We start from the raw sequence: 113,161 nt of genomic DNA, 5'->3' as shown, positions 1-113,161 counted from the left end.
GCCGGTGGTGGACGGCAACGGCCTGCTGGTGGGCATCGTCAGCCGTGCCGACCTGCTGAAGGTGTTCCTGCGCTCCGATGACGACCTCGCGCAGGAGGTACGGCGGGTGCTGGTGACGTACTTCGCCGCACCGACCAGGGACCTGCGGGTGGAGGTCACCGACGGGGTGGTCGCGCTGAGCGGGCGGTTGCGCGACCGGTCGCTGGTGCCCGTGGTGGCGCGCCTGGTGCGCGGCATCGAGGGGGTGGTGGACGTGGCGTACGACGTGACGGGCGGGGCGCCGGCACGTAGGGCCGTACAGCCCCTGCCAGGGGCGAGACCGTCGACCGCACGCTGAAGGTGACGTACCGGGACAGCGGTCGCAGGAAGTCGCAGGAAGTCGCAGGAAGGAGCCGGCGTCATGGTGCACAGCCCGCACACGGTCAGCGATGTGATGACCCAGACGGTGGTCGCCGTCGGTCAGGCGGCGCGCTTCAAGGAGATCGTCGAAACCATGGAGCAGTGGAAGGTCAGTGCCCTGCCGGTGCTCGCGGGTGAGGGCCGGGTGATCGGTGTGGTCTCCGAGGCCGACCTGCTGCCCAAGGAGGAGTTCCGGGACGCCGACCCGGACCGGATGGAGCAGCGGCGACGGCTGGCGGACCTGCGGAAGGCCGGCGGTCTGACGGCGGGCGAGCTGATGAGCGCCCCGGCGCTGACCGTGCACGCCGACGACACCATCGCCCAGGCGGCGCGGACCATGGCACGCAAATCCGTCAAGCGACTGCCGGTGGTCGACAGCCACGGCATGTTGCAGGGCATCGTCAGCCGCGCGGACCTGCTGAAGGTGTTCCTGCGCTCCGACGAGGATCTGGCGGCGGAAGTCCGGACGGAGATCGTCGACCGGTTGTTCACCGGTGTTCCGCAGCAGGTCGAAGTGGGCGTCAAGGACGGCGTGGTGACGTTGCGCGGGCCGATCCGTGACAGCGCGCTGCTGCCCGTCGCGGCCCGTCTGGTGCGGGCGGTCGAAGGCGTGGTGGACGTGGCGTTCGACGTCCGCACCGCGCCGGCGACGGAGCAGCGGACGGTGGCCGGCTGAGGGGCCGACCCGGGGCGACCGGCCTGTATCCGCGCCGGCTCCCGTGAGGCGGGCAACGGACGGCGGAGGCGCGGAGAAGGGAACCGAGATGAAGCGGCGACGGGTCGGAGCGGTCATGACCGGTGACGTCGTCCGCGCGCACGGCGGGACGCCGGCCGCCGAACTGGCCTGCTGGATGGCCGAGTTCGGCTTCAACGGCGTACCGGTGGTGGACGCCGACGACAAGGTGATCGGGGTCGTCTCGGCGACGGACCTGGAACGTGCGCGCCGTACGGGCGACAGCTCGCCGGCCCCCTCCGCGCGGACACTGATGTCCACTCCGGCCCGCACCGTCCGCGCCGACGACTCGGTCGTGCGGGCCGCCCGGATGATGTCCTCGTACGGCATCGGGCGGCTCCCGGTCGTGGACGAGGAGGCCCGCCTCGTCGGCATGCTGACCCGGCGCGACGTCCTCAGGCTCTTCGCCCGCTCCGACGAGGAGATCCGGGCCGAGGTGATCGACGAGATCGTGCTCCGCACCATGTGGCTGGACCCGGCCGGCATCGACGTCTCCGTCCGCGACGGCATGGTGACTCTGGAAGGGGCCATGGACAGCAGCGGCCAGGCAGCGGCCCTGGTGGGGATGGCACGGAGGGTCGACGGCGTCACCACGGTGGTCGACCGACTCGCCCACCGGCGTGCGGGGCCCTGGCGTGGGCCGGAGCGGGAGCAGGCGGACGGTGCCCTTCCGTCGTGAGGGGCCGCGGCCGCGACTGCCCCGCTCTCGACCGGAGTGCCGTCCGGTGTGCCGGGACCGTTCGGCCCTGGCGGGCCGCCGCGCGGGAGACCAGGATGGAGCAGGGACCCGGTTTTGTGGACGGAGGGCCTCATGAGCGAGACGGGCACGTTCTCACCGCAGCGACCGATCCGGGTGTTCCTCGTCGACGATCACGAGGTCGTCCGGCGCGGCGTGCAGGACCTGCTCGACGCCGAGCCGGACATCGAGGTGGTGGGCGACGCCGGAACCGCCGACCACGCGCTGGCCCGGGGCCCGGCGCTACGGCCCGACGTGGCGGTGCTCGACGTCCGCCTGCCGGACGGCGACGGGATCTCGGTCTGCCGTGAGCTGCGTTCACGGATGCCCCAGGTGGCCTGCCTGATCCTCACCTCGTTCGACGATGACGACGCCCTGCTCGATGCGATCATGTCCGGGGCGTCCGGATACGTCCTGAAGGAGATCAAGGGCACGGACCTGGTCGCCGCGGTGCGCACCGTTGCCTCGGGCCGCTCGATGCTCGACCCGGCCACCACCGCGCGGCTGATGCGCCGCCTGCGCGGCGAGGAGGAGGACGCGGCGCCGTCCGAGGAGGACGCCCTGTCCGGACTGTCGGGACGGGAGCGGGAGATCCTCGAGCTGATCGGCGAGGGGCTGACGAACCGTCAGATCGGCGCGCGCCTCTATCTGTCCGAGAAGACCGTCAAGAACCACATCTCCCGCCTGCTCGCCAAACTCGGCGTCGAGCGCCGCATCCAGGCGGCGGTCCTCGCCACACAACACGGGGCCGGGCCCGGCCCCGGTCGTTAGCGCATCAAGGAGTCGGCGCCGACCACACCAGGCGGGTGCCGCCGCCCGTCGGAGCCTCCACCGTCATCTCGCCGCCCGCGCTCTCGGCTCGTCGGGCGAGGTTGTCGAGACCACTGCGCCGGCCGTCCTCGGGGATCCCCACTCCGTTGTCCACCACGGTCAGGGTGAGCCGGCCGACACGGGCGGACAGGGACACGTCCGCCGCACTCGCGTGGGCGTGCCGGGCGACATTGCTGAGGGCTTCGGCGAGGGCGGCCAGGACGTGTTCGGCCAGCTCTTCCGGTACGTCGGTGTCCAGCAGCCCTTCCATGTGCAGGGACGGCGTGAACCCCAGCGCGTGTGACGCCTCGTCCAGCGTGCCGACCGTCCGGGCCCGCAGCCCCCGCTTGCCGGTGGCCACGTCGCGGGTCCGCAGGCCGAAGATGGTGGACCGGATGATCTTGATGGTCTCGTCGAGGCCGTCCACCGCGCGCAGCAGCCTCTCGTGTGCCTCGGGGTGGTCCACGAACCGCACCGCGCTCTGCAACGTCATCCCGATGGCGAAGAGCCGCTGGATGGCCAGATCGTGCAGGTCACGGGCGATGCGGTCGCGATCCGCCAGCAGCGTCATCTGCTCCGCGGCCGCCCGCTGCTCGGCGAGCTCCATGGCGAGCGCGGCCTGTCCGGCGAAGGTCAGCAACGGCGCGGTCTCGGGTCCGGTGAACGGGGCGCGTCCCCGCAGCCGCGCCAGGATCAGCACGCCACGGACCCGCTCACCGGTCGCCATCGGAACCGCCACCGCCGGCCCCAGCCCCGACCAGCGGGGCGGACCCGCGGTGATCCTGGCGTCGTGCTCGACGTCCTCGCTGATCAGGGCACGTCCGGCGGCCAGCGCCGCACCCCCGAACGATCCCCGTCGGGGCAGCACCAGCCCGCGGTGGGCCTCGGCGTCGACGCCGGATGCCAGTTCCGTGCGCAGGCGGTCACCGTCCACCGGCAGCGCCAGGACCCCGAGGTCGGCGGAGAGGATACGCACCGCGCGGTCGACGATCGTCGACAGCACGTCCTTCTCCTTCGCCCCCGGAAGCAAACCGGCCACGATCTCGCCGTTCGCCTCCAGCCACTCCTGGCGATACCGGGCCTCCTCGAAGAGCCGGGCATGCTCGACGGCCACTCCGGCCGCCACCGCCAGCGCCGACAGCAGCGTCTCGTCGTCCTCGGTGAACGGCCCGCCGCCGCGCTTCTCGGTCAGGTACAGGTTGCCGAAGACCTCGTCGCCGACCCGTATCGGCACCCCGAGGAAGGAGTGCATCTCCGGGTGGTGCGGCGGGAATCCGTAGGAGGCGGGATGGCCGCCCAGCTCACTCAGCCGCAGCGGTGCCGGGTGGCGGATCAGCTCACCGAGGATGCCATGACCGGCCGGCAGGGTGCCGATGGCCTTGAACCGCTCATCGGTGAGCCCGACGGGCAGGAACTGGCTGAGCCTCCCATCCGTACCGATCACCCCGAGCGCGCCGTACCGCGCGTCCGCGACCACCACGGCCGCCTCGACGATGTGCCGCAGCACCTGCGGAAGCTCCAGTCCGGTGCCCACCGACAGCACTGCTTCCAGCAGCAGGTGCTGCGAGCGGCCGCTCGCCTTCTCCACCGCGCGCAGCCGCTCCAGGAGATCGTCGGGCAGTGCGCGCAGATGCGGGCGCGTCCCGTCTTCCCGTCGGCCGTCCTCGCCCACGGCACGCCTCCCTCGTGGCCGGTGTCCGTGGCCCGCCACACCACCACGGTAGTGCGGGCAGGCGACGGGCATCACCTCGTGCGAAGGGCCGCCGGCCCGTCCCCGAGGCGCGCGAGCTCCCGTTCGATCCGCGCGACGAGCGGCGGGACGGAGGCCGCGACCGCCGGTGACAACCCGGTGCCCGGGCCGGTGTCCGCGGCTTCCACGGCGTAGACGAGCAGCTCCCCGGGCAACCGGCCCAGCACACGGGCCAGCTCCACGGCATCGCCCAGGGCGAAACCATGTGAAGTGGTCTCGTCGTGGGGACTGCGGGTGAGCGCGTCGTGGACGCGGAACCGGTGGACGCGGCCCGGCCGGGACGGCCGGCAGCGGGCCGCGTCCACGACGATCACCCGGGGCACCCCTTCCCAGGCACCGATGAGCCGGGCGGGTTCCCCGTCGGTGCGGAGCAGCGCGACACCGCGGGGGAGCCGACGCCGCGCGAGCTCGGACACCACCGCCCACCCCACGCCGTCGTCGCGGCGGTGGTCGTTGCCGACGCCGATCACGGCGATCCGGGCGGGGGAGCCGGTGGGGGAGACGTACATGGCTCGGCTCTTCCCCGCCCCGGCCGCGGCAGAGCCGCCCCAGGGGCCGTCCGAGGTACGCGCGAGTCTGTATGGAGCACACCCCAGACCCGTCGGCCCGGGCGGAGGCGGCGCCCGGCACATACTGACCGCGTTGGCGTGATCTGCACCGGAAGGCGGCCGATGACGAGCGAGGCATCCACCGCGGTGATCGGGACCGAGGGGATGGCAGCGCTGATCCGCGTCCTGGCCGCCCGGGGCCGCACCGTCATCGGCCCCACCGTGCGCGACGGCGCGATCGTGCTGGACGAACTCGGCGACGGCGGTGAACTGCCGTACGGCTGGGGCGTCGAGCTGGCGGCCGGGCACTACCGGGTGCGGCCCCGCGAGGACGGCGCGGCGTTCGCACACAGCGCCGGCCCGCAGTCATGGAAGACCTACCTCCAGCCGCAACGCGAGCGGCAGTGGAGCGCCGACCGCGCGCCCGACGGCACCTGGACGGTGACCGAGGACGACACCCCACCGCCGTCGTACGCTTTCCTCGGTGTCCGGCCCTGCGACCTTCGGGCGATCGCCGTGCAGGATCGCGTGCTGGCCGGCGGACCGCACAGCGACAACCGCTACCGGACCCGTCGCGAACGGGCTTTCCTGGTGGCCGTGGAGTGCACCGAACCGGGGGCCACCTGCTTCTGCACCTCCATGGGCACCGGGCCCGCCGTGGACGGCGGCTACGACCTGGCACTGACCGAGATCGTCGATGACGGCGGCGGCCATCGGTTCTGGGCACGGGCCGGCAGCGACGAGGGCGCGTCGGTGCTCGCGGAGCTGCCGCAGCTGCCGGCCGATGCGTCGCTCGCCACCGTGGCACGGGAGAAGGTCGCCGCGGCGGCCGACCGGATGGGCCGCACCATGCCCGCGGTGGACCTCCGGGCGCTGATGCGCGAGACCCTGCACGCCGACCGCTGGAACGACGTCGCCGCACGCTGCCTGACCTGCGGCAACTGCACCATGGCCTGTCCGACCTGCTTCTGCACCTCGGCCGAGGACGTGACCGACCTGACCGGCGACCATGCCGAGCGGTGGCGGCGCTGGGAATCCTGCTTCGACCTGGAGTTCAGCCATCTGCCGGGCGGTCCGGTCCGCGCCTCGGGCCGCAGCCGCTACCGGCAGTGGGCCACCCACAAACTCGGCACCTGGTACGACCAGTTCGGCAGCTCGGGGTGTGTCGGCTGCGGGCGGTGCATCGTGTGGTGCCCGGTCGGCATCGACATCACCGAGGAGGCCCACGCACTGAACGCGGAGCGCGCGGCGGGCGGCGCGCCGGGGGAGAGCCCGGCATGATCCCCGACCGCTCCGGCTTCTTCGGTGCGCTGCCGCCCGTACACCGTGACCGACTGCTCACCCTCGCCCGTGAGGTGTCCTTCCCGGCGGGACGGCGGATCTTCGACGAGGGCGGCGCGGCCGACCGGTTCTGGGTCATTCGCTCCGGGAGCGTTGCCCTCGACGTGTACGAGCCGGGCCGCGGTACCGCCGTCGTCGAAACCCTCGGTGACGGTGAACTGCTCGGCTGGTCCTGGCTGTTCGAGCCGTACCGCTGGCATCTGGGCGCGCAGACCCGGGCCCCGGTGACGGCGTACGAGTTCGACGCCGGGCGCGTCCGCGGGACGCTCGACGCGGACCCCGCCTTCGGGCTGGCGGTCACCCGGTGCGTCGCGGCGGTGGCGATCGGCCGGCGGCTGCGGGCCGCGCGGATCCGCCTGCTGGACCTGTACGGCCCGCCCGGCAGCGCGCCGCGGACCGGAACCCCGGGAGCGGCGCCGTGACCGCGACCATGGCCCGCCCGGACCTGGTGCCGGTTCCCTACCGGGTGGCGGAGCGCGCCGAGCAGAGCCCGGACACCGCCGATATCGCGCTCGACCCGGTGAGCGACCCGCTGCCGCCTTTCGTCCCCGGGCAGTTCGCCATGGTGTACGCCTTCGGTGTCGGCGACATCCCGCTCTCGCTGAGTGGCCTGGACGGCCATCGGCTGACCCACACCGTGCGCGCGGTCGGCGCGGTCTCCCGGGCGCTGCACGGCCTGCGCCCCGGCACGACGGTCGGGGTGCGCGGCCCCTTCGGCGTCGGCTGGGAGCCGCCCGCGAGTCCAGGCGGCGACCTCCTGATCGTCGCCGGGGGACTGGGCCTCGCTCCGCTGCGCCCGCTGGTCCGCGCCGCACTGGCCGCACCGCGGCGGTACGGCCGACCGACCGTCCTCATCGGCAGCCGCACACCCGGCGACCTGCTCTGCACGCGCGACATCGATGCCTGGCGCGCTGCCGGTACGCGGGTGGAGGTCACCGTCGACCGGCCCGACGGTGCCTGGCAGGGAGACGTGGGAGTCGTCACGGGTCTGCTGGACCGGGCGGAGTGGGACCCCCGGAACGCCACCGCCTTCGTCTGCGGACCGGAGGTGATGATGCGGGCCACCGCCCGCGAACTCGTCCGGCGCCACGTCGCGCCGGACCGGATCCAGGTCTCCCTCGAACGCACCATGCACTGCGGCACCGGCCACTGCGGGCACTGCCAGCTCGGCCCGCTGCTGCTGTGCCGCGACGGCCCGGTCGTCACCTGGCGGCACGCCGAACCCCTGCTCTCCGTAAGGGAGTTGTGACGTGACGGCGGCCATCCCTGACACCTCCGCGGCCAACCGGCTCCCGGAGCTGGCGGTGTGGAAGTTCGCCTCCTGCGACGGCTGTCAGCTCACCCTGCTCGACTGCGAGGACGAACTCCTCGGCATCGCCGACCGGCTCCGGATCAGCTACTTCCTGGAAGCCTCCAGCGCCCCGGGGCCCGGCCCCTACGACCTCTCCCTGGTCGAGGGTTCGATCACTACACCGCAGGACGCCGAACGGATCCAGCACATCCGTGCCGCCTCCCACCGCCTGGTCACCATCGGCGCCTGCGCCACCGCGGGCGGAGTCCAGGCGCTGCGCAACTACGCCGACGTCGCCGCGTACCAGGCCGTGGTCTACGCCCGGCCCGACTACATCGACACCCTCGCCACCTCCACGCCCATCAGCGCCCACGTCCCCGTCGACTTCGAACTGCGCGGCTGCCCCATCGACCCCGGCCAACTCGTCGAGGTCATCACCGCCCACCTCGCCGGACGCACGCCCGACGTCCCCGCCCACAGCGTGTGCTTCGAGTGCAAGCGCCGCGGCACGGTCTGCGTCACGGTCGCCCACGGCACCCCCTGCCTGGGCCCGGTCACCCACGCCGGATGCGGCGCCCTCTGCCCCGCCTACGACCGCGGCTGCTACGGCTGCTTCGGCCCGTCCGACTCCCTCAACTTCCCGTCGTTCGTCCCGCTGCTGCGGCGCGACGGCATGGACACCCTCGACGTGGTGCGGGTGCTGCGCACGTTCAACACCGGCGCACCTGAATTCGACGCGGAGTCGCGGAAGGAGGCCGAACGGTGACGCACCGGGAAACCAAGGTGCTGCGCGTCGACTCCCTGGCCCGCGTCGAGGGCGAGGGCGCCCTGCACCTCCGGCTCGACGGAGACCGGGTCGCCGAGACGCACCTGAAGATCTACGAACCGCCGCGGTTCTTCGAGGCGTTCCTGCGCGGGCGTGCCCACACCGAGCCGCCCGACCTCACCTCCCGGGTCTGCGGAATCTGCCCCGTCGCCTACCAGATGAGCGCCTGCCGGGCCGTCGAGGACGCCTGCGGTGTCACCGTGGACGGACAGCTGGCGGCCCTGCGCCGGCTGCTCTACTGCGGCGAGTGGATCGAGAGCCAGACACTCCACGTCTACCTCCTGCACGCCCCCGACTTCCTCGGCCACGACAGCATCATCGACCTCGCCCGCACCCACCCCAGGCACGTCGAGCGCGGGCTCGCGCTCAAGCAGACCGGCAACGCGCTCGTCGAACAGCTCGGCGGACGCGCCATCCACCCCGTCAACGTCCGCCTCGGCGGCTTCCACCGCGTCCCCACCAGACGTGAACTGCGCCCCCTGGCGGAGCGGTTGCGGCACGCCCGCGACGCCGCGGAGGCCACCGTGCGCTGGGTGGCCGGCTTCGACTTTCCCGACACCGGCGGCGACCACGACCTCCTCGCGCTGGCCGAACCGGGCAGCTACGCCATCGACTCCGGCACCCCCACCGTCATGCCGGCCCCGAGCACCGCCGGCCTGCCGCCGGACAGCGACCGCGCCCTGTCCACCCACACCTTCCCCGTCCACACCTTCCCCGAGCATGTCGTCGAGACCCAGGTACCGCACTCCACCGCCCTGCACTCACGCCTCGACGGCCGTCGCCACCTGACCGGTACCCTCGCCCGCTACGCCATCAGCGGCCGCTGGCTGCCCCCCGACGTGCTCCGCACCGCACGCGAGGCCGGCCTCGGCGACCCCCGCGAGGGCGCCGTGTGCCGCAACCCCTTCCGCAGCATCGTCGTCCGCGCCGTCGAGGTGCTCTACGCCGTCGACGAGGCGCTGCGCCTGATCGGCGCCTACGAGCCCCCGCCCCGCCCCCACCTCGACGTCCCGCCGCGCGCGGCCACCGGTCACGGCGCCACCGAGGCCCCCCGCGGCCTGCTCTACCACCGCTACACCCTCGATGCGGACGGGACCGTCACCGACGCCTCCCTGGTCCCGCCCACCGCCCAGAACCAGGCCGCGATCGAACACGACCTGCGACGGGCCGTACAGCACCGCCTGGACGCGGCCGGCCCGGCCACCGACGCCGAGCTGACCGCCCTGTGCGAACGAGTCATCCGCAGCCACGACCCGTGCATCTCCTGCTCCACCCACTTCCTCGACCTGACCGTCGAGCGGGCCCGGACACGGGCCTGAATCCGGACTCGGTGAACTCGGGCGTTCAGGTGCGCGGGCCGGTCACTGCCTCGGGGTCCGGTTCGGTGGCGGCGGGGGCGGCGGCGTCGCTCAGGCCGAGGCGGAGGTGTTCGACGTGGTAGAGGGCCTGGTCCAGGAGTTCGCAGACGTGGTTGTCGTAGAGGGAGTAGACCACCGAGCGGCCCTTGCGGGTGCCGACGACGAGGTCGAGGTTGCGCAGCAGGCGGAGTTGGTGCGAGCAGGCGGACTGTTCCATGCCGACCTCGGCGGCCAGCTCGGTCGCCGGCAGCGGCCCCTCGCGCAGGCGGTCGAGGATCAGCAGCCGCGACGGCGTGGCCAGTGCCTGGAGGGTGGTGGCGACTTTCGCCGCGTTGTCCGCCGTCAGGCGGGTGCGCGGGACGCGGCTGGCGGGGGGTGCGGCTCCATGACCCATGCGGTCATCGTACGCGCGGGTGAATGCATGAACTATTGTTCATGCATTCCTGTATGGTGAGGAGGTTGGATGCCGTCCGCCTGTCTGCGTAAGGACCTCGCTTCGATGTCTCCCCTGTCTTCCACTCTCACGCGCTCGGACCCCACCGGCGGAGCCACCGTGCACGGCATCGTGGCGCCCAGGCGTCGTACGCGGATCTTCGCGCTGCCTGAAGTACGCTGGGCCGCCGCGGCGTTGGGGCTCTTCCTGGCCGGCCTGCCGCTGTATCTGCTGGGTGCGCCGGCATGGTCCTGGGGTGCGCTGTTCGCCCTGACCTACGCCACCGGCGGCTGGGATCCGGGCTGGGCGGGACTGCGGGTGCTCAAGGACAAGACGCTGGACGTGGATCTGCTCATGGTCGTCGCGGCACTGGGTGCGGCCGCGATCGGGCAGGTACTCGACGGTGCGCTGCTCATCGTCATCTTCGCCACCAGCGGCGCCCTGGAGGCGGTCGCCACCGCACGGACCGCGGACTCGGTCCGCGGCCTGCTCGACCTCGCACCCACGACCGCGGCCCGCCTGGGCGACGACGGCGCCGAGGAGACGGTCCCCACCGAGCAGCTGCGCGTGGGCGACATCGTCCTGGTGCGGCCCGGAGAACGGATCGGCGCCGACGGCCGGGTGCTGGACGGCGCGAGCGAGGTGGATCAGGCGACCATCACCGGTGAGCCCCTGCCGGTGGTCAAGGAGAGCGGGGACGAGGTGTTCGCCGGCACCCTCAACGGCACGGGTGCGTTGCGGGTGAAGGTCGAGCGCGATCCGTCGGACTCGGTGCTCGCCCGGATCGTGGCCATGGTCGAGGAAGCCTCCGAGACCAAGGCGCCGACCCAGCTGTTCATCGAGAAGGTCGAGCAGCGGTACTCGATCGGTATGGTCGCTGCGACGGTGGCGCTGTTCGTCCTGCCGCTGCTGTTCGGCGCCGCGCTGCAGCCCACCCTGCTGCGGGCCATGACCTTCATGATCGTGGCTTCCCCGTGTGCGGTGGTGCTGGCCACCATGCCGCCGCTGCTGTCGGCCATCGCCAACGCCGGGCGCCATGGCGTGCTGGTCAAGTCCGCCGTCGTGATGGAACGGCTCGGCCAGATCGACGCGGTCGCGCTGGACAAGACAGGCACCCTGACCGAGGGCACCCCGCGCGTCACCGACATCCGGCCGCTGGCCGGTTCCGGCCTGGACGAGGAGCAGCTGCTGCGGCTGGCGGCGGCGGCCGAGCACCCCAGCGAACACCCGCTGGCCCGCGCCATCGTGGACGCCGCCCGCAGCCGGGGCCTGGACGTCCCCGTGGCGTCGGACTTCACCTCCGCCCCGGGTACCGGCGTGACCGCCACCGTCGAGGGCAGGACGGTCACGGTCGGCCGCCCCGCACGCCTGCGCGGCGGCCGCACCGCCCACCCGGCCGCCGCGGTGGCCGCCCGCCTGGAGGAGGAGGGCCGCACCGCCGTCCTGGTCGGGAGCGGACAGACCCCGGTCGGGGTCCTGGGCATCGCCGACCGCCTCCGCGAAGAGGCCGCCGCCACCGTCGCCTCCCTGACCGCCCTCACCGGCCGCACACCGGTGCTGATCACCGGCGACAACCCGCGCGCCGCCGCCCGCCTGGCCGACGAGGTCGGCATCGGCGACGTCCGCGCAGGACTGCTGCCGCAGGACAAGGTCACCGCCGTCAAGGAGCTGGCGCGGGCCGGGCGCAGGGTGCTGGTGGTCGGCGACGGCGTCAACGACGCCCCGGCCCTGGCCGCCGCGCACACCGGGATCGCCATGGGCCGCGCCGGCTCCGACCTCGCCCTGGAAACCGCCGACGCCGTGGTGGTCCGCGACGAACTGGCCACCCTCCCCACCCTCGTCCAACTCTCCCGCCGCGCCCGCCAGTTGGTCGTACAGAACCTGACCATCGCCGCGACCTTCATCACCGGGCTGGTCCTCTGGGACCTCACCGGTACGCTCCCGCTGCCCCTCGGCGTCGCGGGCCACGAAGGCTCCACCGTCATCGTCGGCCTCAACGGCCTGCGCCTTCTGGCGGAAACCGCCTGGCGCCGCGCCCCGAACCGCAACGGCCGGTGAGCTGCCGCAGCCGCACGGTCCATCGCCGGGGCGGTCCGGCGATGCCGTACGAGCCCCGGCCGGAGGAGATCACGCAATCCGCGGCACGACCGCGACCGGACAGCGCGAATGGTGCAGCACGGCGAGCACGGACGGCCCGAGGGGCATCGGCGCACGCCGGACACGGCGCCCGATGACCAGCAGCCCGGCCCGGGAACAGGCTGCCAGCAGCACGGGAACGGCCCTGCCGTCCACCAGCTGCTCGATCACCTCGACATCGGGAAACTTCTCCCGCCACGGCGCGACGCTCGCGGAGAGCAGCTCCCCCTCGTCCGCCGCACCTTCGCTCGTGTCGAGTGCGTGGGCGGCGTCGGTGCGGGGCGCCCGGGCGCGTACGGCGCGCAGGTCCGCGCGGTGTGCCGAGGCCGTCGTGAACGCGTAGTCGAGCACGGCGTCCCCTTCGGCGCCCGTCTCCTGGACACCGACGACGACCTCGGGACCGGGACCGACGGACGACTCCTCCTCGCGGACGGTGACCACCGGGCACTCGGCACGCCCCAGGACCCGCAGGCTCACCGAGCCCAACAGGAAACCCGAGACCCGCTCATGGCCGCGTGATCCGAGCACCAGGACGGTCGCCGTACCGCTGCGTTCCGCCAGGGCGTCGGCGGCTTCCTCGTCCACCTGCTCCGCCGTCACCGCGATCCCGGGGTGACGGTCCCTGACCATGGCTTCGGCCCGGCCGAGCGCCTCGGCTCCGTATCCGCGCCGTTCCGCCTCCGCCGGTACGCAGGAGGCCGGCCACGGCTGGGAGACCCAGGAATGCAGGAGGTGGAGCGGAAGGCCGCGGACCGCTGCCTCCTCGGCACCCCAGCGCACCGCCGGCACGCTGTTGCCGGTGCCGTCCAGCCCGACCAGGACCGAGCCGCCCAGGGCCGCCGGGCATGGGACGACGAGCTGGTCACCGATGTGTGCCTGCACCGACCTCAACTCCTCAGCATCCCTTGGCCGACCGGTCCTTGTGCCGAATCCCTGTGCCGAACGTGTCACAGGGAAGGCCCGGCGGGTTATGGGGCGAGTCGCCCGGATGAAGGGCCGTCCGGCCCATGGGAAAGGGACCGACCGGGACTCGTCCGCACCGCCTCGGGCGCGCTCCACTGAAGGTGACGAGGAGGACCGCCATGGCCAGTACGCCCCTGCTCCAGCGGCTCCCCCTCAACGGCCGGGAACGCCTGCTGGCCTTCGCCCACGAGGTGACCTTCGCGCAGGACACCCGCATCTTCGAGGAGGGCGGGGCCGCCGACCACTTCTGGATCATCCGCACCGGTTCGGTGGACCTCGACGTCCGCCTGCCGGGCCGGCGCCCGGCGGTCGTCGACGTGCTCGGCCCGGGGGATCTGCTGGGGTGGTCCTGGCTGGTGCCGCCGTACCGCTGGCGGATGGGCGCGTCGGCGTTCACCCTCGTGCGGGCCCACGAGTTCGACGCCACCGCGGTACGCGCGCTGTGCCAGGCGGACCCGGTCCTGGGGCTGGCCGTCACCGGTCAGGTTCTCGACGTCGTCGCCCGTCGGCTGCTGGCCACCCGGCACCGGCTGGTCGACCTGGGCGGCGCGGGCGCGAATCCCCGGCCCGCACCACCATGAACTGCTGATTTCACCGTTCGCGCGCCGACCGGGCGCGCGGTCCGATCCGCCCGGGAGGCCCCGGTGCTCACCCACCCCACCCTCGACGACACCGCCGTCAAGTCCCTTGTCGCCGACGCCACCACCGCGCCCTCGATGCACAACGCCCAACCGTGGCACTTCGACTACTCCCGGGCGTCGCGCACCATACTGCTCTCCGCCGACCTGGATCGCGCGATGCCGCTGGCCGACCCCACCACACGGGGACTCCACCTCGGTTGCGGCGCGGCCCTGCTCAACCTCCGTGCCGCCGCCGCCCACACCGGCCACCGCACGGTCACCACCCTGCTTCCGGAGCCCCACACCCCCACGCTCCTGGCCTCGGTACGGCTCGACGTACCGCACGAGCCGTTGGACGTGGCCCTCTCCGCCCTCCACTCCGCCATCGCCGTCCGGCACACCAGCCGCCACCCCTTCACCGAGCGGCGCATTCCGGACAGCCTCCGTGCCGCCCTGGTCGAGGCCGCGGCCAGGGAAGGCGCCCGCCTGGCGTTCCTGACCACTCCCCACCGCGAGGCGGTGCTCGACCTCATCCTGCACGCCGAGGGCTACGACCGCATGGACGACGGCCGCGAAGCCGAACAGCGCGGCTGGACCCGGGACACCCGCACCGAATCGCCGGTCGACGGGATTCCGGACCACGCCTTCGGCCCCGCGAAACGCTCCGGCACCGCCCCCGTGCGGGACTTCGCCGGGCGGCGCCCCGTCCCCGGCCGCGCCTACGCCGACTTCGAGAAACGGCCGCAACTGGCCACCCTCAGCACCACCCACGACGGACCAGCTGACTGGCTCCGTGCCGGCCAGGCACTGGAACGCGTGCTGCTCCTGGCCACCCGGCAGGGGCTCGCCAGTTCCTTCGCCACTCAGCCCCTGGAATGGCCCGACCTGCGCTGGCTGCTGCGCGACCCGCTCTCCGGCCGAGGCCATGTCCAGATGATTCTCCGCCTCGGCTACGGCCCCGACGGACCGCGCACCCCGCGCCGACCGGTGGACGAGGTCCTGACGATCACCTCGTGAGCGGGCGGCGGGCGCGTCGGGCCCGGTCACGCTCCGCCGGCCGGCCTGGGCACCGGGAGCGGGTTGGCGGCGCACGTGGTGTCGGTGCGCGGCATGGTTCCGTTGACGAGGTAGCCCTCGACCAGGTTGTCGACGCAGGCGTTGTGGTTCTGGAACTGCCCGTGGTCGCCGCCGCCGGCGACCGTCACCAGGCGCGAGGTCGGCAGCGCCCGGTGGTCGCGCAGCGCGCCCTCGTAGTAAGTGGCCGGGTCGTGGGTGGAGTTCAGCATGAGAATGGGCGGCAGGTTGCGCCCGGTGATGTGGCGGCGCGGTGCGGTGGAGCGCGGCCAGGCGGCGCAGACCGCGGTGTAGGTCAACGAGCGGGCGCCCACCAGCGGGTAGTCGCGCGTTACCCGGTCGCTCTGGGCGATCCAGTAGGCGGCGCTGCCGTTCCAGGGAGTGTCGTTGCAGGTGACGGAGAAGAAGTCCGCCACGAAGCCGGCGTCCATGGGGTGTGCCAGTGCCTTGGCGAGGGACTGCCTGGCCGCGGGTGGTGCGGTATCGGGGTGTTCCAGCACGGTCAGGGCGGCGGCGAGGTTCTCGAAGCCCGGGTCGGCCCGGTAGATGGCGCTGCCGGTGAGGGCGTCCAGGTGGTCGGGGGTGATGGTGGTCCCGTCGAGGACGAGCGGGTGTGCGTGCAGCCTGGCGCGCAGAGCCTCGAAGGATGCCCTGGCCTGGGAGGGCGTGCGGCCTTGGTGGTAGACGCCGTCGTTCTTCGCCAGCCACGGGAGGAAGTCCTGGTCGAATCGGCGTTGGAAGCTGAACGGTTGGGATTCCATGAAGGACTGCCAGGTGCGGGTGAAGTCGATGTTGCTGTCGAGGACCATGCGTGTCACGCGACGGGGGAACTCGGTCGCGTAGGAGGCGCCGAGGACGGTGGCGTAGGACGGGCCGTAGTAGGAGATGGTGTCCGCTCCGAGGAGGGAGCGGTACAGGTCCATGTCGTGGACGGCCTGCTCGGTGGTGATGTAGGGCAGCAGGTCGTTCGAGCGGCGCCGGCAGTCGCGGACGAAGGCGCGTGCCTGGGCGAAGGTCCTGCGGATGGCGTCGGCGGAGCGGTCGCGTTTGTCGCCGGTGAAGTAGGCGTCGATGGTCGACTGGTCGGCGCAGGTGACCTTGGTGCTGTTGCCGACGCCGCGCTGGTCGAAGCTGACGATGTCGTAGGCGGCGGCGAGGCCGGGAGCGTAGGCGGCCAGGCCCGCGGGCCGCTTGAGACCGGAGGCGCCGGGGCCGCCGGCGGCCATCATCAGCACCCCGCGCCGCCTGGCGGGGTCGGTCGCCCGGTGCCGGGAGACCGCCACGGTCAGGCTGGGGCCCTGTGCCGGATGGTGCCAGTCCCGCGGCACGGACATGGCCGCGCACTCCAGCGCACCGGAGGCACAGGGCTGCCAGTCGAGATGCTGGTTCAGGTAGCGCGCCGGCGTGCGCACGGTGCCTGGCCGGGGCGCGGCTGCGGCCGTGGCACTGCTCGCCCCGGCGACGGGAACGGCTCCTGCCGTGAGGAGCACGGATGCGGCGACGGCCGCCCAGCGCGTGGACTTCCCGGATATGGACATCGGTTCCCCCTTGAGGAATAGCGGTGCCCTTGATACTGGTTGGCCCGCGCCCGGCGCTCAATGAAACCAACTGCCGAATCCGGGGTGGCACCAGTGCCACCCCCCGCACCCACCACGGGTGCAGGGGCGCTGGCCTCTCTCCACCGCGTGCGGTGCGCCGTCACCGCTCCCGTGGATCCGGCAGCAGTCGTGCGAAGGCGACCGGGAGCCGTTCCGGGCCGCGCAGGATGGCGTTCTCCCGGTACGGCGGCGGATTGGCGACCAGGTGGGGGGAGTCCAGGCGGCGGGCGAGCGCGGTCAGTGCGATCTGTGCCTCGGCGCGGGCGAGGGCGGCCCCGATGCAGTAGTGGATGCCGCCGCCGAAGCCGAGGTGGGCATTGTCGGCGCGGTCGGGCAGGAACCGTTCGGGATCGGTGAAACACCGCGGATCGCGGTTGCCTGCGGCCAGCAGCAGACGGATGCGCGCCCCCTTGGGGATGGTCGTCCCGGCGATGTCGATGTCTGCCAGGGTGCTGCGGCCGGACATCTGCACCGGCGGGTCGTACCGCAACACCTCCTCCACCAGCGGTGTGACCAGATCGGGGTCGGCGCGCAGCCGGGCGAGGAGGCCGGGGTCGCGCAGCAGGGCGAGGGTCCCGTTGGCGATGAGGTTGACGGTCGTCTCATGGCCGGCGATGAGCAGCAGGCCCAGTGTGACGCGGAGGTCGATGGCGTCCATGGGCCCGTCCGGGCTCTGGCCGTTCATCAGGCCGGCCAGCAGATCGCCGCCGCCGTCGGCATCGTGCCGCGCGATCAGTCCCTCCAGGTACTCCGCCAACTCGACGCGCGTTTGCTGGAGTTCGCGGAGCTCCTCCTCGGTCTGGGTCTCGACCGGGTCCAGGCCGCGGGTCAGCCGGCGGGCCAGGCCGCCGAAGAGGCGCTCGTCCTCGCGCGGTACGCCGAGCAGTTCGCAGATGATGGTGACCGGCAGCGGGTAGGCGAGGTCGCCGACCACGTCCAGCTGCCCGGGCCCTTCGCTGGTGTGCGCGTCCAGCAGACCGGTGACGAGGGCGTCGATGTGGTCGCGCATGCCCATGATGCGCGGGACGAACTGCCGGGTCACCGCCTGGCGCAGCTTGTCGTGACGGGGCGGGTCCGCTATCAGCAGGCTCTTGCGGATCGGCTGCTGTTGCGGATTGAGGCGGTCGGCGCTGATGCGGGGGTCGCGGAGCAGCAGACTGATCTCACGGTGGCCGGTCGCCAGCCAGGACCCGTCGGCGAGCCGTACGACCGGCTGCTGGAGCAACTGCTCGTACAGGGGATAGGGGTTGGCACGGTTCTCGTACCGGAGGGCGTGGGCGAACAGCTCCGAGGCGGAGTGCTGTGGGACGGCCGAGGTCATGGTGGGCTCCCTCACTCGTGTGCGGCCAGGGCGGACGGCGTGGACGGAGTGGACGGCGCGGGCGGGCGCCCCGGTGCCCGGCAGGTGGGCAGGGCGGTCGCGACGGGGCCTGACTGGGGAAACGCGGCATCGAGGGGTTCGAGCCGGTCGGGGCCGTCGGTGGCGTTGAGCACCGGCGGGAAGGGTGCCCCGGCCTCGATGAGGGCCGCGTATCCGTCGAGGACGCGGGGCGAGTCCACCGCCACGACGGCGACCAGGCGTCCGCGGGACCCGTAGGCGGCGACGAACTGCCGCTGATCGAGGGCGCCTTGGGTGACCACGACCTGGTCCGCGAGGGCGGGCAGGCCGACGCACTTGAGGTTCCTCCCGAACTGGTTGGACCAGAACGCCGGCAGCGGCCGGTGGCCTCGGTGGGCCTGCGATGGGCGGGTCATGTTGTGGGCGGCGGTACGTGCCTGGGCGACGGCGTTGTCCCAGTGGTCCAGGCGCAGCAACTGCCCCGGGTAGAGCGGGTGCGGCCAGCGGGCGACGTCGCCGGCGACGAAGACGTCCGGCAGCGGTGTCCCGCCCTGGGCCAGGGCCCGGCAGGACGCGTCACAGGTCACGCCGCGGTCGTCGGCGGCCAGTCCGGAGCCGGCCAGCCACTCGGTGTTGGCCAGGGCACCCGCGGCGACGACGGCCACATCGGTGGTCACGGTCGTGCCGTCGGAGAGGACTGCGCGCCGCAGTCGTCCGTCGGCGTCGCCCTCCAGGGCGCTGACGGTGGTGCCGAGCCGCAGGTCCACGCCCGCGTCGCGGTACCAGCGGGCCGCGGCGCCGCCGATCACCCCGCCCAGCGCGCTCGCCAGCGGGGCGCCACTGCGCTGGGTCACCGTCACGTCGAGGCCCAGGTCGCAGCAGACCGAGGCGACCTCGCCGCCGGTGAAGCCGGCGCCGATGACCAGCACCCGGCCCGGCCCGGCGGCCAGCGCCGCCCGCAGCCGGTCCGCGTCGTCACGGGACCGCAGCAGATGCACACCGTGCAGGGCACCGCCCCGCTCCTCGGGCCAGGGGCGGGACCGGGTGCCGGTGGCGATCAGCAGCCGGTCGTACGCCACCTGCCGTCCGTCGGCCAGCGCCACCCGGCGGGCCCGCGGGTCCAGTCCGGCCGCGCGGGTGCCGAGCAGCCATCGGGCGCCGATGTCGCGCACCCGGGGCAGCTCGATCCGACCGGTGGACAGCCGGCCGGACAGCACCGCCTTGGACAGCGGCGGACGGTCGTAGGGCGCGTACGGCTCGTCGCCGACGAGGGTGAGCTCGCCGGTGAATCCCTCGTCCCGCAGTGCCTCGGCGGCACGCAGTCCGGCCAGGGACGCGCCGACCACGACGATGCGCTCGGGGGCGGTCATCGCACACCCTCCGGCGCCCGGGGAGCGGGCTCGGTGGCTCTGCCCAGGGTGATGGCCTGTACGGGGCAGGCCGCAGCGGCCCGCTCGACCTCCCGGCGGGCGCCGGGGGCGGGGGCGTAGTCGTACTCCAGGGCCTCCTCGCCGTGGAACCGGAAGACGGTCGGCGCGGCGTAGACGCACTGCCCGTAGCTCTGGCAGCGGTTCAGGTCCACGACCAGTCGGAGCCCATCCGGCGGTGAAGCGGCGGGATCGGTGGCGTCGGCGACTGCGCCCGTGTCGGGGAAATCAGTGGATCCGGGGAGCATCTCTGCGTTCTCCTCCCAGGTCAGTGGGGTGTGGCGGCGCTCGCGGCGATCGACGGCGGACCGGATGCGGCCCCGCACTTCCGATCGCAACCATCATTCAAATAGCGACCGCTATCCAGACTGTACACGCTATCCAGACATTGACATAGCAGTCACTATGCGAATAGCTTCTTCAATATGAGTGCCGAGCAGAACGAACCCGTACGCCAGCGCCTGACCCGCGCCGAGGCCAAGGCCCGCACCCGCCGGCTCCTGCTGGACGCCGCGGCCCGGGTCTTCGCGCGCAAGGGGTTCGCCGGGGCTTCGGTGGAGGAGATCGCCGAGTCCGCCGGCTTCTCCATCGGTGCCCTGTATTCCAACTTCGGCGGCAAGGAGGCGCTCTTCCTGGAACTGATGGCGGAACGCGGACTGGGACGGGTCGCCGAAGCCGCCCAGACCCTCGACCGGCACGAGGCCGGCACCGGAGAGGCCGCCGCCGAGCTGGGGCGTCTCCTGGTCCACGTCGCCGACAAGGACACCGACTTCGCCCCGCTCCAGGCCGAGTTCTGGCTCTACGCGGTACGCAATCCGCACGTCCTCGACACCATGGCCGCCGCGCTCCGCGAACCACGCCAGGCACTGGAGGGACTGATCGACACCTGGCTCACCGAGCAGGGCACCCCGGGCGACGTCCCCGCCGAATCCGTGGCCACGGTGGTGGCCGCGCTGTTCCAGGGGCTGGTGCGCCTGCGGCGCGTCGATCCCGACAGCGTGCCCGAAGAGCTCTTCGGCCAGGCACTTGTCTGGCTGTTCGCCGGCATCCGCTCCGGCGCCACCCCGCCAGGCAGTACGGACCACAGCTGACACGTCACCGGAGCGCCTCGCCCGACTCCCCTCCGGTCACACCTGAGGGCCGGTCGCATGAGGGCTGGCCGCACGCGAGGTTGCTCGCCCCTCCCATCTGCCGGAAGCAGCCGTCATGACTCCGCACGTACCGAAGCGCAACCCCACCGGGAACGTCCGCAAGATCTACGCCGTGGCCGGCATCGTCCTCGCCCTGATGTGGCTGGGCGAGACCAACGAGCCCGCCTGGGCCCACGGACTGCGCACCGTCGTCCTTCTGCTGATCCTCCCGCCGGTCCTGCTGCCCGCCAACCGCCGCCTCACCGCCGCGTTCCACACCGCCAGGCACCCCGCCCGCGCGCTCACCCGACTGATCGCCGCCCGGATCCTGATCGTCACGACGGCCCTGACCGTCAACGCGGTCCTCGGGCACCTGCTGGACCCCCACAGCGACCACCACTTCCGGGCCCTCGCGGTCCGCGTGCTGTGCGTCCTGCTGACCATCCCCCTCCAGGTCCGCGCCGCCCACCGGGCACGAGAACGGGGCGCGCCGCCGTCGACCCGCCCCACGCTGTCCGCACCTCGCCTGATGTGCGCCAAACTGGCGCTGGTTGGCGCCGCCCTGCTGGCCCAACTCCTGCTCGACCCCTACGTCGCCGACGCCCAGTTGGTGATCGCCGCCGCGCTCGCCGTCACCGTCACCGCCTGGGGCCCGAAAATCCACACCAGGCTGCTCACCACTCCGGCCACCCCGGACACCCCGATCCCCGCCCGCGCCATGACGTGAACGGCTCGGGCCGAACGTCGCAGCCGCGCGCCGTCCCTACGGTTCGTCCCACAACGTGGCGGTCAGTTCGAGGTCCGGGCTCGGTGAGCTGCTCTCTCCACCGCCGTCGTGCAGCGGTCCCACCTTGGTGAAGGTCACCTTCGCCACCCGGTTCCCGGTGGTGATCACACACCAGACAAGTCCAGGAGTGATCCTTCTGGCATCGATGGGCTCGGGGAGAGGCGAGCGCCCGGCTGCGGCCCGGCAGCCACCGGCCGTATGCGTATCGGGTGAGGCCAGGCCGACTTTCACCCGCGGGTTGTCGGAGTTGTGCGCGAAGTACCCGTAACAGCCCGAGTAGGCGAGGTCGACGTCCCCGGTGTAGGCCAGGGCATCCGCCGCGATGGTGGTGGTGGCGGGCTTGTCCAGGTCGAGCAGCTGGACCGTGTTCGCCTTGCAACTCGACTGCAGCGTAAGGGTTTTGTCGTGATAACCGCCCTTCTTCGTTGCCGTGGTGCCGGGGTCCGGGTGCGGAGTGGGGGAGGCTGCGGACGCCGGCGGGGGACTGCCGTGGGGAGTGGGTTGCGGCGTGGCGGAGTGGGACGTGCCGCCGTTGCCGAGGGCGCTGTCTGCGGATTCGCCGCCGGCGTGCATCGCCCACACCAACAGGGTCGAAACCAGCGCCGTGACCAGTGCGCCGCCGGCCGCGGCCACCACCACCCGGAGCCGGCCGCGTCTGCGCGCGACCGGGGGCGGAGCGGGCGGCGGCGTGGCGCTGGGGAACGGTGACGGGTGGGGCGGTGGCGGACCGTACGCCCCGGCCGGCGTCCGCATCAGGACCAGCGACCCGGCCGCGCCCGCGGACCAGCGCTGCGGCGGGGGCAGCGCCCGGCCGGTCAGCTCACGGTGCACCGCGACGTACACCTCGTCGAGGGTCAGGGGAGGCGCCGCGGCCAGTGCCTGGAGCAGCGCGCCGGTGAACGCCGTGTGCCTGGCCCCTTCGGGCGCGTGCGCCGGTTCGTTCCTCGTGGTGGAGGTGAGGGTGTACGTGCCCGACCAGTCGAGTTGACCCACGGCGAGGTGGGTCGGCTCGGCCATCGCGGACCCCGCCCGGCCCGAGAAACAACAGTCCACCAGCAGGACCCGCGACGTCGCCCGGGCCTCGCCCACGATCCGCTTGACCAGGTCGATCGGGACGGCGGTGAATCCGGCGTTCGCGGGATCGGTGTGGACGAGCGCGAGGTGTAACAGCCCGTTCCTGTCCAACACACCGTGCCCGGCGTAGTACACCAGCAGCAGGTCGTCGGCCTCCTGGGCCGCCCAACTCAGCGCCGCCCCCACCGTCTTCTGGTCGGCGGGATCGGATACCAGCCGGCAGTGCTCAGGAGCCAGCAGGCCGTGCGCCGGATGCGTCAGCGCCGCCCGCAGCGAGCGGATGTTCGTCTCGACGGCGGGGATGTGGTGCAGCCCGTCGTCCGTGAACCTGCCCGTGCCGATCAGCACGGCCCGACTGGCCCGGCCCTGCGGAGACCATCGTTCGTTCACTTCTCGGGCCCGTCCGGCGGAGTGAGCAGGTCCGCAATCTCGCGGATCACGGCGCGCTCGTCGTGGGCCCGTTTGACGTCGACGCTGATCTTACGGCCGTTCGGGAGTTCGACGGTCAGCGAAACATCGGGACGGCGGCTGGTCAGCCAGGTGCAGAGCGGGGTGATGAGCGCGGCGACACCGCCGGTGCCCAGGACGACGGTGAGGGTGTCCAGTGCCGCGCCCATGTGACCCGGCTGCGGGGGCCTCCGCAGCCATTCCACCCGCCCGCGCAGCCGGTCGTCCGATATCAGCCACTCCTGCAGTGACTGGAGCCGAGCCTCTGCCTCGACCCCTTCGGCCGCCACCGACCACCTTTCACCACCCGAACCCGAACCGGACATCAATTCCCTCCGCCTGAACAGAAGTTGAAGTCTGACTCGGCCATCTTGACACGAGGGGCCGGGCAGCGGACCCGTTTCGCGGCGGCGCGGCCTCAGCCCCGCAGTTCCGTCAGGAACTCGATCAGCGCGGCGTTGACCTCCTCGGGACGCTCCTGCTGGGTCCAGTGGCCGCAGCCCGGCAGCACGATCGGCGCACGGCGCAGGTTGGGCATCAACTCCGGGAGTTTTGCGATGAGTTCCGGCGTACCCGGGAAGGCCGGGACCAGGTCACGGTCGCCGTACAGGTACAGCGCGGGCGTACGGACGACCGCGCCGTGCCAGGCCGCGGTCAGCTCCCAGTTGCGGTCGAGGTTGCGGTACCAGTTCAGGGCGCCGGTGAAGCCCTCGGCGTAGTTCTCGGTCAGCTCGTCCAGGTCCTTCTCGGTAAGCCAGTCCGGCAACACCTCGGGATCGGTCATCTCCGCCAGCCAGCCGCGCGCCGGGTCGGCCACCAGAGCCTGGTCGGGCCGGCCGGCGCCGGCGGCGTCGCCGGACGCGGAGTAGAACATCTTGCGCAGGGCGGTGCGGGTGTCCTCGGCGAACTCGGCGTCGGCGACGCCGGGCCGGTTGAAGTAGTTCCAGTAGAACCGCCCGCCGAACCGTTCCTCCATGGCCACCAGTGGCGGCCGCTCCCCGCGGAACGGCGGCGGCACACTCAGGCCCGCCACCCCGCGCACCACGTCCGGCCGCAGCAACGCGGTGTGCCAGGCCACCGGTGCGCCCCAGTCATGCCCGACGACGAACGCCTGCTGCTCGCCCAGGGCGTGGATCAGCCCGATGACGTCCCCGACGAGATGGAGGATGGTGTACGCGTCCACGTCCTGCGGGTGGTCACTGCGGCCGTATCCGCGCTGGTCGGGGGCGACCACCCGGAACCCGGCGGCGGCGAGCGGGCCGAACTGGTGGCGCCAGGAGTGCCAGGACTCGGGGAAGCCGTGCAGCAGCACGACGAGCGGCCCCTCGCCTTCCTCCGCGATGTGCAGCCGGATGCCGTTCACGTCGATCATGCGATGCTCAATCATGGGGCGAACATACTCCTGCGTGATGCGGCCGAGGCAGTCGATGCGGGGAATCCGGTTCCGGTGAAGCGCGCCCTCCCATGTCGCCCCGCCAGTCCTCCCGTCGGTCTTCCGGTCGGCCCTCCTGTCAGCCCTCGGCGTCCTCCAGGAAGTCCGCGACCCGGAAGAGGGCGGGCAGCGCGGCCCGGACGGCGGCACGGTCGGCCTCGTCCAACGACCCGAGGGCGGCCTCCAGCCGGTTCTCATGGGCGTGGGTCCAGGCATCGAGCTGCTCGCGGCCTGCGTCGGTGAGGGTGACGACGGAGGCCCGGCGGTCCGCGGGATCGACGGCGCGGGCGACCAGCCCGGCGTTGATCATCTGCCCGATGAGGCCGCTGACCGTACTGGCGGCCAGCCGCTGCCGGGACGCCAGATCCCCGATCCGGGCGGGTGAGTGCTCGGCGAGGACCTGGAGCAGCTCGACCTGGGCCATGGGCAGCGTCTCCCATGGATAGTCGGTGCGGATCGAGGCACGCAGCGCCCGGCGCAGGCGTGTGACGGCCTCGGTGAGCCGACGGGAGTCGGTGGTGTCCCCCGGCTGGGAGGCCGGGAGGCGAGAACGGGACTGCGAGGGCATGAACGGCACTCTACCCACGCCACTTCCGCGGGAGCTCGGGAGTAATTTCGGTGTCCGATGTAATCTCGGGCCCGTACCTCCCGGCAGACGACCGGGCCCACCGCGTGAGAACGGTCGACCGCATGAACCTGGCGTACCTGCCGAGCCCTTCGCAGGGGGTCTGGCACCTGGGCCCCGTGCCCATCCGCGCGTATGCGCTCTGCATCATCCTCGGCATATTCGTGGCGGTGTGGCTGTCACAACGCCGGTGGGCGGCACGCGGCCGGGACCCGCAGGAGATCGCCGACATCGCGATGTGGGCGGTGCCGTTCGGTCTGCTGGGCGGCCGGCTCTACCACGTGATCACCGATCCCGAGCTGTACTTCGCACCGGGCAAGCACCCCATCGAGGCGCTGTACGTCTGGAACGGCGGGCTCGGCATCCCCGGCGCGGTCGCCCTCGGAGCGTTCGGTGCCTGGCTCGGCTGTCGTCGGCGCGGCATCAAACTGGCCGACTTCGCCGACGCGGTCGCCCCCGGCCTGGTACTCGCCCAGGGCATCGGCCGCTGGGGCAACTACTTCAACCAGGAGCTCTACGGCGGCCCCACCAACCTGCCGTGGAAGCTGCTGATCGACCCCGCCCACCGGCCCGCAGACACCCCTGGCATCGCCTTCTACCACCCCACCTTCCTCTACGAATCCCTGTGGGACATCGGCGTCATGGCCCTGCTGCTGTGGCTCGACCGGCGCTACCGCCTTGGCCGTGGCCGCTTGTTCGCCTGCTACGTCCTGGCGTACGCGACGGGCCGCGTCTGGATCGAAGCCCTCCGCATCGACCACGCCAACCACTTCCTGGGAATCCGGCTCAATGACTGGGTCTCGGCGGCCCTGATCCTCGCCGCGTTGATCTACCTCTTCGTCGCCAGGCGCGGTCGCTCGTCCCACGACGGCGTGGACGGTGCAGCCGGCGGAGTCGCGGGACACGAACAGGGCATGCGACAGCGGTAGTTGACGGGGCGGGCCCCTGCCCTTCACAGTGCACGCGACGACCGGCCGCGGCGCCGCGCCTCCGGCTCAGCCTCCAGCGGCTTCCGCGGTCCCAGCCAGGCGGCTGCCACGGTGATCACCGCAGCGGCCAGCAGAATCAGCACGGCCCGGCGTGCGCCGTTCACGCCCGTACCGCCGGGCGGAGCGAGGTGCAGGGCGAGGGTGACCAGGGCGACCCCCAGCGCGGTGCCCAGGCCCCGCGCCATGTTCACCAGGCCACCGCCGGTGCCCGAGGAGCCGGCCGGAATCGACCCCATGATCAGTGCGTTGTTGGCCGGGGTGAAGGTGCCCAGGCCCAGCCCCAGCAAGGCAAGGGCCAGGGGCAGGATCCGGTCCGTCATCGGGAGTACGACCATGGCGGCCAGCGCGCCCACACACACCAGCGCGCCGAGCAGACAACGCGCCCGTTCGGACATGCTCCTCGGCAGCAGACGATCGGCGGCGGTCGCACCCAGGGCGAAACCGCCGGGCAACGCCGTCAGCACCAGGCCGGCGACCAGCTCCGAGGTGCCGCCCGCCGTCAGCGTGATCGGCACCAGCACCAGCGGGCCGAACAGCACCAGATAGCCGCACAGTGCACCGGCCAGTCCGGTCGACACGGCCCGTCCGCGCAGCAGCGCCAGGTCCAGAAGCGGGGCTGCGGCTCGCCGTTGCCGGGCGACGAATGCCCACCCCGCGGCACCGGCCACGACGAACAGCACGGCGATGCCCCACCCAGGCACCGGGAGCCCGGACGCGGCCGAGACCGCCAGCAACCCGGATGTCGTCGCCAGGGCCAACCAGCCCAGCCCGGTCCAGTCGAAGCCCGACGAGGGATGGTGGGCGCGCGTCCGGGGCAGCAGGTACTGCCCGGCGACCAGGGCCAGCAGCCCGATGGGCACGTTGACGCCGAAGACCCAGCGCCAGCCCAGCGTCGCGACCAGGGCGCCACCCACCGTCGGCCCCAGCGCCAGGCCGAGCGCCTGGGCCGCCGCCTGTACGCCCAGTGCCGTCCGCATCCGGTCCGGCGGTGCACTGGTGGTCACCAGAGCCACGCTGTTGGCCTGCATCAACGCCGCCCCCACCGCCTGCAGGATCCGGAAGCCCACCAGCGCGCCCAGCGCGGGTGCCAGGCCGCAGGCCGCCGAGGCCACGGTGAAGACCACGAACCCGTAGAGGTACATCAGCTTGCGCCCGTGCGCGTCGGACAGTCGGCCCATGGGCACCAACAGGGCGACCAGCGTCAGCAGATACGCCAGCGACACCCACTCCACCGCCGCCAGCGAGGTGCCGAACTCGCGCTGCAGACTGCCGTACGTCAGCGTCACGATGCTGGCGTCGAGCTGCCCCATGAACGCACCGAAGCAGACCGTCGCCACCGCCAACCACCAGGCGAGCGGATGCGTACGTATGCGATCCGGGCGAGCCCGCTCGCGCGTCAGGACCTTCAGCGCCGAGCGGGGTCGAGGCATCGTCCGTCCGGTCACGCTTCCCCCTGCTCCAGGGTTCGAGGCTGTACCACACGGCAATTGTATCGGTGTCCGAAATATTTTGTTACCGATACACTGACCGCACCGACGCGGTCCACGCACGGTGAGCGGCGGCCTCTCTTCCACCGTGGAGCAAACCCGGGGCGCCCGCATCGCCCGAGCCGCGACCTGCCGAGAGCGGCGTCCCTCCGCAATCCGCAACGATCTCGAACGGCGCCGCTGACGGAAAATGTCGACCATGGATGGGTACGAGGCCCTGCCACGCCGTGACCGGTTCCATGGCGAGGTTGGAGTTCAGCGCAACATCACCACCGCCGCGACGGTGACGGTCAGCGCCGAGCCCATGGCCATCAGTGCCAGGCGTCCATTCCGCGCGTGTGCGGCCGGATACCGTTCGCGCAGGAGGGCAACGGCCGCGGTCGCGCCGCGCAGCAGCACGCCTGCCACCATGGCCATCAGCAGAGCATCCGCGCCGTAGGGCAAGGGCACGGCTTGAGTGACCAGTCCGCCAAGAAGCGGACCGAGGCATGCGAGGGCCAGCCATGGAGAGATCCGCCGCCGGCCTCTGGCCTCCAACAGCGCTGTCAGCGCCAGCCCTTCACCTCCTGCATGGACGACCAGCGCCGCTATGACCGCCACTGACGGCAGCAGGACCACCGTCATCCCCTCGACCGCCCGATGCAGTACGAGGGCGGCGGCCGTCCCCAGGCCGTGACCCCGCCCGCGCCCACCGATCCGGCACAGCAGTGCGCCACACGCGGGCACGACGACATAGCCTGCGGTTACCCCGACAGGCACCGTCCACCCAGGCAACCCCGATGTCCGCGCATCACTGAGCGCGTGCGGCAGGAGATCGAACACCGCCAGGGCCAGGAGAACGCCGCCGGCCGCAGGCAGTAACACTTCTCCGCGATGCGGCCAACGTCGCACCGACCAGGCACCGGCCAGGGTGCCCAGAGCGACCAGCACCAGTCCGGCATACGCCCCGGGCGTGAAACCCATTGGTGCGACAGCCAGTTGCGCCACATCGACGGTCCGAGCGTTCACCGCATTCACCGCTCCCACCTCACACGGCGGCAGGACTCCAGTACGCCACGACCCAGACTCCCGCCAGCAGACGCAGTCCGCCATCCGGGTGACGTGGGGTGGTGTGGTGGGGCCAGGCGAGGCTGGGTGTCGGCATGCGGGATCTGGGACTGCCTGCTGCAATTGCAGCTGCAATGTCCCTTGGGTGGCGCTGATCCGCTCGGGTGGTAGCCGTCACCGGATCGGGCCATCGTTGGGGAAGACGCGTATTCCCGCCAGCAATGCAACTCCGAAGAGGAACCGGCGAAGGAGAAGCAGCATGGCCACGTACACCCGACGTGACGCGACCGCCATGGATACCTGGGACCCGGTGCTGTACTGGTACGCCCGGGCCGTCGGCGAAATGCAGAAGCGGAACCCCGACGAGGACCCCACCAGCTGGGTCTACCAGGCACGCATCCATGGTGTCGAGAAGAGCAGGCTCACCAAGGACACCCGACCGGGCTGGAACCAGTGCCCGCACGGCGGATGGTTCTTCCTGCCCTGGCACCGAGGCTACCTGTGGTACTTTGAGAAGATCGTCCGGGCCACCATCCAGCAGATCGCCACACGCGAGGGACACAGCGCACCCACGGACTGGGCCCTGCCCTACTGGAACTACGCGAGGGACCCCGGAGGTATCCTCCCCGCCTTCACCTCCCGCGCACTTCCGGCAGCGTTCCGCGAACCGACCATGCCCGAAAACCCGGACGGCAGCGGCCAACCCGTCCCCAACCCGCTCTACCTCCCCGACACGGCCGTCCCCGAAGAGGACTTCTGGAAGAATCCGCACCGCGGAGTGGGAAAGAACTCGGCCCCCGAGGTCGTCCCCTACGACGAGGCCAGCCCGTACTGCGCCATGCTGCGGAACCTCTTCTCCCTCCCGCTGGGAGGCCCGGTGCCCCAGCCCAGCTTCGGCAGTGGACACACCGGCAGCGACATGCCGCACTACGAGAGGAAGGGGCCCGGCGTCCTCGAACTGACCCCGCACGCGATGATCCACGACGGTGTCGCAGGCTGGATGGGTGAAGTGGCAGGCTCCGCCCGCGACCCGATCTTCTGGCTGCACCATGCCAACATCGACCGCTTCTGGCCGGCATGGCTGCGAAGAGGCGTCGACCACTCGAACCCGAAGGACAAGGACTGGCTGACCAAGACGTACACCTTCTTCGACGAGGCAGGGACGTTGCTGACCCCCACGACCGAGGAAGTCCTGGCCAACGCAGGCGACTACAACTACGAGTCGCTGGACAGCGGAACGGGAGAACAACCTGCGGTGTGCGCACGCCAGTTGGCGCAAGCCGAAGAGAGGATCCTGGTCACGTCCAACCCCGGCCATACGCTCAGCCTCGCCGGCCCGACCGAAGTCCCGCTGGAGGCCGCCAACGACTCCAGCCAGACACAGGACTTCCTCTCCAGCGGCGCCGTGCCCGAGACCGGGCTGATCCTCACCGTGCGGGGCATCCGCTCCAACGTCCCTCCGGGGACCCCGTACCGCATCTACCTCAACCCGCCGCAGGGTCAGGGGCAAGGCCAGGACCGGCCTGACGACGCCTACTTCGTCGGCTGGGTCTCCTTCTTCGGATCGAGCGAAGGCGAACACCACGGCAACGGAGACGGCAACGAGTTCAGCTACGACATCACCGAGCGTGTGCGTCAGCTCCAGGAACAGGGGATGTGGTCCGAAGGACCCGTCACCGTCTCCCTCGTGCCGGCCACCTCCATACCCAGCGACCTGGCCACCAGCCCCCACGCTCCGCAACCCAGCATCGACCGGGTGACCATCACCACCCAGTGACGTCGCTGCCCAGGCAGTCAACTCCCCTCCGGGGCATGCCAACACCGTGCCGCTGTGAGCGACAGCGGCACAGCCGACTGCATTGCCATAACAGCAACAATAGTTGCCGCGGCGTACGTGGCGGTCGCAGCCTGGTGTTCGACCAAGGCCGTCGACAACAGCCAGGAGGCCACACCATGACCACCCGCGAAGGCGTCGAGTCCGCAACGAGTCCGGACGACATGGCGCCGCCGAACAACCGCGTCCACCACGTGCGAGCCGGCGAGTTGGACGGCTACACCGCTCTCAGCGGCGGCACCGTCGGCTCGAAGAAGCTGTGGATGGGGCTGGTCGAAAACCCACCGTTGAGCGCAACGGACAACCATCACCATGGCGATTCCGAGGCGGGGATCTACGTGGTCAGTGGACACCCCGTGTTCGTCTTCCACGACGGCACCCAGGAGGTGCGGATCTCCGCCGGCCCGGGCGACTTCCTCCTCGTCCCTCCGTTCGTTCCGCATCGCGAGGAGAATCCGGACCCGGACGAGCCCGTGGTAGTCGTCATCGCGCGGACCACGCAGGAGCCGATCAAGGTGTCGGTGCCTGAGTTGTACCAGCTCAAGGAAACAGACGCGCAGTAGGGACGACGAGCAGTAGGGACATGGACATTACGGGGGCCGCGCCTGTCAGTGGCGCGGCCCCTGGCCCTTACGTGACCCTCACACTCGGTCAGCGGCGATCAGCAGGTACTGGAAGCTTCCGTTGCGGTAGGCGTTCAGGAACGTTTCCTCGATGCCGGTGACCAGATGGTCGGCCTGCCTGCGCAGTTCCCAGTACGGAAGCGCGGCCTCGGTCAGCTCCTCGACATGCACGGGGACGAGCCGGTTGCGGGCCATGGCGCTGAAGTACGCCGACCGGGGATGGATGTCGCAGATGTAGTGGGCGTTGATCAGGGACACCTCGCGGGAGGCGCGCCCGTAGGCGTCGTTGTAGCAGCCGGTGATCGTCACATAGCGTCCGCCGCGCCGCAGCAGTCGCGCGTGCTCCGCGAACAGCAGGTCCAGTTCGACGTACATCGTCGACTCGTTGTTCCAGGACGCCGCGTACGCGCCGGTGGTGAAGCCGGTGTCGAGCATGTTGCAGTGGTGGTAGCGGACCTTGTCGTCGATTCCGCGGTTGCGGGCCTGCTCGTTGGCGAAGTCGGCCTGCTTGGCGGAGATGGTGACCCCGTCGGCGTGGCAGCCGTAGCGCAGATGCGCGACCACGCTGCCGCCGCCGCGTCCGCACCCGGCGTCGAAGACGCGGTCGGCGGGGGTGAGGTCGCCGAGGTGGGACGCGAGGAGTTCGGCCTGGGCGTGCTCCAGCCGGTGCAGCTCGCTGGTGACCCGCTCGCGACGGCGGTCGGCGTCCGGCTCGTCGAGAACCGAGCAGTCGGCCTCCCCGATGCCGTAGTGGTGGTGGTACAGGTCGTCGATCTTGCCGAGTTCCAGATTGACCGGGTTCTCCTCGGCGTTCCAGTAGTCCGCGACCCGGGACTGGTACGTGGACTGGGTCGGCACCGGCGTGCGGGTGGCGGTGTCGGCGTGGGTGATCGTCAACGGTGACTCCTTGTGACGGTACGTGCTGTTGCTCTACCAGTAGTTGGGCAGCTGGTAGCGGTCGGTGTTGGTGGCGTGCCACTCGTGGTTGCCGGAGACCCAGTCGGTCAGTCCCCGGACGTATTTCTCCAGGAGCGGGGAGAGGGCGGCCAGTGGGGCCGACTCCGCTTCGAACGCCTCGTAGACCTGGTTGTGGATCTCGACGCTCTTCAAGTAGGCGGCCTTCAGACCCCGTTTGTCGTTGGCGGCCACGACTTGCGGCAGGTTGAGGTGCTTCGGGTCACTGGCCAGTTCCTTGGTGAAGGAATACAGGTCGTTGACGATGGTTGTGGCGTTGCACGCCAGGGCGGTGACCCGCTGGACCTCGGGACGGACGTAGAGCGCCTCGGGTAGTTCGTAGCCGTCCACGGCGTCCACGAGCGACAGGCAGGGGCGGAAGTTGTTGAACTGGCGCATGACCAGGTACTCCCAGACACGCGGTGTGTGCCGCGTCCCGGCCCAGGACGCCTCGGCGAGATAGCCGAGATGCAGCCGGGCCATGTCGTGCACGAACCGGTCCGCCTGGCTGGGCGTCGCGACGGCCGCGTAGTCCTTGATCGCCCAGTAGTACGAGCGCAGCGGCCCGTCGGCCTGCATGCCCGCGTGCCACTCCTCCTCCAGTGCGGGGGTGCCGTGGAACGGGTCGAGAGCCGACTGGGCCAGGATCAGACGACCGCCCAGTTCGCTGCGCGAAGCGCCCCGGCCCTCGTCCTCCTCGCAGTAGCAACTGTCGACGACGTTCTCGGCGAGCAGGAACTTGCCGGCGACGGTGAGGCGTTCGAGGTCGGCCGCGCCGGGGTGCTGCAGGACGACGGCCCGACCGCACTGGAACTCCGCGAAGTCCCCGGTCCACTGCGGAGGGAAGAGGTCCAGGTCACGGGCCCAGGCTTCCAACCTGCGGTCGATCTCCGCGGCCTTTTCCGGGTCGGCGGGGATGGCCGGTCGGTACTTCAGGCCCGGGACGGCTCCGCCGCGGCGGGCTCGCAGGTCCCGGACGAGGGTCGGCGGCCCAGGCATCGTGAATCCGGAGTCGGTCATGGGGGACGTGCTCATGGTTGGTACTCCACCGGGGTCAGTCGGCGCTCCGGCCGAGCTGGACGTTCTCCAGGATTCCGACGGCGTCGGGCACGAGGATGGCCTGCGAGTAGTAGGCGGTGACGAGGTACTTGATGATGGCGGCCTGGTCGATGCCCATGAAGCGGACGTTCAGCCCTGGTTGGAACTCCTCGGGGATGCCTGTCTGGTACAGGCCGACGACGCCCTGGTCGGCCTCTCCGGTACGCAGCGCGATGATGCTGCTGGTGTGCGTGTCACCGATCGGGATCTTGCCGCACGGGAAGATCGGAACGCCGCGCCAGGCAGGAACCTCGTGCCCGTCGACGTCGGCCGTGCCCGGCACCAGACCGCGTTTGTTGCACTGCCGGAAGAAGGCGGCGATGGCCTTGGGATGGGCCAGGAACAGCCGTGTCTTGCGGCGCATGGACAGCAGCTCGTCCATGTCGTCGGGGGTCGGCGGGCCGGTGTAGGTGCTGATGCGCTGGCCGTAGTCGGTGTTGTGCAGCAGCCCGAACTCACGGTTGTTGACCAGCTCCCACTCCTGGCGCTCGCGGATCTCCTCGACGGTGAGCCGGAGTTGCTGCTGGGTCTGGTCCATGGGTTCGTTGAAGAGGTCGGCGACCCGGCTGTGGACCCGCAGCACGGTCTGGGTCAGCGAGAGTTCGTACTCGCGCGGGGCGAGTTCGTAGTCGACGAAGCCGCCGGACAGCGTCGGCTCGCCGACGTGCCCGGCCTGTACCGGCACATCCGCCTCACCCTTGCGGTTCATGGGGCGCTGCTGCTGCTCCGCGTACGCCGACAGGTGTGCGGCCAGGCCCGGCACGCGGCCGGTGAATTCCTGGAGCACGTCCCAGGGCAGGACCATCACCACGCCCGCGGTTTCGGCGCGGACGGAACTCAACCACCGCGGATCGGCCCGGCCGATGGCCTCGTCCCCGATCTGGTCGCCGTCCGTGACGACGCCGATGACCTCCTCGTCGCCGTACTTGCCTGGCTTGTAACGGGCGAACCGGCCGTGGACGACGAGGAACGCCTCGGTGACGGGCTGCCCCGCTTCGAAGAGGACCTGGCCGGCCCGGACCTCCCGGACCCGGAAGCGGCCGGCGATCTCCTTGAGGACCTCGATGTCGTCGTAGCCGCGCAGGACGGGGAGTTCGGTGAGGGTCTGCGGGATCACCCGGATGTCGTCCGCGCCGTTCTGCTCGAACTGGACGCGTCCCCGGCCGACTTTGAGCTGCAGCCGCCGGTTGACCCGGTAGGTGCCACCCTTGACGTCCACCCACGGCAGCATCTTCAGCAGCCACCGCGAGGTGATGGCCTGCATCTGGGGCACGGTCTTGGTGGTGGTGGCGAGTTGCCGTGCGGCCTGCGTACTGAGGCTGGTGCCCGCGCTGTCCGCGGGCGCTTGGGGCACGGGCTCTTCGGCGACGGAACCGGTGACGCTGTCCGGTGTGGACACATTCCCTCCCGGGACGTGAACAGAGGTGGGCGGTACGGCGATTGGCGCACAGGAGGCCGTCCGCGAGACAAGCGAAACAGGCAGGAGATCATTTCTGGTACGGCGTGAAAGGGGGCGCTTTCGCGTCGAGGGGGCGCAAACCCCAGATCGATGCAGATGAATCTCCATCACGAATTCCGCGCGCCCCCGGCTACCACGTTTCCCAGGCATGCATGCCTCGTGACCTGGGCTAATCGTGTCCCTCGTTGGTGATGGGATCGCACATTGATCCGAGAGTGCGTGACTGGGGCGGCGCCCCACTCTCAGACGTCGATGGCGCGTCCGCGTACCAGAGGCAGGAAGACCTCGTCAGGCAGCAAGACCTCGTCCACGATCTCCGTCAGCACCTCGCCGGCGACCTCGGGCAGACCGCGCAACACGGCCTCGCCGGGACCAGGCGACCCTGGCCCAGCACGATCCGGAACGAGACTTCGACGCCGCCGGCTTCGGTGTGGTCAGGGTTCTGTCGCCCGGCCCGGCCGAAGGCCCGTATGCGAAGTTGGGGTGGGCGCTGCTGTCCAGCAGCCCCGGGGCGGCCACACCGAACTGGCTGAACGGGCTTGCCTAGCTGATGGTGGAGGCGCAGGTGGTGGGGGTGGCGTGGGCCGGGTCGAGGGCGTTGGCCGTCTCGTGGAAGGCCATCCGGTCGAGGAGGCCGAGGCTCCCATGCATGGAGATGTCGAGGGGGCACAGGTCCTGGAGCAGGATGTTGTGGACGCCGGGGCCGTGGAGGAACTCCGAGCCGAGAGGCGTCACGACCTCGTCGTACTTGGTGGCGATGACGGTGTAATGGATGCCGGGCAGGGTCTCGCGCCCGGCATTGAGACGGCGCAGCAGGGGGGAGCCGGCCCTTTGCTGGATCAGTCCCGGCGTGAGCGTGTGGAGGGACTGTTTGACCGGGGCGATCTCCACGAGCTTGACCAGGCCGTGCAGGTCGGTGCCGTGGTTGTCGGGGGCCAGCCCGACCAGCGTATGGACCTTGTGGCGGCCGCCGTGGAACTTCATGTACACCCGCGGCATCATGCCGCCCTGCGAGTGGCCGACGATATCGACCTTCTCCGCACCCGTCGCGGCCAGTACCCGGTTCACGTAGGCCGCCAGCTGCCTGGCCGAGTCGTCGATCGGGCCGAGCCCTCCGATAAGGGGGAGGATGGGCAACTGCCCGTAGGTCAGGGAGAAGACGCAGTAGCCGCGGGCCACCAAGTAGGGCGCGAGGCCCAGCCAGTTGTCGACGCCGTTGCCGAGGGTGCCGTGGGTCAGGACGACCGGGCGGGGATGACGGGGGGAGGGCTTGCAGGAGAAGTTGTTCCAGCCGCTGCTGACGGGGGCCGCCCAGGGGGCATGACGGGCGATGACTGTGGCCGAGGGCCGCAGGAGCGGCAGTCCCAAGGGGCCTCGTAGGGGGGCGATGGCCGGTGACTGGAGGGGGACGACGAGCGGTTTGCCGGTGGGTGCGGTGGCCGAGGGGCGGGCGACAGCGGAGGGCGAAGCCGTGAGGCTGATGGCCAGAGTGGCCGCCGGGACGGCGGTGAGCAGTCTCGACCAACGCAGCTTCATACGGTGCTCCTTGCGGGGAAGACGGCTCCGAAGTGATTCGTGAGCCGTTCGTCAGAGATCCGGATCGCAAGGGCCAACGTGGTGAGCGATGGGCAAGTTACGGTCGGTAATCATTCTGTCGCAGCGGATTCACGGGGGTGGACGCCGCGGACGGCCGCCCCGGATGGGGCAGCAAGACCGTCCCTGTGTCCGGCGGCGACTGTCCGGCGGCGACGACGCCGGGACGGGTGACACCGGGACGGGTTCACCACACCCCGGGGATCAGCCTGGGCGTCCGGGCCGCGTACGACCGGTACTCCTCGCCCAGGGCGTCGAGCAGCATGCGTTCCTCGACGTGTATCCGATAGCCCACCGCGACCAGACAGCAGACCGTCATCACCAACCAGGACGCCGCGTTGTCCAGGAGCAGCGCGAGGTCCGTGGCGGCGAGCAGGCCGCCGGTGTAGGCGGGATGCCGGACGTAGCGGTACGGCCCTTTGGTGACGACTCGGTGGCCGTGCTGGATGTGCACCGTGCCACGGAAGAAGCGGCCCAGCGTGATCATGCCCCACAGTCGGATCCCGATCCCGGCCCAGGCCACGACCAGTACGGCCATGCGCACGGCCGACAGCTCCGTGGAGTACGACAGGGCCGGCACCGCATCCCGGACGGGTGCCGCCAGCATGGCCCCGCCGCCGATCAGCACCGGGAAGACCAGGAAACTGAGCCACTCGGTCCGTTCGGTCCGCTCGCTACGGATTCGCTGGCCTGTCTGGAGCAGGATCTCCGCCGCTGCCCAGACCCAGGCAGTGACGATGAGCGCGGTGTTCACAACGTGGTGCAGCACGGCACCTCCCGGCTGTTCCCGGACCCCGTACCCCGACACGGGGTCGTACGGCGTCAGCTTCGCACCGGGCGCGGGTGGAGTGGATCCACTCAGGGGTGGAGTCCGGGTGGATACCCGCCCATGGATGGCTCGACCTTTGCCCGACCTTGCTGGCGGAGCGGGTGGTGGCTGGGCCGAGGGAGCGCACGGGCGCCATGGCAGGATGGCGGCATGGTGAAGAATCAGCCGTGGACGGGGCTTCACGGGGACCTGCTGGTGGCCAAGGCGTCGGTGTACGACCCGGGCGGTTTCGCCTGCTCACTGCCGGTGCCCGAACCGGAGAGCGCCGAGTACGCGGCTTGCGGGTTCACCCTTGACGGCCGCACGGTGCGGTTCCGCGTGGCCAAGACCACCCCGACGAAGGTGGGCCAGTTCGTCACCGTGTGGCAGCGGTCCGAGGAGGGGCCGATCCGGCCCTTCGACGCCGACGACGGGGTGGACCTCTTCGTCATCAGCAGCCGCGACGACAACGGCTTTGGACAGTTCGTGTTCCCGCGCGAGGTGTTGTGCGAGCGCGACATCGTCTCCCGCAACGGCGCCGGTGGGAAGCGCGGATTCCGTGTCTATCCGCCCTGGGTGACCACGACCAACCGGCAGGCCCGCAGCACCCAGGCATGGCAGGTGAACTACTTCTTCGATATCGGCCACGACGGACCCGCCGACCTGACGCGCGCCCGTGCTCTCTACCACCCGTGCCGATCTGTGGGAATCCAGGACTGAATTGAAGGCTGCGGTGCTCCTGCGGAGCAGCCGCTGTTCAAGGCAGCCGTCGCAGGATGAGGAGGAGGTTCCGGGCGGCGAATTCTCGTATGCCTGGCCGGACGGCCGGTGCGCTTCAGGCAGCGCCGACGGGCGCGATCGGCGCCGAAGTAGTGCCAGGGCGCCGTCTCATGACCGCCCCAGGGTGAGAGCCAGTTGGTGAAGGCGCAGTAGATCAGCCCGCCGGGCCGGGTGACGCGGACCATTTCGTCGAGGAAGGTCCGCTGTGAAGTACCCGCTGCCACCGTCGATATCGATCACGAGGGCGTCGTCGAGGGAGACATGGCGTTCGATCCGGTCGACTGCCATCGCCACGTCGAGCGTGTCGGCTCATCCCTACGCGGTTTGGGGCGAGGAAGGAACGGTAATACGCCCGGTTGTCCCTTCTCGGGTCTCGCTCAGAGCCGCCCGTCGGCCATCATGAGAATGTCACATGAGGACAAAACTCTTGGCGGACAGCAATCTGTTGAACTGATCCATTTACTGCGGTCGATGCCCTGAGGCCGCCGAGAGTGCGAGTTATCCGATAAGCGAGGCATATTCAGGTCGCGGCAGTCGTGAAAACCAGCGTGTCACTGAGGAGTTGCGACATCTTCCGCATTAGTTTTCATAGCCGTACGAAGTCGATCAACTTCTGATCGCTTCCGTTCGATCTACCGGAGATGAAATGCGCAAGCTTCGTAAGGCCGCCGTTGTGATCGCCGTACTGGGCAGCGTTGGCCTCCTCGGCGCCGGCACCGCAAACGCCTATGGCGGGCACCAGGGCGGGACGAACTCCTTCTCCAGCGACGGGGAGGACGGCGGAAAGAGAGGCGGGAAGGAAGGACCCTTCAACGTCTCCCAGGGCACCCAGTGCCGGTCGCATGACCTGAACATCGACATCCTCGGAGCGGTCGGCGTCCTCGACGGCGCACTCGGTAACGCGCTCAACGGCGAGGGCTCCTCGGGTGCGCAGCAGACCAAGCTGGGCTCCAGCATGGGCTGCAACAACGGCGCCTTCGAGAAGTAAGACCAACGCACAGCCCCGGTGCCCGAGCCGCTGCCTCGGGCGCCGGGGCTCGCTCTTGTCAAGGGACCGATGTCGAGCAAGTCGCGTATTCAGGCCCGCAGTTGGCGGGCGTCCGGAAGCTGGTCGGCGGCATCGCGCAGCGCGATGAGTCATTCGGTCGCTTGCGGCTACTGCTACGTGGCGGGCCGGCCTGACAACTCCAGCACGTCCATCAGGTGGCGCTGGGTGTGGGCGTATGCCGCCTGAGCGTTGAGTGTCCCTGCATTCACGTTCAGAACGTGCCATGGGGTCCGCGCGAGGAGGCGCCAGGTCAGGTCGGCTTCGAAGTGGAGATGAGCGGCCGCCGACGAGAGGTCATGAACGGCCCGAGTGCCAGGGGATCCGGCGAGTTTCCGCACGTACCAGTCTTCCCAGGCATCGCCTTCTCGCTCGATGGCGCGTCGCAGCGCTGTCTCCGGATCGTCGTGGACATAGACCACGGTGACCTGGGCCGGCTCCACGGCACGGGTCAGCTCTTCCACTACGTGGACGAGAGTCCCCTCGTCGTGCCCCCATGCCACAAGGGACGGAATAAAGGGCAGAAGGGCATCCGTCACCAGGTAGTCCTTGCCCGCCGCGAGCGACTCCGCGACGTAGGCGCGAGTGCACTCGACTAAGGTCGCAGGCCGGACAGCGGCAGCCCCACCAGCGAACTCTTCAGCCACGGGCCCGAAGGCCGGCCGTGTCAGAATGTCGGCCTCCTCGAAGTGGTCGACCGATGCGCCGAGACCGGTAAGCCACTCAGCCACTGCACGGCACAGGGTGGACTTTCCGACGCCGGGGCTACTACCGATCACGGAGATGAGATGCGTAGTCATGGCGGCAGTCTCGCATCTGTGCGCAGTCCTTCACGGCCCGCCGTCGACTGCGCGGTGGAGCCTGGTTTCCGTAAGTGACACAACCCGCCCAAACAACTCATCGGCGCGCGCAAGCAGCGTCATGGGGACAACACGCACTGCAGGAAGTCGGCCGGTTTCTGCGGTTTCACCGTAGGAAAAGACGGCCGTTAGAGGATCTTGGGACTTGGTTGGGCGGGTGTTGACCGAGTCGTGCGCCGGATGTACTCCGCCCGGGGAACACTGTCATAGTTCAATGATTGCGCAACTGGTGGATGGTAGCGTCCCGCCCAGTCCGGATCCCCGGCTAGCCGCGCAGGGCGCGGACAACGTGACCGCGAGTGGGGTACCTGGGAGGGAAATCGTGCGAGAGCGTCTCGCGCTGGTTGTGGCTTCGGGCGGCGGGCATGCCGGACGGGTTGCCGTCCGGTCCTCTGCCGGGGCGGTATCAGTATCAGGTTCTGCCCCGAGGCGTGGTGCTCGTGTCTCCTCGCCCTGGTCAGGGGGGCGGCTGTGAAGATCAGGAGCGAGTCGATAGGGGTGTGGCGGGTCCGGCCGACGGGGTGGCGGGCCCTCGTAGCGCCTGGTTCGATGCTGCGGCGGTTGGACTGGCCGCTGCTGGGTGCCGCCCTGGCGCTGTCCGCGCTCGGCGCGGTGCTGGTGTACTCCGCCACGCGCGGGCGTACGCAGCTGACGGGCGGTGACCAGTACTCCTTCCTGGTCCAACATGTCGTCAATACCGTCATCGGCATCGCTCTGGCGACGGGCACGGTGTGGATCGGCTCGCGCCGGCTGCGGGACCTGGTACCCGTGCTCTATGGCATCACCCTTGTGCTGGTGCTTCTCGTGCTGACCCCGGCCGGCGCCACGATCAACGGGTCGCGGCGCTGGATCATCATCGCCGGGATGTCGATCCAGCCCGCGGAGTTCGTCAAGGTCACCATCGTGCTGGCCATGGCCGTGCTGCTGGCCACCAAGGTGGACGTCGGCGACCGTCAGCGTCCCGACCACCGCAGCGTCCTGCAGTCGCTGGCGGTGGCGGGTGTGCCCGCGGTCCTGGTGCTGCTCACCCCGGACCTCGGGCAGTTCATGGGGATCGGTGTGATCGTGCTCGGGGTGCTGCTCGTGTCGGGCGCGTCCCGACGATGGGTCGCCGGGCTTCTGACCATCGGCGTGGTCGGCGCGGTCGCGGTGTGGCAGCTGCATCTGCTGGACCAGTACCAGGTCAACCGGTTCGCCGCGTTCGCCGATCCTGCCCTGGACCCGTCCGGGGTGGGCTACAACACCAGTCAGGCCCGCATCGCGATCGGATCGGGAGGACTGCTGGGGCAGGGGCTGTTCCACGGGGCGCAGACCAGCGGACAGTTCGTGCCCGAGCAGCAGACGGACTTCGTCTTCAGCGTCGCGGGGGAGGAGTTGGGCTTTGTGGGAGCCGGGGCGCTGATCGCCCTTCTCGGGGTCGTATTGTGGCGGGCGCTGCGCATTGCGCGCGAGTGCCCGGATCTTTACGGGACGGTGGTCTCGACGGGGATCGTTGCCTGGTTGGCGTTCCAGGCGTTCGAGAACATCGGCATGAATCTCGGCATCATGCCGGTCACCGGCCTGCCGCTGCCTTTCGTCAGCTACGGCGGCTCCTCCATGTTCGCCGGCTGGATTGCGATCGGCATCCTGCAATCCATTCGTCTCCAACGTCCCCTGGCCGCTTGAGAGGATGAGGGGACGAGGAAGAGGATGAGGGGACGAGGAAGAGGATGAGGGGGCGATGAGATGAGGGCATATCGGAGCGCTGTCGTCAGTAGTGAAGTGCGCGACAGTGAAGTGTTCGACGCCGAAGACGTCTTGAATGTATGCGGCGATTTCCCCGAGTCGATTTTTCGAAAGCGCCCGGCATTCGTGAAACCGAGCGCCTGAACCTCTGTGACCTGGAAGCGGCCTCCTCGTTGTACACCGGCGGGCGCCTTAGAGGGGAAGGGGAGTTCGGTATGGCCTGGATCTGCCCACTGTGCAGCAGTCCGAATGCTGTCCCGTATTGCGTGACCCCACCGGGTGGTCTTCATGCGCTGCCGTGCATGGAGTGTCAGCGGAGCGTTGCCGTCGCGCATGCCCCGCTCGCCGAGGTGGTGGGTTCCGCGCCGTGCGGCACCGATGGCTGCGCCGGTGCGGTGGTTGACCGGTTCCGGTACGGCGCGCAGGCGCAGCTCGTCGGCGTGGTCGAGGGACGCTGTACGGTCTGCGGCCTGCGGAAGCCGCGCGAGGTAACACGGGCCGCGACGAAGGGTAGTCGTCGCGCGTCGGTACCCGATCCGAGGACGCGCCTGCCATCGTGAATGCAAGCGACCCGAGGAGGTAACGATGACTCCCGTATGCCCCACCTGTGAGCAGCCGATGCAGCTCAACCAGCCATCAGGGAACGTGCCTGCCGGCGTCTGGTGGCTCTGCTGCGGCAATGTCGTCAGGCGGTCCGAGGGTGAGTACGAGATGCCGGCGGATCATCCACTGCGTCTCATGGGGATTGTGCGATGACGTCCGGGCGGCACGGCGGGCACGGCGGCGCAGGTGGATAAGTAGTGCCCTCGCCTGGGCCAGTTCGGGCAAGAGCACTGGGGCAGGCGCCTTCAGGCACGGTCGGGTGTCCGGCGTAGGACCAGGGAGAAGAAGTCTTCGGCCCCGACGGTGCCGTCCAGGACACTGGTGGGGGTGGTGGGGGTGGGGGGAGAACGGTGGAGGCAAGAGCACGCTGTTGCGGATCGCGTGCGGGCAGTTGGCGCCGGACGGGGGCGAGGCGCGCTGGGCGGTAGACCTACCAGAGACTCTGGCAGCTGGCCGCCCGGCTGCGGGAACGCGGAAGAGCTCTGGTCATGGTCTCTCATCTGGCCCTTGATAGATCGGTCGTTTCGACGAGGTCCGCTCTCTGCGCGAGGGCCTCCTGCACGACTCCTCGGGCGTCGCGGACACGGCGGCCACCGTCGCGGACGGCCGCGGGGCGGTGAACGGTTGATGTGCGACGGGCATCCGCTGTGGACCGCGGCACGGTTCGCTCTGCTCGGCCACGTCCGCCACCGGCTGGCTCTGGGGCTGGCCGTCTTCTTCCTCCCCTTGTTCGTGTTCGTGACCGGCACGGCCGCGCCGCCCACCGCACTGTCGCTCGCGCTCGGCGACACGGTGGGGCCGGCTGCAGCGGCCGCGGACCGTGTGACGCGCGTCCGCAGCAAACCGGCACGCACCAGGCTCCAGTCGCCCGACGAGGAAGGAGCACTCCTCACCCGCGGCGGCCTCGTCCGGGGCACTGACCCCCACTGCCCGCACCTGGGCGCGCACCCGGGCCATGGCGGCCGGGTCGAGGGTGAGCGGCTCATTTGCCCCTTCCACGGCTTCGCCTTCGATGCGGACGGTTCGTGCGTCGCGACCGGCTACGGAACCCGTCCGCCCAAGGCGGCCCTACGGTTCCGCCACAGCCAGGAGGCCAACGGATTCGTCTTTGTCTGGCAGCGCAATGCCGGACTGCCCCCGCAGTGGGAACTCCCTCGCCTGTCCGACGACACATCCCTCGACACCGTGGAGACTTCCCACCGCTTCCGAGGCCCCCTGCCACGGACCTGCACCGTGTCGAACTGACCGTCAGCGGCCGGAAGATCTTCGGTCCCTACGGCCTCGGCGCAGACGCCGAGATCAGCTACCACTACTGGGGACTCGGCTTCACGGCCATCGACACGCACATCCCCCGCTTACGCATCCGTGGCCGTGTCCTCAACGCCGTCACGGTCACCGGCCCCGGCCAACTCCCGCTGGACCAGCCAGTTCTGTCCCACCGGCCAGTCACGAGCCCGCGACTGCTCGCCACCACCGCAACGGAACCGGCCTGCGGACCACAGGCCAACCGGCTCCGCCCAGGACCTGTGACGAGTGTTGCATTCGGCCTGCTGTGAAGTGGCAGCACGCCGCTCAGTGGCTCCGGCGGCGGGAGCGAAAGCGACGGGGCAGGGGAGGGGGCGAGCCCGTGCTGTTCAGATTGCTGTGGCCCTTGGGCTTCGTGACGTGTTGGTGTTGGGGACCGGCTCGGATGCGTCGGTGCCGAGGGCCACGATGCGGTTGTTCGCGTCGACGTGCACGACCCTCGGCTGGAGGGCGCGGGCTTCGGCCTCGTCCACCTGCGCGTAGCTGATGAGGATGACCAGATCGCCGGGGTGGACCAGATGTGCGGCGGCGCCGTTGATGCCGATGACGCCCGAGTTGCGTTCGCCCTCGATGACGTAGGTCTCCAGGCGGGCGCCGTTGTCGATGTCGACGATGTGGACGAGTTCGCCGGGCAGCAGGTCGGCGGCCTCCATCAGTGCGGCGTCGATCGTGACCGACCCCACGTAGTGCAGATCGGCCTCGGTCACGGTAGCCCGGTGGATCTTGGACTTGAACATGGTGCGCAGCACGGCGTCACACTCCTGCCAGAAGAAGGTCGCGCCCCCGGGTGAGGTGCGCGCCGGAACAACCATGCTAGCGGCGAGCCTGGTGAGCGGGACGGGGGCATGCTCTCGTCAAGTCACTCTCTGCGGTCAGGGGGCGCGCATCCCGACCACGAAGACCGCAGCCGCCTATGTCGCGAGGAGAGCCGCGGCCGGACACCGGCCGTCCGCACGGCCGAAGTGGTGCTCGCCGTACTCGCCGCGGCCGTCCTCTCCCTGGCCCTCCTCGTGTGCGGCGCCCTGATTGCCGAGGATGGCGGCGCTGTGCGCGACGAAGGGCCCGTCACCGACCCGTCACGGGGCGGCTGACCCGGCCGCAAAGAAACCACAAGACCGGCCTCTACCTTCGTTCGCACCCGGCACGCTGACCGCGGTCCTGGCCGGCCTGGCCCTTGCGGGGACGTTCGCGGCCGGTCTCCCCTCGTACGCGGTGGATGGCGCGGCACCGGCGTCGACCGCCGCCGTCCACGCCAATGGCCCGAAGGGGGACGGGGACGGGGCCATGGCGCTGTGCCGCCGGGTGCCGAAGCTGGACCGCCCGCGAGACGCTCCTGCCGCTGCTGAAGCAGAAGCAGACCGACCTCAAGTCGGTCGCCACGGCCTCCCTGCTCGCCCTCGTCGATGTCGGGCAGCGCGGCCCCGGCCGCCAGCGGCAGTAGTACGGCCACCCCCGCAGGACCAGCTCCAGCAGGTGCGGAAGAAGGTCGACGGCGCTCAGCGGGCAGTCGCCTCGGCGGACGCCAACGGCAACGCCGACGACGCCGGGCACTGAGCCGGGGAAGGTTGCCTGTGCCGGCCGCCGGGCCGGCAACCCTGCGGCCGGCACGGGCAACGCCCGGGCCTGTCCACGGTGCCCCGCCTGTGATCGCCAAGCCATTCACCGACGGGAAACGCAAAACCGTAGGCGCAGAAAAGTAATGCCAGTGGCGCACCTTCTCAAAATTTTCGCCAAATTGAATTTTCCGCAGCGGGGAATGAACGGGTGATCGAATGCCTTCGCTACGGCGCTCAGATCGGCTCATCCGCCTCAAGTGACCCAATATTCCGCCCATTTGCGCGATGTCGAATCCATGGGTCCGCCATGAGTCCGCCATGAGTTTTCCGCGGAAAATAACTTTTCCGTCACCGCTATTTCCAAGGACCCGAAAGCTCCCTACGCTGAGGCAACTTTTCGGCCAGCTGTCTTGAAAGGCCCGCTCATGGCAAGCGTTGACGAGATCACGCCACTGCAGGCACGCGCACCAGGCTCTCTGCGCAGGGACGTCGGACTGATCGGCCTGATGTGGGCCTCGGTCGGCTCCATCATCGGATCCGGATGGCTCTACGGCGCCCAGAAGGCCGTGATGGTCGCGGGCCCGTCCGCGATCATCTCCTGGAGCATCGGTGCGGTCGCGATCGTGCTGCTGGCGCTGGTGCACGCCGAACTCGGCGGCCTCTTCCCGGTGGCCGGCGGCACCGCGCGCTATCCGCACTACGCCTTCGGCGGCCTGGCCGGCATGTCCTTCGGCTGGTTCTCCTGGCTCCAGGCGGCGACGGTGGCCCCGATCGAGGTCGAGGCCATGATCGGCTATGCCGGGCACTGGTCATGGGCCAAGTCGCTCCAGCACGCCAACGGAACCCTCACGGCAAGCGGATTCGTCGTCGCGGTCGCCCTGATGGCGATCTTCGTCGCGGTGAACTTCCTGGGCGTGAAGGTGCTGGCCCATACCAACAGCACGGCCACCTGGTGGAAGATCGCCGTACCCCTCGGGGCGATCTTCGTCATCGCGGCGACCAACTTCCACCCGCACAACTTCACCTCCCACGGCTTCGCCCCGTTCGGCGCCAAGGGCGTGCTCAGCGCCATCAGCACCAGCGGCATCATCTTCGCGCTGCTCGGCTTCGAGCAGGCCATCCAGCTCGCGGGCGAAAGCCGCAATCCCAAGCGTGACCTGCCCCGCGCCACGATCGGCTCGGTCGTGATCGGCGCCGTCATCTACACCCTCCTCCAGGTCGTCTACATCGGTGCCCTGCCGCTGGCGTCCTTCGCCCACGGGTGGGCCAAGCTCGACTACGCCGGCATCAGCGGCCCGTGGGCCGGTCTGGCCACCGTGGTGGGGCTCGGCTGGCTGGGCTGGATCCTGTACGCGGACGCGATCGTGTCCCCCGGCGGCACCGGCCTGATCTACACCACCTCGACCTCGCGGATCTCCTACGGTCTGAGCAAGAACGGCTACGCGCCCCGGCTGTTCGAGAAGGCCGACGGCCGCGGAGTGCCGTGGTTCGGCCTGATCATCTCCTTCGTGACCGGCGTGATCTGCTTCCTCCCCTTCCCGAGCTGGCAGGAGCTGGTCTCCTTCATCACCTCGGCGAGCGTCCTGATGTACGCCGGCGCCCCGCTGGCGTTCGGTGTGTTCCGCGGCCGCCTGCCACACCGACAGCGTCCCTACCGCCTGCCCGGCGGCAATGTCATCGCGCCGCTGTCCTTCGTCGTGGCGAGCCTGATCATCTACTGGGCCGGCTGGACCACCCTGGAACGGCTCGGCTGGGCGATCCTGATCGGCTACGCCCTGCTCGGCAGCTATGCCTGGTACGCCACGAAGAAGCGGCTGCCGAACGCTCCGCGCATGGACTGGAAGGCCGCCCAGTGGCTTCCCGTCTACCTCATCGGCATGGGCGTCATCTCCTGGCAGGGCGGCTTCGGCGGCCAGGGCCATATCCCGATGTGGTGGGACATGGTGATCATCTCGGTGTTCTCGGTGGGGATCTACTACTGGGCCCTCGCCACCGCCGTCCCACCCGAGGCGATCGAGCAGAACATCGAGGAGATCGCGGTCGTGGACGAGGGCGGCCACTGACCACACCCCCCTGAGCCGAAGACCAAGACCCCTCAGAACTGAAGACCAAGACCCCTCAGACGAGCCACTGAGTCCGGCCGGCCACAGCCACCCGGCCGGACTCAGTGCGAGGACTCAGTGCGAGGCGTCACTTTCCCAATTCCCCATTCGATAACGTCAGTTGATCGACGCGACCGGTGGCTCGTAGATGGCCCGTCGACGGCCCGTCGATCACCCGCCGACGATCCGCAGCCGGATTTAAATCGGTTGGGCTGTCTGGCACCCGCTGCTACTGTCTGAGCAGCCGTGAGAGAACGCGAGGAGGTGAGACCCATGAAGGCTGTATCCCTGTGGGTGCTCCCCCTTTTCGTCACGGTGGGCGATTGACGTAGGTGTCGCCGGGAGCGCCTCGAACCAGGCACTCCTGAGAGGCAACACCTATGAACTCTGCACATTCCACTTCGGGCACGGGCCACCACGCGGTCGTGGTGACGCGGGTATCGGACACGCAGTGGCACGCCATCGAGGACGACCGGACGGTCGGCCGCGGCGATGCTTCGCGCCGGCCCGACGGGCGGCTCTTCATCAGCATCGACGCGTGGCACCGCCCGGTCTTCGACCGCGTCGCCGACGCGATGCTGAGGGACCTGCCGACACCGCTGTACACCGTCCTCGACGAGGCCGACCACGACTCCAGGTCCGCCTGGGAGCGGGCCGGCTTCGCCGTCGCCCGCCGCGAGTGGGGCTATCGCGTGCCCACCGACCCGCAGACCACCGGGCTCGGCTCGGTGCAGCCCCCGCACGGCGTGACGATCCTGCCCGCCGGGGAGGCGGAGGAGGGACCGCTGCGCGCCCTGGACCGCACCATCCGCGACGAGATCGAGGCCACCGTCGGATGGCAGACGATGCCGGCCGAGGTACTGCCTCGCCCCGCCGGAACCACGCTGCTCGATCCCTCGAAGTACGTGGTGGCGCGGCACTTGGACCAGTACGTCGGACTGATCCGGGTGGTGCCGCTGACCCGGCAGCCCCGGATCGGACTGATCGCCGTCCGGACCGACCGGCACCGCCGCGGCATAGCCCGGGCGCTGCTGGCCCATGCGCTCGCTTCGCTGCACCGCTCCGGGACCCCTTCGGCATGGGCCGAGGTGGACGAGTCCAACGCGGCGGCCACCGCCCTGTTCGAGGGCATCGGTGCCCGGCGCGCGGGCAGCACCCTGGAGCTCGTCCGTCACTGACGTTCCGTCACAACACACCGAGCGGCCAAGCCGAGCCCGTAGCAGACCCGGCGACGGCCGTTTCCCTACCGAACATCCCGTCAATGGACGTCTCGTCAATAGGCCGTCACAGAACGGGAGAAGTGAGAGATCATGACAACAAAATCAGCAGGCCGAATAGAGGTCGAGGGCACCGTTACCGAGTGCCTGCGCAATGCCACCTTCAAGGTGGAGCTGAAGACCGGGCACACGGTGCTCGCCCACATCAGCGGGAAGATCCGGAAGAACTACATCAACATCCTGCTCTACGACCGAGTCCTCGTGGAGCTCAGTCCCTACGACCTCACCCGCGGCCGGATCCGCTACCGGTACCGGTCGTAGCGGAAGCGGCCCACCGACTCAACTCCCAAGAATGAGCCCCTTGCTGGAGCCCCCGGCCCGACATACCCGGGGGCTCCGGCCTGCTGTCGGCCGCATGCCCGTCAGCCGCATGTCTGTGCCTGTTGGTCGCATGCCCGTCAGTCGCATGCCTGTCGGGAGGGCGAGATCATCCAGTGCTTCAGTGGCGTGGGGAATGCCGTGATCCTTGCGTGGGTTGCAGCGTGCGTCAGCAGTAGTCGTATGAAGGGCTCTCCGTGCGCGCTCTACAGATTGATCGCTTCGGCACACCGGATGTCCTCGGCCTCGTCGAGGTCGCCCAGCCTGAGCCGGGGCCCGGGGAGGTGCTGATCCGGACGGTCGCGACGAGCATCAACCCCGTCGACGACAAGACGCGGGAGGGAGCCATCGGCGAGGGGACGCCACCGCTGCCGATGACGCTCGGCTGGGATCTGGCCGGCATCGTGGTCGACGGCGGCAACAGCGGGTTGCGCCCGGGGGAGCGCGTCATCGCGATGTCGCACCAGCTGAGCTCCGGCCGCGGGACCTGGGCCGATCTGGTCGCACTGCCGGCTGCGGCGGTGGCTGCCGCGCCGCAGGCGGTCAGCCTGGTGGAGGCGGCCACTTTGCCGCTGCCCGGGTTGACGGCCCTGCAGACACTGGACTGGCTTGCGGTGTCCGGCGGCCAGCGGCTCCTGATCGCCGGTGCCGCCGGCGCGGTCGGCGGGTTGGCGTTGCAGATGGCTCGCGCACGGGGCGTCGAGGTCGATGCTCTGGTCTCTCGGGACGAGCAGGTCGCCTTCGCCCGCGACCATGGCGCCGGTTTCGTCACCACCGATCGCGACGGCTTTCAGGACCGCGGTTACGACGCGGTCTTCGACACCTTCGGGGCCTTCCTGACCGAGGCGGTGGCGGACGGCGGCCGGTACGCGTCGATCGCCACTCAGGCCGGACCGGTCCCCGATCTGTCCGCACGCGGTGTTCACACCACGGTCAACCAAGTGCACGAGGACGGGGCGGGGTTGGGCGAGCTGACCAAGCTCATCGACAGCGGCTCGCTGCAGCCGCGTGTGCACTCCACCTTCGGTCTCCGCGAGATCCATGCCGCCCACCGACGCTTCCGCGCCGGGAGCCTGGACGGAAAGATCGCCGTGATCTTCTGAGCAGGTGGGTGCGGTACTGCCGGCACGAGGACATTCCGCGCAGTCGTTACGGTCCCAGGACATTTCCCGGGGTGGTCGGGGCAGATGTGACGTGAGCAGGGTTCCGGTGGAACGCCTGTGGGCCGCCGAGCGAAGAGGGAGTGTTCGTATGCGTACTACCAGGAAGATCGCCGTCGCTGCTACCGCTGTCATGATGGTGGGTGCGACGGCAGCGGGAGTGGCCCAGGCATCGCCGATGACGGCGGCCACGGCTACGGCGGCCGGCACGGATGCGCCGTCCGCCACCAGCAGCAACCGTTGCCACACCGGCGAGTTGCGTTACAGCTGGGGCTCGGCGCACGGCGGCCGCCCCGACATGGACGCCACCAAGCAGCAGATCGCCGCGGTGCGACTGAAGAACAACGGCGGACGCACCTGCACCCTGCACGGCTTCCCGGGGGTCCGCCTGATCAGCACATCCGGCGAGGCATGGGACCTGCGCCGCTCCGCGGACAAGCCGAGCACCCTCATGCTGCGGCCCGGCGACGACACGGCCCTGGTCACCATGACCATCCTGCCGGTCGCCAGGCACAGCGCGGGCGCGTTCGTGCCGGGCAAGGTCCTGATCACCCCGCCCGACGAGAAGGTGCACGTCACCCTTGCCTGGCCCTACGGCGGAGCCATCCTGGACCAGTCCGGCGCCACCCACCCCGGTACCTACGTCAACCCCGTTGGCGTGGGCTGAACTCGGCACCGGCACCGGCGCCGACGCTGACAGGCCCCGGGTTCCGCACTGATGGGAACGGAACGCCGGGGCCCATCTGCCTTACCTGATGCCCTTACATGTCGCCGCCGCTGTGGCCGCCGCCTTCACTGCCGCCCTGGTCGCCGCTTTCATCACTGCTGTGGCTGCTCTTTCCGCCGCCGCCGTGGTCATTCATCCCGCCGCCGTGGCCGCCGCTTCCGCCGCCCTCGTGGCCGCCGCCACCGCCACCGCCACCGCCGCCGCCGTGCTCGTGGCCCTCGCCGCCATCGTCCTCGCCGCCGACCGAGTTGTTGCAACCCATGCGGGAGCCCATCGAGGTGCCCTGCGCACCCGTCTGGCCCTCGCCGCCGAGCGCGTTGCCCAGCAGGCCGTTCAGGATCCCGACCTCGCCGAGAACGTCGACGTTCAGGTCGTGGGAGCGGCAGGAGTTGTGCTGAGAGACGTCGAAGCCACCGCCGCCACGGCCGGTTGCGTGGGCGGCGCCGGCACCGAAGAGGGCGAAGCTGCTGAGAGCGGCGGCCATGACGGCTGCCTTGTGAAGCTTGTGCATTTCTTCTCCGGAAGTTTGGGGTGATTCAGCCTGGGATTTGCCGAATCCCTACAGTTGCGGAAGGCTAATACGAAATATGATGGAGGTATTCGCCGACGCGCCGGATCGATCCGACCTTGGCGAGCGCCGCCATGCGCCAGTGCGGGCGTGTCGCGGGCCCGGTGAACGGGTTCCGCCGGCGACTCTCTGCCGGGGACGCCGACGTCAGAGCGTTGCCGACGCTCCCAAGAGGCGCGCGAGCGCGGCGCCCGGCCGCCGTGGCCAAGCGCGCCAACCTCAACTGCCTGGATCACTGCAACTGCCCTGTGCCGCCACCCGGTCGGCGGCCTGCGGTTCTGCGTGTCCGGCGGGTGGGACTCAAAGGCCCTTTCGCCTCGGCACGCACATCGTCTCGTGGCGACGGATCGACCCGTCTGGCCCTTCCTCTTCGGCCCTCCTGATAGCCAATGCTGCCGATGGCCACCGGCAGATCCACGGCAGTGCGTGCAGACAGCCAGTTCTGACGCAGACATAGTCGCGGAAGGGCATCGGGTCGGGCTTCCGATAATCTGGCGGGCAATGACCGGTATCCGCCACCAACCGATCGCGCCGACCCGAATGAAGTGTTTGGCGCCCGGCGCCGGCATCGACGCACACCGCCACGACGACCACCAGATCGTCTACGCCAGCCGCGGAGTACTGGCCGTCACCACCGACGCAGGCTCATGGGTGGCACCGGCCAACCGCGCCATCTGGATACCGGCCGGTGCCCCGCACGCCCACCGTGCCCACGGCAGACTCGAACTGCACACGGTCGGCCTGCCCGCCACGGACAACCCGCTCGCCCTGGAGTACCCGACGGTCCTCAAGGTCAGCCCCCTGCTGCGGGAACTGATCCTCGCCTACACCCGCGACACCGAGGCCGGCGACAGTCCCCAACGGGCGCGGCTGCGTGCGGTCCTGCTCGACCAGTTGCACATCTCCCCTCAGCAGCCCCTGCACCTGCCCGCTCCCACCACACGCCGCCTCAGCGCGCTGTGCGACGTCCTGCACGCCGACCCGGCAGACAACCGCACCCTGGCCGCACTGGGCAGGCAGGTCGGAGCGAGCGACCGCACCCTGTCACGGCTCTTCCATGCCGAGCTCGGTATGACCTTCAGTCAATGGCGGACCCAACTACGCCTCTACCACGCGCTGGTACTCCTCGCCGAGGACACGCCGGTGACCACGGTGGCCCACCTGTGCGGTTGGTCCTCGGCCAGCGCCTTCATCGACGTCTTCCGGCGCGCTTTCGGGCACACTCCCGGGTCGTTCAGGAACCAGGCTGCTTCGGCGCGGAGTTGGAAAGGAGAGGCGTTTTCGGGCGAAGGCTGACAGCGGACACCTCCTGGTACTGCTCGCCGGCGCATGCCTTGGCCAGTGAGACCTCCAGGGCGGCGGGGAGGTCGTGCGACAGCCGCCGGGCGGCCGCGTAGGCGAGCAGGCGTGCGGTGAGGACGTTCGCGGCCATGTCCGCACAGCGTTGTTGGACTGCCTGGAAACCGCCGATGGGGCGGCCGAACCGCGTGCGGGCCTTGGCGTAGGCCACCGTCATGTCGAGTACGGCCTGTGCCGCGCCGGCCCAGGCCCGGGGTGGTGGTGTCCACCAGCAGTGCCGTCAGTCCTTTGCGGCCGTCTGCCTGGGCCATGGCCACGAGGGTGTCGGCTGCCTGGGCGTACGGTACGAACAGGGCCGTTCCACCGTCACCCCCTCCCGTCTGGCTCCCTGAGCCGGCATTCCCGGGCGGTATTCCGCACCGGCGAGGAGGCAAACCATCGAAAATCAGCCTCTCTCGCCGGCTCCAAGTGAATATCGGTGATGCGCTCCAAATCCACTTCTCCAAGGCGAAGTCCAGACGAAACGCAAAAGCGACAGCCAGGGCTGTCTGCGGTCGACGGGGCCTTTGAGTCCGGCCGGGGTGAGCGCCGGTCCGGCATGACTGCCGGGATGTGGTCAGTTGCGGTTGTCGTGGAGGAAGTCGCGGATGAGGGTGGCCCATTCCTCCGGCCGCTCGATGAAGGGGAGGTGCCCGGAGGCGATCTCGGCGTAGCGCGCCCCCGGAATGGCGTCGGCGAGCTGCCGGTGGTGGTGCGGGGAGACGAGTTGGTCGAGCGCGGTGGAGATGACCAGGGTCGGCACGGCGATGGCCGCGAGGTCGGCCCGGACATCGACGCCGTCGATGAGCAACTGGACGTGCTCCGGTGTGCCTGGCGGGATGGTGGCGGCCGTGGTCGTGAGGGTGGTGTCGAGGTCGTCCTGGGCGATGGCGTCCAGGACGGGGGAGCTGAGGCCCATCAGGGTCAGGAAGCCGGCCAGTTGCTCCAGCTCGCCCGCACGCAGCAGGTCGCGCCACAGTCGGGCCGCCAGCAGGAACCGCGGGTCGGGATGGGCGAAGCCCGCGGTGAGGACCAGGGCCGTGACGCGGTCGGGGTGGCGGGTGGCGGCCCGGATGGCAACCGGGCAGCCCAGCGAGTATCCGGCGATGGCGAAGGTCTCCAGGCCCTCCTCGACGGCGGCGGCGACCAGTTCGTCGGCCAGCCCATCCAGGGTGAGCGGTGCATCGGCGCGCTCGGTCCGGCCGGTGCCTGGGTAATCCGGGCCGACGACGGTGTGCTGTGCGGCCAGTACGTCCAAGAGGGGGCCGTAGTTGGCGTCGATACCTCCGCCGGCGCCATGGGCGAGCAGCAGGCCCGGGCCGTTCCCGCGCACCAGGCGGCCGAGAGTGGAAGTGGGCAGAGCGGTGGACATGGAACCTCTCCTTCGGTTGCAGCGCACCCGAACGCTAAAGCCTCACATCGGTGTGAGAGTCAAAGCGGTGGGGCGGTTGGTGTCGTGCGCAGATCGACGAGGTCCGGCTACCCGTTCGGCCACCCGTTGAGCGGCCTCCTCGTCGATGATCTCGGTGTTTGCGTACGCGCCGGCCCTGCCCCATGCGTTGCTGCTCCCCTTCGACGTGCCCCTGCCGGCAACCCCGATGCCTGTCGGTGGGTGGATCATTCGCTGTTGTTCGGTGCTGCCTCCCGGGGGACGGGAAGCGAGCGCCACAGTCCGCCGCCGGCTGCGGAGACGAGGTTCGGTGCCGCGTTGCGCAGACAGCGCGCGGTGGCGTCGGGATCCGGTACGGAGACGACGAGAAGGCTGAACGCCGACGACGGGCACAGTCCGATGCACAGCACGGGGCCGTCGGGCCGTACTGCCACGAAATCCCTGCCGGCCGAGTGCCGGCGTACGCCGACGCAGACCACTTCGGGTACCCAGATGCCTCGTCCGCGTCTCCCGCGCAAGGCGCGCCACCAATCCGGTTCGATCATCACGGTGCGCACCGCGGAGAGCGGCACGAGGATCCGGATGCGTCGTGCGGCCACCTTCTCGGGCCACGTCAGGCGGAGGAGGAGCTGGTCCTCCCTGATCGTCAGATGTGCCATCGGCTCGACAGCTCCTGGTCGTGGTGCGAGGCGTTGGTCCAGCGTCGGGCCGGTGGCCGGGAACGGTTCCGATCACGGCTCGGCAACCGTTGCCTACCAGACTTGGGTCGTGCGCCTGGCCGGTGGCAACGGCGTGGCGCACGAGTCGGGAGGTGCGCAACGACCCGACTGGCGGAGGCCGGGTCTTACGAAGTCATGACGTGAGCGTCGTGGCGCACGTCGGAACGCGGTGCCAGGCTTAGCGTGATCGGCATGCGAGTACTGGTTACCGGCGGTGCCGGATTCATCGGATCGCAGGTCGTCGAGGCGCTTGTCAGGTGGGGCCATGAACCCGTCGTGTTCGACGCACTGCTGCCTTCGGCCCATCCGGAGCCCCCGCCGCCGCACCCCGGGGTGGACCGTGTCGTCGGGGACGTACGCGACCGGGCGACGGTCGAGACGGCCCTCGCCGGCGTCGACGCGGTCTGCCACCAGGCGGCGATGGTGGGCCTCGGCAAGGACTTCGCGGACGCGCCCGACTACGTCGGCTGCAACGACCTGGGAACGGCCGTACTGCTGGCGGCCATGGCCGCGGCGGAGATGCGTCTGCTGGTGCTCGCCGGGTCGATGGTGGTCTATGGGGAGGGGCACTACAGCTGCCCCTCCCACGGCCCCGTGCGGCCGGGTCCGCGGGCGGTCGCCGAGCTGGCGGCGGGCCGGTTCGAGCCGGACTGCCCGCGCTGCGGCGCCACGTTGCTGCCCGGCCTGGTCCGCGAGGATGCGCCGGTCGATCCGCGCAATGTGTACGCGGCGACCAAGCTCGCCCAGGAGCACCTCGCCGCCTCCTGGGCCCGGGCCACCGGTGGCCGGGCGATCGTGCTGCGCTACCACAATGTCTACGGGCCAGGCATGCCACGTGACACCCCGTACGCGGGGGTGGCGTCGTTCTTCCGTTCGGCGCTGGCCCGTGGCGAGCCGCCCACCGTCTATGAAGACGGCGGTCAGCGGCGGGACTTCGTCCACGTACGGGACATCGCGTCGGCCAACGTGGTCGCGCTCGAAGCCCTGCCGGAGCGACTGGCAGGCACGTTGACCGCCTACAACACCGGCAGTGGGCAACCGCACACCGTCGGCGCGATGGCGCGCACACTGGCCGAGGCGTACGGCGGGCCGGAGCCGGTGGTGACGGGGGAGTACCGGCTGGGCGATGTCCGGCACATCACCGCCTCCTCGCAGCGGATCGCCGAGGAGCTGGGGTGGCGGGCGGAGACCGGATTCGCCGAAGGGATGGCGGAGTTCGCGCGGGAGGGGATGCGGGAGCGGGCGCGAGAAGGCATGGGGCAGCGCGCGGAGCGGGGTGCGGGGCAGGCGGCGCGCAAAGGGATGGGGACGGACGCGGCCGTGCCTGGCGTCGGACCGGCGGCGGGGACCGCTCACGACGAGCCCCGCCCCGCCTCGGTGGACGTCGTGCTGCCCTGCCTGAACGAGGCCGCCGCGCTGCCGTGGGTGCTGGCGCGCATCCCGGACGGCTGGCGGGCCATCGTCGTCGACAACGGTTCGACCGACGGCTCCGCCGAGATCGCCCGTGGCCTGGGCGCCACCGTCGTCCACGAACCGCGGCGCGGCTTCGGCGCCGCCTGTCACGCGGGACTGCTCGCCGCCGAGGCCGACATCGTCTGCTTCTGCGACTGCGACGCCTCGCTCGACCCGGCGCTGCTCGACCCGTTCGTGCGCGCCGTACGCGACGGGGAGAGCGACCTCGTGCTGGGCCGCCGTCGCCCGCAGGGCCGTGGTGCCTGGCCGCCGCACGCCCGCGCCGGCAACGTGGTCCTGGCGCGGATGCTGCGCCGGCGCACCGGTCTGCGACTGCACGACCTGGGCCCGCTCCGTGCCGCCCGCCGCGCCGCGCTGCTCGGCCTGGATCTGACGGACCGTCGCAGTGGCTATCCGTTGCAGATGGTGGTCCGGGCCGCCGACGCCGGCTGGCGCATCGAGGAGCGGGATGTGCCCTACCGGCCGCGTACCGGCCGCTCGAAGGTCACCGGCACCTGGCGCGGCACCTGGCACGCGGTCCGCGATATGCGCAACGTCCTCAACCAGCCGCCGCTGACGGCACGAGTACGGGAGACGGTGGCGCGATGACCGGGGCCGCACCGCGTCCGCCGGATGCACACGGTCTGCGAGGCGCGCACGGTCCGGCGAGCCGGCCTGATCAGCCGCGGACGGTGACCGGCCCGACGACCGTCCTGGTCATCGCCAAGGAACCGGTGCCCGGACGCGTCAAGACCCGTCTGACACCGCCCTACACTCCGCACGAGGCCGCCCAGTTGGCCGAAGCGGCGTTGTGCGACACGCTGCGGGCCGTTCGCGCGATGCCTGCGCGGCGGCGGGTGCTGGTCCTCGACGGGCGGCCGGGCAACTGGCTGCCCACCGGTTTCGACATCCGGCCGCAGGGCACCGGCGGCCTCGACGAGCGGCTTGCCGCGGCCTTCGCAGACAGCACCGGACCGACGCTGCTCATCGGCATGGACACCCCTCAGGTCACGCCCCAACTCCTCGCCCCGGCACTGGACATGGCTGCCTGGGACGACTGCGACGCCTGGTTCGGGGCGGCCGAGGACGGCGGGTTCTGGGCGCTCGGCCTGGCCGACCCCGAGCCCGGGCTGCTGCGCGGCGTCCCCATGTCCACCTCCCGCACCGGCGCCGCGCAGCGCGCCAGACTGACCGCCGCCGGGCTGCGGGTGCGAGATCTGCCTCCGTTGTGCGACGTCGACACCGCGGACGACGCCGACCGGGTCGCGGCCGCCGCACCCGGCGGCCGGTTCGCCGCCACCCTGGCCAGGCTGCGACCGGTGGGCAGCCGATGACCCCCCGCTCCGTCCGCCGCCAGGACGGCGGGTGCGTAGGGGAGGACGGCAAACAGGCCGGGCCGCCGGTCGACGGTGTTCCGCCGACCGTGCCTGCGTCTGTGCCTGTACGGAAGCGGGCGGGTGGCCGCGATCTTTGGGCGGCGGCGGCCGCGGTGGTGCTGTTCGTGCTCGCGGTGGTTGTCGGGAACGTCGTCAACCGCACCGTCTACGGAACTGAGGGGATTCTGCGACTGGGGTGGCCGCCGCTGTACGCGTCGTGGCTGCCGCACGTCGGCCCCGGTACGCCGGCCGCCCTCATGGTCGCCGCCCTCGTGGTCGTCCACGGCCCGCGGATCGCGCGGCGTCTGCCGTGGCGGGCGCTGGTGCCGGCTGTCTGGAGCGCGTCGATGGCCTGGACATGGTCCCTGGCGCTCGTGGACGGCTGGCAGCGCGGGGTCGCCGGACGGCTCACCAGCAGCATGGAGTACCTGCGATCCGTCGCCGATGTGCATGAAGTGCCCGCCTTCCTGCGGGACTTCACTCAGCACATCCTGGCCGACGCACCGCACAACTGGCCCGCGCATGTGGCCGGACACCCGCCTGGCGCCCTGCTGACGTTCGTCGGCCTGGACCGGATCGGGCTGGGCGGAGGTGCCTGGGCGGCGGCCTGGTGCATCACCATCGGATCGTCCGGCGCGGCCGCGGTCATGGTGACACTACGGGCGCTGAGCGGTGAGCGCCTGGCGCGATCGGCAGCGCCGTTCCTGGTGCTGGCCCCCGTGGCGGTGTGGATCGGCGTCAGCGCCGACGGCTACTTTGCCGGCGTCGCTGCCTGGGCCATCGCCCTGCTCGCACTGGCGGCGACCCGCACCACCCGGGTGCCCCGTCTGGCGGCCCTGGGGGCCGGGCTGCTGCTGGGGCTCGCCTGGTACCTCTCCTACGGTCTGACCGTTCTGGTGGTGCTGGGCGCCGCCGTTCTCCTCCTCGCCCGCTCCGCCCGGCCACTGCCGTATGTGGTGGCTGGGGTGCTGCCTTGGGTGATGGGTTTCACCGCCCTGGGATTCTGGTGGCCCGAGGGCTATGCGACCCTCGTCGAGCGGTACTACCAGGGCGCCGCGAAGGTGCGCCCGTACGCCTATTTCGTCTGGGCCAACCTGGCTGCCCAGGTGGTGACAGTGGGACTGGCGACGGTTGCGGGACTGGGCCGTGTGTCCGCCCGGCTGTGGCCGACCGTGCGGGGGATGCGGCGTGCGGCGCCCAGCAGGTACGACGCGCTGACTTTCCTGGTCGGAGCAGCATTCTGCATGATGCTGCTCGCGGACGTGTCCGGAATGAGCAAGGCGGAGACCGAACGCATCTGGCTGCCCTTCGCCATCTGGCTGCTGCCTGCCTGCGCGTTGCTTCCACGCCGCATGCAGGGGAAGTGGCTGGCCGGACAGGCCGTCCTCGCGCTGCTGGTCAACTACCTTCTGCTGACGGGTTGGTGACGATCACTCGACGGGCCGGCCGAGGGCCATGGGGTCATGCCGGACCGCGATCGGAGCCGGCGGCACGAGGCTGCCGCAGTACGAGGAAGTGGCGGTCGTCGAGCGTCCAGTGTTCGCCGGTCTGCCAGCCGGTGACCGCCGCCTTGCGGCGCAGTGCGGGGAGGCCGACGCGGGCCCAGGGAAAGGGGCTGCCCAGGTGGCCGCGGCCATCGTCGAACCGCACGTCCAGCCGTTCGTCGACGTCTTCGGGAGCCGCTTCCACCAGCAGGATTCCGTAGGGAGCCACCAGCGATCCGATACGCGCCAGCAGTGCCCGGGGGTCGCCGCCGATGCCGATGTTGCCGTCCATGAGCAGGGTGGTGTTCCACAGCCCCTCACCCGGCAGTCTGTCGAAGACGGACCGGCACAGCGCGATGCCCCCGGTGTGCTCGGTCCGTGCGACGGCCGCGTGACTGATGTCGATGCCGAGCGCGACCTGGCCGCGTGCGCGGAGGGCGCTGACCAAACGCCCCGGCCCGCAGCCGATGTCGAGGACCGCGCCATGGCAACGCCGCAGGACGCTGCGGTCGGCGGAGTCCGGTGCGGCACACCAACGGTCCACTTCCGACAGCAGGATCCCGCCATCCGTACAGCGCATGTACAAGGGACCGCGGCCTTTGGCGAGCGCATGGGCGTAGGGGTCCTCGTGCCGGGATCGGGGAGCCGCGCCGGGCTCCGGTGCCTGTTCGTCGGTGCTCATCGGATCCGGGCTCCACTGTGGCCGGCACGTTCACGGAGGGTCATCGATCCTTCGGCCGCGCCGCGCGCACCGCCGGACGGCGCGGCCGCGCGCGCCACAACGCCACCACCAGGCATGCCGCGGAGAGCGCGAAGAGAACGGCGGTGATCAGCAGCCAGCGCGCCCAGAAGACGCCCGCGGGCAGGCCGGTGTAGGTGCTGAAGCCCGGGACCCGGCCGAGGACGAGGGGATACCAGACGAGGAGCAGCAGAAGGGCCAGGAAGGCGGGCACCCGGACGTAGTTGATGCGGCCCGCCAGCGGACGCGAGCGGCTTGCCGTGTCCCTGCTCCGGTGCTCCCGAAGGAGGCGTTGGGCCACGCGGTCGGTGACGGTGTAGAGGGGGAGGAAGGCCAGATCGTGCAGGAGCGCGGCGCCGACGAACCAGATGACGACGCCGAGCGTGTCCCCTTGCAGCAGCCGGAGCCCGGCGTAGCCGGTCAGGGCGAAGGAGCACAGGACCAGGGCGAGGTGCGGGAGGGAACCGCCATAGCGTGCCCGGATGCCCTCGGCCAAGCCTCTGGCCCCCTTGGCCATGTTCCTGGCCATGCCCCTGGCTCTGGCTCTGCCCTTGGCCGTTCCTTCCCCGCGGGCCCTCCCCCTCATCGCGGTACTCCGAAGGTGAGGCGGGTGACCCATTTCGTGTTGTGCACACCGGGGTTGGCGGGGACGATGATCCGCGCGGGATAGCCGTGGTCCACCGAGAGGTCCGCGCCGTTGACCCGCAGAGCCAACAGCGACCTGGGGTCCCGGACCTGGTTGTCGCGCAGGTGGGCGGAGCTGAAGGCTCCGGAGCGCTGGGCGGACTCGACGAAGACCCCGGGCGGGCCCTCCCGCAGTCCGACCAGGGCCGCCAGGTCGGACAGTCGTACGCCGCTCCAGTGCTGGTCGTCGGTGGACCAGCCTTCCACGCAGGCGATCGGCAGGGCGGCCGTGTGTTGCGGCAGGGCCAGTACCTGGTCCCGGGTGAAGCTCCGCTCCCGGCCGGGGCCGCGTACGACGAGGCGCCAGTCAGGTCCGATGTCGCGGGCGCGGATGCCGACCGCCGCGGCGGTCTTGTTGATCTGGAAGCCGTTGGGTCCCGCGCCCGGTTCCTGCCCGTGCGGAGCCAGCAGCGCGGTCCTGCGGAGGGCTCCGCCGATGCTCTGACCAGCCGTCACGACGAGCAGTACCAGCGACCCGGCGCCCACCATGCCGAGCGCGCTGCGGCGGGACGTCGTGGGCGGTGCGGGGTTGGGGGTCACCAGTCCGGTGTCGTCCGGCGGTTCGGGCCGGGTACGCGTGGCGGGGGTACGCAGCTCACTGCGCCAACGGCGGCCGCGCAACGCCGTTGCCATGGTGGTGATCCGGAAGACGACGTGTACGACGAAGGCGCCGATGAAGATCCAGGCACCGTAGAGGTGCAGGGCGTAGAAGGACCCGGGGAAGATGTAGTGCAGCTGGATGTTGAGCACGCCGGTGACGAACTCGAACAGTGCGCCGCCCACGAGCAGCAGCAGCGAGAGCCGCTCCAGCGCGTGGCGCGGGGAACGCAGCGGTGGCCAGCCGAACAGCTTCGGGATGACCGACCACAGCTTTGCCAGCAGGACGGGGATGAGCGCCACGCCCAGGGTGACGTGGACTCCCTGGGTGAGGCGGTAGAGCCAGTACGGCCGGGTCGGCCAGGCGAAGAGGTAGAAACCCAGCCAGCCCTTGTCCGGCGTGTGATCGTTGCCCGGCGCCAGATCCGGGTTGTACGCGGCGTAGGACAGCAGCCCGGTCACGAACAGCACGGTGATGCCGAACAGCAGGACCGCCCCGAACACCGACGTCAGCCAGGGCCCCCGCAAGGGGCTGCGCCAGAAGCCCGGGCGCGCGGGGCCGGGTGGGGGAGTGCTGAGAAGTGCGGCCAGGCGGCGACGGGGAATGCGGGCCCGTCGCCGTTCAGGGCGGCGCGACTCATCGCCGCGGTCGCTACCCTCCACATCCGTCCCTTCCGGCGGCCAGCGCACCGTGACCGCCCCGCGCAACCACCGTATGCGGCATATCTCCCATAACGGGACAAGACGGCCTCTTGTCAACCCTTTCGGCCTGAGGGTCTCGGAGTGGTGGGCCTACCTGCAGCTTCGCTATTTGATCGATAATCGATCGATAATGGGGGCGGCGATTCGACGCACGAACGAATTGCGAAAAAGTTCAATTAGGGTGTGTGCGGATCACTTCGCACGGCAGAACGGACGTAGTCCGCATGGACATGAGCGCGGCCAGTAAAAAGAACCTCAGTCTCTTCGCCCTGATCATGATCGGGCTGGGGTCCATCTTCGGCTCCGGATGGCTCTTCGGAGCCGGCCAGGCCGCACAGGTCGCAGGCCCCGCGGCGCTGGTCGCCTGGGTGATCGGGGCCGTCTTCATCGGCATGATCGCCATGTCGTACGCCGAGGTCGGAGCCGCCTACCCGCTCCCCGGCGCCATGGCGCGCTTCGGTTCGATCTCCCACGGGCCGGTGCTCGGCTTCGTCAGCGGCTGGGCGGTGTGGATCGCGATCGCCTCCCTGATCCCGATCGAGTCCATCGCGGGCACCCAGTACATGGCGTCCTGGAATTTCGACTGGGCCCAGGGGCTCGTCGCCGACGGCAGCCTCACGGCTTCCGGCATGGTGATGGCCCTCGCCCTGACCTTCGCCCTGTGGTTCGCCTGCTACTGGTCGGTCGCGCTGCTGGCCCGGGCCAACACGGTGCTGACCCTGGTGAAGTTCGCCATCCCGGTGCTCGCGGTCGCCGCCCTGATCGCCTCCGGCTTCCACACCGGCAACTTCACCGACCACGGCGGCTTCGCCCCCAACGGCTGGTCCGCCGTCCTGACGGCCGTCACCACCTCGGGCGTCGTCTTCGCCTTCAACGGCTTCCAGGCCGTCGTCAACCTCGGCGGCGCCGCCCGGAATCCGGGCCGATCCATCCCGCTCGCGCTGGTCGGCGCGCTCTCCCTGGGGCTGGTGATCTACCTCGCGCTGCAGATCGCCTTCCTCGGCGCGGTCCCGCCGGAGAAGCTCGCCGAGGCAGGCGGGTGGCAGGGGATCAACTTCGCCTCCCCCTTCGCCGACCTGGCCAAGCTCCTGATGCTGCACTGGGTCGTCACCCTGCTCCAGTTCGGCGCCTTCATCTCGCCCTCCGGCGCCAACATCGCCAACGTGGCCTCGGCCTCGTACCTGGCGCAGAACCTGGCCGAGACTGGTTTCTTCCCCAAGAAGATCGCCGAGGTGCACCCCCGCTACGGCACCGCCCGCCCCGCGATGTGGCTCAACCTCGTCTTCTCCGTGCTCCTGCTGCTCACCATCGGCCACAGCTGGGAGGCCCTGGCCAGTGTCGTCTCGGCCGCCATGGTCGTCTCGTATCTGATCGGCCCCATCGCGGTGGGCGTCCTGCGCCGGACCAGGCCGGACCTGCCGCGGCCGTTCCGCCTGCCGGCCGCCTCGGTGCTCTGCCCGATCACCTTCGCCTTCGCGGCGTGCGCCCTGTACTGGTCGAAGTGGCCCAACACCGGCAAGGTGACCCTCCTCGTGCTGGTCTCCGTGCCGATCGCGGCGCTGGTGCTGCGCCGCCGGGGCGAGCGGAATCTGGGCCGGCAGTTCGCCGCGGCCTGGTGGCTGATCGGGTTCCTGCTGTGGCTGTCGGTGCTGTCGGCGCTGGGCGGCAAGGAGTTCGGCGGCCATGGCGTCCTGTCCGGCGGTGTGGACGTGGCCATGGTCGGCGTATCGGCTCTCGGCTTCTACTTCTGGGCGGTACGCGCCGGCATCCAGGCCCATCGCGCGGGCCTGACGGACACCGACCCCGTCCACACCAGCGAGCCCGAGCCGGGCCCGGAGCCGACTGCCCTGCCCGGCCAGCGGACCAGGGACCGCGAGTCCGTCGCCTCCTGAGACGGCACGGCACGGCTCGGACAGCCGCCAGAACCCACCACAACCGGTTCTGGCGGCTGTCTGTTTTCTGGCGGCGGCCGATCCATGCCATGCCCTGTCGTGCCTTGCCAGGCCACGCCAAGGCTGCGGATTCAGGTCGCCGGCATGGGGGTGCTGCCGCCTGTGCGAGGGCCGACGAGGACTCGGGACAGGAGTCGTGGGTCGGCCAGCGTCAGCGGCCCGGAGGTCATATGGAAGAGGCCGGAGAAGGTCGTGTAGACCTTCGGGTCGTGGGGAACGGTGTCGACCAGGCGGTTCATGAACCAGTTGCCGGCCTTGGCCCAGGCAGGCCGCGATTTTTCCCAGGCACGGTCGGGAATGGTCGCCATCAGCCAGGAGGAGGCGGTCACGCGGGCCAGTCGCTGCTGGAAAACCTGTCCGTCGAGGGGGGTACGCGCGCTCCGGCCGCGGAGCGTCTGCTCCAGGAGGCGGGCTTCGAGGGCGGCGACAGTCATGCCCTGCCCGTAGGCGGGGTTGAAGGTGCACACCGCGTCCCCCAGGACGATCAGTCCTTCGGGCCAGCGGGGAAGGCGGTGGTAGGCGATCTTGCGGTTGACGGTACGGGCGTAGCGGCGCACGGCGGAGGTGGGGGTGAGGGAGGCGATGGTGTCGCCGATGGGGCCGGGCAGGGACTTGGCGTAGGTGAGGAAGTCGTCGTCACCGCGCGGTAGTTGGGTGCCGCCGGCTCCGTGCAGGGTGACGTGCAGGGTGTTGTTCTCGATCTGGATCGCGTAGCTGCCTTTGTGGAAGTCGGGGGCCCGCAGGGGTTGCAGCAAACCCATCCACGAGGGTGAGGTCTGCCCCTCCGGGTAGGCGTAGGTACGTGAGGCGTAGCCGACCTGGGCATCCACGGTCGTCGTACGAGGGCTGGGCAGACCGAGGGTGGCCAGCCATTGCGGCAGATGGGACGAGCGTCCCGAGGCGTCCACGACGAGGTCCGCGACGATCTCGTCCTCGCCGTCGCCGTCCTTGACACGCACTCCGGTGACCTTGCCGGGACCGGCCGTGCGCAGGCCGGTGACGGCCAGTCCGTCCCGCAAGGTGACGGACTCCAACGCCGTCACCCGCCGACGGAGAACATGCTCCAGGAGCGGCCGGGAGAACGTCTGGATCGGCATGCCCATCGGCGTGGGCTGCGGGATGCCGTTGGGCAGCACGGCGCAGAGACCTTCGCCCCAGTCCCACACCGGCGCACCGGCCTGTTCCAGCTCTGCCCGCAGCCCGGGGAAGTACCCCTCGAACACCTTCGCCCCCAGAGCCAGAAGGCCATGGACATGGTGTCCCTGTGGCACTCCGGCCCGGGGCCCGGACGCGCTCGGAAGCGTGTCGCGTTCGATGACGGTGACGGCCTCGAAACTATCGGCCAGAACACGAGCCGCGGCAAGCCCTGCCAGACCCGCCCCGATCACCACGGCGTGCCGAACGTCAGTACCCATAGGCATACTGCTCCCTCTCCCTGCTGTGAACCGAACCCCTGCTGCCCGAACCCCCGCTGCTTCAAGGCCCTTTTCTGCCCCGATCAGCCCCCAGATATGCGGAGCGGAGTAATCCGACGAGCACGCTGAGTGGCGGGGAGGGAGTCGCTTCCCGGCATGGGCTTTGCCCAGGCACCTTCTGTGCGCATTCAGGACACTTACGTCTGTTGTGGCAGGGCACGGATCACGCCGACTCGGCGGCCGCTGACCAGTGCCGCGACGAATTCCGGGATCCAGAGCATCGTGCGCGACCAGTTCCACCGACACGAACGGGGCGCCACGTCGGGCAGCGGAGTGTCGTGGGCGGCTTGGCCGATATTGGTCGGGCCCAACCTTGGCTTCGTCATCGTGGGGCACTCCTTGAAGAACACCATCGGGTGTGCGGATACCGGAGGGATTCCCTGTGCGGATCGTGTTGCTCGTCGGAACACTTGCCGAGTTGGACAGCTGCCATGCCCTGTACGCCAACCACCTTTTCGCCGACGGGCACGAGGTGTGGATCGGCATGGTCAACGGGCTCACCGGTGCGGGAGAACGGATCCTGTGCCCGATGGGCGAGGTCGACGGCGCATTGGAGGCGTTCGGGCCGTTCCCCGGAAAGGTGGAGGTGCGCGACGCCGCCGCGGGCGTGGACCTCGTCTGGGTGCTGAACTACCCCCACTCCGTCGTACAGGAAGTGGCCTGGCAACTGCTGTGGCAGCTGAACCAACAGGTGCCCTTCGTCAACGACGTCGAGGGAATCCTGATGCTCAACACCAAGGCCGGCCTCCCGGCCGTCGTCCCGCCGGAGCACCTTCCGCGCACCCTGATCTCCAACTCCTTCACCGAACTGTGGGAGGAGTACCAGACCGACCCCGACCGCACCTGGCTGGTCAAGCCCCCGGACGGCGACGCCGGCGCCGACGTGTACCTGCTCTCCCCAGGGTCGAGCAACAATCGCGTCCTGCTGCAGTCCATGACCGGAAACACGGCGATCGACAGCCTGCTGACCAAAGGCGGCCTCAACGGCTTCGGCAACCGCTACTGCGTACTCCAGGAGCACATCGCGCACACGGAGGAAAAACGTGTACTCATCGCGGGCGGACGGCCGTTGGCCCAACAGATCCACTACCTGGCACCCGACGAGCATCGCGGCAACACGGCCCACCGCGCCCGATGCGAGGACACCACACTGACCCCGGACGAGGAAAAGCTCTGCCGTGACGTGGGGCAGCGCCTGCTGCGTCACGGAATCCGCTTCGTCGGCATCGATCTGGCCTATCCCCACGTCTTCGAATTCAACATGGTCAACCCCGGCGGACTCGACGAACGCCTCGAATTCGGCATGCCCGACCGCACCCCACACGTGCTCGACGCCCTTCTCGACACGGCGGCCGGCTCATGAGCCGCGGCACGCCGCCCGGGCCCGAACTGGCCTCCCAGGCACGGGAACTCCTGCCGGACCTCGTCGCGTTGCGGCGGCGCATCCACCGCGCCCCGGAGATCGGCAGTCATCTGCCCCACACCCAACAGGCGATCCTGGAGGCGCTCCACGACTTGCCCCTGACGGTGAAGACCGGCAGGAACCTGAGCTCCGTCGTGGCCGTCCTGGAAGGAGACCGCTCCGGACCGACCGTCCTGCTGCGCGCCGACATGGACGCGCTTCCCCAGCAGGAGAACACCGGCCTGTCCTTCGCGTCCGAGGTGCCCGGCGTCATGCACGCCTGCGGCCACGACATGCACACCGCCATGCTTGCGGGAGCGGCACGCCTGCTCGCCGGACGGAGAGCGCAGTTGGCGGGGCGAGTCGTGTTCATGTTCCAGCCGGCCGAAGAACTCGGGGGCGGCGCCCGCCAGATGATCGAGGAAGGCGTCCTGACCCATACCGACGGCACCTCGGTCGACGGTGCGTTCGCCCTGCATGTCACCACCCGCCACGAAGTGGGCACCCTCCACCTCCGCGAAGGGCCCCAGTACGCGGCGGCCGACACCCTGCGGATCACCGTCCGCGGAACCAGCGGCCACGCCGCGGCCCCACACAAGGCACTCGATCCCGTCCCCGTCGCCTGCGAGATCGTGCAGGCCCTCCAGACCATGGTGACCAGGACCGTCAGCGTCTTCGAACCCGCCGTCCTCACGGTCACCACCGTCACGGCCGGACGCGCCTACAACATCATCCCGGAGACCGCAGAGCTGACAGGCACCTATCGCACCCTCTCCGAAGCCAGTCGCCGCGCCGTCCGCGCAGGCATCCGCCGCGTGGCCAGGGGAGTGGCAGCCGCCCACGGCATGTCCGCGGACATCGAACTCCCCGACGGCTATCCCGTCGTCCGCAACGACGCCGGATTCACCACCCTTGTGCGCGACGCCGCCGCCGGCGTCCTCGGCCCGGCCGCAGTCCATGAACTCCCGCAGCCCACCATGGGCGGCGAGGACTTCTCGTACATCGTCCAACGCGTACCCGGTGCCATGGCATTCCTGGGCGCCTGCCCACCGAGCCAACTGCCGGGAACACCACCGGACAACCACTCCGACCACGTGGTGCACGACGAGAACGCCCTGCCGGCCGGAGCCGCCGTGCACTGCGCGGTGGCCCTGACCTTCCTGGGCCGGGAGGCCGCCGGCACCGCGGGGGATACGCCCCTCACGGATGCGCCTGCCACGGATCCACGCGCACAACGGACGCACGGGCGCATGCCTGTCAAGCGGCTCTCGTGAGGGCAGGCCCGGCGACGGGGTGCAGCGCGGCGTACTCCAGCGGCGCGGACGGGTCGACGGACATGCTCAGTTGGGCGGGTGCGGCGCCGGCCCTTACCAGCAGATCACCGACGGCGGCGATCATGGCGCCGTTGTCGGTGCACAAGGTCAGTGGCGGCACCCGCAGGGCCACCCCGGCCGCCGCGCACCGCTCCTCCGCAAGCGCCCGGACCCGGGAGTTGGCAGCCACCCCGCCCACCACGACCAGCGTCCCCACCTCGTACTCCCGGCAGGCGGCCAGCGCCTTGCGGGTCAGCACGTCCGCGACCGCCTCCTGAAGCGAGGCGGCGCCGTCGGACAACGGGACCTCCTCACCCCGAAGACGGTGGGTCTCGGCCCAGCGCGCCGCTGCCGTCTTCAAACCGGAGAACGAGAACGCGTACGGGTCGCCCTTCCCGCTGGTCAACGGCCTGGGGAAGGCGACGGCGCACGGGTTCCCGCCGCGCGCCGCCCGGTCGATCGCCGGGCCGCCGGGATAGGGCAGGCCGAAGACCCGGGCCACCTTGTCGAAGCACTCACCGGCGGCATCGTCCACGGTGTCGCCCAGGTGCACGATGGGGTCGCGCACGAGGTCCCGCACCAGCAGCAGCGACGTATGGCCGCCGGACACGATCAGCACCATGCACGGGTCGGGCAGCGGGCCGTGCTCCAGGGTGTCTGCCGCGACATGGCCCGCCAGGTGGTGGACCCCGTACAAGGGCACCCCGGCCGCGTAGGCGAGGCTCTTCGCTCCCGCCAGACCCACCTGCAGGGCTCCCGACAGACCGGGGCCGGTGGTCACGGCGACGGCGTCGAGGTCGCTCACCCGCAGCCCCGCCTGGTCCAGGGCCTCCCGCACGACCGGGTCGAAGGCGTGCAGATGCGCACGCGCGGCGATCTCCGGCACCACGCCGCCGAACCGGGCGTGCTCGTCCATGCTCGACGCCACCACATGCGCGAGCAGCCGTCCGTCGGACACGATTCCGGCCCCGGTCTCGTCACACGACGACTCGATACCGAGCACGATCCGGCCCTGCGGCATGGCCACTCCCTCACGACTGCCGACATATTGCAGATTCAGTGTAGTTGCAAGTGGGTCGCAATAAGTAGGAGGTTGGGTTGGGTGCCGGGGGCCGGCAGTCACCACTTTCCCGCCAGGTGAGATGCCGTCAGCCCGACCCAACGGCCGGTCCCGGCCGGCCCCGGTCATGGTGGCCGGTCCCGGTCGTTGGGTCGCGGATTCCGGCTCAGGTGTTCGGCAGCCGGCCCTTGTCCGGCTCACCGGCGGGCACCGGCTCCAGCACCGCGACATCCATCGGGCCGGCCAGCGCGTCCGCGATCTCCCCGCCCAGCGCGGCCAGCACCGGCCCGGCCGAGTGGGCGTCGAGGGCGGCCTGATCGGCCCAGTTCTCAACGACGGTGACCCGGTCGTCGCCGGCATGGGCGGCGTAGAGCAGGCAGCCGGGTTCGGCGTGCACAGCGGAAGCGTGCCGACGGAACGCCGCGAGCACCTCCTCCCGGCGGCCGGGCTTGGTCCGGAGGGTGGCGACAACGATGGGCACGCTAACTCCTTGGGGTGTATCCGTCCGTGGTGCGGACGCGAACTGCTGGTCACCGGAACCCTATGCCAGGCGTGGTGCCTGGACCGCGCCAGGATGCCTGGTCAGGCGCAGGGCGACCTACGGAAGGAGAGCCGCGGCGAGTAGGCGGCGAAGGGCATGCCGGCCGGTCGGGCGCCGTGAGCTCCGCCCGCGCGAGCGCGAAGTGCGTGGCACGGCCGAACACGGTGCCGGGGGAGGGTGAGCGGTGCGTCCATGACCAACTCGTCTGCCAGTCGGTGTTGTTGATCCGACATCAGCCAGGCGGTCCGGCCTGGCGTGGCGAGTCGGGCAGGAGGCGGAGTGCCCGGCGTAGTGCCGTTCGGCGTCTTTCATTTGCTACCTTGCGCAACTGTATAACCTTCCTCGAAGGCAACCGCTCCTCTGCGAGAACCGGACGGACATGGGTGCACAGTTGACAGGCGGCAGCCACCAGGCGCGGGCCGGACGCCACGGCAGTCCGCACGGCAGTCCGCCCGCCTCGCGGAGGCGGCGCAAGCGCGGCAGCAAGGTGGGCATGGCCGCCGCGACGACGGCTTCCCTTCTTGTGCTGCTTGTCGGGGGAGCGGGATGGGTCTACCTCCGGCTCAACGGGAACATCGCCACGTTCGGCGCGGACGGCGTGAGCGAGGACCGGCCGCCCGAGGGGGCCGGCGGCAGCAATGTGCTGGTCATCGGCTCCGACTCACGCTCGGGAGGGAACAGGGGACTGGGCGGCGGGGAAGGGGACGTGGGGCGCTCGGACACCGCGTTCCTGCTGCACGTCTACGGGGATGCCAGACACGCGGTCGCGGTCTCCATTCCCCGGGACAGCCTGGTCGACGTTCCGCCGTGCAGGCTGCCCAACGGCGACCGGGCCCGGCCACAGCACAACGTGATGTTCAACTCCGCCTTCACCGTGGGGCTGACGGTCAAGGGCAACCCGGCCTGCACCCAGAACACCGTCGAGAAGCTGACTGGCTTACGCGTCGACCACACCGTGGTCGTCGACTTCGAGGGCTTCTCGAAGATGACCGCGGCGGTCGGCGGGGTGCCCGTATGCCTTCCCAAGGACGTCTACCAGGGCGACCTCAACCCCAACCGGGGCTCGAAAGGCAAGGTCCTCTTCGCCAAGGGGCCGCAGATGGTGTCGGGTCGGAAGGCGCTGGAGTACGTCCGTATCCGGCACGGCATCGGGGACGGGTCCGATATGGGGCGGATCAAGCGCCAGCAGGCGTTCGTCTCCAGCCTGATCAAGAAGATCAAGTCGGAGGGGATCAATCCGTCGACGCTGCTCCCCCTGGCGAACGCCGCAACCCAGTCGATGACCGTCGATCCGGGGTTGGGGTCGGCGAACAAGCTGATCGCGTTCGTGATGTCGATCAAGGACATCGATCTGCACAACACCAAGTTCGTCACCGTGCCCTGGCACTACCAGGGTGCACGGGTCGCCGTCGTGCATCCCGCGGCCGATGCCCTGTGGGCCGCGCTGAGGGCCGACCGGACCATCGATGGCGAGGACGCCAGTGGCAGGCACAGGCACGGCAAGTGGAGTGCGGACGCCAAGGGCGGACCTGCCGGTTCTGCCGGCCTCAGCTCTTCGGTTTCGGGGGCCGGCATCAGCGTCGTTGTCTACAACGGCACGCGCCTGACGGGTCTGGCGGCACGCGCCGCCGGCGAGCTGAGGGCCGCGGGTTTCACCGTCACCGGCACCGCCACCGCTCCCGGCCAGGACCGCACCACCACGGTGATCGCCTACGGGCCGGGCCAGGACGGCAAGGCGCACACCTTGGCCCGCCTCTTCCCCGGCGCGGACCTTCAGCAGGCCACGACCCCGGGCATCCGCGTCACCCTCGGCCGCTCCTACGCCGACACCACCGCGCCCACTCCCACCCCCGTCGCCTCCTCCGGTGACCTGTCCTCCGGCGTGGCCGAGAAGGTCCGTTCCGCCGACGACAATCCCTGCTCCAACCTTTCCTACGGTTAGGACACGAGAAGGGGGTCGCGCATCACTCCGTCGTGGGGCCCAGCTGGACGCAGCACTCTCCGGGGCGTGGGGCGAGCAGAGCCTGCACGCCGCTGACCTCCAGGCCCTCCAGGTAGCCGGCGAGGAAGGCGTGGTTCATGCCGCAGACCAGCTCGGGGGCCTTTGCCGCCAGGGGGTGGAACGGGCAGTTGCGCAGCCGGAGTCGGGTGGGGGTTTCACGGACCGGCTCGAAGCCGTGCTGGTCGAGCATCCGCTCGCAGACACTCAGTCCCCGTTCCGCACCGAGTCGGCCGGGACGCGTCTGCTTGCGCTCCTCCTCGCCCAGTTCGCGGCCGCGTCGGCCGGCTGTGCGCACAGCGGCGTGGGCCGCGGATTCGCCGCTGTCCTCGGCCAGCACGGCTTCCAGCAGGAGGTCGGCCAGCAGTTCGTGGCGGCGGTCGGGGATGCTGACGTGGATGTGGCCGTCGGTGGGTTCGTAGACCTTGGGCTGACGGCCGACCTTGCGGATCCCGCCGGGCGCTCCGTACCGGGCGCGGAGGAGGCCGGCATCGACGAGCTTGTCGAGGTGGAAGGCGGCGAGCTTGCGCGAGATGCCGACGCTGGCGGCGGCCTCGTCCCGGGTGACGGGGCGGCCCTGCCGTCGGATGAACGCGAACATCCGGCGGCGGGAGTCCTCTCCGAGGACGCTGACGGACTCGATCGCCGCGTCACCTGCTGAAGGCAGCGGCGTTGCGTCGGAGGTCATCTCCTCACGATAACGCGTACATCGATAGGTGTAAGGGGCGAATCCGCGTGCCCGTGCGACCCAGGCGGTGCACGCCTTGACGCCCTCCTCGAATAAGACCAAGATTTATTGGTTAAAAGAAGAAAAGGCACGGGAGGTGGTCGAGGTGGCCGGTTCCTCGCACGAGCTGGCCAAGCGGCCGGTGAGTGCCGTGTTGGCCGGACCGTATGGGCACCCTTTCCACCCGATCCTGGTCACCGTCCCGATCGGGGCCTGGGTGGGCAGTCTGGTCTTCGACATCGCCTCGTGCCTGGTCCAGAAGCCGGACTTTCTGGTCCGCGGTGCGATGTGGCTGATCGCGCTCGGGGTGATCGGTGCGGTGGCCGCGGCCTTGGCCGGCTTCCTGGACCTCTGCGTCATCCCGCCAGGCACCCGGGCGCTCCGCGTCGCCCTCGTCCACATGACGCTGAACCTCCTGGTGGCCGCCGCCTACGCGGCCAATTCCCTGTGGCGGCAAGCGGACGAGCAGGCCGCTGCCGGTGCCGCCGCGGCCGGCGAGGGGCAGCGGCCCGAACCCGCCGAGCGGCACTTCCCCGTCCCGGTCGTCGCAGGTCACGGCCTCTTCGCCGTCGCCACCGTCGTCCTGGTCCTGCTCACCGCACTCGGCATCGGCGGACACTGACATGACCCAGCACCCCCACTCCGCACTGCACCTGGCGCCCGGCGACCCGGAGATACCGATACCCACCCAGACCGCACTGCGCGTCGTCCATGAGGCCGACGCCATCGACCTGGCCGCCGCCGAACGCGCCGCCGGACAGTTCCTGCAGGCTCTCGGCATCAGCACCGAAACCGAGAGCCTGCACGGAACGCCGGGGCGCATGGCCCGCGCCTACGCCGAGCTGTTCGGCCCCCGCCCGTTCGACCTGACGACCTTCCCCAACGACGAGGGCTACGACGAACTCGTCCTGGCACGCAGCATCCCCGTGCGCTCGGTGTGCGAACACCATCTGCTGCCGTTCGTCGGCACCGCCCACGTCGGCTACCTGCCCGGCCGGCGCATCCTCGGCCTGTCCAAACTCGCCCGCGTCGTCGAGCACTTCGCGTGCCGTCCGCAGGTCCAGGAACGCCTCACCAAGCAGGTCGCCGACTGGCTTGAGACGCAACTTGAGCCCAAGGGCGTGGGTGTCGTCATCGAAGCCGAACACACCTGCATGACCTTGCGTGGCGTGCAGGCCACCGGCTCCAGCACCCTCACCTCCACCCTCCTGGGCACCCTCCGCAACGACGCCCGCCCCCGCAGCGAATTCCTGGCCCGGGCCGGCCTCACCTGACATCTGACACATCAGCCGGACCGGCTTCGCCCGGACAGAACAGACGCGAAAGACACCAACCACACATGGAAAGCTGGATCAACCCCGCCTGCTCCAAGTGCCAGTCGGCACTCACGATCCTCGACGCGGAACAGGCCCGGTACACGGTGCGGCACTACCTGGAAGATCCGCCGAACGCGGCCGAACTCGACGCGGTCCTGCGGCGCCTGGCCCTGGAACCGTGGGACATCACGCGCCTCGGCGAACCCATCGCCGCCGAACTGGGCCTGGCTGCCTGGCCGCGCCAACCAGCCGAACGCACCCGGTGGATCGAGACCCTGGCCGTCCACCCCGCCTTGATCCAGCGCCCCATCATCACGGCCGACGACGGGACGACAGTCCTGGGCCGGTCACCCGAGTCGGTACGTTCCGTCCTCCGATAGGCCCCGAGGGTGTCAGGTGTCAGGGCGTCTCCAGGCGCGCGGCGGCAGACGATCGTCCGCAGGGGCATGGCCAGGCACGGAGCATCCGGTACCGCGTACCCCGTACCCCGTGCTTACCTCAGAGGTAATCGTGACAGGCGCCGCGCGGGGCTACGTTCGAGGCGTACGAGCAAGCGAAGGAGCAGCCGGACGTGCCTGCATATGGTTTCGCGCATCTACGTGACCGCCGTCACCACCCCGACATACTTGAGTACCTGGAGCGCATCCAGGGCACCCTGGACCCGTTTCACGGCCGGTTCCTGGCTCACGGCCCGCCGGCCGAGGTGGTGGAGGGGAGCTGGCCGGGCAGCATGGTGCTGATTGAGTTTCCCGGCCTGGCCGAGGCCCGTGCCTGGTACGCGTCCCCCGCGTATCAGGAGATCCTTCGGCTGCGGACCGACCACATCGAGGGCGACGTCGTGTTCATCGAGGGCGTGGAGCCTGGCTACGCCCCGAGTGAGCGCGCGGCCAAGCTCCGGGCGGAGCCGACGCGATAGCACCAGCTGATGCCGGTCACACCCGAAAGGCGTGACCGGCATCAGCGGCCGTGGTCTTCCTCCGGCCAGGCTGATGTTCCTCCCGTGCGTGTGTCTGCGTACGGCGTCGTCGAGCTGTCTGGGCGTCAGTCAGGTGAGGCCGGGGGCCCGTTCCGCTGCGTTCTGGGGAGCGTTCTCGCGGAGCGGGAGCAGGAGGGGGCTGGCCAGGAGGAGGACTCCGGCGAGGGCGATCGCGGTGCGGGGACTGGTGAGGGCGGCCAGGAGACCCCACGCGGCGGTGACGGCCGCGATGCTGGTGCTGCTGCTGACGGACCACGCGGACAGGGTGCGGGCGACCCGGTCGGGCGCGGTGTGGTCGAGCCGGCATGTGGCCAGCACGGGGTTGAAGACGCCGCAGCAGGTCACCAGGCCGAGCTGGACGACGATGATGAGCACGATCCCGGGGACACCGGGCCGGACGAACGCCAACCCGACAGGCCAACACGCACGCAGCACCCCGGCGGTGAGCAGCACCTTGCGCTGCCCGAAACGCGCCACGAGCCGGCGCGCGAGGCGCGAGCCGACGAGACCGCCGACGCACGGGATCGCGAACACGAGGCCGTACTGCCACGGCGCGAAGCCGAGGTGGTCCAACAGGAGTACGGCGAGCAGCGGTTGGGAGGCCATGATCAGGCCGTTGACCGTGATCGAGTTGAAGAACAGCGGGCGCAGTGTGGGATGGGTGAGGATGTGGCGCCATCCTGCGAGGAGGTCGCTTGCCGTCAGTCGTGGTGCACCGGTACGGGCGGGGCACGGTTCGCTGCTGCCGATGGCCCGGAGGCCCAGCGCCGAGAGCAGATAGCTGAGCGCATCGGCCAGTACGGTCGTCACCGGTCCGAGCAGCCCGATCGCGGCCCCTCCGAGCGGTGGCCCGACGACGGTCGCGGTCCATGTCGTGGACTCGAACCGGCTGTTGGCGACGAGCAGATCAGCCGGCGGCACGAGCGCCTTCAGATATGCGCCGCTGGCCGTCTTGAAGGCGATGTCGGCCGCCGCGACGACGACGGAGACGACGAGGAGCTGGGCAAAACTGAGCCAGCCGAGTACGAACGCGGCGGGAACACTGATCAAGGCGGTGAACCGGACCAGGTCCATCGCCACCATGACCGGACGCTTGCGGCGGAATTCCATCCATGGACCGAGCGGTACCGCTACTACGGCTCCCACGGCACGCCCCGCGGCAGCCAGCGCGGCCACCTGAGTCGGCCCGGAATGCAGCACAACCACCGCGATCAGGGGGAACGCACCGAACCCGAGCCCGGTCCCGTACGCACTGACCGCATACGCGGCCCACAACCACCCGAATTGCCGCCCCAGCGCCCGCCTGCCTGCCATTCCCACGCCGATCCCCACGCCGCTCTCGTCGATCCGTACAACCGCATACCGCGCCGGTCCATCGGCATCAAAGCGGGGTGAGGACGCTCGGATCAAACAACCGGCGTGGTGGGAGGCACAACCGCGTGTTGTGCGGATTTTCTGGGATGGCCCGCCGGATGGTCGTCGGGGACGACGTCGAGTTCGGGGCCGCGGGCAGCTCGTTCTCGCCGCGCCGCGCCATGGCCTCGGCCATCTCCCGATAGGCACCGGCCCCGGAGATCTCCCGCAGCTGTGCCGGCGTCCCGTCCTCGAACCCGGTCCTGATGATGCCTGATGGCGGCGCGGCTGCCCTACGCGGAGATCGCCCGCCGGCTCGGCCGTTCCAAGTCGACGATCGTCCGCGAGTCGCGCGCAACGGCGGAGCCCGCGCGTATCAGGCCGGCCGTGCACCCGGGTCCTCTACCTGGGTCCTTCTACCTGGGATCTTCTACCCCGACGCGGAGGCGGCCGCCGTGGCCTTGAGCCGTGTCGACGCATTCTGCAACCCAGTAGCGGTTTGCTTCCGGTTGCTTCCGGCTGCTTCGGGTTGCTTCCGGTGATCGTGGCGAGCGCGGATGACCGTTCACAGGCCGCTGGTGACTGGCGGAGTCGCCTGGCGGAGTCGCTCATGCCGGTGGTCACGCCAGGATGTTGGTGGTGTGGGAGAGGCGGCGGGCCGTGGCCAGGAGCGCGTGGATCTGGGGAGCCGCCTGCTCGATTTGCGTCAGGGGAGTGGTGAACGGCAGCCGGACGTCATGGCAGGTGCGCGGGTATTCAAGGCGGAGGGTGATGCCGTAGCGGTCCATGGCCACGGGAAGGGCGCGCAGTACGCCGCTGGGGACGGGGCGGACGAGGCGGAGCAGGAGCGGCACGATCTCGCTGTGTGCGTCGACGAGGTGCGTCAGCATCTCCGCCTCGCTCTTCGCCAGCGGGTCGAGTTCGGCTTCCTCCAGTTCCTTGAGCGTGACATAGGTGCGTTCCGAGGCGTCTTCCAGCACTGCCTGGCCGAATTCCAGGCAAGTGCTCTTGTCGGAGTGGGGGTTGTACGGGGCGGTCAGGAGTCCGGCGACGGTGACCCGGGCGCGCAGCCGGTCGCGTACGGGTGTGGGGGCGATGTCGGTGAGTTCCAAGCGGACCGGGACGCGCTTGGTCGAGGGGGCGTCGGTGGCCTCGCACGGGGCGTGCAGATGGAAGAGGCCCGTCGCCCCGCCGCTGAGACGGTGGATTTCGCTGCGGAGCCCGTCGCTCACCACCGTCATGGAGTGGGCGACGGTCAGGATCGAGCGGATGCGCTCGGCTGCGGTCGGTGTGATGGCACGGGCACGAGTTGCACGCATCCGGCTCCTCCCAGAGCAAGGTTACTTGGCTACTTAGGTTTGCCTAACCTAACTTACTCCGTCTCGGCTCGCGAGTAGGCGGCGCCGCCGGGAATGTCATCCGGCTGTGTTCCGCGAGAGTTCGTTCTGGCTGCATCCCGAGCGCATCCCGAGCGCCTCCCGACTGCGTCCCGTCTGGTTCGCCGTCGGTCCCGCCGTCGGCCCCGTCGTGAAGTACGTCACCGATCCGAAGAGAACCGGACTTTTCGCCCGCACGTCTCTCCACTCAACATCGGCCGCCCTGCCTGCGGGATTCGGAACTGAAGGAGAGCACCTGTGTCTTTTCCCATTGCTCTGAGCATCGGCGTCCTCGGCTGCGTCGCCATCGCGGTGGCGACGTTTCTGACGGGGCGTCCGCGGAGAACGTCCCACCGTGTGTGCGCCGCCTTGGGGTGGTTGTGGGTGGCCGGGGTTGTGGGTCTGACGTTCGGGACGCGCTCCGGTGGCGGCCAGGCCATGAACCTCAAGCTGCTCGACCTCTCCAACCCCGCCGACGCCTGGGACTTCTTCCTCAACGTCCTCATGTTCGTCCCCGGCGGCCTGCTCATGGCGAGCGCAGGCATGCGTCTTCTGGGCGCGGCGACTTTGGGATTCCTCGGTTCCCTCGCCATCGAGACGATGCAGTACCTCACCGCCTCGGGGCGGACGGCCGATATCAACGACCTGCTGGCCAACACCCTGGGCTGCGTGGCCGGATTCGCCTGCGCCGCAGCGGTCCGGATCGCGTTCCGCATGAAGCGGGCGGTTGCCAGGCCGCGTCTGCGGATCTGAGGCCGGGTCGTGGCGGGTAGGGCCCGCACCGCGTGTGAATTCGTGTGCGCATTACTGCCACCACAGGCCCCGCCCCTGGCCTCCTCGGCCTCCCGTGGGTATCGAGCGCGGCACCGGGCCGCAGGCCGACTGCAGGAAAGTGGCCCGTCAGCGGGGCCACTTTTCGGGGGTGCTGCTGGTGGTCACCTGGCACACGGCCGGACGGCCCGGCGCAGGTGACCTGCCTTGGGCGACGACCCGGACACCGTCGAGCAGGATCCGGCACGAGGCGACCGTCCCCGACTCCGGTTCGATCGCCACCCGGGCCACCTGACCGGTGTTGACCAGAGTCTCCTTGCGCCACGGTAGGGGAGTGGCCCCGACCCGCTCATCCTTGTACTCCGGCTTGAAGCGGTCGGGGTTGTGTCGGTAACGCACCGTGACGGCCCGGGCGTCGCCGCTGACGACGGTGCCCTCGTAGACCAGGTCCCAGGCGTTGCCGCCGCGCGCCTCCTTCAGTACACCGATGTTGCTCCGGACCCAGAGTGCGCCGCCGATGAGGGCGGCAGCCACGGTCAGCCCGACACATGCGAGGAGGATGCCGCCGCGACGAGAGCGGCGGGCCGGAGGGGTGGGAGAGGCCATGGTGGGGGTGACTTTCTGCCTGGGACCTGGGACTGCCTGCTGCCTGAGGTTTCCTGTCGCGCCGGCCTGGTGCCGACCTTGTCCTGTCGCGCCGACCTTGTGGGGCCAGGCTGCCGGACTGCGGCTGTGATGCCCATTGTCCCGTCCTGGTGCGGGTGGGCGCGCGCAACGCCTGGTTCGGGCGCTGGACAGGGCCTCGTCCCCTGGGGGTATCGCCGGGGTGTCGCGCGTGCCGGCGCAGCAACTCAAGTTGCCAGCGGTGGCGCGTCCGGGAATTACGCATGGTGCACCCATCATCACCAACCGTCGTCCTCAGGCTCCGTCAGGTGTCCCCGGACCCCGGCGTCCTTCAGTCGGCTGTTGCCGCGCGCGACCCGCCTGGCTCTTCGGCAGGGGACGACGACTATGGTGAAACGACGACCGGAACGTGGCCGAAAGCTGGTGGAGGGCAGGCAGTGGGGGACGAGGGGAGGCTCGTCGCCGGGCGCTACCGGCTCACGGAGCAGATCGGCCGTGGCGGCATGGGCACGGTGTGGCGGGTGCAGGACGAGGTTCTGGGCCGCCAGGTCGCGCTGAAGCGGCTGCACGTGCAGCCGCAGCTGTCCGATGACGAGCTGGCCACCCTCTATGAGCGCATGCGCCGTGAAGCGCGTAGCGCCGCCCGCATCGTGCATCCCAACGTGGTCGTGGTCCACGACGTCGTGGATGACGCGGGTCAGCCCTGCATCGTCATGGAATATGTGCCGGCAGTCACCCTCGGTGAGCACATCAGGCAGCATCAGACCATCGCGCCGGAGGAGGCGGCCCGTATCGGACTGGGCATGGTCGCGGCCCTGCGGGCCGCGCACAGCGCGGGCGTACTGCATCGCGACGTCAAGCCCGGCAACGTCATGCTCGGCGCCGAGGGCCGGGTGGTGCTCACGGACTTCGGTATCGCCATGACCGCCGACGCCTCGACCCTGACCAAGACCGGCGAAATGGTGGGTTCCATCCACTACATGGCGCCCGAACGGGTACGCGGGCGCAAGCCCGGACCGGCTTCGGACCTGTGGGCGCTGGGTGCCACGCTGTACCAGGCGGTGGAGGGCCGGCCGCCGTTCCACCGGCCGACCGCGATGGAGGCCGCCTACGCCATCGCCGTCGACCCGCTGGAACCGATGAAACTGGCCGGGCCGTTGGAACCGCTCATCTCGGCCCTGCTGTCCAAGGAGCCTGACGAACGGCCGTCCGCGGAGGAGACCGAGCGGGCCCTGCGGGCCGTGCGGTCCAGCGGAGCGACTGCGCCCGGCGTCCCAACCTCACCCAGCGTCCCAAGCGCCCCCCTCGCGCCGACCGCCCCCACCGCATCGACCGCGCCGATGGGCGCGAGCGGACCGACGGCGGCCCTGTCTCGGGATTCCGCGGCTCCGGGGCCCGCCGCGGCCCCGTACATCGCTACCGCTACCGGTATCGGCGCTACCGCTACCGGTACCAGCCAGGCCCCGTCCCGCCCCACCGGCGAAGAGACGATGCCGACCGAACGCGCCCGGGCCGAAGGCGCCGGGGAACGGCGTCGACGCGGCAGGCGCCGTGGCCTGGTGACGACCGCCGTCGCCCTCACGGTTGCGGCGGCGGCCGTCGCAGGCACGATGTACGCGATGTCGAAGCGTGAGGTCAGCAGCCCACCGCACACCACCCCCAGCACCGACGCCAGGCAGACCCCTGGTTCGGCAACCCCCTCGTACACCCCGCCGCCCATGCCCCAGGGCTTTCACCAGGTCAGCGAGATCGGCGCGGTCTTCCGCGTGCCGGACGGCTGGAAGGCCATCAAGCGGACGCGCGACACCGTCATCTACGCGTCCGGTCGGGTCAGCATCACGGTCGGAATGACGGAGCCCGCCGGGTCGAACCCCATGCCGCACTTCATGGACATGGAGGCGAACACCAAGCTCAACTACTCCGTGTACCGCAGGCTGCGGATGCAGCAGACCGCGTTCCGGGACCAGCCGGCCGTCGTATGGGAGTTCACGTTCGGGGGGCGGGAACGCTCGTACCGTGGCATCGAGCTCGGCTTCGGCCGCGAGGGCGGCCGGGAGTACGACATCTACCTCTCGGCGCCGGAATCGCAGTGGGACACCTCCCGCCCCCTCTTCGACAAGGTCAAGGACGGCTTCACGACGCGCGGGCGCTGAATTCCTCTCGCTGACGGGGGACAGCCCACCGGCAACGCCCAGTCGGGCGACCGCACCCCTGGCCGCACGGCTGGCCGCGCCCCCACCCGCACCGACCGCTACTTACCCGCCGCCGTTCACTCGTCGGAGAGGCCCAGCCTGGCGTGCAGGCGGCGCAGGGGCGGCGGGGCCCACCAGTTGGCCCGTCCCGCGAGCCGCATCACAGCCGGGACGAGGATGCCGCGGACCAGCGTGGCGTCCAGCAGTACGGCCAGCGCCAGGCCCACGCCCAGCAGCTTCAGGAAGGTGATGCCGGACGTGGCCAGCGCGATCATGACGACGGCGACCAGCGCAGCCGCGGCGCTGACCAGGCGTCCGGTGCGTTCCAGTCCGACGGCGACGGCCAGGGTGTTGTCTCCTGTTTCGTCGTAGACCTCCTTGATCCGCGACAGCAGGAACACCTCGTAGTCCATGGACAGCCCGAAGGCGACGCAGAACATCAGCACAGGCATGGTGATCTCCACCGAGCCGGTCACCGTGAAGCCGCCCACCAGGGCCCGCAGATGGCCTTCCTGGAAGACGTACACCATGGCGCCGAACGTCGCGGACAGACTGAGGACATTGAGCACCACGGCCTTGACCGGGATCAACACGCTGCCGGTGAACAGGAACAGCAGCACCATGGTCGTGCCGCCGATGATCAGCATGGCCACGGCGAGCCGGCTGACGAGCGTGCCACGGGTGTCCTCGAGCATCGCGGCGTCACCGCCCACGAGCACCGGGCCGGGTGCGCGGTCCGCCCGCAACCGCTCCACCAGCTTCGTCCCGGCGGCGGAGTACGGCTCGACCGACGGCACCACCGACAGCCAACTGGCGCCGCCCGCGGCGAAGGAGGCCGAGGCGGCGGAGGGGGGTGCCACCTGCCGCCCTGCGGCGTAGGAGCCGGTGAGGGTGTCCACCCGCGCCACGCCCGGCAGGGCCGAGAGCCGGGTGCCGTAGGCGGCGACCTGCTCGCGGTGCGCGGAGCCGCCGACGGTGGGCAGCACCACGGACAGGGCGGAGGACTCGCGGCTGGCGAACTCTGCCCGCACGAACTGTGCCGTACGGTGCGCGGGCGCGTCGGCGGGCAGGACCCGGTCGTCGACCATGCCGAAGGAGACCCGGGTGAACGGCAGGCCCAGCACCACCAGGACGGCGACCACGGCCGCCGCGCACAGCACCGGCCGCCGCATGACCGCGGAGGCGAGCCGCCGCCAGAAAGCGCCCTTCCCGGCGCCCGGCGCGGACCCCGCGTCCCGGTCGGAGCCCGGCCGTCCTCCGCGCCGGAACAATCGCCGTACGTCGAGTGCGTCGATGCGCGGGCCGAGCAGCCCCAGCGCCGCGGGCAGCACCACCAGCGCGGCGAACGCCGCGAGCGTCACCACCGCCACGCCCGCATAGGCGAAGGAGCGCAGGAAGTACAGCGGGAAGACCAGCAGGGCGAGGAGCGAGAGGGCCACCGTCAGGGCGGAGAACAGCACGGTGCGGCCGGCCGTGCGGACGCTTCGCGCGACCGCCTCGGTGGTTCCCAGGCCGCGGGCCAGCTCCTCCCGGTAGCGGGTGACGATGAACAGGCTGTAGTCGATGGCCAGTCCCAGCCCCAGTGCGGTGGTGATGTTGGTCGCGAAGACGGACACCGAGGTCAGTTCGGAGAGCACCCGTAGGACGACGAACGTACCCAGGATGGAGAACACCCCGATGAGCAGGGGCAGTACGGCCGCCGCCGCACTGCCGAACACGAAGAGCAGAATGAGCAGGATGACCGGCGCCGCATACGCCTCGGCCTTGAAGAGGTCCTGTCGGCTGCGGTTTTGGACCTCCACCGCGACCTGCGCGAACCCGGTCGCGGAGACCTGCAGTACCCCCTGACGGCCGGTGAAGTGGGGGCCCAGCAGCTTCGCGCTCCTTCGCACCCGGTCCTCGTCGCCGCCCAGACGCACGAGCACCAGCGCCGCACGCCCGTCGCGGGCCCTCAGTGGCGCCGCCGAGCCGCGCGGGACGGTCCAGTACGAGGTGACCGACAGGACGCCCGGCTGCTGGGTGAGCCGCCGGGTGAGGTCCCGCCCGGCGGCCGCGGTCCGTGGCTCGTCGACCGGTCCCGGAGCGCGCGCCAGCAGCGCCAGGTTGGGAACGCCCGAGCCGAAATGGCGGGTGAGGAACGTCTCGGCCCTCGTCGACTCCGCCGCACGGTCGGTGAAGCCGCCGCTGGACAGCCGGTCGGTGACACCCCCGCCGATCGGGACCGCCACGATCACGGCCAGTAGCGCGACCAGCAGCACCGGTAGGCGCAGCCGGACCACCAGGCGTCCGAGCGCGGCGAGCCGGGAGCGGTCGGCCGGTGTTCCGGACCGGACCCCGGAGGGCCGGTCTTCGGCCGCGGTGGTGGTGTGGGTGGGTCTGGACACGGTGATTCCTGTGGATCGGCTCGGAGCCCTGCCCCTGGACGGGGTCAGACGCCGAGGAACAGAACCGCGTACAGGGTCAGCCCGGGCCCGAAGGCCAACGCCAGGCCGTACTCCTCGGGTGCCAACGGGGACCGGCGCTGCAGCTCCGCCATCACGAGGGGCAGGCCCGCGGAGGCGCAGTTGCCGTGTTCCTGCAGCACGTGCCGGGAGGCGGTGACGGCCTCGGGCGGCAGGCCGAGGCTGTGCTCGGCGGCGTCGAGGATGCGCGGCCCGCCTGGGTGGACCGCCCACCAGTGCACGTCGGTGAGGCTGATCGAGTGACGCGACAGCAGGTCGCCGACCATGTTCGGCAGATAGCGTTCGAGGACTTCGGGCACGTGAGGAGAGAGGCCCATCCGGAAGCCGTGGTCTCCGACCGTGAGGGACATGTAGTCCTCGTGCTCGGTGTCGGTCTGCGCGGCGACGTCGATGATCTTCAGTCCGTGCTCGGCTCCGGCGGGTCGCCCGGGATGAATGACGGTGGCCGTGACGGCATCGCCGAAGAGCGCGTTCACCACCTGCTGGCAGGCGTCCCAGGGCGGTGGCTGCAGGTGCAACGACGACAGTTCGGCATTGACGAGCACGGCCGAGCGCTGCTGCGCGCGGACGAAGTTGGCGCACGCGGCCATGGCCGGCAGCGCCGCCAGACAGCCCATGTGCCCCACCAGGAGACGCTGTACCGACGACGGCATCCCCACGTCCCGTGCCAGCCGGGTGTCCAGGCCCGGTGCGGCGTATCCCGTGGAGGACGTGACGCATATCAGGCCGACCTCGGCCGGGTCGGTGCCGGTCTGGCTCAGGGCAGATGCCACGGCGTCCTTGCACAGGGGCAGCGCTTCTTCCTGGTAGCGGCACATGCGTGCGGCCGTGGACCAGTGCTCGACGTCGTCGAGCAGTGGGCTCACCGCCACGTGGCGCCGCGAGATGCCCGAACACCCGACGATCCGGTCGACGAGCCGTTGCTTGGCGTCGTTGCCTTCCAGGCGCGCGTAGTCCTCTTGACTGTAGGAGATCGCCGGCAGGCCCGCCGCAACGCCGGTCACCACTGCCGAACCGCATCCGCCATCCATACCTCCGACCACCTCCCGCAGTCATGCTGATACGTACGGTAATCATACCGATGTGGAGTGGGGCCGCCACGTGTGCCTGGCCCACGCCTGACGGCCGACGGGCGGAGGTCGAGCTCGGTCGCCAGGCGCAGCACGTGACTGCGAGGCAGTGTTCGGCGGGATGGTGGTCACCCCGCCGTTCAGGCTGCGAGTCCCGGGACGCGGCGGGTCGGTTGCCCGGTGAGGTGGTGGACGTAGCTCGTGTCCCAGGCGGAAGCGGGTGGTCCAGGCAAGGAGTCGGCTGGGGCGGTTGTTGCGCGAGCAGGTCCGGCTGGGGGTGTGGCCCCGGGCCGCGATGTCCTGGCACAGGGCGGTGACGCAGGCCAGGGCGAGGCGCTGACGGCGGTGTTCGGGGACGGCCGGCCCGCCCCAACTGGTGTGAATCCAGGCCGATTCGGCGCCCAGTGCGGCGACGGCGGGATGGTTCTCGGACGTCAGCCGACGCACCGTCACACCACAGGGCGGGTGCGGGCGTGCCACCGGGGCGCGGTGGACGTATCCCAGGCGTTCCCACGGCACCAGCTGGTCGAACGTACAGTCCTGGCGGCTTGTCGGGGTGGGGCATCAGTTAGCAGTGGGCGCAGGGGTGTTCATGGTTCGACGGGCGGTTGGTGGTGGGGTGTCGGAGGAGGGCGTGGCCCGTCGGGCGGGCGAGACGTCTCGGCGCGTGGCGGACGTCTTTACGTGGAACGGCGTGGCGCGCGTCGCAGGGCCGTCGGATGAGGGGACGGCCGAGGAGGAGCCAGGCGCTGTTCGCGTCGCCCATCCAATTCCGTATCGACGCCCGCCTTCAAGGGGACCAAGCCGCAATGGGCGCACTCCCGACGAGCGGGCCGGCTGGGCTGCGTATCCGCCCGGGTGGACCGGGCGCTCAGGCAGGCGCCAGGCCGATACCGACCGAGCGAAAGCCCACGGCGTGAGCCGCGGCCCTGTTGCGCGTATGGTTGGGTTAAGTATCAGTAAGTACCAGTGAAGTTCCTTGGAGGGAACGGAAACTCGGCTGATCGGCTGGAGAGCTGGTGAGGGCCTTACGACGGCCCCCGGCGCACCTCCGGCGAATCGGAGATGGTGTCGTGCACACCTGCGTACTGTCTGTTACGTACATGCCTGGCCCGCTCGTGGATGCGGGGCCAGGCACAGCCCAACGGGCAGGGCTCCGACGGCGGGCCGGCGGCGCCGGTGCCGACGTCGACGCGGCGGCATCGGCAGTGGTTCGTGGTCGGCTTCCACCCGCCCGGGGACGTGCTGGATCCGGCGCCGCTTCCACTCTGCGGCCGCCGTAGACGGAGTGCTGCCGTCAGCGGCAGTTGATGGCCGGTGACGTGGTGGGGCCGTGGTCACATCACCCTTTCCTGCGGGGGCTGTTCGAGCCACCTCTCCGGCGCCACCGCGGCCGGGCTCGCGTACATCGGTGTCATGAGGACGCAGAGGAAGACCGTGAAGACCGCACCGCATCGCGCACCGATCGACCACAGCAGCACGGGCTGCCTGCCCCACCTGCTCCGGCAGCAGGTCGAGGCGCGGCCCGACGCCGTCGCGGTGGTCTGCGGCGACCGGTGTCTGACGTACCGCGAGCTGGATGAGGCGGCGCGCGGACTGGCGGCGTACCTCCGCCAGGTCGGTGCGGATGTGGAGGACACCGTGGGACTGTTCGTCGAACCGTCCCTGGAGCTGATGACCGGGGTGTGGGGCATCCTGTTCGCCGGAGCGGCGTATCTGCCGCTGTCGCCGGAGTACCCGGAGAGCCGGCTCCGCTACATGATCGACGACAGTCGCACGCGCGTCATCGTCACCCAGGACCACCTGGCAGCCCGCCTGGCCGAGCTGGCCCCCACAGGCACCCGGATCGTCACCCCGGCCGACGTGCTGAGCGACTGCCGCACCAGATTCGCCCAAGTGCCGGTGCGGCCGGAGTCGCTGGCGTACGTCATCTACACGTCCGGCAGCACCGGCAGGCCGAAGGGCGTGATGATCGAGCACCGCAGCATCGCCTCCCAGATGCGGTGGATGCACCGCTACGGCTACCTGGGCCAGGACGTCACCGTGCTGCAGAAGACACCGATGAGTTTCGACGCGGCACAGTGGGAGATCCTGGCCCCGGCCGTCGGCGGCCGGGTGGTGATGGGGACACCAGGCATCCACCGGGACCCGCAGGCACTGGTCGCCGCGGTGGTCGAACACCAGGCGACCGCGTTGCAGTGCGTGCCCACGCTGCTGCAAGCGCTGCTGGACACCGAGGAGTTGGGCCGGTGCACCTCGCTGCGATGGGTGTTCTCCGGAGGCGAGGCACTGTCCTGGCGGCTCGCCCGCGCGCTGGCCGACGAACTGCCGTGGGTCTCGCTGGTCAACCTGTACGGGCCGACGGAGGCCACCATCAACGCCACCGCCTGCCTGGTGGACCCGCACGCGGCCGGTGCCTGCACGGGCAGCGTGTCCATCGGGGCGCCGGTCGGCGACACCCAGTGCTTCATCCTCGACGCCAACCTGGCGCCGGTGGGCATCGAGGAGACCGGCGAGCTGTACATCGGCGGCATCCAACTGGCACGTGGCTATCTGAACCAGCCCGAACAGACCCAGGAGCGCTTCATCACCTCGCCGTTCACCCGCACCGAACGCCTGTACCGCACCGGCGACCTGGCGTACTGGAACCGGGACGGCACCATCCAGTTCGCCGGCCGGGCCGACAACCAGGTCAAACTGCGCGGCTGCCGCGTCGAGCTCGACGAGGTCGCCCTGGCCATCGAGGAACACATCTGGGTCAGACGCGCGGCGGTCGTCGTCACCGACAACCAGCGCACCGGTTCGCCGCACCTGATTGCCTGTGTCGAGCTGAACCCCAAGGAAGCGGCACTGATGGACCAGGGCAACCACGGCGCCCACCACCAGTCCAAGGAAAGCCGGCTCCAGGTCAGGGCGCAGTTGTCCAACCCGGGGCTGCGCCGCCGCGAGCAGCTCGCCGGTCGGCCCGTGGTGAAGCTGCCCGGCAGACAGGAGACGCCCCGGCAGCGCAGGGAGGTCTTCGCCCGCAAGACCTACCGCTTCTACGACGGGGGACCGGTCACCCGCGCCGCCCTGCTGGCCCTGCTCGCCGAACGCCCGGTCGCCGGCCGGTCCCGCGGACTGGACGAGCTGACCTTCGCGGAACTGGGCGAGCTGCTGCGGTGGTTCGGCGCGTACCACAGCGACCAGCGGCTGCTGCCGAAGTACGCCTACGCCTCCCCGGGCGCCCTGTACGCCACACAGCTGTACCTGGAAACCGGCGGCGGCACAGCGGGACTCGCGGCCGGCGTGTACTACTACCACCCCGTCGACCACACTCTCGTACGGATCGGGCCCCCTTCCCACGGATCCCCTTCCCACCGATCACCTTCCCGCCGATCAGACGGCCGTCTGTCGGTCCACCTCCTCGGCTGCAAGCGGGCCATGGAACCGGTGTACAAGAACAACATCCAGGAAGTGCTGGAAATCGAAGCCGGGCACATGGCCGCACTCTTCGAGGAGGTGCTGCCGGACTACGGGCTGGCCATCCGGCCGCTGGCCCACGACGAGTCGGTCAAGGACCTCCTGGACGTCTCCGTCGAGGACTACTACCTGGGCACGTTCGCCATCGGCCCCGCCGACGGGGAAGCCTGGGAGGATCCCACCGAGATCTATGTGCAGTCCCACCCGGGACGTATCCAGGATCTGCCCACCGGTCAATACCGCTACGCCGGCGGCGGGTTGGTGCACCTCTCGGACGAACTGGTACTGCCCAAGCATGTCATCGCCATCAACCAGCAGGTCTACCGGCGCGCGAGCTTCGGCATCACCGCCGTCAGCCGCGCCGACCAGCCCTGGCTGGAGTACGTGGCCCTGGGCAGAAAACTCCACCACCTGCAACGCAACGGCGTGCGCCTGGGCCTGATGTCCTCGGGATACAGCTCGAAGACGGGCCATCCCCTGCCCGCCGCCCAACGCATCGACGACATCCTGGCCGCCCGCGGCCTGCCCACCGGTCCCTCGTACTTCTTCCTCGGCGGCAGGGTCAGCGACGAGCAGATCCGCGGCGAGGGCATGCACGAGGACATCGTCCACATGAAGGGCCCGGCCGAGATCATCAAGGACGAGCTGATCCGCATCCTGCCCGACTACATGGTCCCCGACCGGGTCCTGGTGCTCGACAGGCTGCCCCTGACAGCGAACGGCAAGGTCGACGTCAAGGCACTCACCGCCTGCGACCAGGTGCGGTCGGCGGACCGCACCACCCCCTACCTCGCCCCCGCGACCAGGCACGAGAAGTGGCTCGCCGAGGCGTGGGGCAGGGCCTTGGCATACGACCATGTCTCGACCGAGGACGACTTCTTCGCCTGCGGCGGCGACTCGCTCACCGCCGTCGAGCTGGTCCTGACGATCAACCGCGAGTTCGGCACCCGGCTGCCGCTCCAGGTCGTCTTCGAGCACCCGAAGCTGGGCGACCTCGCCGCCCGCATCGCCGACTGCACCGCCCGGCCCTCCTCCCGACTGGTACCCCTGCACGACGCGGGCCGCGGCCGGCCCGTCTTCTGCTGGCCCGGACTGGGCGGCTACCCGATGAACCTGCGCCTGCTGGCACGCCAGGCAGGTATGGGACGGCCCTTCCACGGCATCCAGGCACACGGGGTCAACTCCGGCGAGGAGCCCTACCCGACCATCCGGGAGATGGCCGCCGCCGACCTCGCCGAGATCCGGCGGGTGCAGACCGAGGGGCCGTACACCCTGTGGGGCTACTCCTTCGGAGCCCGGCTCGCCTTCGAGGCCGCATGGCAGCTGGAGCAGGCCGGCCAACCGGTGGACAACCTGCTGCTGCTCTGCCCGGGCAATCCGAAGGTCCACCACGCCAACGCCGACCGCCACGGGCGCCAGGCGTCCTACACCAACCCGGCGTATCTGACGATCCTGTATTCCGTCTTCACCGGCTCCATCACCGGGCCCGACCTCGACGAGTGTGCAGCGGCCGTCCGCGACGAGAACAGCTTCGTCGCCTTCATCCACCATCTGCTCCCCGCACTCGACGAGCAGCTGATCCGCCGGATCGCCCGGATCGTCGCGCTGACCTACGAGTTCCAGTACAACGTCCGCGAACTCGCCGCGCGGCAGATCCATGCGCCGGTCACGGTCTTCAGGGCCACCGGTGACGACTCCTCGTTCATCGACACCTGGTCCGGCTACTCCGCCACACCCCCGACCGTGGTCGATCTCGACACCGATCACTACAGCGCGCTGAAGGAGGCCGGCGTCACCGAACTCGCCTCGGCCATACAAGCCAGGCTGAACGGCTGACCCTCCAACTGCCGCCCGGTGCCTGGCTTTCAGGCCCCCGTCAGCGCCACGGCGGACCGCTTCAGGGCACGCAGCAGCCAGTCGATGTGGTCGGATTCCAGAATCGCCGGCGGCGTCAGCCGGATCACCCTGCTGGCGTTGAGCGTGTACGAGGTCAGCACCCGCTCGCGGAGCATATGGGTCAGGAACAGCCCGGCCAGCGCCTCGGACGTGAACTCGATTCCGATGAGCAGCCCGCGTCCGCGGACCTCCCGGATGGCCTGCGGGCCGGCGGCGGCGAGCGCGTCGGAGATCTGCGGCAGCAGCCGGCCGCCGAGCTCTCCGGCCCGCTCGACCAGGCGGTCCCGCCGCAGCACCTCGATCGTGGTGGCCGCGGCCACGGACGCGAGGGGATTGCCGCCGTAGGTCGAGGAGTGGAACAACGGGTCGCGGTTGAGGACTTCGTAGACCTCGGGCGTGGCCAGTGTCGCGGCAACCGGAACGACCCCGCCGCTGAGCACCTTCCCCGTCGTCAGCAGGTCCGGGCGCACCCCTTCCGCGTCACACCCCCACCAGGAGCCGAGGCGGCCGAGCCCGGACTGGATCTCGTCCACGGCGAGCAGCGCGCGGAACTCCTCGCACAGCTCGCGCACCTGCCGGAGATAGCCCTCGCGGGGAATGCGCACCCCGCCCTCGGCCTGTACCGGTTCCAGCAGCACGCAGGCCCGCGCCGGATCGCCGCGCAGTGCGGCCTTCAGGGCGTCGGTGTCACCGAACGGAACGAACTCCACATCCGGCAGCAGCGGTTCGAGACCGGTCCGGTAGCGGGCGTTGCCGGTCGCGCTGAGCGACCCCAGTGTCTTGCCGTGGAAGCCGCCCTGGGCGGCGATCAGCCGGTGGCAGCCGTTCGCCCGGGCGAGCTTCAGCGTCAACTCCACTGCTTCCGTACCGGAGTTGGTGAAGAAGGCGTACTGCAGACCGGCGGGCGCCATCGAGATCAGGGTCCCTGCCGCGGATGCCATTTTCGGCTCGATCAGTGCGCGCGTCGACAGCGGATGCCTGCCCAACTGTGCCGTGACTGCGTCGACGACGTCCGGGTGGCGGTGCCCCAGGAGGAACACCCCGTACCCCCCGCAGTCGAGATAGGGATGGTCCTCCTCGTCGTACACCAGGGCACCGTCCGAGCGCACCTCCAACGGCAGGCCCAGCAGGGAGGCGATGCGGGCGTGGCCGCGATTGACGTGGTCGCGGAGGTGGTCCAGTGCGACCGCCCGCGCCCGGCCGGCATCCGACGGGGTCACCGCGCCGCTCCCGAAGTGTTGCGCGCATGAAGTCCGCTCGCCTTCGCCCACCTCAGCAGGGAGGCGCGCAGCGTCTCCTTCTGGTCGGGCAGTTCCGCCACATCACTGGGGAACGGCTCGCGTACGGACAGGTAGGGGGTCAGCTGCTCGGCGAGGGCTTTGATCAGCTTCTGGCTGTCCTCCGGCAGGGACTTGAGAAACACCGGCACGATCAGCCGCTCGTACAGATCCTCGTCGACGAGGCGCACGGCCGGAACGGGCCGGCCCAGTTCCTCCGCGGCGGCGCGGATCTCGCTGATGGCCTCGCCGACCCGCAGGGCCCGGGATCCGGCCGTCAGCCACAGTTCCGGGCGGTCAAACTCCTCTTCGACGAGGCCGGCGATATGCCGCGCCACGACGTCCTGCGGTACGAAGTCGACCAGCCGGGTGGGATCCAGCGGGATGAGGGGGAGGTGGCCGGCCAGTATCGCGCCGCACACCTTGTGGAACCCCTGGTGCCTGGCGATCTGACCGGTGTGGGAGTCGCCGACGATGATCGAGGGCCGGACGATGACCGCCGGCAGGCCACTGGCGCCCACCAGCTCCTCGGCCTGCGCCTTGGTCCGGGCGTAGGCCGGTGCCGAGGAGCCACCGTCGGCGCCCAGAGCGGAGAACGCGGTACTGACGTACACCAGTCGCGCCCCGGCCTCCCGGGCGAGGTCGACGATCCGCTGGGTGCCCGCGACATTGGTTTCGGCCAGCTCGGGCCCGTCGGTGAAGTTGGTGTCGGCCGCGGCGTGCACGATCACATCGATCGCCGCGCAGGCTTCCTTGAATTCACTACCGGACAGTCCCAGGCAGGGCAGTCTGATGTCTCCGCGCACAGTCTTCACCCTCGGCGCACTCAGCGCGGTCTCGTGGACGAGACAGGTGACGTGGTGCGTGTCGAGGTGTGGCAGCAGGGCACTGCCCACCACTCCGGTCGCGCCGGTGAGGAGCACATTCAGCGGTCGGCGCCCGACTTCGGTCTGCCACATGGGTGTTGTGTCCTTCCATCGGGAATTCTCCGCGGGAGAACGGGCCGGCGGTGCCGCCCCGGGGCGCTGGGAAGAAGAGATACCCACGGTTCACCTCCGCCCGTCGAGGCGGCCGGAAAACTGTCGGACGTAGCGCACCGTCACTTCAGGAACCGAGGACCATGCTATGGAGGTGTCGGAGCGGCCACCACCGGAGACACCATCAGGATCGCCATCCCCCTGGAATGTGTTCACCCGGCACACCCGTATCCGGAAGCGGCACTTTTCCCCGTCCCACGTGCCGCGCCCGTCGCAACCGTCCCCGGATGGCGGAAGGCCGCAGCTCTCGGCAGGCGTGCGCACCTCTTCGGGACCTAGCATGACGGTACGCAATGCCTGGCGTTGTCCCCACTGCCGTGGGAGCGTCGCCGCCGTATCCGAAGAAAACAGAAGCCGACACACCGGCCGCAGATCCAGTGGGAACGCTGCACCCGGTTCGCATGGGTATTCCCGACTCGTACCGGACTGCCGAACATCACGCCTTCCCTTCATCCATGGCTCGGAAGATTTGGGGGCGCAGTGCGCGAGGTCCGCGTTGCCTTTCACATTCCCGGTGCACAGCCGCGGAAGGTATTCGACTCACTCTCGGATTTCGCCAGCTTTCCACGGCATTCCGATGTGGTGCACTCCGTCTCCCTTGAGGACGGCCCGGACCACGACCGGATCTCCACCTGGGAAGTCGACTTCGCCGGCGGAATCCTCAAGTGGCGGGAACGGGACCGCCTGGACGAGCCGCGCCTGCGGATCGACTTCGAACTCATCGACGGCGACCTGCTCGCCCTGGCCGGTGACTGGTCGATCACGCCGCTCCCGGACGGGAGCGCGCTCCGGTTCGGCGCCCGCTTCGACCTCGGGGTACCCGGCATGGCGGACCTCCTGGAGCCCGTCGCCGGCCGGGCCATGACGGACACCGTGACCAAGATGATGCACGGGGTTTTCGGACCGACCGCAGAGGTCACCGAATGCCAGGACCTGGCCGCCGAACCCTTGGAGGGTGGCGGTGGTCAGCCCTGAGAGCACGGTAGTGGGCTCACCGGCCCCCTGGCAGGTCGAGGTGGTCGACAGCGTCTCCGAGATCCCGCCGGAAGTGTGGCGGGAACTCGCACCGCCCGACGACCCGATCTACGCGTACGCGTTGTTCCAGGCCATGGAACGGACCGGAATCGGCCCGGACGCCTATCGATACCTCGTGCTCCGAAACGGGCAGCAGATCAGGGCCGTTCTGCCGACCTGCGTCTACCGCGCACTGGCGCTCGAAGACGCACTGGGAAAAGAGGGCCGGCGAGCGCTGCGGCCGCTGCACCGCATCATGGGCAGACCGCTGCGTATCGGACTCCTGCTGTGCGGACACCTCCTGGGAGAGGGGAGGGTCCTGCGCGCGGACACACTCGATGAATCCGCGCCACACCTCCTGGTCGAAGCGGTGCGCCGACTCTCCGCCTCGATGGGCACACGGTGGACCGTTTTCAAGGACTTTCCCCAGGCGGACCTGGAGTGGCTGGACCCGGCACTGCGCAGAGCCGGATACTTCCGGGCCCCCGGGCTGCCCGACGCCCATGTCTCCCTGCCCGCCACGACTTTCGAGGAATACGTCGCCACCCTGTCCAGGAACAACCGGAGCACCGCCCGGCGCAATCTGGCGAGGTTCTCCGAGCACGACGACGTGACCATGGAGGTGCGCGAGCGATTCGACGATCTCGTACCGGCCATGATGCCGCTCTACGAGGCGGTGCTCGAGCATGCGGAGAGCCGGCTGGACGTGTGGACACCGGAATTCTTCTCCCTGCTCTCCACCGACCCGAGGATTTCGGCCAAGGCGGTCACCGTCTGGGAGAAGGACCGCCTGGTGGGGTTCCTGGTCTGCCTGTTCGGGGAGAAGAACGCGGTGGCCATCCGGATCGGCATCGACTACGACTGCTCGCGGGAACTGCGCCTCTACCAGGTCACCTACTACCGCGGCATCGACGAGGCGATTCGGATGGGAATGGCCGACATCAACCTCACCCAGACCGCCTATGAGGCGAAACACAAGATGGGCTGCCACCTCGTCCCGTTCGAACATGCCGTGACGCACAGCAACCCGGTGTGCAGGACGATCCTGAGGTACGTGTTCCCGATGGCGCTCAACCGGTCCGGAGAGCGCGAACAGGACGCGTCCCGCGGTTAGGGCGTGTCCGATGGGTCGCGGCCGGGGTCGCCCCTGACTCATCGGACGCGCCCTGGGGAGGGGCGTCTCGGGGCGGAACGCGGCGACGCCCGTATGGCTCGCCCCGCCCCCACGTACTTGCCCTGCGCAAGAGATCGCCAATAATTCCGCCTGGACGGTCCGGCCCCGCGCCGGACGCATGGGGCACGAAAAAACGCACGGTACGGCCCACGCCTCGTGCACGATGTGCCCGCTGCGCGCGGCGTCCGCGTCATGCGCCGGCCGAACGGGAGGAGTGGGGACGTGGAGCTGGAGCTTCGGCACCTCAGAGTGCTGTGCGCGATCGCCGATGCCGGAAGCGTGGGCCGGGCCGCGTCCGAACTGGGCTACTCGCAGCCGGCGATGAGTACCCAACTCCGGCGCATAGAGCGGCATTTCGGTACACCGCTGTTCGAACGCACCATGTCGGGCGTCGAGTTGACCCCGTACGGCGCGGAGGTGCTGGGGCAGGCCCGCGACGTGCTGGCCCGCGCGGATGCGATAGGGCGCCGTCCGGCCGGCAGCGCTGCCGCGACACGCCGGCCGCTCCGTCTGGCGGCGACCAACTCCCCGGTGCTGTCCGGGATGGTCGTCCGGCTGCGGAGCCGGCTGCCCGATGTCGCGCTCACGGTCAGCAGCGTCTACCCGTCCTCGGAGATCGTCCAACTCCTGGAGGACGGCGCGGTGGACGCGGCGATCGCCGCCGACTATCCCGGGCTGGAGCTGCGACACTCGGCCGCGGTCGCGCACCGGGGCATCGTCACCGAGCCGTCCTTCGTCGCCCTGTCGGCCCGGCACCGGCTCAGGCACAGTGTGGAGGTGGGGCTCGCGGATCTGGCCGACAGCGCCTGGTTCGTGACGCCGGACGACGGGGCCGGCTGGCCGGGAGTGTTCTACGCGGCCTGTGAGTCGGCGGGCTTCACCCCGGCCGCGGTCCATGAATTCCTCGGCGATCAGCTGCAGTTGCAGAGCATGATCGCCGAGGGCCTGGGGGTCGCGGTCGTACAGGCGACGCTCCGGCCGATCTCCGGTGTCGTCGTCAAACCGCTGATCGGCACACCGCTGTGGTGCCGCTACGTACTGGCCTGGCGGCGGGGGAGCGTCGCCGACGAGATCGCGGACACCCTCGTCGGCTCGGCCTCCTCCGCGTACCGCGCGCTCATCGCCCAGTCGCCGCATCTGCGGACCTGGGCCTCGCGGACCTGGAGCGTGGCCAGGCCGTAAGGGCGGCGCGGGCCGGTTGTCGAGGGCCGCGCGGGCCTGCCGCCGGGCGGCGCGGCCGAGTTCGGCCGTGGGAGATGTTATGGCGGGCCAGTCCCATGTGCTATGTCACACCTCATTGTCGGCGGCCGGAGCGCCTGAGAAGGTGCCGATCACGCCTCAACCTCCCGAGGCGCATCTGTCCACAAAGGAGCAGGGATGCGCTATCGCTTCACCTGGCCCAGATGTGTGGTCGGCGGCCTGGCCGCCTGCGCGACGATCGCCAGTCTCGTGGCGACGCCGGCGCTGGCCACACCCTCACCGGCGGACGCCCCCACGTCCACGACCGGGCCGCGCGCCACAACTCACCCGAAACCGCCGCCGACCGGCCCGCTCACCGCCGCGAACGAACGTCCGGCGGTGCAGGGCCGCCCGCTCAGTCCCGCCCAGCTCCGCCCGCTCAGCGCGAAGAATCCCCCCACTTCTTCGACTGCGGCGGCGGAGCACAAGGGCAAGAAGCACCCCGCCCCGGCCTCCTGCGCCCCGGGCGACTTCGGCGGCCGGACCGGGGACGAGCTGGTCACGGCCGTCAAGGACGCATCGACGGACTGCATCAACACCCTCTTCTCGGTCACCGGCAAGGACGCGCACGATGTGTTCCGTGAGGAGCAGATGGTCACCATAGCCAACGCCTTCAAGGACGGGGCAGCGTCGTATCCCGGCGACAACTCCGCAAAGGTGTGGCAGCTGGTGCTCTTCCTGCGGGCCGGCTACTACGTGCAGTCCAACCACCCCTCCGACGTCGGCCCATACGGCAAGGACCTGGCCACGGCCACTGAGGGCGGCCTGGACGCCTTCTTCGCCAACGCCCACTCCAAGGACGTGTCCGCGGGCAACGGCGATGTCCTCGGTGAGGTGCTCATCCTCTCCGACAGCGCCAACGAGCAGGGCCGCTACCTGAACGTCTACAAGCAGGTACTGACGGGCTACAACAGCTCCTACGACGCCATACCCAGCATGCTGGCCGCCGTCAACGACGTCTACACCCCGCTCTGGCGCGGGAACTGGAACAAGGACTACGTCAAGGCGGTCACGGCCGACCCGAGCATCATCGACACGCTCGACTCGTTCGCCCGGGACCACCTGGAGCTGCTCGGCACCGACAAGTCCTACCTGGACTCCAACGCCGGTATGAACGTGGGCCGTTACGTCGAGCACCAGCCGCTCCAGGACAAGGTACGCCCGCTGATGAAGGGCCTGCTGGACGCCTCGAAGATCACCGGCCCGACCGCGCCCCTGTGGGTCACGGTCGCCTCCCAGGCCGACTCCTATGACAAGGGCAACTGCTCGTACTACGGAGTGTGCGACCTGGCCGACCAACTCACCAAGGCGGCACTGCCGGTCACCCACTCCTGCGACAAGACGCACACCATCAGGGCACAGGCACTGAACGCGGCCGACCTCGACGCCGCCTGCAGCAGCCTCCTGGGCCAGGACCCGTTCTTCCACAACCTCGTGAAGGACAACGGGCCGATTCCCAACCAGTACGAGTCGACCATCCAGATCGTCGTGTTCAGCAGCCGCGAGGACTACCAGACCTACGCCGGGGCGATCTACGGCGTCGACACCAACAACGGCGGCATCACACTCGTCGGGGACCCGACCAAGCCCGACAACCAGCCGATGTCCATCGAGTACCAGAAGGGCCCCGACGACGGCTTCCCGGCCGGGATCTGGAACCTCAACCACGAGTACACCCACTACCTCGACGCCCGCGACGACATGAAGGGCGACTTCAACCAGCAGACCACGGTCCCGGACGTCTGGTGGATCGAGGGACTGGCCGAGTACGTCTCCTACAGCTACCGCAAGGTCACCGACACCGAGGCGGTCACCGAAGCGGGCAAGCACACCTACAAGCTGAGCACGCTCTTCCAGAGCACCTACGCCAACAGCGACGTGACCCGCACCTACCCCTGGGGCTACCTCGCGGTCCGCTACATGTTCGAGAAGCACCCCGACGACATCGCAAACATGCTGGGGCACTTCAGGACCGGCGACTACGCGGGCGGCTACGCCGTCTACAACAACGACATCGGCACCCGCTACGACGACGACTTCGACACCTGGCTCACGGCATGCGCCTCCGGCGCCTGCAAAGCCCAGCAGGCACGATGACGACAGCGTCGCACTGAGCGGTACCGAGCACCGCCCCGCACGCAGGACAACCACAGAACCGTGAGCACCAGAAGCGAGGCTCCTGGCATGGCCCTCGGCACCGGCCGGGCGGGTGTGCCGGGAGCCTCGGATGTCGTGGGGGAGTGATGTGGGGGCGTGGGAGAACCTCGTATCGCCGCGGTCACCGGCTGCGGCGCCCCGCGGCCGCGACACGGTCATCGTCACGGGAACGCTCACCAACTACTGCTGCGGCACCGTCGGAAGCGGTCAGGCCGCGGTACGCGTGAAGAACTCCAGGTTGTGGCCATCGGGGTCGTTGACGTAGAAGCCGCGGCCGCCGTGCATGTTGTTCAGCTCGCCGGAACGCTTGTGGTAGGGATCGGCCCAGAAATCGAGCTTCTTCTCCACCACGCGGGCATGGATCGCGTCGAACTCCTCGTCGGAGACGTGGTAGGCGAAGTGCTGCATCACGATCGCATCGCGCGGCACGATGTGGTCGGCGTAGTCGAGCGTGACGCCGTTGTCCAGGCGGATCGCGGCGAAGGGCCCGTTCACCTCCGGCTCCGGACCGTCGATGAGCTCGGAGAAGAAGCGAGCGGCGGCAAAGCGGTCACTGCTGTTGATGACGGTGTGATCCAGGTTGATGGGCATCTCGCGCTCCTTGACTGGGTAAGAGGTGTAAGGGGCGTGTGCTGACTGCGCCAATGACGGTACGTGGCGATCGCGCTCGCCGCATCGGCCGTCGGACCTAGGTCGCGAGGTCTCATGCGCCGCGGTCGGTGTGGCGCGGGGCGTGCTCGATGCGACCGGTCACCACCAGGCTGCCGTCCGGGGTGCGCCGTGCGAGCGCGCCGGTGCGGAAGTAGCCGTCGGCGGTGAAGGAGCGTGCGTTGTGGTCGGGCGCCCGGTAGTAGCCCCGGACGGTGTACGGACCGCGGGCGAGGAGTTCGCCGGGCTCCCCGTCGGGCACGTCCTTGCCGTCGACGTCGACAATGCGGATCTCGTCGTCGGGCGAGAGCGGACGACCCTGTGTGGTGAGCACGGTTTCGTCCGGGTCGGCGGGTCGGGTGAGAGTGAGCAGTCCTTCGGCCCTGCCGAAGACCTGCTGGAGACGACAGCCCGGTTCGGGGCCGACGACGCGTTCGGCGGTCGCCCGGTCCAGGGGTGCGCCGCCGATCTGCACGAGGCGCAGACTGCTCAAGTCGGCCTGGCTGGTGGGAAGTACATCGAGCCAGTGCCGGGCGACGGCGGACTCGACTGACGTGATGGTGACCCGTTCCCGTTGGATGACCGCCAGGCATGCGGTGGGTTCCGGGTCCTCGGCCAGGACGACGGTGCCGCCGACGGAGAGGGTGCCGACGATACCGGGGCCGCCGAGGGCGAAGGTGAACGCGGCGGGCAGCGCGGCGAGATACACGTCGTTCTCGGTGAGCGACACCAGCTCGGCGGCGGCCCGTGCCTGGTAGGCGTAGTCGTTGTGGGTGCGCGGAACGAGCTTGGGCGCCGTGGTCGTATCGCCGGAGAGCAGGAAGAACGCCACCTGGTCGGCGCTCTGCACAGGTGCCCGCTCGGGCGGGGCGTCGATCGACCCCAGCGGGAAGTAGTGGCAGCCCGACGGGTCGGTCGAGAGGCCGCCGCCGAACGGGGAGGCGGCGCCCGGATCCGGATCCTCAAGGGTGAACACCCGGCGCAGGAAGGGACCTTGAGCGGCGATGTCCGCGGCCATCGCGGTGTGGTCGTAGCCCTGGTACGTCGAGGGGCCGACGTAGCCGACGGCCTCGGTGACCCGCACGACGTGGGACACCTCGGCCGCATGATGCGTGACCGGGCAGAGCACGGGGACCGCGCCGGCACGCATCAGCGCGAACACGGCAAGGACGAACTCCGGAACGTTCGGGAGCTGGACGACGACCCGTTGGCCGGGGCGGAGGCCACGCAGCCGGAGTCCGGCGGCCATGCGGTCCACCCGCCGGTTCAGGTTCGCGTAGGTGAGACGGGTGCCACCGTGCACGAGCGCGGTCCGCGGTCCGTACTCCAGGGCCCAGCCGCGCAGCAGGTTGTCGAGCGTGTTGCCCCGCCAGTGCCCGACCGCCCAGTAGCGGTCGACGAACACCTCGGGCCAGGGTGTGCAGCCGTCGAGCATGGTTGTCATTCGTTTCCTTCCACCGCCTTGATTTCGCTTCGTTCCGCTGCCCGGATCTGGAAGTCCCACGGCAGTACCACGGCAGTCCCAAGGCAGTCCAACCTCTCAACGCCCTCATACGCAATGCGCTTTCCCGACCATGGACGCCGAATCCCCTCGGCGGAAAGTCCAATGGGAAAGTCCAATGACCGCCGATGACCATGGGTTCCGCACTGCAGCGGGATTTCATCGGCATAATCAGGATTTCATCGGCATTACATCGCCTCGCGAAAGGCTCCGGGACGCCGCTTCGGGTCCTCGGGTGCGCCTGCCCAGGGTCCGGTGCATGGGACGTGGGTGCAGGGGACTTGTCTGTGGCGTCCCGGCGGCGAAGACCGAACGGACAAAAGCGAGTTGCCCCGTGAGTGAGATGTCACCGCCGGACCCCCGAGTGGGTTTCGGCCAAAGCCGCCCCACCCAGCCCCTCCAGCAGGGAGCGCCGGGCCGGGGACCCGCGGCCCAGGCCCCTGCCCCGGGCCAGGCAGTGCCGCCCGTGCCGGGCCAGGCACCGCCTCCGGTCCCCGGCCGGCCGCCGGGGACGCCCTCGGCGTGGTCGCAGCCCGGTCTGCCGACGCCGGCGCACGACGGCGCCCCGGGCGCGGGGCGGATGCGTGGCAGTGCCCGGCCGTGGCTGATCGGCGGCGCCGCGCTGGCCGTGGCCGCGCTCGTCGGCGTGGTCATCGCGACATCGGGGGGTGAGGGCGCGAGCGACGCCGCGGGGAAGCCGCCGGCCGCCTCGGGCGGAGCCGGCACGTCGCCCGAGGCGGGGCCCGGGGCGTCCGAGGGGAAGACCTACACCAAGGTCCCCGAAGGCTGTCAGCTGATCAAGACGTCCACCCTCGCCCGCATCGCGCCCGGCACCGAGTGCAAGCCGTCGCAGTTCGACAACGCCACCATGGCGGCGATGATCACCAGGATGCCGAGCTGGAGAACGCCCTTCGGCTCGGGCGGCGCGTATCTGGACCTGAAGGTGAACCTCTCGGTCAGCCCGGGCGCGAAGGGCCTCTACGACATGCACAAGAAGACCGCGCTCACCGCCTTGGGCAACGTACGCAAGATCACCGACTCCCGGCCGGTCAGCGGCATCGGCGACGAGGCGCACGTCGTCCACAGCGTCGACAAGGATCCGATGCGCCTGGCCGAGGCAACAGTGATCGTCCGCTCGGGCAACGCCTCGTACACCGTGAGCTACAGCTACGACACCGGCCGCTCCGGTGTGAACGAGCAGCAGGCCGAGGACGCCGTCATCACTGCCGCCCGTGACGTGCTCGGCTCCCTCGGCTGACCCCGCCGCGACGCAGTGGACGTACCCCGGCACGGCCGCGGCGGCGACGCGACGCCGCGGCAGACCCCTCCGCACACCACCCTCCCGCACCCGCACCGCCCGGGCCCGCCACAGCAGGGCCCGGGCCGCATCGGCCCCTACGAGGTCTTCCAACTCCTCGGCGAGGGCGGCATGGGCCGCGTCTACCTGGCCAGATCACCCGGCTCGCGCCTGGTCGCGCTGAAGGTCATCCGGCCCGAGTACGCCGAGCTGCCGGCCTTCCGCGGGCGCTTCCGGCGCGAGGCCGACGCCGCCCGCAGGGTCAGCGGCTTCTTCACCCCGCCGGTGCTCGACGCGGACGCCGACGCGCCCCAACCCTGGCTGGCCACCGCCTACATCCCCGCACCGTCCCTGCACGACGTCATACGCCGCTTCGGTGTGCTGCCGGAGCCGGCCCTGCGGGCGCTGGGCACGGGCCTCGCGGAGGCGCTGCTCGCCATCCATGCGGCCGGCGTCGTCCACCGCGACCTCAAACCAGGCAACGTGCTCGTCGCCGACGACGGTCCCCGCGTCATCGACTTCGGCATCAGCCGGGCCGTGGACGCCACCCAGCTGACCCGGACGGGCACCGTGATGGGAACGCCCGGCTTCATGGCTCCCGAACAGCTCGTCTCCAGTCACGACGCCGGTCCGCCGGCCGACGTCTTCTCCCTCGGCTGCCTCCTGGCCTTCGCGGCCACCGGGCAGGGGCCCTTCGGAGCCGGCACCCCCACCGAGGTCCTCTACCGGGTCGTGCACGCCCCGCCCCAGTTGACCGGCCTGCCCGCCCCGCTGCGTCCCCTGGTGGCGGCCTGCCTGGACAAGCACCTCGGCCAGCGGCCGCCCGCCACCGAAGTGCTGTCCGCGCTGGGCCCCGCCGAGCCCTCCGCCCTGCTCACCCCGGGCCTGCGGGGGGACCTCGCCGTGCGCCAGGCACACGCCGCCGTCCTGGCGGCCGCACCCCCGCTGCCCGACGCCCCGCTGGAGACCGCGGCCCCGAGCGAGCCGAGCCGCCGCCGCTTCCTGTGGCTCGCCGTGGCCGGCGGCAGCGCCGCGGCGGCCGCGGGCACCGCCGCCCTGGCGGGGTGGGGGCCGAAGCCCGACCACACCCCGGTTCGGGGCACGGGCGCCACGATCCGGCCCGCCACCAAGGTCCCCACGGGCCCGGCGCCGCAGTGGGCGCGCCCGCTGCGGAAGCTGCAGAACGGACAGCTGCGGCTGCTCGGACCCACCCTCGTGCGCTGGGACCAGACCACGGCGATCGGCTACGACACCACCACTGGCAAGGAGCGCTGGACGGCCGCGCCCCGCCTGCCCTCCGGCGCCAACGGCAGGCCCGAATGGCTCGGCGTCCAGGGCCCGACGCTCTACGCCAGTGCCTGGGGCGACCACGGCTACCTGCTCGGCCTGGACGGCAACGGCGTACTGAAGTTCAGCCACGCGGTGACCCGGCCGGAGGCGGGCAGCAGCTTTCCCGCCCACATCCACGACGTCTTCTGCACCGCCGGTTCGGTCGCCCTTCTGGGCACCAGCAGCGACCACGGCTACGGCGTGTGCGCCGTGGACCTCGCCACGGGGAAGGTGCTGTGGTCCCGCAAGGCGGCCGGCAGCGACTTCCGGGCCCACTCCGACGGGCGCCGCTGCTTCCTGCACGACGCCGGCACCCTCCACGGCCTGGACCTGCGGACCGGCAGAGTGCGCTGGACGGTCCGGGACGTCGCCAGACCCGGCGACTACCCGCACCTGGCCACCGACGGCAACGCACTGCTCGTCACCAGCACCAAGGTGCAGGCATTCAGCGCGGCCGACGGCCGCAGACTGTGGACCGCCGTCGACGAGCCGACCACCCTCAACCCCACCACCGTCCTGGGCACATCGGCCTACGTCGTGGACGGCCAAGGCACCCTCTTCGCCCTCGACACCCGCACCGGCGAACAGCTGTGGCACACCGCGAGCCCGCTGTCCCTGGCCCCCGCCGGCGCAACCGACCCAGGCCCCGCCGTCTCCTCGTCCCTGCTGGCATACCCGCTGTTCAGCGCCGTCACCCCGGGCTTCGTCGTCCTGCGCGCGACCGACGGCAAGGTCCTCTGGGCACACCAGGACTCCGGCGCCGCAACCAGGAACAAGAGCACCGCCTGGCGGGTGCAGACCACCGACACCACTCTCTACGCCGCCTCCGACACCACCCTCTACGCCTTCCGGAGCACCCCCCGATGACGACGCCGACCACGCGGCCCGCCACCGCCCCCGCCCCACACATCGGGCCGTACCGGCTGATCCGGGAACTGGGCGCCGGCGGCATGGGCCGCGTCTACCTGGCCGCATCCCGCAGCGGCCGCGCCGTCGCCCTCAAGGTCGTACGCCCCGAGCTGAGCGCCGATCCCGATTTCCGACGGCGCTTCAAGGCCGAGGTGGACGCGGCCCGCGCCGTCGGCGGCGCCTTCACCGCGCCCGTCGTCGATGCCGACGCCGAAGGGGCACAGCCCTGGCTGGCCACCGCCTACATCCCCGGCCCCGCACTGGACGACGCCATCGAGACACACGGACCCATGCCCGAGACCACCCTGCGCGTGCTCGGCGCGGGCCTGGCCGAAGCACTGGCCGCCATCCACCGCGCGGGACTGATCCACCGCGACCTCAAGCCGTCCAACATCCTGCTCACCTTCGACGGGCCCCGCGTCATCGACTTCGGCATCAGCCGGGCCATCGACGGCACCGCACTCACCGCGCAGGGCCAGATCATCGGCTCGCCCGGCTTCATGTCGCCCGAGCAGTCCACCGGGGCCCAACTCGCGCCTGCCAGCGATGTGTTCGCCCTGGGCGCCGTACTCGCCTACGCCGCCACCGGCAACCCGCCCTTCGGCACCGGCGCGGTCCACGCCCTGCTCTACCGCGCCACCCACGAGCCGCCCGAGCTGGACGGCGTCCCGCACGGCCTGCTCGGCACCGTCACCGCCTGTCTGGACAAGGACCCGGCCAGGCGCCCCACCATCGCCCAGCTGCAGCAGTGGCTGCGCCCGACCCACACCACAGGCTGGCTGGGCGCGGTCGAGCTCCAGGTGGCCGAGTCCGAACGCAGTTTCCACCACGAGGTGCGCGCCGCGCTGCCCAGCCGACGCCGGATACTGGCGGGCGGCGCGGTACTCGCCGCGGCCGCCACCGCAGGCACCCTCCTGCTGCTCCGCTCGCGCGACGAGGACCCGCCCGCCACCCCCGAACTCGCCTGGACCGCCGACCTCCCACAGCCGGACATGGCGCTGCGGGCGATGACCCCGTCCACGCTGCTGTGCGCCGGCAAGACCTCGGGAGCCTGCTTCGACCGCACCACCGGCACACTCCTGTGGAAGGACCTCAGCGGCCAGAACACCGCCGCCCTCGCCGACGACCAACGCGTCTACACCGTACGCACCGACGGAAAGGTCCACGCCGTCGACGTCCGCTCCGGAAAGCCGCTGTGGGCCGCGCCCCCGACCGGAACGGGCGCGCCCCACCTGGAGTTCGCCAACGGCTCACTGGTGGTGACCATGGACAACACCGGGCGTTTCCAATGCCTGGACGCGTCGACCGGCCGGCTGCGCTGGAAGTCCCAGCTCACCGGCGGACTCGCGGCCGTGGGTACCACCCGGGCGGACCAGCTGATCGTCTGGGGCCGCGCCGCGACGACCTCCACCACCGCGACCCTCAACGGATACACCGCCCTGGCCCCGGACACCGGAGCCCGGCTGTGGTCCAGGGACCTCGTCGCCCTTTACCCACCACCGCCCAAGGCCAAGGTGCTCTACGCCCTCGACGGCGGGATGAACCTGCTCGCCCTCAACCCCGCCGACGGCCGGACGCTCTGGCGCAAGACCACCCAACTGCCGCCCACCAACAGCCAGTTCCTCATGTACGAAGGCTCTCTCCGGCTGTACGACGACGTGCTCTTCTGCTACCCGGGCACCGGCGCCAACGGCGCGACCAGCGGGTTGCTCGCGGCCTTCGATCCCGCGACCGGACGGACCCTGTGGAGCGTGCGGACCGCCGCCCGGGGAAACCGCGGCTACGACCGGTCCGGCGCGACCGTCTGCTATCTAGACAAGGTCCTGCACGCCGTCGACGCCCACACCGGGGCGGCCCGTTGGACGGCCGGCTCCGGCCTCGGCACCCTGCAGTTCCTGGGCGCGGCAGGTAACCTCTTCCTCGCCGCCGGGCCGCAGGGCCTGTACGGATTCCACGCCGAGACCGGCCGGCAGGTCTGGCACTACCCGGTCACCGGTGGCTCCGGCTCCTGGTCGCCGTTCCCCGCCGACGGCCGCTTCTTCGCCAGCTCGTCCGGCAGGCTCTTCTGCTTCTCGGTACCCGACGCGTAGCAGATGCGGCGGAGGCGCGGAGGAGGCGCTGATGCCAGCTGTCCGAGTGCGTCAGGTCACTGATCGACTACCCTCAGCGTGCGAAGGATACGGTCAATAACGTACCTTTTCCTGAATTTTCACAAAACTTCTTGTTTGGGATGCGGGGGCGACGTAGTGTCGACTACGCCGCAGCCAGGCGTTCCAGCCGGGCGAACCTCCCACGGCGAACCTCGCGAACGCACTGAATCGCCACCGGAAGACGATCCGGAAAGCTGTGGCGAGGCTCGATCACAGGAGGCGAAGATGACCTTCAAGGTGTTCTTCCCCCGCAACCGCAAGACAGGCGGGGACTGGGACTGCGACGACTGGGGCTACGGACGCGGCCGCGGATGCGGTGACTACGGCTACTGGCGCCGTGGGGGATGGCGTGGTGACGGCGGCGTCATTGTCATCATCCGTTGACGACCCGGCCCATCGGCCATCGTGCCCGGCGTGCGCCGGAAGAAGCGGCGCACGCCGGGCGTCGGCACGTTTTCAGAAGCCGGTTGCGAAATCCTGGGTCCACCAAGGGCCGTTGGGCGAGAGGTTGACGCCCACGCCGGTGGATTTGTAGGAGCAGTTGAGGATGTTGGCCCGGTGGCCGGGGCTCTTCATCCAGCCGTCCACCGCCGTGGCCGGATCCTGGGGGCTCTTGAAGATGTTCTCGGCCCAGCTCTGCCAGTGGAAACCCGCGTTGGTCATCCGCGTGCCCGGGTCGACGCCCTCCGGGGTCTCGTGCGCGTAGTAGTTGCGGGCGGCCATGTCGTCGGAGTGCGCCTGCGCCGCGGTCTGTACGTGGGGATCGACGGTGAGCGGCGCACAACCATGCTGGGCCCGCTGGGCGTTGACCAGGTCGACCACCTTCCGGGCGAACTCCGCGGCGGTGCCGGTCGCGGCCCCGGACCTGCCGGGGACGGTGTCCCGGCCGGCTCCGGACGGACCGCGTGGCGTCGCCTTCTGAGCCGTGTGCGAGCGCTCCGCCGGGGAGCTCGTCGGGGACGGCGAGTGCCTGTCGTCCTGCTGTTGGGAAGCGGTGGGAGTGGGCGACGGCTTGTGGCGGCGCGGCGAGTGCCAGGTACTGCTCGGCGTCGACGTGACGGAGGCGATCGGGGCGGGCCGCCTCGGCGCGGCCAGGTCTGCCACGAGTGTCTGCTCGGCGTCGGACCCGGGGCGTATCAGCACCAGGCAGGTCCCGCCCACCGCAAGCATGGCCGCCACCGCCGGCACCGCCACCTTCACGCCCGGACGGGCGGCGTCGGCGCGGTGGCTGCCACCGGTCTTCCCCGACCGGCGGCCGGGACGCGGCGCGGCGTGACGCCGAGGGGAGGCGGGAACGCCGGCCCGCCGTCCACTGCCGACCGTCGGCTCCTCATACGGGCCGGGCTCAAGTCCCTCGTTGCGCTCCATGTTTCCGTTCCGTTCCGTTGGGGTGTGGGTCCGCGCGGTCCGCCTGGTGAACGGCCCGCACTGGGGGAGACCCTTGGACCGGCCCCGGACAACAGAAACTCCCCGGCTTTTTTCCGCGTAGTTTTTCTGTTGTCGCCGGGCACCGGACGGGTCTCCTGAGCACGGGGGCCAGGAACGTGTACGCGAAAGAACAGGACCGAACAGGCGTGAAGTGGGAAAACGGTACGGCGACCGTCGAGGCGGCCAGGGCGGGAGACGACGATGCCCGGGAGCAACTGGTCTCCGCGTACCTGCCCCTGATCTACAACGTCGTCGGCCGGGCGCTGGACGGCCATACGGACGTCGACGACGTGGTCCAGGAGACCATGGTGCGCGCCCTGGAGTCGTTGGCGGAACTGCGGGAACCGTCGGCCTTCCGGTCCTGGTTGATCGCGATCGCCATGAACCAGGTACGGCGGCGCTGGACCGCCGCCCACAAGGCCCCCACGATCGGCCTGGACCAGACAGCGGAACGGCCCGACCGCTCCGCCGACTTCGTCGACCTCACGATCCTGCGACTGGGACTGTCCGGCCAGCGTCGTGAGGTGGCCGAGGCCACCCGCTGGCTGGACGAAGGTGACCGCTCACTGCTGTCCCTGTGGTGGCTGGAGGCCGCCGGCGAGATCAGCAGGCCGGAACTCGCCGCCGCCATCGGCTGCGGGACGCGTCACGCCGCGGTCCGCGTCCAGCGGATGAAGCAGCAGTTGGAGACCGGACGCGTGGTCGTCCGCGCCCTCGCGGGGAATCCGCCCTGCCCGCAACTCGCGGAGCTGACCGCTGCCTGGGACCACACCCCCGCGCCTCTGTGGCGCAAACGCATAGCCAGGCACGCGCGTGACTGCGGGGCCTGCTCCGAGCACTGGACCGACCTGCTGCCCGCCGAGGGACTGCTGGCCGGCCTCGCCATGCTCCCGCTCCCCGCACACCTCACCCTCCCACACGCCCCTGCCGCGGCGGCCTCAACCACGTCCACGACGGTGCCGACCAGCTCCACGGCGCCGACCTCCTCCACGACGCCACCGACCAGCTCCACGGGGCAGACCCCACCGCGGCGAACTCCCGGCTCACAGCGGGCCGTCGCCAAGAAATCGGTCATCGCCGGAAGCGCGGCCCTGGCGCTGGCCGCCCTCGCCGCCCTGTGGTGGTACCCGGGCACGCCCCGCGACCACGGCCGCCCCGCGCCCAAGGCAACACCCACAGCGGAACGATCCGCGACCACCACCCCCGCGCCCCACCCCACTCCCACGCCTACTCCCACCCCCACCCCCACCCCCTCGCACACCACCGTCACCGCCCCGCCGACCCCGACGCCCTCCGCCCCGCCTTCCTCCACCCCCACCGCCACCCCACCCGACCTGGAAGAACAAGCCACCGCCCTGGTCAACGACAGGCGTGCGCAAGTCGGTTGCGGCCCACTCCACATCGACCCCAGACTGCACCTCGCGGCCCAACGGCACTCCGCCGACATGGCCGCCCGCGACTACTTCGACCACAACACACCCGAGGGCACCGGCCCCGATGCGCGGATCACCGCTGCCGGATACCAGTGGAGCAGCTGGGGCGAGAACCTCGACCGGGGCCCGGACAGCGCCGCGGCGGTGGTACGTGACTGGATGGGCGACGCCATGCACCGCGACAACCTGCTCGACTGCAGATTCACCGCGGTCGGCATCGGCGTCGCCCACGGCTCAGGCGGCCCCTGGTGGACCCAGGACCTCGCTGCACCGCGCTGAAGCTCGGCCATCCCGAGGACGCCGCGGGCGGCCCTCCGGGTGCGATGGACCGGTGAGGTACCACTCATGGACCGGTGAGGTACCAATCCGGTACCTTGCTCGCATGCCATCGCTGAATGTGACGTTCACCGACGACGAGATGCGGGAGGTCCGCGCAGCCGCCGCGGCCGAAGGCAAGTCCCTCAAGCAGTATCTTCACGACTTGCCGCTGCGCGAGAGGGACCGTCTGCAGTTCGTCCGCTACGCCGTCAGCTGGGGCGAGGACAATCGCGCGGAGTTCGACGACGCCTTCCCCGACGAGGTGCCGCCGGCCGCCCGTCGCGGCGGGGGTCGCACCGCCTGATGGCCTGGACACCCGACCGGGACACTGATTGATCGCGGTTCGTGAATAGTGCGTTCGTGGAGTGAATCTTGGTTGGCATGGTGCCTGGGGGTTGACTGTGGATCGGGCGGAGGAGCCGCCCGCAGCAGGCAACGAGCCAGGGGAGTACCTCATGAACACCATGAACAGCACCGAGCCCAGGGACGTCGTGCGGCGCTACTTCGACGCGCTGGCGGCCGGTGACCAGGACGTGATCCGGGAGTCCTGGGCCGCGGACGGCAGCTGCTGGTACGGCGGTGACCTGCCGATCTCCGGTACCTGGGAGGGCCGGGAGCAAGTGATCGACGGTTTTCTGGCGACCGCTTTCGCGCACCTGGACCCGGAGCGGGAGGTCGGTGTGCGGGTGACCAATGTCTTCGGGGAGGGCGAGCAGGTGCTCGTCGAGTGGGACTCCTGGGCGACCGGCAAGACAGGCAGGCCGTACCAGCAGAAGAACATCGGCGTCTTCACCGTTCGCGACGGGAGGATCGTCAACATGCGCGAGTACGCCGACACTCAGCACTGGGAGCGCGCGCTGGTGGCCGACCCGTCCTGATGCGGGCCGGGGGGCTGCGGTGTCCAGACCGCCCCTTCGTCGGGGGCCAGTACGGGTGAGCAGGTGCTGGCGGCGGCCGCTGGGGCGGTGGTGGTGAGGTGTCGCTCCCAGCGGCGGTCGGCGAGAAGCCGGCCGAGGTGGATCGCGCGGTCGGTGAGGTTGAGGGTGACCATGAGGGGCCGGCCGGGACCGGTTTGCGGAGGTGTGGAGCGGGTGTAGGCCAGTACTCCCGGGGGGCCGTCGAGGAATGCGAGGGTGCCGGCGCCGAGTGCCGGGTGGTTGCGGCGCAGGGTCAGCAGGGCGCGGGTGAGGGAGAGGAGGGAGCGGGGGTCGGCTTCCTGGGCTGCCACGGTGCCTCCGGGGGGAAGCGTCAGGGGAAGCCAGGGCTGTGTACCTGGTGTGGTGAATCCGGCGTTCGGGCCGCCGTGCCATGGCATGGGGGAGCGGGCGGGATCGCGGCTGAGGCCGGGGTTGCGCAGTCCCCAGGGGTCTCGGATGTCTGCGGGGGCGATGTCGGCGTCCGGCAGGCCGAGTTCGTCGCCGTTGTAGAGGAGGGCCGTCCCGGGCAGGGTGAGCAGCAGCATCATGGCGTTGGGGGCCTGTGCCGCGCCGACGCGTGAGGCGACCCGCGGGTCGTCGTGACTGCCCATGACCCAGGACGGCACCGCGCCGTGGGGGAGTGCGCCGAGGACGGCCTGGACGAGTTCCCGCACGGCCTGCGACTGCCAACGTGTCTGGAGCAGGCCGAAGTTGAGCGGGAGGTGTATTTCGTCGAGGTCGCGGCCGAAGTAGCGGCTCCAGGCGGTCCAGTCGTATTCGTGGATTTCTCCCAGGGCGATGCGTTCGCCCGGCGTATCGCCGTAGGAGTCGAGCAGTGCGCGGAAGTCGCGGTAGATTTCGTGGATATCGCGATGGCCCTGGTCGTTGAGGTGTCGCTGACTGTCGTAGGCGCCCATGGGGCGGTGGTGGGCCAGGGTTCCCGCGGCGGCGGGGGGATTGTCGCGGAGTTCGGGGTCCTTTGCCAGGAGCGGGGCGCAGTCCACGCGGAATCCGTCGACGCCGCGGTCGAGCCAGTAGCGCGCCACGTCGAACATGGCGTCCCGGACGGCCGGGTTTCGCCAATTGAGGTCGGGCATGGACGGCAGGAACGAGTGCAGGTAGTACTGGTCGCTTTCGGTGTCCCGGGTCCATGCGGGTTCGCCGAAGAGGGTGATCCAGTTGTTGGGCGGTCCGCCGTCCGGTGCCGGATCTCGCCAGGTGTACCAGTCGCGCCGGTGACTTCCCGGTCCCCTTCTCGATTCCTGGAACCAGGGGTGTTCACCGGCGGTGTGGTTGGGCACGTAGTCGATCAGTATGCGCAGGCCGTGGCCGTGCGCGGTGTCGATCAGCTCGTCGAAGTCCGCTGCATTCCCGAAGAGGGGGTCGACGGCGGTGTGATCCCGGATGTCGTAGCCGAAATCCTCCATGGGTGAGGAGAAGAAGGGCGAGAGCCATAGCGCGTCGATTCCGAGGGAGGCGAGATAGGGGATCCGGCGGCTGATGCCGCACAGGTCTCCGACGCCGTCCCCGTTGGTGTCGAGGAAACTCCGCGGATAGACGTGGTAGATCACGGCGTCGTGCCACCAGGAATGCCGGTTCATCGGCCGGTAATCCCAGCCGCGTTCAGAAGGAGCCGGTTTCGCAGCGGCGGACCCAATCGGTCGCTGCGACGGCGTATACCGGATCGGGACTGAGGGCGTCTTCGCGCCGGCAGGCTTCCACGTATTTGATGGCATGCGGGTCCTCGCTCCGCACGGCTCGTTCGGCGAGGGTGACGTAGTCCTGGACCGGCTCCTCGGGATGGTGTTCGCGCCGTCCGGTGCCATAGGCGCTGCGGATGGCCGCCGAGAACCGGACGGCGGCCGCGACGCTCGGCCAGTGCAGCTCGGCGGGCAGGCTCGGCAGGGCCAGGCGCACCGCCGCGGGTGTGGTGAGCGCGTGCACGAAGGCCATGGACGTCTTGTGCTCGTCGGTGAGATAGCTGCCGGCGGCGGCGCGGGTGAGCCTGCTCAGTGCCTGGTCGGCGTCGTCCTCGGGGAGCAGGGAGTCCACGGCCGGCGCGAAGTCCGGTTCGAGCCAGAGCGATTCGAGGCGGATCCGGAAGATCATGCCCATGCCCTGGTCGCTGCGGAGTTTCGGGACGGCCTCCCAGGTCTGGGCCAGGTCCCGTTCGCGGGGTGTCGACGGAGCCTCGGGGAGTTCCTGGTAGCGGGCGGCCCAATAGCCGAGCCCGTGGGCGAGTTCGTCGATACGCCACGGGGTGTGGGCCTCGGTCAGCATGCGGACCGCGTGCCCGGTGCGGATGACGCCGTGCCCGCCGCCGGCCGCGAAGCCCGGCAGCAGGCGCGGCCACCAGCGGGCCAGGACATCGGTCCAGGCGGCGCCGTCGAGTTCGCGTCGGAAGAATTCGGTCCAGTCGCCGAGGAGACGCATGTTGCCCAGGGCGGGGCGCCAGTTGTCGTGGGTGATCTCGTGAAAGTGCCCGTAGGTGTCGTCGTAGAGGAGTTTCCGGTAGGAGGACACCCACGCTCCGATCGCCGCGGTGTGCCCGAGTTTTCCCAGCGCCTCCGCAGCCATGGGGCCGTGGTTGCTGACGCCGGGGCCGAACTCGGGTCCGGAGCCGCTGAGGTACTGCAACGCGCCGTCCAGCTCGTCCACTGTGCCCCCTTAAGATCGCTTCCTCTCCATGGAAGGGTGAGGTGCGGCTGCCCCATGGGCAACATGGCCGATGGACATTGGCTGATTCCAGGGCGGCCGGAGTTCCGGTGGCCCTTGGCCCGTGGGCACCAACGGACGGATTTCAGCGGGGTGCGCGACGATCAGCCGCGCGGCGTATGCCGTAGGTCTATGCAGGCCGGACCGGTCTCCGCGACTGCCGGCCCGGTGCGATCTTGGCTCAATTCCGGGGGCGGCGCACACTGGTGACGATATGTGAAAACGAGACAGTTGCCTTTGCGGTGTTGACGTGGGAATTTCGCCAAAACTAAAGTCCTGCCTCGGCTCTCATGCCGCGCTCTCTCATCTCCGCACGGCTCAAAGAAGCTTGGCGGTTCGTTCGTTTTCCCTTCACTGACTATTCGGTCGGCGGACTTCATCCGCACCGCCAATGTGGCGTCATCGCTCCGTCCGGGTGCATACCCCTGTCCGTTTGTGCGGGCTGGCACGTGACGACAAGGAGAGTCCATGATCAAGCACACCTCACCGATCAGTGGGATCGATGCTCACGGCGATCTTGTAGTGACGGCCGGCTACGACAACCGGGTCATTCTCTGGAATGCGACGACACGCACCGCCATCACCGAGGCCCGCCACGACCATCTCGCCAACCAATGCCGGTTCTCCGCCTCCGGCCGTATCGTCGTGACGTCCAGCAGCGACTATTCCGCGCGTTTATGGTCCGTCCCCGACCTGCGTCTCATCACGGTCCTCACGGACCAGAAGGACGACGTGGAGATGACCGTGGTCTCCCCCGACGAAACCCGGGTGGCCACCGCCTCGCGCGACCACAACGCACGGATCTACGACCTGGACGGCCGGCTGATCCACCGCCTGGAAGGGCACCAGGCCGACGTCCTGTCCGTCGAATGGGTCCGGGACGGCACCGAGTTGGTGACCACCAGCGACGACGGCACGGTACGGCGCTGGGACGCGGTCAGCGGATCCCAACTGAGCGTCATCGACCTCGGGGAGGTCGAGACGGACACCGTCGCCGTCCTGGGCGTGGACCGCTTCGCGCTCGGCAACGACGAAGGGGAACTGATCCTGATCGACCCGTCGGGCACCAGGCGCCACCGTGTCCACGACGCCGGGATCAAACGCCTCGCCTACGACGCCGAGGGCGGCATCCTGCTCAGCTCCAGCTACGACCGCACGGTGCGGCTGTGGCGCCTGGACCAGGGCGCGGACCCCGTTCACCTCCTCACGAGCCAGGTGCCGGCCGATGTCTGGCTGCGTTCCTGCGCCAAACTGGACGCCACCCGCTGGGTCTTCGGGACGTTCGGCTCCGGTTACGCGGTCTTCGACCGGGAGACCGGTGACTGGGACCTGACCGCCGTGGAACCCACGCCCGGACTGAACGCGGTGGCGAGCA

At 70.2% G+C, this 113,161-nt stretch carries 99 protein-coding genes and 3 pseudogenes (2 of these 102 only partly in view); 56 read left to right on the top strand and 46 right to left on the bottom strand.

The features are described from left to right. The 4 genes from ACRAS8_RS01010 to ACRAS8_RS00995 all read left to right on the top strand — a co-directional run. Nucleotides 1-337, top strand: the 3' end of a protein-coding gene (locus ACRAS8_RS01010; RefSeq protein WP_438483814.1) for a CBS domain-containing protein. It extends 362 nt beyond the left edge of the window; only the last 337 of its 699 coding nucleotides appear in the window; the start codon falls outside the window, past its left edge; it ends in the stop codon at nucleotides 335-337. 63 nt (nucleotides 338-400) lie between these two features. Next, nucleotides 401-1,075, top strand: coding sequence for a CBS domain-containing protein (locus ACRAS8_RS01005; RefSeq protein ID WP_438483813.1), 675 nt, complete (start codon nucleotides 401-403; stop codon nucleotides 1,073-1,075). A 115-nt stretch (nucleotides 1,076-1,190) separates the two neighbouring features. Next, nucleotides 1,191-1,811: a CBS domain-containing protein gene (locus ACRAS8_RS01000; RefSeq protein WP_438483812.1), complete on the top strand. Its 621-nt coding sequence runs from the start codon at nucleotides 1,191-1,193 to the stop codon at nucleotides 1,809-1,811. A gap of 132 nt (nucleotides 1,812-1,943) precedes the next feature. Beyond that, complete coding sequence (locus tag ACRAS8_RS00995) at nucleotides 1,944-2,639, top strand: response regulator (RefSeq protein WP_438483811.1); 696 nt, start codon at nucleotides 1,944-1,946, stop codon at nucleotides 2,637-2,639. Nucleotides 2,640-2,643: 4 nt separating this feature from the next. Here ACRAS8_RS00995 and ACRAS8_RS00990 read toward each other — a convergent pair whose 3' ends face one another. Both ACRAS8_RS00990 and ACRAS8_RS00985 read right to left on the bottom strand, forming a co-directional pair. Beyond that, on the bottom strand, nucleotides 2,644-4,350 hold the full coding sequence (locus ACRAS8_RS00990) for a sensor histidine kinase (RefSeq protein WP_438483810.1): 1,707 nt from the start codon (nucleotides 4,348-4,350) through the stop codon (nucleotides 2,644-2,646). Nucleotides 4,351-4,421: 71 nt separating this feature from the next. Next, the gene (locus tag ACRAS8_RS00985; protein ID WP_438483809.1) at nucleotides 4,422-4,937 is read right to left on the bottom strand and encodes a hydrogenase maturation protease; all 516 of its coding nucleotides are present in this window, start codon (nucleotides 4,935-4,937) and stop codon (nucleotides 4,422-4,424) included. A 162-nt stretch (nucleotides 4,938-5,099) separates the two neighbouring features. Between ACRAS8_RS00985 and ACRAS8_RS00980 the strand changes: the two genes are divergently transcribed. From ACRAS8_RS00980 to ACRAS8_RS00960, 5 genes are read left to right on the top strand one after another with little or no spacing between them, the layout of a single operon-like run. Next, nucleotides 5,100-6,257, top strand: coding sequence for a 4Fe-4S dicluster domain-containing protein (locus tag ACRAS8_RS00980; RefSeq protein WP_438483808.1), 1,158 nt, complete (start codon nucleotides 5,100-5,102; stop codon nucleotides 6,255-6,257). Then, the gene (locus ACRAS8_RS00975; protein WP_438483807.1) at nucleotides 6,254-6,739 is read left to right on the top strand and encodes a cyclic nucleotide-binding domain-containing protein; all 486 of its coding nucleotides are present in this window, start codon (nucleotides 6,254-6,256) and stop codon (nucleotides 6,737-6,739) included. The genes ACRAS8_RS00980 and ACRAS8_RS00975 overlap by 4 nt, the downstream gene beginning before the upstream one ends. A gap of 8 nt (nucleotides 6,740-6,747) precedes the next feature. After that, nucleotides 6,748-7,566: an FAD/NAD(P)-binding protein gene (locus tag ACRAS8_RS00970; RefSeq protein ID WP_438490305.1), complete on the top strand. Its 819-nt coding sequence runs from the start codon at nucleotides 6,748-6,750 to the stop codon at nucleotides 7,564-7,566. Between the two features lies 1 nt (nucleotide 7,567). Then, complete coding sequence (locus tag ACRAS8_RS00965; RefSeq protein ID WP_438483806.1) at nucleotides 7,568-8,374, top strand: oxidoreductase; 807 nt, start codon at nucleotides 7,568-7,570, stop codon at nucleotides 8,372-8,374. After that, a complete protein-coding gene (locus ACRAS8_RS00960) occupies nucleotides 8,371-9,753 on the top strand; it encodes a Ni/Fe hydrogenase subunit alpha (protein WP_438483805.1) in 1,383 nt (460 codons plus the stop codon). Before ACRAS8_RS00965 ends, ACRAS8_RS00960 begins: the two co-directional genes overlap by 4 nt. A 25-nt stretch (nucleotides 9,754-9,778) precedes the next feature. On the opposite strand, the gene ACRAS8_RS00955 is transcribed toward ACRAS8_RS00960, so the two are convergent. Then, complete coding sequence (locus ACRAS8_RS00955) at nucleotides 9,779-10,186, bottom strand: ArsR/SmtB family transcription factor (protein WP_438483804.1); 408 nt, start codon at nucleotides 10,184-10,186, stop codon at nucleotides 9,779-9,781. Between the two features lie 105 nt (nucleotides 10,187-10,291). Between ACRAS8_RS00955 and ACRAS8_RS00950 the strand changes: the two genes are divergently transcribed. Next, nucleotides 10,292-12,283: a heavy metal translocating P-type ATPase gene (locus tag ACRAS8_RS00950; RefSeq protein WP_438483803.1), complete on the top strand. Its 1,992-nt coding sequence runs from the start codon at nucleotides 10,292-10,294 to the stop codon at nucleotides 12,281-12,283. A 69-nt stretch (nucleotides 12,284-12,352) separates the two neighbouring features. On the opposite strand, the gene ACRAS8_RS00945 is transcribed toward ACRAS8_RS00950, so the two are convergent. Then, nucleotides 12,353-13,243, bottom strand: coding sequence for a universal stress protein (locus ACRAS8_RS00945; RefSeq protein ID WP_438483802.1), 891 nt, complete (start codon nucleotides 13,241-13,243; stop codon nucleotides 12,353-12,355). Nucleotides 13,244-13,443: 200 nt separating this feature from the next. Here ACRAS8_RS00945 and ACRAS8_RS00940 point away from each other — a divergent pair, with 200 nt between their 5' ends. Together ACRAS8_RS00940 and ACRAS8_RS00935 are read left to right on the top strand one after the other, a co-directional pair. Further along, nucleotides 13,444-13,905 carry a cyclic nucleotide-binding domain-containing protein gene (locus ACRAS8_RS00940; protein WP_438483801.1) on the top strand — a complete coding sequence of 154 codons (462 nt, stop codon included), beginning with the start codon at nucleotides 13,444-13,446 and terminating at the stop codon, nucleotides 13,903-13,905. 63 nt (nucleotides 13,906-13,968) lie between these two features. Further along, nucleotides 13,969-14,961, top strand: coding sequence for an Acg family FMN-binding oxidoreductase (locus tag ACRAS8_RS00935; protein WP_438483800.1), 993 nt, complete (start codon nucleotides 13,969-13,971; stop codon nucleotides 14,959-14,961). Nucleotides 14,962-14,987: 26 nt separating this feature from the next. Here ACRAS8_RS00935 and ACRAS8_RS00930 read toward each other — a convergent pair whose 3' ends face one another. From ACRAS8_RS00930 to ACRAS8_RS00915, 4 genes are all read right to left on the bottom strand, one after another. Beyond that, complete coding sequence (locus tag ACRAS8_RS00930; protein WP_438483799.1) at nucleotides 14,988-16,556, bottom strand: alpha/beta hydrolase; 1,569 nt, start codon at nucleotides 16,554-16,556, stop codon at nucleotides 14,988-14,990. A 160-nt stretch (nucleotides 16,557-16,716) separates the two neighbouring features. Continuing rightward, the gene (locus ACRAS8_RS00925; RefSeq protein WP_438483798.1) at nucleotides 16,717-17,937 is read right to left on the bottom strand and encodes a cytochrome P450; all 1,221 of its coding nucleotides are present in this window, start codon (nucleotides 17,935-17,937) and stop codon (nucleotides 16,717-16,719) included. Nucleotides 17,938-17,948: 11 nt separating this feature from the next. Then, nucleotides 17,949-19,325, bottom strand: a complete 1,377-nt coding sequence (locus ACRAS8_RS00920) for an NAD(P)/FAD-dependent oxidoreductase (RefSeq protein ID WP_438483797.1) — start codon at nucleotides 19,323-19,325, stop codon at nucleotides 17,949-17,951. Then, a complete protein-coding gene (locus tag ACRAS8_RS00915) occupies nucleotides 19,322-19,630 on the bottom strand; it encodes a ferredoxin (RefSeq protein ID WP_438483796.1) in 309 nt (102 codons plus the stop codon). Before ACRAS8_RS00915 ends, ACRAS8_RS00920 begins: the two co-directional genes overlap by 4 nt. Nucleotides 19,631-19,807: 177 nt before the next feature. Here ACRAS8_RS00915 and ACRAS8_RS00910 point away from each other — a divergent pair, with 177 nt between their 5' ends. Together ACRAS8_RS00910 and ACRAS8_RS00905 are read left to right on the top strand one after the other, a co-directional pair. Further along, a complete protein-coding gene (locus ACRAS8_RS00910; RefSeq protein WP_438483795.1) occupies nucleotides 19,808-20,473 on the top strand; it encodes a TetR/AcrR family transcriptional regulator in 666 nt (221 codons plus the stop codon). A gap of 115 nt (nucleotides 20,474-20,588) precedes the next feature. Further along, nucleotides 20,589-21,239 (top strand): hypothetical protein, encoded by a 651-nt coding sequence (locus ACRAS8_RS00905; RefSeq protein ID WP_438483794.1) that lies wholly within the window; start codon nucleotides 20,589-20,591, stop codon nucleotides 21,237-21,239. 36 nt (nucleotides 21,240-21,275) lie between these two features. Here the strand turns inward: ACRAS8_RS00905 and ACRAS8_RS00900 are convergent, their stop codons facing one another. From ACRAS8_RS00900 to ACRAS8_RS00885, 4 genes are all read right to left on the bottom strand, one after another. Then, nucleotides 21,276-22,721: a caspase family protein gene (locus ACRAS8_RS00900; RefSeq protein WP_438483793.1), complete on the bottom strand. Its 1,446-nt coding sequence runs from the start codon at nucleotides 22,719-22,721 to the stop codon at nucleotides 21,276-21,278. Between the two features lie 38 nt (nucleotides 22,722-22,759). Continuing rightward, on the bottom strand, nucleotides 22,760-23,110 hold the full coding sequence (locus tag ACRAS8_RS00895; RefSeq protein WP_438483792.1) for an effector-associated constant component EACC1: 351 nt from the start codon (nucleotides 23,108-23,110) through the stop codon (nucleotides 22,760-22,762). A 128-nt stretch (nucleotides 23,111-23,238) separates the two neighbouring features. Beyond that, on the bottom strand, nucleotides 23,239-24,207 hold the full coding sequence (locus tag ACRAS8_RS00890; RefSeq protein WP_438483791.1) for an alpha/beta fold hydrolase: 969 nt from the start codon (nucleotides 24,205-24,207) through the stop codon (nucleotides 23,239-23,241). Between the two features lie 124 nt (nucleotides 24,208-24,331). Next, nucleotides 24,332-24,820 (bottom strand): MarR family winged helix-turn-helix transcriptional regulator, encoded by a 489-nt coding sequence (locus tag ACRAS8_RS00885; protein WP_438483790.1) that lies wholly within the window; start codon nucleotides 24,818-24,820, stop codon nucleotides 24,332-24,334. A 122-nt stretch (nucleotides 24,821-24,942) separates the two neighbouring features. Here ACRAS8_RS00885 and lgt point away from each other — a divergent pair, with 122 nt between their 5' ends. Then, nucleotides 24,943-25,806 (top strand): prolipoprotein diacylglyceryl transferase, encoded by an 864-nt coding sequence (gene lgt, locus ACRAS8_RS00880; RefSeq protein WP_438483789.1) that lies wholly within the window; start codon nucleotides 24,943-24,945, stop codon nucleotides 25,804-25,806. Nucleotides 25,807-25,829: 23 nt separating this feature from the next. Here lgt and ACRAS8_RS00875 read toward each other — a convergent pair whose 3' ends face one another. Together ACRAS8_RS00875 and ACRAS8_RS00870 are read right to left on the bottom strand one after the other, a co-directional pair. Further along, entirely contained in the window at nucleotides 25,830-27,296 is a 1,467-nt protein-coding gene (locus ACRAS8_RS00875) for an MFS transporter (RefSeq protein WP_438483788.1), read from the bottom strand. A gap of 312 nt (nucleotides 27,297-27,608) precedes the next feature. After that, the gene (locus tag ACRAS8_RS00870) at nucleotides 27,609-28,370 is read right to left on the bottom strand and encodes a hypothetical protein (protein ID WP_438483787.1); all 762 of its coding nucleotides are present in this window, start codon (nucleotides 28,368-28,370) and stop codon (nucleotides 27,609-27,611) included. A gap of 289 nt (nucleotides 28,371-28,659) precedes the next feature. On the opposite strand from ACRAS8_RS00870, the gene ACRAS8_RS00865 reads away from it, so the two are divergent. Both ACRAS8_RS00865 and ACRAS8_RS00860 read left to right on the top strand, forming a co-directional pair. Next, nucleotides 28,660-30,177: a tyrosinase family protein gene (locus tag ACRAS8_RS00865; protein ID WP_438483786.1), complete on the top strand. Its 1,518-nt coding sequence runs from the start codon at nucleotides 28,660-28,662 to the stop codon at nucleotides 30,175-30,177. A gap of 176 nt (nucleotides 30,178-30,353) precedes the next feature. Further along, complete coding sequence (locus ACRAS8_RS00860) at nucleotides 30,354-30,797, top strand: cupin domain-containing protein (RefSeq protein WP_438483785.1); 444 nt, start codon at nucleotides 30,354-30,356, stop codon at nucleotides 30,795-30,797. 78 nt (nucleotides 30,798-30,875) lie between these two features. Here the strand turns inward: ACRAS8_RS00860 and ACRAS8_RS00855 are convergent, their stop codons facing one another. The 5 genes from ACRAS8_RS00855 to ACRAS8_RS00835 form a co-directional block, all read right to left on the bottom strand. Beyond that, nucleotides 30,876-31,754: a geranyl diphosphate 2-C-methyltransferase gene (locus ACRAS8_RS00855; RefSeq protein ID WP_438483784.1), complete on the bottom strand. Its 879-nt coding sequence runs from the start codon at nucleotides 31,752-31,754 to the stop codon at nucleotides 30,876-30,878. A 33-nt stretch (nucleotides 31,755-31,787) separates the two neighbouring features. Continuing rightward, nucleotides 31,788-32,846: a family 2 encapsulin nanocompartment cargo protein terpene cyclase gene (locus ACRAS8_RS00850; RefSeq protein WP_438483783.1), complete on the bottom strand. Its 1,059-nt coding sequence runs from the start codon at nucleotides 32,844-32,846 to the stop codon at nucleotides 31,788-31,790. Nucleotides 32,847-32,865: 19 nt separating this feature from the next. Continuing rightward, the gene (locus ACRAS8_RS00845; RefSeq protein ID WP_438483782.1) at nucleotides 32,866-34,308 is read right to left on the bottom strand and encodes a family 2B encapsulin nanocompartment shell protein; all 1,443 of its coding nucleotides are present in this window, start codon (nucleotides 34,306-34,308) and stop codon (nucleotides 32,866-32,868) included. Between the two features lie 603 nt (nucleotides 34,309-34,911). After that, the gene (locus tag ACRAS8_RS00840; RefSeq protein ID WP_438483781.1) at nucleotides 34,912-35,904 is read right to left on the bottom strand and encodes an esterase/lipase family protein; all 993 of its coding nucleotides are present in this window, start codon (nucleotides 35,902-35,904) and stop codon (nucleotides 34,912-34,914) included. A gap of 244 nt (nucleotides 35,905-36,148) precedes the next feature. Further along, nucleotides 36,149-36,730 (bottom strand): methyltransferase family protein, encoded by a 582-nt coding sequence (locus tag ACRAS8_RS00835; protein WP_438483780.1) that lies wholly within the window; start codon nucleotides 36,728-36,730, stop codon nucleotides 36,149-36,151. 210 nt (nucleotides 36,731-36,940) lie between these two features. Here ACRAS8_RS00835 and ACRAS8_RS00830 point away from each other — a divergent pair, with 210 nt between their 5' ends. Next, entirely contained in the window at nucleotides 36,941-37,489 is a 549-nt protein-coding gene (locus ACRAS8_RS00830; protein ID WP_438483779.1) for a MepB family protein, read from the top strand. An 86-nt stretch (nucleotides 37,490-37,575) separates the two neighbouring features. Here the strand turns inward: ACRAS8_RS00830 and ACRAS8_RS00825 are convergent. Further along, nucleotides 37,576-37,752: pseudogene (locus ACRAS8_RS00825) on the bottom strand (SAM-dependent methyltransferase); the annotation flags it as partial. 443 nt (nucleotides 37,753-38,195) lie between these two features. Between ACRAS8_RS00825 and ACRAS8_RS00820 the strand changes: the two are divergent. After that, nucleotides 38,196-38,537, top strand: coding sequence for a hypothetical protein (locus ACRAS8_RS00820; RefSeq protein WP_438483778.1), 342 nt, complete (start codon nucleotides 38,196-38,198; stop codon nucleotides 38,535-38,537). 173 nt (nucleotides 38,538-38,710) lie between these two features. On the opposite strand, the gene ACRAS8_RS00815 is transcribed toward ACRAS8_RS00820, so the two are convergent. Beyond that, on the bottom strand, nucleotides 38,711-39,394 hold the full coding sequence (locus ACRAS8_RS00815) for a hypothetical protein (protein ID WP_438483777.1): 684 nt from the start codon (nucleotides 39,392-39,394) through the stop codon (nucleotides 38,711-38,713). Between the two features lie 552 nt (nucleotides 39,395-39,946). On the opposite strand from ACRAS8_RS00815, the gene rodA reads away from it, so the two are divergent. Then, nucleotides 39,947-41,119, top strand: a complete 1,173-nt coding sequence (rodA, locus tag ACRAS8_RS00810; protein ID WP_438490304.1) for a rod shape-determining protein RodA — start codon at nucleotides 39,947-39,949, stop codon at nucleotides 41,117-41,119. A gap of 1,290 nt (nucleotides 41,120-42,409) precedes the next feature. Then, complete coding sequence (locus ACRAS8_RS00805; protein ID WP_438483776.1) at nucleotides 42,410-43,027, top strand: Rieske 2Fe-2S domain-containing protein; 618 nt, start codon at nucleotides 42,410-42,412, stop codon at nucleotides 43,025-43,027. 389 nt (nucleotides 43,028-43,416) lie between these two features. Here ACRAS8_RS00805 and panD read toward each other — a convergent pair whose 3' ends face one another. Then, complete coding sequence (panD, locus tag ACRAS8_RS00800) at nucleotides 43,417-43,836, bottom strand: aspartate 1-decarboxylase (protein ID WP_438483775.1); 420 nt, start codon at nucleotides 43,834-43,836, stop codon at nucleotides 43,417-43,419. A 506-nt stretch (nucleotides 43,837-44,342) separates the two neighbouring features. On the opposite strand from panD, the gene ACRAS8_RS00795 reads away from it, so the two are divergent. From ACRAS8_RS00795 to ACRAS8_RS00770, 6 genes are all read left to right on the top strand, one after another. Next, nucleotides 44,343-44,528, top strand: coding sequence for a hypothetical protein (locus tag ACRAS8_RS00795; RefSeq protein WP_438483774.1), 186 nt, complete (start codon nucleotides 44,343-44,345; stop codon nucleotides 44,526-44,528). 540 nt (nucleotides 44,529-45,068) lie between these two features. Further along, nucleotides 45,069-46,706 carry an APC family permease gene (locus tag ACRAS8_RS00790; protein ID WP_438483773.1) on the top strand — a complete coding sequence of 546 codons (1,638 nt, stop codon included), beginning with the start codon at nucleotides 45,069-45,071 and terminating at the stop codon, nucleotides 46,704-46,706. Nucleotides 46,707-47,125: 419 nt separating this feature from the next. Next, nucleotides 47,126-47,923 carry a GNAT family N-acetyltransferase gene (locus ACRAS8_RS00785; protein WP_438483772.1) on the top strand — a complete coding sequence of 266 codons (798 nt, stop codon included), beginning with the start codon at nucleotides 47,126-47,128 and terminating at the stop codon, nucleotides 47,921-47,923. 132 nt (nucleotides 47,924-48,055) lie between these two features. Next, nucleotides 48,056-48,283, top strand: a complete 228-nt coding sequence (infA, locus tag ACRAS8_RS00780; RefSeq protein WP_438483771.1) for a translation initiation factor IF-1 — start codon at nucleotides 48,056-48,058, stop codon at nucleotides 48,281-48,283. Between the two features lie 254 nt (nucleotides 48,284-48,537). Next, nucleotides 48,538-49,443 carry an NADP-dependent oxidoreductase gene (locus tag ACRAS8_RS00775; protein ID WP_438483770.1) on the top strand — a complete coding sequence of 302 codons (906 nt, stop codon included), beginning with the start codon at nucleotides 48,538-48,540 and terminating at the stop codon, nucleotides 49,441-49,443. A gap of 148 nt (nucleotides 49,444-49,591) precedes the next feature. Next, nucleotides 49,592-50,167, top strand: coding sequence for a DUF4232 domain-containing protein (locus tag ACRAS8_RS00770; RefSeq protein ID WP_438483769.1), 576 nt, complete (start codon nucleotides 49,592-49,594; stop codon nucleotides 50,165-50,167). 94 nt (nucleotides 50,168-50,261) lie between these two features. Here ACRAS8_RS00770 and ACRAS8_RS00765 read toward each other — a convergent pair whose 3' ends face one another. Beyond that, nucleotides 50,262-50,738 (bottom strand): hypothetical protein, encoded by a 477-nt coding sequence (locus ACRAS8_RS00765; protein ID WP_438483768.1) that lies wholly within the window; start codon nucleotides 50,736-50,738, stop codon nucleotides 50,262-50,264. A gap of 558 nt (nucleotides 50,739-51,296) precedes the next feature. Here ACRAS8_RS00765 and ACRAS8_RS00760 point away from each other — a divergent pair. After that, a complete protein-coding gene (locus ACRAS8_RS00760; protein WP_438483767.1) occupies nucleotides 51,297-52,091 on the top strand; it encodes an AraC family transcriptional regulator in 795 nt (264 codons plus the stop codon). Here ACRAS8_RS00760 and ACRAS8_RS00755 read toward each other — a convergent pair. The 3 genes and pseudogenes from ACRAS8_RS00755 to ACRAS8_RS00745 form a co-directional block, all read right to left on the bottom strand. Then, nucleotides 52,030-52,329, bottom strand: a pseudogene (locus tag ACRAS8_RS00755) (acyl-CoA dehydrogenase family protein); the annotation flags it as partial. The gene ACRAS8_RS00760 and the pseudogene ACRAS8_RS00755 sit on opposite strands and share 62 nt — an antisense overlap. 381 nt (nucleotides 52,330-52,710) lie before the next feature. Continuing rightward, complete coding sequence (locus ACRAS8_RS00750) at nucleotides 52,711-53,505, bottom strand: alpha/beta fold hydrolase (RefSeq protein ID WP_438483766.1); 795 nt, start codon at nucleotides 53,503-53,505, stop codon at nucleotides 52,711-52,713. A 245-nt stretch (nucleotides 53,506-53,750) separates the two neighbouring features. After that, the gene (locus tag ACRAS8_RS00745; RefSeq protein WP_438483765.1) at nucleotides 53,751-54,182 is read right to left on the bottom strand and encodes a hypothetical protein; all 432 of its coding nucleotides are present in this window, start codon (nucleotides 54,180-54,182) and stop codon (nucleotides 53,751-53,753) included. Between the two features lie 252 nt (nucleotides 54,183-54,434). Here ACRAS8_RS00745 and ACRAS8_RS00740 point away from each other — a divergent pair. From ACRAS8_RS00740 to ACRAS8_RS00725, 4 genes and pseudogenes are all read left to right on the top strand, one after another. Further along, nucleotides 54,435-55,478: pseudogene (locus ACRAS8_RS00740) on the top strand (NAD-dependent epimerase/dehydratase family protein); the annotation flags it as partial. Continuing rightward, nucleotides 55,473-56,303: a glycosyltransferase family 2 protein gene (locus tag ACRAS8_RS00735; RefSeq protein WP_438490303.1), complete on the top strand. Its 831-nt coding sequence runs from the start codon at nucleotides 55,473-55,475 to the stop codon at nucleotides 56,301-56,303. The pseudogene ACRAS8_RS00740 and the gene ACRAS8_RS00735, both read left to right, overlap by 6 nt. A gap of 83 nt (nucleotides 56,304-56,386) precedes the next feature. Further along, nucleotides 56,387-57,028: a TIGR04282 family arsenosugar biosynthesis glycosyltransferase gene (locus tag ACRAS8_RS00730; protein WP_438483764.1), complete on the top strand. Its 642-nt coding sequence runs from the start codon at nucleotides 56,387-56,389 to the stop codon at nucleotides 57,026-57,028. Further along, complete coding sequence (locus ACRAS8_RS00725; RefSeq protein ID WP_438483763.1) at nucleotides 57,025-58,497, top strand: hypothetical protein; 1,473 nt, start codon at nucleotides 57,025-57,027, stop codon at nucleotides 58,495-58,497. Before ACRAS8_RS00730 ends, ACRAS8_RS00725 begins: the two co-directional genes overlap by 4 nt. Nucleotides 58,498-58,531: 34 nt before the next feature. Here the strand turns inward: ACRAS8_RS00725 and ACRAS8_RS00720 are convergent, their stop codons facing one another. The 3 genes from ACRAS8_RS00720 to ACRAS8_RS00710 are packed head-to-tail and all read right to left on the bottom strand — an operon-like array spanning nucleotide 58,532 to nucleotide 61,180. Continuing rightward, entirely contained in the window at nucleotides 58,532-59,236 is a 705-nt protein-coding gene (locus tag ACRAS8_RS00720) for a class I SAM-dependent methyltransferase (RefSeq protein ID WP_438483762.1), read from the bottom strand. Between the two features lie 40 nt (nucleotides 59,237-59,276). After that, nucleotides 59,277-59,822, bottom strand: coding sequence for a hypothetical protein (locus tag ACRAS8_RS00715; protein WP_438483761.1), 546 nt, complete (start codon nucleotides 59,820-59,822; stop codon nucleotides 59,277-59,279). A gap of 53 nt (nucleotides 59,823-59,875) precedes the next feature. Then, the gene (locus tag ACRAS8_RS00710) at nucleotides 59,876-61,180 is read right to left on the bottom strand and encodes a molybdopterin-dependent oxidoreductase (RefSeq protein ID WP_438490302.1); all 1,305 of its coding nucleotides are present in this window, start codon (nucleotides 61,178-61,180) and stop codon (nucleotides 59,876-59,878) included. Nucleotides 61,181-61,500: 320 nt separating this feature from the next. On the opposite strand from ACRAS8_RS00710, the gene ACRAS8_RS00705 reads away from it, so the two are divergent. Then, on the top strand, nucleotides 61,501-63,168 hold the full coding sequence (locus ACRAS8_RS00705) for an APC family permease (protein ID WP_438483760.1): 1,668 nt from the start codon (nucleotides 61,501-61,503) through the stop codon (nucleotides 63,166-63,168). Between the two features lie 131 nt (nucleotides 63,169-63,299). Here ACRAS8_RS00705 and ACRAS8_RS00700 read toward each other — a convergent pair whose 3' ends face one another. Continuing rightward, nucleotides 63,300-64,643: an NAD(P)/FAD-dependent oxidoreductase gene (locus ACRAS8_RS00700; protein WP_438483759.1), complete on the bottom strand. Its 1,344-nt coding sequence runs from the start codon at nucleotides 64,641-64,643 to the stop codon at nucleotides 63,300-63,302. A 197-nt stretch (nucleotides 64,644-64,840) separates the two neighbouring features. Then, nucleotides 64,841-65,029, bottom strand: coding sequence for a hypothetical protein (locus ACRAS8_RS00695; RefSeq protein ID WP_438483758.1), 189 nt, complete (start codon nucleotides 65,027-65,029; stop codon nucleotides 64,841-64,843). Between the two features lie 56 nt (nucleotides 65,030-65,085). On the opposite strand from ACRAS8_RS00695, the gene ACRAS8_RS00690 reads away from it, so the two are divergent. Together ACRAS8_RS00690 and ACRAS8_RS00685 are read left to right on the top strand one after the other, a co-directional pair. Further along, nucleotides 65,086-66,066, top strand: a complete 981-nt coding sequence (locus ACRAS8_RS00690) for a hypothetical protein (protein WP_438483757.1) — start codon at nucleotides 65,086-65,088, stop codon at nucleotides 66,064-66,066. After that, the gene (locus ACRAS8_RS00685; RefSeq protein ID WP_438483756.1) at nucleotides 66,063-67,379 is read left to right on the top strand and encodes a M20 metallopeptidase family protein; all 1,317 of its coding nucleotides are present in this window, start codon (nucleotides 66,063-66,065) and stop codon (nucleotides 67,377-67,379) included. The genes ACRAS8_RS00690 and ACRAS8_RS00685 overlap by 4 nt, the downstream gene beginning before the upstream one ends. Here the strand turns inward: ACRAS8_RS00685 and tsaD are convergent. Both tsaD and ACRAS8_RS00675 read right to left on the bottom strand, forming a co-directional pair. Next, nucleotides 67,363-68,439, bottom strand: a complete 1,077-nt coding sequence (gene tsaD / locus ACRAS8_RS00680) for a tRNA (adenosine(37)-N6)-threonylcarbamoyltransferase complex transferase subunit TsaD (RefSeq protein ID WP_438483755.1) — start codon at nucleotides 68,437-68,439, stop codon at nucleotides 67,363-67,365. The genes ACRAS8_RS00685 and tsaD overlap by 17 nt on opposite strands. Nucleotides 68,440-68,644: 205 nt before the next feature. Then, on the bottom strand, nucleotides 68,645-68,959 hold the full coding sequence (locus ACRAS8_RS00675) for a putative quinol monooxygenase (protein ID WP_438483754.1): 315 nt from the start codon (nucleotides 68,957-68,959) through the stop codon (nucleotides 68,645-68,647). Nucleotides 68,960-69,398: 439 nt separating this feature from the next. On the opposite strand from ACRAS8_RS00675, the gene ACRAS8_RS00670 reads away from it, so the two are divergent. After that, on the top strand, nucleotides 69,399-70,961 hold the full coding sequence (locus ACRAS8_RS00670) for an LCP family protein (RefSeq protein ID WP_438483753.1): 1,563 nt from the start codon (nucleotides 69,399-69,401) through the stop codon (nucleotides 70,959-70,961). A gap of 22 nt (nucleotides 70,962-70,983) precedes the next feature. Here the strand turns inward: ACRAS8_RS00670 and ACRAS8_RS00665 are convergent, their stop codons facing one another. Continuing rightward, nucleotides 70,984-71,706, bottom strand: a complete 723-nt coding sequence (locus ACRAS8_RS00665) for a helix-turn-helix transcriptional regulator (RefSeq protein WP_438483752.1) — start codon at nucleotides 71,704-71,706, stop codon at nucleotides 70,984-70,986. Nucleotides 71,707-71,851: 145 nt separating this feature from the next. Here ACRAS8_RS00665 and ACRAS8_RS00660 point away from each other — a divergent pair, with 145 nt between their 5' ends. The 4 genes from ACRAS8_RS00660 to ACRAS8_RS00645 all read left to right on the top strand — a co-directional run bounded on the left by ACRAS8_RS00660 (nucleotide 71,852) and on the right by ACRAS8_RS00645 (nucleotide 73,977). Further along, nucleotides 71,852-72,367, top strand: a complete 516-nt coding sequence (locus ACRAS8_RS00660) for a DUF2231 domain-containing protein (protein ID WP_438483751.1) — start codon at nucleotides 71,852-71,854, stop codon at nucleotides 72,365-72,367. A gap of 1 nt (nucleotide 72,368) precedes the next feature. Next, on the top strand, nucleotides 72,369-73,019 hold the full coding sequence (gene folE / locus ACRAS8_RS00655; protein ID WP_438483750.1) for a GTP cyclohydrolase I FolE: 651 nt from the start codon (nucleotides 72,369-72,371) through the stop codon (nucleotides 73,017-73,019). Between the two features lie 65 nt (nucleotides 73,020-73,084). Then, complete coding sequence (locus ACRAS8_RS00650; RefSeq protein WP_438483749.1) at nucleotides 73,085-73,441, top strand: ArsC/Spx/MgsR family protein; 357 nt, start codon at nucleotides 73,085-73,087, stop codon at nucleotides 73,439-73,441. 191 nt (nucleotides 73,442-73,632) lie between these two features. Continuing rightward, a complete protein-coding gene (locus ACRAS8_RS00645; protein WP_438483748.1) occupies nucleotides 73,633-73,977 on the top strand; it encodes a DUF1330 domain-containing protein in 345 nt (114 codons plus the stop codon). A 129-nt stretch (nucleotides 73,978-74,106) separates the two neighbouring features. Here the strand turns inward: ACRAS8_RS00645 and ACRAS8_RS00640 are convergent, their stop codons facing one another. After that, nucleotides 74,107-75,351: an MFS transporter gene (locus ACRAS8_RS00640; protein WP_438483747.1), complete on the bottom strand. Its 1,245-nt coding sequence runs from the start codon at nucleotides 75,349-75,351 to the stop codon at nucleotides 74,107-74,109. Nucleotides 75,352-75,666: 315 nt separating this feature from the next. On the opposite strand from ACRAS8_RS00640, the gene ACRAS8_RS00635 reads away from it, so the two are divergent. After that, nucleotides 75,667-75,855, top strand: a complete 189-nt coding sequence (locus tag ACRAS8_RS00635; RefSeq protein WP_438483746.1) for a helix-turn-helix domain-containing protein — start codon at nucleotides 75,667-75,669, stop codon at nucleotides 75,853-75,855. A gap of 155 nt (nucleotides 75,856-76,010) precedes the next feature. Here ACRAS8_RS00635 and ACRAS8_RS00630 read toward each other — a convergent pair whose 3' ends face one another. Beyond that, nucleotides 76,011-76,709 (bottom strand): DUF2470 domain-containing protein, encoded by a 699-nt coding sequence (locus ACRAS8_RS00630; protein ID WP_438483745.1) that lies wholly within the window; start codon nucleotides 76,707-76,709, stop codon nucleotides 76,011-76,013. Nucleotides 76,710-77,024: 315 nt separating this feature from the next. Between ACRAS8_RS00630 and ACRAS8_RS00625 the strand changes: the two genes are divergently transcribed. Further along, nucleotides 77,025-77,519, top strand: coding sequence for a VanZ family protein (locus ACRAS8_RS00625; protein ID WP_438483744.1), 495 nt, complete (start codon nucleotides 77,025-77,027; stop codon nucleotides 77,517-77,519). A 147-nt stretch (nucleotides 77,520-77,666) separates the two neighbouring features. Here the strand turns inward: ACRAS8_RS00625 and ACRAS8_RS00620 are convergent, their stop codons facing one another. Beyond that, entirely contained in the window at nucleotides 77,667-78,071 is a 405-nt protein-coding gene (locus ACRAS8_RS00620) for a hypothetical protein (RefSeq protein WP_438483743.1), read from the bottom strand. Nucleotides 78,072-78,598: 527 nt separating this feature from the next. On the opposite strand from ACRAS8_RS00620, the gene ACRAS8_RS00615 reads away from it, so the two are divergent. Next, nucleotides 78,599-80,314, top strand: a complete 1,716-nt coding sequence (locus ACRAS8_RS00615; protein WP_438483742.1) for a protein kinase domain-containing protein — start codon at nucleotides 78,599-78,601, stop codon at nucleotides 80,312-80,314. A gap of 116 nt (nucleotides 80,315-80,430) precedes the next feature. Here the strand turns inward: ACRAS8_RS00615 and ACRAS8_RS00610 are convergent, their stop codons facing one another. Beyond that, nucleotides 80,431-82,737, bottom strand: coding sequence for an MMPL family transporter (locus ACRAS8_RS00610; RefSeq protein WP_438483741.1), 2,307 nt, complete (start codon nucleotides 82,735-82,737; stop codon nucleotides 80,431-80,433). Nucleotides 82,738-82,781: 44 nt separating this feature from the next. Further along, complete coding sequence (locus tag ACRAS8_RS00605) at nucleotides 82,782-83,822, bottom strand: type III polyketide synthase (protein ID WP_438483740.1); 1,041 nt, start codon at nucleotides 83,820-83,822, stop codon at nucleotides 82,782-82,784. Between the two features lie 1,479 nt (nucleotides 83,823-85,301). On the opposite strand from ACRAS8_RS00605, the gene ACRAS8_RS00600 reads away from it, so the two are divergent. Beyond that, on the top strand, nucleotides 85,302-89,183 hold the full coding sequence (locus ACRAS8_RS00600; RefSeq protein WP_438483739.1) for an amino acid adenylation domain-containing protein: 3,882 nt from the start codon (nucleotides 85,302-85,304) through the stop codon (nucleotides 89,181-89,183). 29 nt (nucleotides 89,184-89,212) lie between these two features. Here ACRAS8_RS00600 and ACRAS8_RS00595 read toward each other — a convergent pair whose 3' ends face one another. Beyond that, a complete protein-coding gene (locus ACRAS8_RS00595) occupies nucleotides 89,213-90,463 on the bottom strand; it encodes an aspartate aminotransferase family protein (RefSeq protein ID WP_438483738.1) in 1,251 nt (416 codons plus the stop codon). Continuing rightward, nucleotides 90,460-91,479 carry an SDR family oxidoreductase gene (locus ACRAS8_RS00590; protein ID WP_438483737.1) on the bottom strand — a complete coding sequence of 340 codons (1,020 nt, stop codon included), beginning with the start codon at nucleotides 91,477-91,479 and terminating at the stop codon, nucleotides 90,460-90,462. The genes ACRAS8_RS00595 and ACRAS8_RS00590 overlap by 4 nt, the downstream gene beginning before the upstream one ends. A gap of 558 nt (nucleotides 91,480-92,037) precedes the next feature. Here ACRAS8_RS00590 and ACRAS8_RS00585 point away from each other — a divergent pair. The 4 genes from ACRAS8_RS00585 (at nucleotide 92,038) to ACRAS8_RS00570 (ending at nucleotide 97,081) form a co-directional block, all read left to right on the top strand. Continuing rightward, entirely contained in the window at nucleotides 92,038-92,532 is a 495-nt protein-coding gene (locus ACRAS8_RS00585) for a type II toxin-antitoxin system RatA family toxin (protein WP_438483736.1), read from the top strand. Next, nucleotides 92,519-93,685, top strand: coding sequence for a GNAT family N-acetyltransferase (locus ACRAS8_RS00580; RefSeq protein ID WP_438483735.1), 1,167 nt, complete (start codon nucleotides 92,519-92,521; stop codon nucleotides 93,683-93,685). Before ACRAS8_RS00585 ends, ACRAS8_RS00580 begins: the two co-directional genes overlap by 14 nt. 282 nt (nucleotides 93,686-93,967) lie before the next feature. Then, nucleotides 93,968-94,927, top strand: a complete 960-nt coding sequence (locus ACRAS8_RS00575; protein ID WP_438483734.1) for a LysR family transcriptional regulator — start codon at nucleotides 93,968-93,970, stop codon at nucleotides 94,925-94,927. 195 nt (nucleotides 94,928-95,122) lie between these two features. Beyond that, nucleotides 95,123-97,081, top strand: a complete 1,959-nt coding sequence (locus ACRAS8_RS00570; RefSeq protein WP_438483733.1) for a collagenase — start codon at nucleotides 95,123-95,125, stop codon at nucleotides 97,079-97,081. A gap of 267 nt (nucleotides 97,082-97,348) precedes the next feature. On the opposite strand, the gene ACRAS8_RS00565 is transcribed toward ACRAS8_RS00570, so the two are convergent. Then, nucleotides 97,349-97,732: a VOC family protein gene (locus tag ACRAS8_RS00565; RefSeq protein ID WP_438483732.1), complete on the bottom strand. Its 384-nt coding sequence runs from the start codon at nucleotides 97,730-97,732 to the stop codon at nucleotides 97,349-97,351. 112 nt (nucleotides 97,733-97,844) lie between these two features. Further along, a complete protein-coding gene (locus ACRAS8_RS00560; RefSeq protein WP_438483731.1) occupies nucleotides 97,845-99,233 on the bottom strand; it encodes a (2,3-dihydroxybenzoyl)adenylate synthase in 1,389 nt (462 codons plus the stop codon). A 637-nt stretch (nucleotides 99,234-99,870) separates the two neighbouring features. On the opposite strand from ACRAS8_RS00560, the gene ACRAS8_RS00555 reads away from it, so the two are divergent. The 4 genes from ACRAS8_RS00555 (at nucleotide 99,871) to ACRAS8_RS00540 (ending at nucleotide 105,359) form a co-directional block, all read left to right on the top strand. Next, on the top strand, nucleotides 99,871-100,548 hold the full coding sequence (locus ACRAS8_RS00555; RefSeq protein ID WP_438483730.1) for a hypothetical protein: 678 nt from the start codon (nucleotides 99,871-99,873) through the stop codon (nucleotides 100,546-100,548). Nucleotides 100,549-100,563: 15 nt separating this feature from the next. After that, on the top strand, nucleotides 100,564-102,783 hold the full coding sequence (locus tag ACRAS8_RS00550) for a protein kinase domain-containing protein (protein WP_438483729.1): 2,220 nt from the start codon (nucleotides 100,564-100,566) through the stop codon (nucleotides 102,781-102,783). Beyond that, the gene (locus ACRAS8_RS00545) at nucleotides 102,780-104,915 is read left to right on the top strand and encodes an outer membrane protein assembly factor BamB family protein (protein ID WP_438483728.1); all 2,136 of its coding nucleotides are present in this window, start codon (nucleotides 102,780-102,782) and stop codon (nucleotides 104,913-104,915) included. The genes ACRAS8_RS00550 and ACRAS8_RS00545 overlap by 4 nt, the downstream gene beginning before the upstream one ends. 285 nt (nucleotides 104,916-105,200) lie before the next feature. Further along, on the top strand, nucleotides 105,201-105,359 hold the full coding sequence (locus tag ACRAS8_RS00540) for a hypothetical protein (protein ID WP_438483727.1): 159 nt from the start codon (nucleotides 105,201-105,203) through the stop codon (nucleotides 105,357-105,359). A 72-nt stretch (nucleotides 105,360-105,431) separates the two neighbouring features. Here ACRAS8_RS00540 and ACRAS8_RS00535 read toward each other — a convergent pair whose 3' ends face one another. Continuing rightward, nucleotides 105,432-106,343 carry a CAP domain-containing protein gene (locus ACRAS8_RS00535; protein WP_438483726.1) on the bottom strand — a complete coding sequence of 304 codons (912 nt, stop codon included), beginning with the start codon at nucleotides 106,341-106,343 and terminating at the stop codon, nucleotides 105,432-105,434. Nucleotides 106,344-106,549: 206 nt separating this feature from the next. Here ACRAS8_RS00535 and ACRAS8_RS00530 point away from each other — a divergent pair, with 206 nt between their 5' ends. From ACRAS8_RS00530 to ACRAS8_RS00520, 3 genes are all read left to right on the top strand, one after another. Beyond that, nucleotides 106,550-108,115: a sigma-70 family RNA polymerase sigma factor gene (locus tag ACRAS8_RS00530; protein ID WP_438483725.1), complete on the top strand. Its 1,566-nt coding sequence runs from the start codon at nucleotides 106,550-106,552 to the stop codon at nucleotides 108,113-108,115. A gap of 103 nt (nucleotides 108,116-108,218) precedes the next feature. Further along, complete coding sequence (locus ACRAS8_RS00525) at nucleotides 108,219-108,458, top strand: hypothetical protein (protein WP_438483724.1); 240 nt, start codon at nucleotides 108,219-108,221, stop codon at nucleotides 108,456-108,458. Nucleotides 108,459-108,609: 151 nt separating this feature from the next. After that, entirely contained in the window at nucleotides 108,610-109,032 is a 423-nt protein-coding gene (locus tag ACRAS8_RS00520; RefSeq protein WP_438483723.1) for a nuclear transport factor 2 family protein, read from the top strand. Here the strand turns inward: ACRAS8_RS00520 and ACRAS8_RS00515 are convergent. Together ACRAS8_RS00515 and ACRAS8_RS00510 are read right to left on the bottom strand one after the other, a co-directional pair. After that, the gene (locus ACRAS8_RS00515; RefSeq protein ID WP_438483722.1) at nucleotides 108,993-110,672 is read right to left on the bottom strand and encodes an alpha-amylase family glycosyl hydrolase; all 1,680 of its coding nucleotides are present in this window, start codon (nucleotides 110,670-110,672) and stop codon (nucleotides 108,993-108,995) included. The two genes, ACRAS8_RS00520 and ACRAS8_RS00515, sit on opposite strands and share 40 nt — an antisense overlap. Nucleotides 110,673-110,694: 22 nt before the next feature. Continuing rightward, on the bottom strand, nucleotides 110,695-111,729 hold the full coding sequence (locus tag ACRAS8_RS00510) for a questin oxidase family protein (protein ID WP_438483721.1): 1,035 nt from the start codon (nucleotides 111,727-111,729) through the stop codon (nucleotides 110,695-110,697). A 525-nt stretch (nucleotides 111,730-112,254) separates the two neighbouring features. On the opposite strand from ACRAS8_RS00510, the gene ACRAS8_RS00505 reads away from it, so the two are divergent. After that, nucleotides 112,255-113,161, top strand: partial view of a WD40 repeat domain-containing protein gene (locus tag ACRAS8_RS00505; RefSeq protein WP_438483720.1) — the 5' portion only. It continues 812 nt past the right edge of the window; 907 of the gene's 1,719 nt are visible here — the first part of the coding sequence; it begins with the start codon at nucleotides 112,255-112,257; the stop codon falls past the right edge of the window.

Source organism: Streptomyces sp. S186, assembly GCF_051603415.1.
Classification (GTDB): Bacteria; Actinomycetota; Actinomycetes; order Streptomycetales; family Streptomycetaceae; genus Streptomyces.
This window is presented reverse-complemented; position numbering and strand designations above follow the sequence as displayed.

What these genes read in the sequence shown, in the direction of transcription:
- ACRAS8_RS01005 (WP_438483813.1), top strand. Translation starts at nt 401, where the DNA reads ATGGTGCACAGCCCGCACACGGTCAGCGATGTGATGACCCAGACGGTG.
- ACRAS8_RS01000 (WP_438483812.1), top strand. Translation starts at nt 1,191, where the DNA reads ATGACCGGTGACGTCGTCCGCGCGCACGGCGGGACGCCGGCCGCCGAA.
- ACRAS8_RS00995 (WP_438483811.1), top strand. Translation starts at nt 1,944, where the DNA reads ATGAGCGAGACGGGCACGTTCTCACCGCAGCGACCGATCCGGGTGTTC.
- ACRAS8_RS00985 (WP_438483809.1), bottom strand. Translation starts at nt 4,937, where the DNA reads ATGTACGTCTCCCCCACCGGCTCCCCCGCCCGGATCGCCGTGATCGGC.
- ACRAS8_RS00980 (WP_438483808.1), top strand. Translation starts at nt 5,100, where the DNA reads ATGACGAGCGAGGCATCCACCGCGGTGATCGGGACCGAGGGGATGGCA.
- ACRAS8_RS00975 (WP_438483807.1), top strand. Translation starts at nt 6,254, where the DNA reads ATGATCCCCGACCGCTCCGGCTTCTTCGGTGCGCTGCCGCCCGTACAC.
- ACRAS8_RS00970 (WP_438490305.1), top strand. Translation starts at nt 6,748, where the DNA reads ATGGCCCGCCCGGACCTGGTGCCGGTTCCCTACCGGGTGGCGGAGCGC.
- ACRAS8_RS00955 (WP_438483804.1), bottom strand. Translation starts at nt 10,186, where the DNA reads ATGGGTCATGGAGCCGCACCCCCCGCCAGCCGCGTCCCGCGCACCCGC.
- ACRAS8_RS00950 (WP_438483803.1), top strand. Translation starts at nt 10,292, where the DNA reads ATGTCTCCCCTGTCTTCCACTCTCACGCGCTCGGACCCCACCGGCGGA.
- ACRAS8_RS00940 (WP_438483801.1), top strand. Translation starts at nt 13,444, where the DNA reads ATGGCCAGTACGCCCCTGCTCCAGCGGCTCCCCCTCAACGGCCGGGAA.
- ACRAS8_RS00930 (WP_438483799.1), bottom strand. Translation starts at nt 16,556, where the DNA reads ATGTCCATATCCGGGAAGTCCACGCGCTGGGCGGCCGTCGCCGCATCC.
- ACRAS8_RS00925 (WP_438483798.1), bottom strand. Translation starts at nt 17,937, where the DNA reads ATGACCTCGGCCGTCCCACAGCACTCCGCCTCGGAGCTGTTCGCCCAC.
- ACRAS8_RS00920 (WP_438483797.1), bottom strand. Translation starts at nt 19,325, where the DNA reads ATGACCGCCCCCGAGCGCATCGTCGTGGTCGGCGCGTCCCTGGCCGGA.
- ACRAS8_RS00915 (WP_438483796.1), bottom strand. Translation starts at nt 19,630, where the DNA reads ATGCTCCCCGGATCCACTGATTTCCCCGACACGGGCGCAGTCGCCGAC.
- ACRAS8_RS00910 (WP_438483795.1), top strand. Translation starts at nt 19,808, where the DNA reads ATGAGTGCCGAGCAGAACGAACCCGTACGCCAGCGCCTGACCCGCGCC.
- ACRAS8_RS00905 (WP_438483794.1), top strand. Translation starts at nt 20,589, where the DNA reads ATGACTCCGCACGTACCGAAGCGCAACCCCACCGGGAACGTCCGCAAG.
- ACRAS8_RS00890 (WP_438483791.1), bottom strand. Translation starts at nt 24,207, where the DNA reads ATGATTGAGCATCGCATGATCGACGTGAACGGCATCCGGCTGCACATC.
- ACRAS8_RS00885 (WP_438483790.1), bottom strand. Translation starts at nt 24,820, where the DNA reads ATGCCCTCGCAGTCCCGTTCTCGCCTCCCGGCCTCCCAGCCGGGGGAC.
- lgt (WP_438483789.1), top strand. Translation starts at nt 24,943, where the DNA reads ATGAACCTGGCGTACCTGCCGAGCCCTTCGCAGGGGGTCTGGCACCTG.
- ACRAS8_RS00875 (WP_438483788.1), bottom strand. Translation starts at nt 27,296, where the DNA reads ATGCCTCGACCCCGCTCGGCGCTGAAGGTCCTGACGCGCGAGCGGGCT.
- ACRAS8_RS00865 (WP_438483786.1), top strand. Translation starts at nt 28,660, where the DNA reads ATGGCCACGTACACCCGACGTGACGCGACCGCCATGGATACCTGGGAC.
- ACRAS8_RS00860 (WP_438483785.1), top strand. Translation starts at nt 30,354, where the DNA reads ATGACCACCCGCGAAGGCGTCGAGTCCGCAACGAGTCCGGACGACATG.
- ACRAS8_RS00850 (WP_438483783.1), bottom strand. Translation starts at nt 32,846, where the DNA reads ATGAGCACGTCCCCCATGACCGACTCCGGATTCACGATGCCTGGGCCG.
- ACRAS8_RS00840 (WP_438483781.1), bottom strand. Translation starts at nt 35,904, where the DNA reads ATGAAGCTGCGTTGGTCGAGACTGCTCACCGCCGTCCCGGCGGCCACT.
- ACRAS8_RS00830 (WP_438483779.1), top strand. Translation starts at nt 36,941, where the DNA reads ATGGTGAAGAATCAGCCGTGGACGGGGCTTCACGGGGACCTGCTGGTG.
- ACRAS8_RS00820 (WP_438483778.1), top strand. Translation starts at nt 38,196, where the DNA reads ATGCGCAAGCTTCGTAAGGCCGCCGTTGTGATCGCCGTACTGGGCAGC.
- ACRAS8_RS00815 (WP_438483777.1), bottom strand. Translation starts at nt 39,394, where the DNA reads ATGACTACGCATCTCATCTCCGTGATCGGTAGTAGCCCCGGCGTCGGA.
- ACRAS8_RS00805 (WP_438483776.1), top strand. Translation starts at nt 42,410, where the DNA reads ATGTGCGACGGGCATCCGCTGTGGACCGCGGCACGGTTCGCTCTGCTC.
- ACRAS8_RS00795 (WP_438483774.1), top strand. Translation starts at nt 44,343, where the DNA reads ATGGCCCGAAGGGGGACGGGGACGGGGCCATGGCGCTGTGCCGCCGGG.
- ACRAS8_RS00790 (WP_438483773.1), top strand. Translation starts at nt 45,069, where the DNA reads ATGGCAAGCGTTGACGAGATCACGCCACTGCAGGCACGCGCACCAGGC.
- ACRAS8_RS00785 (WP_438483772.1), top strand. Translation starts at nt 47,126, where the DNA reads ATGAACTCTGCACATTCCACTTCGGGCACGGGCCACCACGCGGTCGTG.
- infA (WP_438483771.1), top strand. Translation starts at nt 48,056, where the DNA reads ATGACAACAAAATCAGCAGGCCGAATAGAGGTCGAGGGCACCGTTACC.
- ACRAS8_RS00770 (WP_438483769.1), top strand. Translation starts at nt 49,592, where the DNA reads ATGCGTACTACCAGGAAGATCGCCGTCGCTGCTACCGCTGTCATGATG.
- ACRAS8_RS00765 (WP_438483768.1), bottom strand. Translation starts at nt 50,738, where the DNA reads ATGCACAAGCTTCACAAGGCAGCCGTCATGGCCGCCGCTCTCAGCAGC.
- ACRAS8_RS00760 (WP_438483767.1), top strand. Translation starts at nt 51,297, where the DNA reads ATGACCGGTATCCGCCACCAACCGATCGCGCCGACCCGAATGAAGTGT.
- ACRAS8_RS00750 (WP_438483766.1), bottom strand. Translation starts at nt 53,505, where the DNA reads ATGTCCACCGCTCTGCCCACTTCCACTCTCGGCCGCCTGGTGCGCGGG.
- ACRAS8_RS00745 (WP_438483765.1), bottom strand. Translation starts at nt 54,182, where the DNA reads ATGGCACATCTGACGATCAGGGAGGACCAGCTCCTCCTCCGCCTGACG.
- ACRAS8_RS00735 (WP_438490303.1), top strand. Translation starts at nt 55,473, where the DNA reads ATGCGGGAGCGGGCGCGAGAAGGCATGGGGCAGCGCGCGGAGCGGGGT.
- ACRAS8_RS00725 (WP_438483763.1), top strand. Translation starts at nt 57,025, where the DNA reads ATGACCCCCCGCTCCGTCCGCCGCCAGGACGGCGGGTGCGTAGGGGAG.
- ACRAS8_RS00720 (WP_438483762.1), bottom strand. Translation starts at nt 59,236, where the DNA reads ATGAGCACCGACGAACAGGCACCGGAGCCCGGCGCGGCTCCCCGATCC.
- ACRAS8_RS00715 (WP_438483761.1), bottom strand. Translation starts at nt 59,822, where the DNA reads ATGGCCAGGAACATGGCCAAGGGGGCCAGAGGCTTGGCCGAGGGCATC.
- ACRAS8_RS00705 (WP_438483760.1), top strand. Translation starts at nt 61,501, where the DNA reads ATGGACATGAGCGCGGCCAGTAAAAAGAACCTCAGTCTCTTCGCCCTG.
- ACRAS8_RS00700 (WP_438483759.1), bottom strand. Translation starts at nt 64,643, where the DNA reads ATGGGTACTGACGTTCGGCACGCCGTGGTGATCGGGGCGGGTCTGGCA.
- ACRAS8_RS00695 (WP_438483758.1), bottom strand. Translation starts at nt 65,029, where the DNA reads ATGACGAAGCCAAGGTTGGGCCCGACCAATATCGGCCAAGCCGCCCAC.
- ACRAS8_RS00685 (WP_438483756.1), top strand. Translation starts at nt 66,063, where the DNA reads ATGAGCCGCGGCACGCCGCCCGGGCCCGAACTGGCCTCCCAGGCACGG.
- tsaD (WP_438483755.1), bottom strand. Translation starts at nt 68,439, where the DNA reads ATGCCGCAGGGCCGGATCGTGCTCGGTATCGAGTCGTCGTGTGACGAG.
- ACRAS8_RS00670 (WP_438483753.1), top strand. Translation starts at nt 69,399, where the DNA reads ATGGGTGCACAGTTGACAGGCGGCAGCCACCAGGCGCGGGCCGGACGC.
- ACRAS8_RS00665 (WP_438483752.1), bottom strand. Translation starts at nt 71,706, where the DNA reads ATGACCTCCGACGCAACGCCGCTGCCTTCAGCAGGTGACGCGGCGATC.
- folE (WP_438483750.1), top strand. Translation starts at nt 72,369, where the DNA reads ATGACCCAGCACCCCCACTCCGCACTGCACCTGGCGCCCGGCGACCCG.
- ACRAS8_RS00650 (WP_438483749.1), top strand. Translation starts at nt 73,085, where the DNA reads ATGGAAAGCTGGATCAACCCCGCCTGCTCCAAGTGCCAGTCGGCACTC.
- ACRAS8_RS00640 (WP_438483747.1), bottom strand. Translation starts at nt 75,351, where the DNA reads ATGGCAGGCAGGCGGGCGCTGGGGCGGCAATTCGGGTGGTTGTGGGCC.
- ACRAS8_RS00635 (WP_438483746.1), top strand. Translation starts at nt 75,667, where the DNA reads ATGGCGGCGCGGCTGCCCTACGCGGAGATCGCCCGCCGGCTCGGCCGT.
- ACRAS8_RS00630 (WP_438483745.1), bottom strand. Translation starts at nt 76,709, where the DNA reads ATGCGTGCAACTCGTGCCCGTGCCATCACACCGACCGCAGCCGAGCGC.
- ACRAS8_RS00600 (WP_438483739.1), top strand. Translation starts at nt 85,302, where the DNA reads ATGAGGACGCAGAGGAAGACCGTGAAGACCGCACCGCATCGCGCACCG.
- ACRAS8_RS00590 (WP_438483737.1), bottom strand. Translation starts at nt 91,479, where the DNA reads ATGTGGCAGACCGAAGTCGGGCGCCGACCGCTGAATGTGCTCCTCACC.
- ACRAS8_RS00570 (WP_438483733.1), top strand. Translation starts at nt 95,123, where the DNA reads ATGCGCTATCGCTTCACCTGGCCCAGATGTGTGGTCGGCGGCCTGGCC.
- ACRAS8_RS00565 (WP_438483732.1), bottom strand. Translation starts at nt 97,732, where the DNA reads ATGCCCATCAACCTGGATCACACCGTCATCAACAGCAGTGACCGCTTT.
- ACRAS8_RS00560 (WP_438483731.1), bottom strand. Translation starts at nt 99,233, where the DNA reads ATGACAACCATGCTCGACGGCTGCACACCCTGGCCCGAGGTGTTCGTC.
- ACRAS8_RS00555 (WP_438483730.1), top strand. Translation starts at nt 99,871, where the DNA reads ATGCGTGGCAGTGCCCGGCCGTGGCTGATCGGCGGCGCCGCGCTGGCC.
- ACRAS8_RS00545 (WP_438483728.1), top strand. Translation starts at nt 102,780, where the DNA reads ATGACGACGCCGACCACGCGGCCCGCCACCGCCCCCGCCCCACACATC.
- ACRAS8_RS00540 (WP_438483727.1), top strand. Translation starts at nt 105,201, where the DNA reads ATGACCTTCAAGGTGTTCTTCCCCCGCAACCGCAAGACAGGCGGGGAC.
- ACRAS8_RS00535 (WP_438483726.1), bottom strand. Translation starts at nt 106,343, where the DNA reads ATGGAGCGCAACGAGGGACTTGAGCCCGGCCCGTATGAGGAGCCGACG.
- ACRAS8_RS00525 (WP_438483724.1), top strand. Translation starts at nt 108,219, where the DNA reads ATGCCATCGCTGAATGTGACGTTCACCGACGACGAGATGCGGGAGGTC.
- ACRAS8_RS00520 (WP_438483723.1), top strand. Translation starts at nt 108,610, where the DNA reads ATGAACACCATGAACAGCACCGAGCCCAGGGACGTCGTGCGGCGCTAC.
- ACRAS8_RS00515 (WP_438483722.1), bottom strand. Translation starts at nt 110,672, where the DNA reads ATGAACCGGCATTCCTGGTGGCACGACGCCGTGATCTACCACGTCTAT.